The sequence below is a fragment of the Curtobacterium sp. MCLR17_040 genome (assembly GCF_003234735.1).
In the GTDB taxonomy this organism is placed as follows: domain Bacteria; phylum Actinomycetota; class Actinomycetes; order Actinomycetales; family Microbacteriaceae; genus Curtobacterium; species Curtobacterium flaccumfaciens.
The window spans coordinates 113359-224453 of sequence record NZ_QKTE01000002.1 but is presented as its reverse complement, the minus strand read 5'-3'; the positions used below and the strand labels follow the sequence as shown (position 1 = coordinate 224453).

Below are 111095 nucleotides of genomic sequence, written 5' to 3'. Positions count from 1 at the left end.
GATCACAGCCGTTCCACCCCCTTGGCGATCAGTGCCACCACGCCGAACACGGCGAGGACACCGGCGACGACGAACACGTCGAACACGAGGGACTCCAGAAGATCTGCGGTGTCCGCGCCGGGTGACGCGGACCGGCACCACGAGTGGTGCCGAACCGATGCTGCGTCCTGCGCCGGGCCTCCAGGCCGCTCCTAACGGATCCCTGACGCCGCCCTGACGGACGCATGCACGCTCCTAACGCGCGTGACCGACGCGGCTCAGTCAGCCGCGGTCGCGAGTCGAGTCGACAGGTCGCGGACTGCGCCACGCAGCGCCTCCGGCCCCTCGACCCGGATCGGCACGGCCAGCCCGGCGACGACTCCCGCGAGCCCGTCCCACGACCACGATCCGAGGGTGACGCGGGCCCGGTCGTCCTCGAACTGCTCGACCACGGCGTCCTCGGGCAGGTACGGCGCGATCCGCCGCGCATCGTCCGCCGTCGTGGTCACCGAACCGGTGCACGGCCACACGTCGTCGACCGCCGAACCCTTGAACCGCGCGGACACGAACGCGGCCGCATCGCCACCGGGGATCGGACGTGGCGTGAAGGGGACGCGGGTGCGCATCCGCGGCGTGATCCGGTCGATGCGGTGCGTGCGCCAGTCGTCGCGGTCGGCATCCCAGTCGAGCAGGTACCAGCGACCGTTCCGGGCGACGACGGCGTGCGGTTCCACCCGGTGCGGGGTCTCGTCGTCGCCGTACCCGAAGCGGAAGACCTCCTGCAGGTGGACGGCCTCGCTCACCGCCACCAGGACCTCCGGATCGGTGGTGGTCCGGCTCGTCGCGGTCACGGCCTGCACCGCGTCGACCCGGGACCGCAGCCGCGCGGGCATCACCTGCCGGACGGTCGCCAGGGCGCGGGCCGCCGACTCGGCGACGTCCGCCCCCGATGCCGGTGCCACGGCGAGCGCCAGGGCGATCGCCACCGCCTGGTCGTCGTCGAAGAGCAGCGGGGGCAGGTCGGAGCCGGCCTCCAGCCGGTAGCCGCCGGCCGGGCCACGGAGCGCCTCGACCCGGTACCCGAGCCCGCGGAGCCGATCGACGTCGCGGCGGACGGTGCGCGGACTGACGTCGAGCCGCCCGGCGAGCTCGTCGCCCGGCCAGTCGCGGTGCACCTGGAGCAGGGAGAGCAGCGCGAGCATCCGTGCGGAGGGTCCGGCCATGGCGTCCATCTTCGTCCGAGAAGCGGACACGATCTGACCGCATTGCCCGACATCCTCGTCCCATGAGCATCGAAACGACAACCCACCTCAACTTCGACGGCGACGCCCGCGCGGCGCTCGACTTCTACGCATCGGTCTTCGGCGGCGAGGTCACCGCCGCCACCTACGGCCAGATGGGCGCCCTGGACGACCCGGCCTGGGCGGACCGGATCGTCTTCGGTCAGGTCGCCACGGCCGCCGGCTTCCGCGTCATGGCCTTCGACGTCTGGCCCGGGCAGCCCTACGACCAGGGATCGAACGCCTTCTACGTGTTCGTGCACGGCGACGACACGGCCGAGATCGAGCGGTACTGGGCCGTACTGTCCGACGGCGCCGAGGTCCGGCAGCCCCTGGAACCCTCGGCCTGGGCACCGTTGGCCGGGCAGCTGCGCGACCGCTTCGGCGTGGTCTGGCAGCTCGACGTCGCCCGCGCTGGCGACTGATCCGTCCTGAGGGTCGCGGTCAGCGCGTCGGCGTCCACGTCGACACGGTGACCGCGGCCGTCACCGTCGCCGGCTCGAACACCGTGTCCGCCGCGACGTGGTGGTGGCTCGGCCCCATGTGCACGACGTCGTGGACGTCCTCCGTCGACAACTCCATGGACCAGGTCAGGTCCTCGGAGGACCGCAGCGCGAACGACGGCGTCAGGGAGTCGTGCAGCCGGCGCTCCTTCTCCGGGTCCACGCTGATCGTCGCTTCGGCGAGCTCCGCCAGGTGGCCGGCCCGCGGGGTCACCACCGCGAGCACGCCGTCGGCGTGCAGGACGCGGGCGTACTCGGTCTGGTTGCGGGGCGCGAAGACGTCGAGCAGGACGGCGGCAGCGCCGTCGACGACCGGGAGGCGCTCGGTCACGTCCCCGACGACGGCCCCCGCGCGCTCGTGGGCGCGTGCCGCACGCCGGATCGCGACGGCCGACAGGTCGAGCGCGACCCCGAGCCTCCCGTCCGCCGCGCGCAGCGCATGCGCCAGGTAGGTCCCCGGGCCGGAACCGACGTCGAGCACGATGCCGGGCGCGGTGGCATCCGCGACGATCGCGGCGAGCGCCCGCTCGACGGGCGCGTAGTGGCCGCGCCCCAGGAACCGCAGCCGCGCGTCCACCATCTCCGGGGTGTCCGCGGTGAGTGCGCGCCGCTTCGCGGGCAGGAGGGTCAGGTGGCCCTGCTTCGCCTCGTCGAACCGGTGACCGTTCGGGCAGCCGACCTGGCCACCGTCGACGCGGCCGAGGGGCTCGGCGCACACGGGGCAGGCGAGCATCGGCAGCAGGTCGTCACGCACCGGCCCAGCGTACGGGCCTCGGTACCCTGACCGGATGTCGCTGCAGCAGCTCTTCGGCCTCGACGGCCGCACCGCACTCGTGACGGGAGGCAGCTCCGGCATCGGCCGAGCGATCGCCACCGCACTCGCCGACGCGGGTGCCCGCGTCCTCGTCGCCGCCCGGACGTCCGCGACCATCAACGCCACCGTCGCCGGCCTCCGCCAGGCGGGACGCTCGGCTGACGGCATCGTCGCGGACCTCTCCTCCCGCGCTGGCGCACACGCACTCGCGGACGCTGCCGGGGACGTCGACGTGCTGGTGAACTCCGCCGGGATCAACCTGCGGCCGCCCATGCCCGAACTCGACGAGGCCACCTGGGACGCCACGATGGCCGTCAACCTCGACGCGCCGTTCGTGCTCGGGCAGCGGCTCGCACCCGGCATGGCGGCGCGTGGGTACGGGCGGATCGTTTCGATCAGTTCGCAGCAGGCCCACCGCCCCTTCGCCGCCAGCGGCGCGTACGGGGTCTCCAAGGCGGGTCTGGAGGCGTTGGCCCGGTCCCAGGCAGAGGCCTGGTCCGCGCAGGGGGTCACCTCCAACGTCCTCGTCCCCGGTTTCGTGCGCACCCCGCTCAACGAGCGACTCGGGTCCGACCCGGCGACGGTGGCGGCCCTCGCCGCGCGGACGCTGGTCGGCCGGAACGGGCTGGCGTCGGACTTCGCCGCGGCGGCGGTGTTCCTCGCCGGACCCGGGTCTGCCTACGTCACCGGGCAGTCCATCGCGGTGGACGGCGGGTTCTCCGTCCACTGACCCCGAGGTGCGCCGACGGCAGTGTGCTGCGCGGCAGTACGGTCAGGACATGGCAGTCATCGAGCAGGCAACGCTCCGCCCCTCCAAGGCCGAGGCGCTCGCCGCCTGGCTCCCCGACCAGGCGTGGAGCGGCGTCATCGCGGGATCGCCGCTCCAGGTCGTCGGGCAGTTCCGGTTCGACGACCCCGCTGGCGAGGTCGGCGTCGAGGTGCTCCTCGTCCGCACCGACGACGGCCGGGTCCTGCAGGCGCCACTGACCTACCGGGATGCACCACTGCCCGGTGCCGACGCGTTCCTGGTCACCGAGATGGACCACTCCGTGCTCGGGCGACGGTGGGTGTACGACGCCGTGGGCGATCCCGTCCACGCTGATGTCCTGCGCCGGGCGATCGTCACCGGCGGGCACGAAGCGGAGCTCGAGTTGGCCAACGGTGCCGGACAGCGGCCGAAGGACGCCTGGGCCAGCGGGAGTGGCTCCGATCCCGACTCCCCCACGGTCACCTCGGTGCGAGCGACCACCGCGGACGCCCTGACGTCGATCGCGACCGACCACGGCACGGTCGTCATCGCTCGGGTCGTCGGTACGGCCCTGCCCGAGGGCGAGACGCTGACCGGGACGTGGACGGACGGCTCCGAGGTGCTCGCCGTCCTGCTGCCCGAAGGCGCCTGAGGTACTGGCAGGGCCTGCCTGTGCCGGGGACCGGCTGGCAGGATCGACGGCGTGAAGACACTGGAGTTGCCACAGACAGACCTCACCGCCTCCGACGTCGTCGTCGGACTGATGCGGATCAACGACATGAGCGACGAGGACATCCGTTCGCTCTACAGCGCCTCGCGCGATGCGGGCGTGAACATGTTCGACCACGCCGCGGTCTACGGCGAGTGGCACGGCTGCGAGGAGCGGTTCGGCGCCGCCGTCACGCTGACGCCCGCGGAACGCGCCGAGATCGTGCTGCAGACCAAGGTCGGCATCCGGCCGACGCCGAACGGCGCGTACTTCGACTTCTCGTACGAGCACATCCTCGAGTCCGTGCACGAATCGCTCGAGGCGCTGCAGACCGAGTACGTCGACGTCCTGCTGCTGCACCGCCCCGACGCCCTGGTCGAGCCGGAAGAGGTCGCGAAGGCCTTCGACGAGCTGCACGCCGCCGGCAAGGTGCACCACTTCGGCGTCTCGAACCACACCCCCGGCCAGGTCGACCTGCTCAAGAAGCACGTCCGCCAGCCGCTCGCGTTCAATCAGGTGCAGCTGAGCATCACCCACGCCAACGTCATCTCGCAGGGCCTGACCGCGAACATGGGCGGCCTCGAGCAGTCGGTGGACCGCGACAACGACATCCTCAACTACTCGCGCATCAACGACATCACGCTGCAGGCCTGGTCGCCGTTCCAGAAGGGCTTCTTCGACGGCGTCTTCCTGGGCGACCGTGAGCAGTACGCGGAGCTGAACGACGTGCTCGAGGAGGTCGCCGCCGCGCACGGTGTCACCCCGACCGGCATCGCGGTCTCGTGGATCACCCGCCACCCCGCGCACTTCCAGGTCGTCCTCGGCACCACCAACCCGCAGCGCGTGCGGGACTCGGCAGCCGGCTCGGACGTCGAGCTGTCGCGCGAGGAGTGGTACCGGATCTTCACCGCGGCCGGACACACCGTTCCCTGAACCGGGACCACCCCGTGGGGTCGGGCAGGGTGGGGTCGTGCTCGACGACCTCGCCCTGCCCATCCGCCTGACCACACGCTCCGGCGAACTGACGCTGCGGGACGCGGTGGACGAGGACCTCGATGCGCTCATGGCGCTGTTGTCCGACGACCCGATCAGCGCCGCACGGGGTGACGTCGCCGCGCCGGAGGACCGCCCGCAGTACGCCGAGGCCCTCCGGTCGATCGTGGACGACCCGGCGAACGCGCTGCTCGTCGCCGAGGACGCCGACGGGCGGCTCGTCGGGACGCTGCAACTCACCCGGATCCCCGGGATGGCTCGTCGTGGTGCCACCCGGCTGCTCGTCGAGGCGGTGCGGGTCAGCAGTGCGCTGCGCTCCGGCGGCATCGGGAGTGCGCTGATGCGCTGGGTGACCGACGTCGCGGCGCCGGCCCTCGGGACCCCGCTCGTGCAGCTCACCTCGGACGCTGCACGGACCGATGCGCACCGGTTCTACGAGCGTCTCGGCTTCACCGGCTCGCACGTCGGGTTCAAGTACCGGGTCCCCGACCCTTCCGCCATCCCGCCTGATATGTCACACTGAGACCAGTCGCCCCATCGAGGTGGGTGCGGAAGTGATCCCCGGGAGCTCCTGCGGTATAGCGGGGCCCGGGGATTCGCGCGTTCACCGACGGTGTTCGTGGACGCTCAGCACATGGCCCAGCTGCTCGAGGTAGGCCGTTTCCCCTCGCCGAGCCAGCGCGACCACGCCGCACACCGCGTCCGCCGCCCAGAGAAGTGGCTCGCGGCCACCCGGCAGGTGCTCGAACGCCAACCCGTGCACCAACTTGCGTGATCGCAAGGCGTCGAGGTGCGCACGATCGTTCCGGTCCGAGGGCCCGCGAGATTCGAGGACGACTCGATCGACACCGCCCGCGCGGAGTTCCAAGATCAAGTGCTCAAGAGCGAGACGGCGACGACGCTCGCTCCGGACGGATGGGTCGGTCACGCTCACGACCCCGATGGCTGCAAACGGATGGTCGCACAGCATCCCGACGATCCCGGTGCGGTGCCGGGCGTCGCTCTCGGACCAGTGCAGCTTCCGCGCCGATCGTGGCTTGATGGCGCAGAGCGAGTCCCGGAACCGCTCAGCATCGCTGTCGGCAACTGTGACCGCCCCGAGGATGTACGCGCCGGGGTCACGTTCGTCTCCGGGCTCGGATTCGTCCACGTACGCCGTCGGTACCATTCCGGAATACTACCGGTCGGATGGGACCGCGCGGCCGCTGCAGCCGGGCGCGCGCTAGTCGTCGGAGTCGGCGCCAGCAGACCTCGGCGTCGGCACGTTCACGTCGACCGGGGACACCCCGGCGGGATCGGCCGAGGCGCCACCCACGACGTCGAACGAGATCCCCAGCATCGCCGGGTCCTCGTCGAGTTCGAGCCCGTCCTGACGGACCTGGTCCTCCGGGATTGCACGGCCACCGGACGGGTCCCACGAGTTCGCGATCGACATGCGCACGAGCATGCCCGAGCCGCTTGGCAATCGCCCAAGAAAGCCCGGAGGACCCCCGGAACGGTCAGAGGTCGTCCGGGTGGAGCCGCTCACCGGCGTGCGGACGTCGGAACACCGGGCCGCCGCCGGCCTCGTCCTCGTCGTGGTGACTGACGGGCGAGACGCTCGGGTCGGCGGAGTCGTCGCCGACGTCGGCGCCGCGGTCCTCCTCCATCTCGAGCTCGGACTCGTCACTGCCGTCCACGGGGATGGACCGGCCCTGCTGTTCGGGATCGAACGGTGCGCTCATCGACATGGGGCGAGCATGCTCCCGCTCGGTGAACGCCGGGTCAACGCTGTCCGTCGGCCGCGATGAGCTCGAACTGCGTCAGCGTCAGGTCGGTGCCGGCGGTGAACGTGAACGACGAACCGCCGCCGAGGATGCGGAACACCCGGGTCTGGCCGGCCCACGAGAACTCGGCACCGTCGACCGCGGTGACGGCGTCGTCGAGGCCGACCTGCCACGAGTAGGACCCCGGCGATGCCACCGTCACGGTGTACAACGAGGCGGCGGGGCACGACACGTCGAAGGACACGGACTCCCCCGCGGCGAGCGCCGTGACGGTGCGACCGGTGTCGTCGGTGAGCGCCGAGGCTCCGACGGGCAGGACGTCCACCGGGGCGTCCCGGTAGCCGTGCACGTCGGAGGCGGAGACGGGGCGGGTGTCCGACGCCCATCCCTGCGGTTCGTCGGACAGGGTGAACTCGATCCGCGACGCGGCCACGACCACGCTGTGCGGGATGGTGACCGAGGTCCAGGGCGAGCCGTCGACCGTCACCGACGCCACGTACGAACCTGCGGAGCCCGCGGCGATCTCGATGACCGTCTCCGTTCCTCCCGGCTGCCGCAGCACCGTCCTGCGGACCGACGGCGGTACGAGCACGTAGGTGCCGGTCGACGGCGCCAGCGGGTACAGGCCGATGGTCGCGAAGACGTACCAGGCGCTCATCTCACCGTTGTCCTCGTCGCCGGGGTAGCCCTGGCCGAGGTCCGACCCGACGAACAGCCGCTCGAGCGACTCGCGGACGATGCGGTGCGCGTCGTCGTGGCGCCCGGTGAACATCGGGAAGAAGGGGATGTGGTGCGCCGGCTGGTTCGACAGCCCGAGCATGCCCATCCGGACGTCGCGGGCCTCGGTCATCTCGTGGATCGGGAACCCGTACGAGCCGGACCGCGCCAGGGCGCCGGTCTCGGGTGTCGCGAAGAACGCGTCGAGAGCGGCATCGAACCGCTCCGGCCCGCCGTGCAGGTCGACGACGCCGGCGCCGTCGTGCGGCGCCGTGAACGCGGTGCCCCACGCGTTCGTCTCCGTGTAGTCGTCGCCCCAGTCGCGCGGGTCGAACTCGGTGCCGACCCGCCAGGAGCCGTCCGGGTCGCGGCCGATGAAGAACCCGCGCTCGGAGTCGAAGACGTGCCGGTACTGCAGCGACCGACGGGCGAACCACTCGGCCTCGGCCTCGTAGCGGGACAGGTCGGCGGGCGTCCGCGCCCGTGACGCGAGCAGGCCCGCCATGACGGCCAGACCCCAGTCGTTGATGGCCGCGTCCAGGGTCCACGACATCCCCTCGTGGGTCGCCGTGTCGACGTGGCCGCGGAAGGCGCCCGGGAGGCTCCCCTTGCGTCCGACGCGCTCGTCACGCGGCGGGACGGTCGCGTTCCGCACCGCGCTCCGGTACGCCTCGGCCAGGTCGAAGCCGCGCACGCCCTTCACCGCGAGGTCGGCGAAGACGGTGTCGCTCGTGGTGCCGGTCATGCAGTCCTCGGCACCGGGGGCACTCCAGCGGGGCGTCCACCCGCCGTCGTGGTGGTGCTCGACGAAGCCCTGTGCGAGCTCGCCAGCGGTCTCGGGGGTCAGGAGTCCGAGGAGCGGCCAGGCCGTGCGGTAGGTGTCCCAGAAGCCGTTCGTGGTGGTGAACGGACCTTCGACGATCTCCGGCCCGGGCTCGTCGCGGATCGGGTCCGCCAGCACGTCGCCGTACGGGGAGCGGTGCCGCGGGGTGCCGGTCAGGGCGGTCTCCCCGGCGCGGTTCGGGTAGAGGAACAGCCGGTACAGGCCGGAGTACAGACTCGTCAGCTGGTCGGGGGTCGCGCCGTCGAAGGACAGCGTCGCGAGCTTCTCGGTCCACAGCGCCTCGGCACGGGAGCACATGGCGTCGAACGAGCCGGCGGCGTCGAGGTTCGCGCGGGCGTCCTCGATCGAGACGGTCGAGATGCCGAGCAGGACGTCGACCGGGCCGGCCGTGCCGCTGGCCTCCCCCACGGACAGCCAGCCGCGCAGCTCGTGCTCGCCGATAGACGTGTGGTCTGCGGTGACGCCCGCGACCCGCAGGTGCACGTGGTGCGGCGGGGTGCCGGGGCGGTCGTCCAGGAGAGCCTCGACCACGGCGGTGCCGTCGGTGATCGTCACGGAGACGTCGGACACCCGGCCGTGGTGGTCGAGCACGACGCTGCGGGTGCCGGTGAACCGGAACCCGAGGGCGAACTCCCCCGCGGTCAGCTCGGCCGTCACACCGTGCTCGAGGGCGACCCGGTAGCGGTGCGGGCCGTCCTGCTCGTCCTCGTGGTCGAACCCGAGCGCGCGGGCGGACCGGTCGACATCGGGGGTGTCGAGTGGCGAGGGCATCACCTGGAACACCCCGCGGTCGCCCATCCACGGCGACGGGATGTGACTCGTCGCGAAGGCCTGGATCGCCGGACGGAGTCGCCCCTGGTCGTCGAGCCGGTCGTGCTCCTGGTACGCGTACGGCCAGCGGTTGCTCGAGGCGTCCGTCATCGGCAGGCCGAAGACCCCGCCGTGCGGGACGCCGACGAGCGGGGCGTTGTTGCCGCGGGAGAACCGGGAGGACGCCTGGGTGCCACGGGTCGTCCGGACGTGGCCGAGCGGGGTCGTCGGGGCCGGACGCGCGGGACCGATCCGGACGGCGTCGAGCCAGCCGCGCAGTGCGGGACGCTCGCCGTCGGCGGCCGCAGCCGGTGCGTCGGAGCCGAACCGGGCCTCCAGGCGGTCGACGACCAGCCCCGCGAACGGCGTGAGGTCGACCGCGCGACGGTTCCACTGGTCCACCCACTGCTTGCGGGCCGCGTCCTGCGCGTCCGGGGTGACCGCGTCGCCGTACTGGTCGGGGACCGCGGCGTCGTCACGCAGCCGCGAGCCGTCGGTGAAGACGACGTCGACGGCGAAGGCCGTGGCGTCCCAGAAGTGCGGCAGGTCTGCTTCGGTCGGTTCCGACGCGCCGTCGGGCAGGGTCCGCTCGGGGAACCAGACCCAGGACAGCTCGTCGCCGGTGGTGATGGTGCGTCCGGTGAAGCCGGGGACGATCGCCTCGGCCACGGACGCTCCCGCTGGTCGTTCGACGAGCCAGGCCTCTGCTGAACCGAAGCCGACGCCGTTCCGAGCGGCCACGGCCGTCGTCGGGCCACCGCTCCGTTGCAGTTCTCGCACGGAACGAGCCTATTTGCTCCAGGGACTGGACGAAAACCCCGGCGTGTCAGTGCTCGTCGTCAGTGCTCGTCGTCAGTGCTGGTCGTCAGTCCTTGTTGTGTCCCGGTGCGCTGCCGGACTTGCCGGGGGCGGTGTCCGACGTGGTGTCGACCGCGCCGGTGTCGGCCGCGCCGGTGTCGGCCGCGCCCGTACCGTCCTGCGGCTCCTGCACCGGGTTCGAGGCCGGGGTGCTCGGCTCCGGACCGACGGGCGGGTCCTGGGTGGGCTGCTCCGGCTCGGTCGGTTCGCTCGGCTGCTCGCTCGGTTCCTCGGCGGGCTGCGACGGCTGCTGCTGCTCCTGCGAGGGCTGCTGCTCGGCGGGTTCGCTCGGCTGCTGTTCCTCGCCCGGGTCCTCGGACGGCTGCTGCTCGGTCGGCGCGGTCGACGTGGTGTCCGTCGGGGTCGGAGTGCCGTCGTCGTCGCCGTTCAGGGCGAACACCGCGACCCCGATGCCGATGAGCACCAGGACGATCACGATGATCGCGGCGATGAGCGGTCCGCGCTTCTTCTTCTCCGGCTGGTCCTCCGACCGGTCGCCCCGGACCGGGCGGGGCGTGACCGGTGGCGGTGTCGGACCGCTCGGGCCCGATGCGCCGCGGTCGGCTGCCTGGGCGCCGAGGACGGTCGTCGAGACGTCGTCGGCGGGGTTCGGACGCTGGGTGTCGAGGACGCGGGTGGCGTCGTCGCCCGGGCGCGCGCCGCCGTTCGGCAGTTCGCTCGCCGGCATCGCCTGCGTCCGGTCGTCGGCGTTCGCCGCTGCGGCGGCACCGGCGCCGACCGCGGCACCAGCCGCACCGGCGGCCGCGGACGTCACCGCACCGGGCGTGCCGGGCAGCAGCTGCGTGGCGTTCGTCGGCTCGTCGCGGCCCAGCGCTCGCAGGCGCTCGGCCGCCTCGGCAGCCGTCGGTCGCTCCGCCGGGTCCTGCGCGGTCATCACGTGCAGCAGGGTGCGCCAGGCCGTGGGCAGCTGCCGGTCGATCTCGGGTGAACGGGTGAGCCGGGCGGTGGCCGACTCGACCGCGCTGCCCGGGAACGGCTGGCGGCCGGTCATGCACTCGAGCAGCACGAGCCCGAGCGAGTAGACGTCGGCCTTGCCGGTGATCTCCTTCGCCAGGACCTGCTCCGGGGCCAGGTACGCCGCCGTCCCCATCACGGTCCCCGTCCCCGTCACGCGTGAGGCGTCACGGAGCAGGGCGATCCCGAAGTCGGCGAGCTTGACGTGCCGGCCGTCGCTCTCGAGCAGGACGTTCGCGGGCTTCACGTCACGGTGGACGATCCCCTGCGCGTGCACGGCGGCCAGGCCGTCGGCGACCTGCGCACCCAGGCGGGCAGCGGTCGCGGGGTCGAGCGGACCCTCGCGCAGACGGGTCGCCAGGTCACTGCCCGGCACGAGTTCCATGACGAGGTACGAGTCACCGTCGACGTCGTCGAGAGCGGCGTCGTAGAGCGTGACGAGCTCGGGCGCGCGCAGCGTCGCGAGCGTCTGGATCTCCGCCTCGGCGCGGGCGCGCTCACCGCGGTCGACGGGGCCGATGCGGAACACCTTGACCGCGACCTCGCGACCGAGTTGCTCGTCGACCGCCCGGTACACGGACGCCATGCCACCGTGTCCGAGCGTGCCCGTGACGCGGTACCTGCCGCCGAAGACCCGTTCTTCCATGCCCGGCAACCTACCGGTCGCGGCTGACGGCGCTCTGCCGTTCGGGGCGCCCGGCGCGGTGCCTGGCGACTTCGTGAGCAGAAGATGTCGGGTGCGGGCGAGCAACCCGACGTCTTCTGCTCACGAAGTGATGCGGTCGACGTCCGGCGCGAGCTCGGCACCGTGGTGGAGCGCCGTCAGGTACAACCGGTGCGCCGTGATCACGAGGGCGAGCCACGCGAGTCCGAGCGCCCACGCCGCCAGGACGTCGGTCAGCCAGTGGTGCCCGAGGAACACCCGCGACGCCCCCACCGACAGCACGAACAGGGTGCCCACGACGATCGTCCACACCCGGGTGACGACGCGCGACTGCCGCAGGAGCAGGAGGTACACGATGGTGCCCACGATCACCGTGGAGTTGAGCGTGTGCCCCGACGGGAACGACGGCGACGTCTCGTACGGCGGCACCGCGTCGGACAGCGGTGGACGGGCACGGCCGATGAGGTCCTTGCCCGCGATCGTCATGAGCAACGAACCACCGCTCGCTGCGACCAGGAGCACCAGTGGCGTCCACGCACGGCGCTGGATCGTGAAGCCGACCAGGAACCCGAGCGCGACGATCGGCATCCCGATCGTGCCCGCGATGTCGGTCCACCAGGTGACGAGCGTGTCCGCCGTGGGTGATCGGAGTGTGAGCGCCCAGTCGAGGACGGGTCGGTCGAGCACCGCGACGTCGTCGGCTTCCCGCACGGCGTCGTAGACCTCGGAGGCGATCCACGTGGCGAGGACGGCGACGCCGAGACCCACGGCGAGGGTCAGCAGCAGGACGGGCATGGCACCGAAGCGCTTGCCGAGCGCGGTCCACGCACCGGCGACGCTGCGGCCGGCACGGGAGCGCCAACGGGTCAGGTCGACTTCGCCGACGGTGCGGTCGGCGGCGTCCCCGCGTTCGGTGTGCATCCGTCCACCCTGCCCGAAGCCGCCGGGAGCCGTCCCGGCCGAACGCTTCGCGGTGGGCAACTGAAATGCTACGTTGCAGACATCATGAAAGCGAGGTTCGACATGCGAGCAACGAAATGGCGAGGGATCACCGTCGCGGGCGGGGTACTCCTCGCAACCGTCGCCAGTGTCGGCATCACGGCACCAGCGACCGCGTCGACTGCGAGTGCCGTCGAGGCCTACGGGCTCGACGGCATCACCGTGCAAGGGCTCCCGAAGTTCACGAACCATGCGGCGCTCCTCGACTACGTCGCGACGAACTCGGTCAGCACTCGGCTCGACGCGGAGACCGGCAGGATCATCTCGGTCGCACCTGTTCCTCCCGCTGAGCGACAGGCGAAGGTGTCCGTACGGAACACCTGCAAGTCCGGAGATGCGTACTGGGCAGCCGCCGCGACGCCGTACACGAACAACTGCTTCTACGGCTCCGCCGGGACCTACACGTTCCCGAGCGGAGGCACGTTCTCGCGGAAGTTCTACATGGGGAGTCACACGGCTCGCGGGGGCTGGAAGTACGGCGGCAAGCAGCACCACACTCCGAAGCAGGGGCCCGGATCGGTCGCGACGCTCGACACCGCGACACAGATCAACCGCGGCCAGCTCTACTGACCGTGCCCGCTCGGGTGCCCCGTGCCGTCCTCGAGCACGCGGCACCCGACCAGGCGCTGCGGCGACAGCCCGACTAGTCCTTCGCCTCCGAGTACGCCCCCACCACCCCGACCGACAGCGGGAACGTCACCGGGAAGTCCTGGAACAGCAGCCGTCCGGCATCGACCGCGGCCTCCCGGATCTGCTGCGCCACCCACTCGGCGTGCTCCGCCGGAGCGTGCACCACGATCTCGTCGTGCACGAAGAACACCAGGTGCGGCCCGTCCGTCACGGCTCCGGGGAAGCGCGCGATCAGCCGCGACCGCAGGGAACCCATCCACGCGAGTGCCCACTCGGCCGCGGTCCCCTGCACCACGAAGTTCCGGGTGAACCGTCCCCAGCTCCGGGCGCGGGACTCGACCGCACGCTGCATCGCCGGGGTCCCCTCGACCGTGTAGGCCTGGTTCCGGGCCTCGAACCACGAGTCCTCGGGCACCGGTGACGTCCGCCCGAGCAGCGTCGTCACGGGTTCGCCGCGCTCCCCCGCACGGGCCGCCCGTTCCACCATGTCGAGCGCCTGCGGGAACGCCCGGACCAGGCGTGGCACGAGCCGACCGCCCTCGCCCTGGGTCGCCCCGTACATCGCACCGAGCATCGCCACCTTGGCCTGCTGCCGGGTCTCGACCGCCCCCGACGCCACCACGCCGTCGTACAGGTCGCGCCCGTCGCCGGCCGCGGCCATCGCCCGGTCGCCGGACATCGCGGCGAGCACACGTGGCTCCAGCTGCGCGGCGTCCGCCACGACGAGCTTCCACCCGGGGTCGGCGATGACGGCCCCGCGGATGCCCTTCGGCAACTGCATCGCTCCCCCGCCGTCGGCCGCCCAACGACCGGTGACGACACCGCCGACGACGTACTTCGGGTGGAACCGGCCGTCGCGGATCCAGTCGTCGAGCCAGGTCCAGCCGTTGGCGGTGAGCAGTCGCGCCAGGCGCTTGTACTCGAGCAGCGGCTCGATGACGGGGTGCTCGATCTCCTGCAGCTCCCACTTCCGCGTGCTCGTGACCATCAGGCCTGCCCGGCGCAGCGACTTCAGGACGTCGGCGGGCGAGTCCGGGTTGAGACCGGGGTCGTCGAGGCGCTCGCGCACGACGGCGGCGATCTCCTCGAGACGTCGCGGCCGCACCCCGTAGGGCACGCGCGGCCCGAGGGCGTCCTCGAGCAGCCGCTCGTGCACGTCGGCACGCCACGGCAGCCCCGCGTGCAGCATCTCGGCCGCCACGAGCGCACCGGCCGACTCCGCGGTGAGCAGCAGGCGGAGGGCACCGGGAGCGCTCGACCCCGCCACCGCGGCGAGCTGGGAGCGGAACTCCGCCACCGGGTCGACCTCGTCGTCGGGCGCGGAGGCGGTGAACAGGGCGTCGTCGAAGAGCTGGGCCTGCGTCGGCCGGACCATGCGGGCTTCCGCGACCGGGGCGTCCAGGGCATCTGCCGGCGCAGCGGCGAGCGCGGATCCCCGTGCCGCGAGCGCGGCCCGCAGGACACGACGACCGAGGCGCAGGTCGACGCAGCGACCGACCCGCCCACCTGCAGCGAGCACGGCCGGGTACCAGCGCGCGGTGTCGTCCCACACCCAGCGCACGCCCGGTGCGTCGTGGGCCGCGACGAAGGCCGGGAGGCCCGGCTCGTCCAGGCGGATCGGCTCGCCCCCGGCGGTCCCCGCGTCGGTCAGGGGCGTCGCGAGGACGCCGCCGTCGACGCGGCGGAGGACGAGGTGCACGACACGATCATGCCGTGCCCCACCGACCCCGGCGGACCAGGGCCGGAACGGGTGTCACTCGCCGGGTCGGACCGCCGCGGTGTCGGCGACGTCGATGCGGACGTCGCCGTCCTCGGCACGGGAGACCTCGACCCGCGGATCGGCGTCGTGCTCGTCGGATCCGGACATGCGGCGGAACGTGTCCTGTCGGCGTTCCTCGAACGTCATGTCGACGCCGTCGTCGAGGTGGTCGTGGTCGGGCTTCGTCATGCCGTGCACGGTACGCGGCCGCGGCTGCGGGCGGTCACGCGACCGGTGCCGTGCCGGTCCGCTCGGTCCAGTGCCCACCGCTCGCCCACCGGTCGAGCACGGCCGCGCGCAACCGACCGGACGGCGCCGCGGACCGCGCGGTCGCCAGCGGCACCCCGAAGACGAACTTCGCGACGCTGGCGTCCCCCTCGGTCGCGTCGCGCTCGCCCGGCGGGACGAGACGGAAGCGCCGGGCGAAGCGCACGAGGTTGGCATCGGGACCGAGCGCGGCGGGCAGTCCCGGGTCGAGCATCCAGGAGCGGCACTGCCACCGATCGGCAGCGAGCTGCGGTGCGAGGCCGCGCAGGACCTCGGGTGCGCGGGCGAACGAGCGGTCGCAGGCCACCGGGTCGAGCGGCCCGGTCTCCGGCACGTGCACGCCCCAGGCCGGCGTGCCGTCCGCCAGGTGGTCGCCGAGTTCGAACTGGAGGCGCCCCACGGCCACCACGCGCCCGGTCACCACGGCGACGAGCCACTCCACCCCGGTGCCGTGCAGCCCGTAGCGTGCGAGCTTGCGGTCGACGTCGGCGACGGAGGCCTCGGCGAGCGCGCGCGGGAGGCCCCGCTCCGCGAGCGCGTCGGCGCTGTCCGGCACCGCGGCGCGGAGCGCCGCGACCAGCAGCGCGTCCCGCTCCGCGGGCCCGGCGTCGGCGACGGTGGCGGCCAGTGCAGCCGCCACCGTCGCCGAGTCGTCCGGTGACCCCACGGCGGCGGCGAGGACCGCGACGGACGCGGGGCGGGCCTCCAGGCCGGGGGTCGCGGTGGTCACTTCAGACCGGACGACGCGAGCCCGTCCATTACCCGACGCTGCAGCACGACGAACATGATGAGCACCGGCGCCATCGCCATCAGGCTGGCGGCCATCAGCACCGGGTAGTCGATCGTGCGGTCACTCGACAGCGTCGCGAGGCCGGCTGCGAGCGGCATGTCCTCGGCGCGGGTGGAGACCACGAGCGGCCAGAGCAGCTCGTTCCACGACCACAGCACGGTCGTGATCGCGAGCACGCTGATCGAGGGACGGGCCAGGGGCAGCATGATCCGCCAGAACGTCTGGAACGGGTTCGCACCGTCCATCCGCGCTGCCTCTTCGAGCTCGGGCGGCATGTTCAGGAACGCGGTCCGCATCAGGAACGTGCCGAAGGCGCTGAACAGCCCGGGTGCGACGATCCCCATCAGGGTGTCGAGCCAGCCGAGCCCCTGCACGATCTGGTACTGCGAGATCAGGTAGACCTGCGAGGGCACGAGCAGGATCGACAGCACGATCGCGAGCAGTGCCGCCCGGCCGCGGAACCGCATCCGGGCGAAGGCGTACCCGGCGAGCGTGCACAGGACGATCTGCGCGATCGTGCGGATGATCGTGACGTACACCGACGTGCCGAGCTGGCTGAGGAACGGCAGGCGTTCGAAGACCTGCGCGTAGTTCTGCCACTGCAGCTCCCCCGGCCAGAAGACCGGCGTGACGGACTGCACCTGCGCGTTCGTGGAGAGCGACATGATGATCTGCCAGAGGAACGGGAAGGCCATCGCGAACCCGCCGATGCCGAGCACGACGTGGATCCACCAGTGGCTGCCGCCGCGACGGCCGGGTCGGCGTGCGGCCCGAGGCGGTGTGACGGTGGCGGTCATCCCTGCACCCACTTCCGTTGGACGCGGAACTGCACGAGCGTGACGATGCCGATGAGCAGGAAGATCACCATCGCGATCGCGGCCGCGAAGCCCTTGTCGTTGTCGATGAACCCGGCGCTGTAGAAGTAGAAGACGAGCGACATCGTCTTCGGGATCACCGGGTTGGTGCTGCCGAGGATCGCGTACAGCAGGTCGAACAGCTGGAAGCTCGAGATCGTCGTGACGATCACCACGAAGAAGATGCTCGGGCTGAGCAACGGCACGGTCACCGACCGGAACTGCCGCCACCGGCTCGCGCCGTCGAGCTCCGCGGCCTCGTAGAGCTCCGGCGGGATGTCCTTGAGCCCGGCGCCGAGGATGATCATCGAGAACCCGAGGGACGACCAGAGGCCGACCAGGCTCACCGCGATCAGCGCGAAGCCGGGGGTCGAGATCCAGTACGGGCCGTCGATGCCGAAGTTCCCGAGGAACCAGTTCACGATGCCGTAGTCGCCGTTGTACATGATCCGCCAGACCAGGGCGATCGCCGCGGGCATGGCGACGTACGGCAGGAAGAAGAGCACCCGGTAGAACTGCGCGAACCGCAGCCCCGGGGTGTTCAGCAGGCTGGCGAGCCACACCGCGATCGGGATCCCGGCGAGGACGATCACGGTGTAGATCACCGTGTTGAGCAGCGACTGGTACAGCTGCGGGTCACCGACGAGTCGGACGTAGTTGGCGACGCCGGTGAACGTGGCACCGCCGAAGACGCCCCAGCTGGTGAACGAGTACCAGAACGTCTGGATGATCGGCCAGATGTAGAAGGTGCCGACGCCGACGAGCAACGGGAGCACGAAGAGCCACGGCCACCAGCCGTCGGTCCGTCGTGGCGCTCGGCCGCCGTCGGCTCGCGGAGCGGGGGCACCCCGCCCGGACGAACGTGTCGTCCGGGCGGGGGCGGCTGCGGCCGGGGGCCGCTCGGTGTTGATCGTCACGCGCGGGTCCTACTTTTCCTTGGCGAGGGCGGCGTCCATCTTCTGTGCGAGGTCCTCTGCCACCTGGTCGACGGGCTTCGATCCGTCGAAGGCACTCGGCAGCAGGGTGGTCTCGAGGGTGTTCCAGGCCGCAGTGTTCTTCGACACCGGCAGCGGCTTCGCGTAGTCCACCGCGTCGAGGAACACCTGCAGGTCGGCGTCGGGCATCGTCTTCGTGAAGGCGCTCTGCGTGCCCTCGTACGCCGGGATGACCGCGCCCATGTCGCCCTGCTGCTGCTGGGCCGTCTTGCCCGCGAGGTAGACCTGCAGCGCCTGGGCGGCTGCCTTGTCCTTGCTCGCCTCGGACACGACGTTCGAGACGCCGTGGATGACGGTCGCCTGCTCCTTGCCCTTGGGAAGCGGGTAGGCGACGACGTCCTTCTCCATCTCGGTGCCGGTCAGCGCGGAGCGGAACCAGCTGCCGCCCTGGTACATCGCGAGCTTGCCCGAGGTGAACCACTGGTCGGCCGTGGTGTCGGTGAGCTGCTTGATCGAGGGCGATGCCCCCGAGTCGATCAGGTCGGTCCAGAACTGTAGGCCGTCCTCGGAGGCCTTCGTGGCGTACTCCGACTCGGTGCCGCCCGCGTTCACGACCGATCCCCCGGCCTGCAGGATCGTGTTGTAGTACGTCGTCTGGCCGTCCATGCCGCCGGCCGCACCGTAGGCGCCCTTCGACTTGAGCTTCTCGGACAGCTCGGCGCCGGTCTGCTGGAAGTCGTCCCACGTCCAGTCCTTGGACGGCAGGTCCATGCCGGCCTGCTCGAACAACGACTTGTTGACCCAGACGCCGATGGTGTCGAAGTCCTTCGGCACGCCGTACTGGGTGTCGTCGTACGTGTACAGGTCGTTGAGTGCGCTCGAGTACTTCGACGCGTCGATGTCACCCGACTCGACCTCGCCGGTGATCGGCGCGAGCTTGCCGTTGGCCGCGTACAGCTGGAAGTTCGGGCCGTTCATCCAGAACAGGTCGGGCAGGGTGTTGCTCGAACCCTGGGTCTGCAGCTTCGTCCAGTAGTTGGCGAACGGCGTGACGTCGACGCTCACCTTGATGTCCGGGTACTCCTCGTTGAAGCCCTTCAGGTTGGCCTTGATGGCCTTGACCTGGTTCTCGTCCCAGACGGCGTAGGTCAGGGACGCCTTGGTGTCCTTCGGCGCGGCCTCGTAGTCGCCGCCGGAGCCGGACGCGCCGGACGACGAGGAGCAGCCGGCCAGGAGCGCTGCCGCGCCGAGTGCGGCGACGGCGCCGAGGAGGACGCGGCGCACGCCGGTTCCTCGGGTGGGGATGTGTGCGGTCATCGGGGTGTCCTTTCGCACGGCCGTCAGGAGCCGACGGTCTGGGCGGGATGCGGGGTGGAGGGGGTGGAGTGCGGGGCGTTCGACGTGAAGTGCGCGATGGTCTCGGCCGGCAGGGGCGGGACGTCGATGGGGACGGACCCGTTGCGGAGCGAGCGCGTGGCCAGCGCGCCGGCGGCGACCGCGGCACGGGCCGCGATCGGGGACAGCTCCGACGGTTCGTCGAACGCGACGGACCGCAGGAACTCGGTCATGGTGAGCAGGTCGGCGTCGGCGTGCCCGTCCTCGACGCCGTCGATCGGGTACTCGCGGTCCCCCGCGGTGTCCCAGCCCCGGCGGTGCGTCCAGACCTTCACGACGCCACCACCGGTGTCGCCGATGTTCTCGAGGCGTCCCTCGGTGCCGATGACGGTGTAGTTCCGCCAGTAGTCCGGGGTGAAGTGGCACTGCTCGTAGCTGGCCTGCACCCCGTTGTCGAGCGTCATCATCACCATCGAGACGTCCTCGACGTCGACGACGGGGTTCAGCCCGGTCTGGGCGAGCGGCGGCCAGTTGTCGTGGGAGAACCAGTCCCCCATGAGCTCGCCGCTGCGGTCGCGCCGGTCGGTGACGTCACCGTAGACCGACAGCGAACCCATCCCGACGACCCGGGCGGTGTCGCCCCCGCCGAGCGCGTGGATGACGTCGAGGTCGTGGCTCGCCTTCTGCAGGAGCAGGGAGTTCACCTTGCTGCGGTCGGCGTGCCAGTCCTTGAAGTAGTAGTCACCGCCGTTGCCGACGAAGTGCCGGCACCAGACGGCCTTGACCTGACCGATCTCGCCGCGGTCGACGATCTCGCGCATCAGGCGGACGACGGCGGCGTGCCGGAAGTTGTGCCCGACGTACAGCGGCGTCCCGGTCTCCGCCGCGGTGTTCAGGACGGCGTCGGCGTCCTCGACCGTGATGGCCAGCGGCTTCTCGAGGTAGACGGCGATGCCCGCGCGGAGCAGGTCGATCGCGATCTCGGCGTGGGTCCAGTCCGGCGTGGTGACGATGGCCGCGTCGACGTGACCGGTGAGGTCACGGTGGTGTTCCACCACCAGGGCGTCCGGGTACTCGTCGTGCCCGCGGTCCCGGCCGGCCGCGGTCACGTCCGCGACGGCCACGACCCGGGCCTGCAGCGACGGGTCGTCCGCGGTTGCCTCGGCCACGTGGCGGGCGATGGCGGACCGCTGGCCCATCCCGATCACCGCGACGCGGAGTCCTGCGTTTTCAGCGCCCATGCTCATCGCTCCCTTGCGTGAATGTGACGCCCATGATGCCGAATCGATCATGAATGCACAATAGGCGCTCACGGATCGCTCACGCATCCGTGCCGGGGAGGGTTTTACACGATCGAAACGTCCGGACCGTTCCGGGGTGGCCGCAGGGGGTGCTCAGTCGGCGACGACGAGCTCCACGCCGGCGCTGGCCAGGTCAGCAGCGAACGAGGCAGGCACCGGCTGGTCGGTGACCAGGACGTCGATGCGGTCGAGCGGGCAGATCCGGGCGAAGGTCGACCGTTCGATCTTGGTCGAGTCGGCGACCACGACGACGCGTCGTCCGACCGAGGCGAAGTGGCGGCTGACCTCGGCCTCGCCCTCGTGCATGGTGGTCGCGCCGTACTGGCCGGTGAGACCGTCGACGCCGAGCACCACGAGGTCGAGGGCGAACTCGTCGAGGGTGTCCCGGACGAGCGGCCCGACGAGCTCGTAGGACTGCCGCCGCGCCACACCACCGGTGACCACGATCTTCACGTTGGCGCGGACGGACAGCTCGTACCCGACGTTCAGCGCGTTCGTCACGATCGTGATGCCGAACTCGCCGTCGGCGCGGATGAACCGCTCGCTCTTGCCGAGTTCACGCGCGACCTCGGTCGTGGTCGTCCCGCCGTTGAGGCCGACGGTCTCCCCCGGCTGCACCAGCCGGGCGGCCGCGCGGGCGATCGCCGTCTTGGCCTCGGCCTGCCGGGCGATCTTGTACTGCAGCGGGAGCTCGTACCCGGCCCCGAGTGCTGCCGCGCCCCCGTGGGTGCGCGTGACGAGCCGCTGGTCGGCGAGGGTCGCGAGGTCCCGGCGGGCCGTCGCGGCGGAGATCCCGAGCAGCTCCCCGATCTCGGCGATCGACACGTTGCCGCGTTCGCTCACCAGTTCGAGCAGGGCGTTCAGCCGCTGTTGGGGGGTCATGACGGTCATCCTACGGCGTCACCACCGTCCCCCGGTGATCGGAAATGACGTTTTCCCCTTCCCTTGCGCACGATCGCTCGCTACGCTTCCTGATCATCGATCACCCGGATCGACCCGGACCCGGAAGGCTCCCATGACCGACACCTTCGTGAGCGCTGAACTGGCCTCGCAGCCGGAGACCTGGCGTGCAGCCGCCGCGCTCCTGCCGACCTTCGCCGACGCGCTCCCCCAGCCGGGCGAACGCGTGGCCGTGATCGGCTGCGGCACGAGCTGGTTCATCGCCATGAGCTACGCCGTCGCCCGTGAGCAGGCGGGCCTCGGCGTGACCGATGCCTTCGCCGGGTCCGAGTACCCCGCGTCCCGCGAGTACGACCGCGTGCTCATGATCAGCCGCTCGGGCACCACGACCGAGATCGTCGACCTGCTGCAGGCCCTGCCGTCCCAGCGGACCGTCCTGATCACGGCCGTCGCCGACAGCCCCGCCGCGGCCGTCGCCGACCAGGTGGTCGCCCTGCCCTTCGCCGACGAGCGCTCGGTCGTCCAGACCCGCTTCGCCACCACGACGCTCGCACTGCTGCGGGCGTCCATCGGTGACGACGTCGACGCGCTCGCCGCCCAGGCCGAGACCGCGCTGACGGTGCCCATCGACGACCTGCTCGACGCCGAGCAGGTCTCGTTCGTCGGTCGTGGGGCCGCCGTCGGCCTGACGTTCGAAGCCGCGCTCAAGACGCGTGAGGCCGCGCAGTTCTGGGCTGAGTCCTACCCGGCGATGGACTACCGGCACGGTCCCATCGCGATCGCCCAGCCCGGCCGGCTCGTCTGGTCGCTCGGCACGGCACCCGAGGGCCTGGCCGACGAGGTCGCCGCCACCGGCGCCCGCTTCGTCCAGCACGACCTCGACCCGATCGCCGGGCTCGTCGTGGTGCACCGGTTCGCCGTCGCCCTGGCCGAGGGACGCGGGCTCGACCCGGACAACCCCCGGTCGCTCACCCGGTCGGTCATCCTCACCTGATGGGTGGCGCAGGCGCGGTGCTCGGGGTCGACGTCGGCGGCACGGGCATCAAGACCCGGCTGACGACGGCCGACGGACTCGTCCTCGACGAGACCCGGGTACCGACGCCGCGCGACGACCCGGGCGCCGAGCGCCTCGCCGCCGTCGTCGCCGAACTGGCCGCACAGGCCACGCGACGGGCGCCGCTCGGAGCCATCGGGGTGGTGACCCCCGGCGTCGTCGACGAGACCCGCGGCACCGTGGACCTGTCCGTCAACCTCGGGTGGCGTGACGTCCCGGTACGTGACCTCGTCCGTGCCGAGCTCCTGCGGCAGGGGATCGACGTGCCGCTCGCCTTCGGCCACGACGTCCGCGCCGGCGCCCTGGCCGAGGTCCGGGCCGGTGACCCGGCGCTCTCGCGGGGGTCGGTCTCGTTCGTGCCGGTCGGCACCGGGCTCGCGAGCGCGCTGGTGGTCGACGGCGTCGTCGTGTCCGGCGGTGGCTGGGCGGGGGAGATCGGGCAGGTCCGCATCCAGACCGGTCCGCACGCGGGCCACCGCGTCGAGGAGATCGCGTCCGCCGGGGGAGTCGCACGTCGTTCCGGGGCACCCTCCGCGCACGCCGCCATGCTCCTGGTCCGCCAGGGCGACCCCGCTGCCCGTGCGGTCTGGGACGACTGCGTCGCGGTCCTGGCCGACGCACTCGCCTGGACGACCGCGGTCGCCGGGGTCCACACCATCATCGTCGGCGGGGGACTCGCCGAGTCGGGGCCGCTGCTGCTCGACCCGCTGCGCGACGCCGTCACGGAGCGCCTGCAGGGCGTCCGTGTCCCCGTCGTCGTCCCCGCCCGGCACGGCGACGCAGCCGGCGCCATCGGAGCGGGGATCCTCGCACGCGCGCTGCTCGAGACCGAGACCGGGGTCCTGCTGTGACCACCCTCGTCCGGGCCCATCGCATCGTCACGGCCCAGGCGGACCTGCACGACGGCTGGCTCGTCATCGGTGACGACGACACCGTGCTGGCGACCGGCACCGGGTCCCCGATGCGCACGGACACCGCCGTCACCGTCGACGGCGCAGTCGTGCCCGGGTTCGTCGACCTGCACGCCCACGGCGCGCTCGGGCACGACTTCGCCGGGTGCTCCGCCGAGGACGCCCGTGCCGCCGCTGGGCACCACCGGTCACGGGGCACGACCACCCTGGTCGGGTCCATCGCCACGGGCGAGCGCGCGGACACCGTGGCGGCCCTCACCCGGCTCCGGCCGCTCGTCGCCGACGGCACGCTCGCCGGACTGCACCTGGAGGGGCCGTGGCTCGCGCCGGCCCGTCGCGGGGCGCACCGCGTCGACCTGCTGCACGCCCCGGACCCCGCCGAGGTCGACGCCTACTGCGACGCCGCGGGTGGCGGCCTGCGGATCGTCACGCTCGCGCCGGAGCTGCCGGGTGCACTCGACGCCGTCGCCCGCTTCGTCGACGACGGGGTCGTCGTCGCCATCGGCCACACCGACGCCACCGCCGAGCAGACCCGCCGCGCGGTCGACGCCGGAGCCTCGCTCATCACCCACCTGTTCAACGGGATGCCCCCGCTGCATCACCGCGCACCCGGGCCGGTCGGGGTCGCGCTCTCCGACGACCGTGTGCTGCTCGAGTGCATCGTCGACGGCCACCACCTCGACCCGGTCGCCGTCGACATCGTCCAGCGCAGCGCTCCGGGCCGGATGGTCCTGGTCTCCGACGCCATGGCGGCGACGGGCTGCCCCGACGGGGCGTACACGGTGGCCGGATCGGCGGTGACCGTCCGCGACGGGCTCGCCGTGCTCGCCGACGGTTCGTCGCTGGCGGGCAGCACGATCACGGTCGCCGACGCCGTCCGCCGCCTGCTCGACGCGGGGATCGACCTGCCCGAGATCGTCGCGGCGTCCGCGGGGCGTGCGGCACGCCTGCTCGGGGCCCCGGCACCGCTCAGCGTGGGCGCCCCCGCCGACCTGGTCGTGCTCGACCCGGAGCGCGGCAGCGTCCGAACCCTGCCGACGGCGGTGGTCGCGTGATCCTCGTCGTCACCCCGAACCCGGCCGTCGACGTGACCTACCGGGTCGCCGAACAGCGCATCGGCGAGACCCAGCGCGTGCTCGAGGTCCAGCGGCGCCCCGGCGGCAAGGGCTTGAACGTCGGACGGGTCCTCGCAGCCACCGGTGTCCCGACCCACGCCGTGCTGCCCCTCGGCGGCGACGGCGGGCGCTGGATCACCCATGCCCTCGACGACCTCGGGCTCGTCCACACCGACGTCGCTGTCCGTGGCGAGACCCGCACGACCGTGACGGTGGTGGACGACCTCGCGCACCCGACGATGTTCGGCGAGCCCGGCCCGGTGCTCAGCCCCGACGAGTGGGACACGGTCACCGCCGCGGTCGAGACACTGCTCGACAGCGATGTCGGCCGTACTGGCGGTGCCGCCGATGCCGCCGGTGCCCCGCCCGCAGCCGCCCTGGTCGTGTCGGGCTCGCTGCCCCGCGACACCGACCCCGCGGTCGTCGCCCGCTGGGTCACCGCCGCCCGCCGCCGCGGTGTGCTCTCCGTGGTCGACTGCTCGGGCACCGCGCTGCTGGCTGCCGCCTCGGCCGGGGCGACGGTCTGCAAGCCCAACCGCGAGGAACTGCTCGAGGCCACGGGCACCGACGACGAGCGCTCGGGGGCACTCCGGCTCCTCGGACTCGGCGCGACGGTCGTCGTGGTCTCTCGCGGCTCCGACGGCATCGCCGCCCACACCGCCGAGCACGTGCTCGAGGTGCCGGCGGTCCGCGGAGTCTCGGGCAACCCGACCGGCGCCGGGGACGCAGCCACCGCCGGGCTCGTCAGTGTGCTCGTCGATGTCCTCGTCGGTGCTGGTCTCCCCGGGCCTGACGGCAGCGTCCCGGCCCCCGACGACGCCACCCTGTTCCGAGCCCTGCGGTCCGCCGCCGCACACGGTGCCGCGGCCGTCCTCCAGCCGGTGGCCGGCGTGGTCGACCCGGCAGACGTCCAACGATTCCTGTCCACCCCGCCTGCTCCCGCCCACGACCGAACGAGGACCCCCGCATGATCACCGACCTCGCCCTCCCCGGCCTGCTCGACACCGCCCGGACGGCACGCCGCGGGGTCGGCGCGTTCAACGTGGTGCTGCTGGAGCACGCCGAGGCGATCGTCTCCGGCGCCGAGCTGGCCGGGCTGCCGGTGATCCTGCAGATCAGCGAGAACTGCGTCCGGTACCACGGCGGCCTCGCACCGATCACGACCGCGACCCAGGCGGTCGCACGGGCCGCCGACGTCGAGGTCCTCGTGCACCTCGACCACATCGAGGACCCGGAGCTGGTGGCGGCCGGCGTCGACCTGGGCGTCGACTCGGTCATGTACGACGGTTCACACCTGGACTTCGCCGCCAACGTGGCAGCGACCCGCGAGCTCGCCGCGCGGTGTCACGCCGCGGGGGTCGCGATCGAGGCCGAGCTCGGCGAGGTCGGCGGCAAGGACGGCGTGCACGCGCCCGGCGTCCGCACCGACCCGACCGACGCCGCCGCGTTCGTGGCCGACACCGGGGTCGATGCCCTGGCGGTCGCGGTGGGGACCTCGCACGCGATGCAGACCCGCGAGGCGTCGGTGGACCGTGACCTGGTCGAGCGCCTCCGTGCCGCGGTGCCGGTGCCGCTCGTGCTGCACGGGTCCTCGGGCCTGTCCGACGACGAACTCCGTGGCGCTGTACACGCGGGGATGACGAAGATCAACATCTCGACGCACCTGAACGGCCTGTTCACCCGTGCGCTCCGCACCGTGCTCGACGAGCGGCCAGACGTCGTCGACCCGCGCAAGTACGTGTCGGCGGGCCGGGACGCCATCGCCACCGAGACGGCACGGCTGCTGACGCTCCTGCACGCCTGACGCGCGAGCGGGCGCAAACGGGCGCGAGCTGGCGCTCAGCAGAGCGGGACGTTCACCGCCAGCCCGCCCATCGCGGTCTCCTTGTACTTCGACGACATGTCCGCCCCGGTCTGCCGCATCGTCTCGACGACCTGGTCGAGCGACACGTGGTGCACCCCGTCCCCGCGCAGGGCCATCCGGGCGGCGTTGATCGCCTTGTTCGCCGCGATCGCGTTCCGCTCGATGCACGGGATCTGCACCAGGCCGCCGATCGGGTCGCAGGTCAGCCCGAGGTTGTGCTCCATCGCGATCTCGGCGGCGTTCTCGACCTGCTCCGGCGTGCCCCCGAGGACCTCGGCGAGCCCTGCAGCCGCCATCGACGCCGCCGAACCGACCTCGCCCTGACAGCCGACCTCGGCACCGGAGATCGACGCCCGTTCCTTGTAGATCGACCCGATCGCCCCGGCGGTGAGCAGGAACCGCACGACGGCGTCGTCCCGTTCAGCGGCAGAGGCGTCGGCGACCGTGGGCACGTAGGTGAGCGCGTAGTACAGGACCGCGGGGATGATGCCGGCTGCGCCGTTCGTCGGGGCAGTGACGACGCGGCCTCCGGTGGCGTTCTCCTCGTTGACCGCCATGGCGACGAGGTTCACCCACTCCATCGCGAACAGCGGGTCGTGGTCGGGGTCCTCGCGGGTGAGCTGCTCGTGCCAGGTGGCGGCGCGACGACGGACGTCGAGTCCCCCGGGCAGGCACCCGCCCCGGCGGACGGATCGGTCGACGCACGACTCCATCACGCCGTGGATCCCGAGCAACCCCGAGCGGATCTCGGCGTCCGTCCGGGTGACGGCCTCGTTCGCCAGGGCGACGCCGCTGATCGGCAGGCCGGAACCGGCACACGCGGCGAGCAGCTCCGCGCCGCTCGAGAACGGGTACGGCACGGCGTCGTCGACCGGGATCGCGGCACCGGCGACGGCAGCGGATGCGTCGGCCGCGGACTCCGCCGCCTCGTCCCGTGCGATGAACCCACCACCGATCGAGTAGTAGGTCTCGTCCGCCAGGTCGGCACCGGCGGCGTCACGGGCGCGCAGCCGCATGGCGTTCGGGTGCCGGGGCAGCATCGTCAGGGGGTGCAGGACGATGTCGGCGAGGCGGAACGGCACGCTCGCACCGCCGTCGAGCCGCAGGACACCGTCGCGTTCCAGGGCGTCGAGCGCGAGGACCATGGCATCGGGGTCGACGGTCTCCGGGTGCGACCCCATGAGCCCGGCGACGACGGCACCGAGCGTGCCGTGGCCCTGTCCGGTCGACGCGAGGGACCCGTACAGGTCGACCACCACGGACGCGACGGGCAGGCCACGGACGAGGGTGGCGAACTCGGCACCGGCCCGCATCGGGCCGACGGTGTGCGAGCTCGAGGGGCCGACACCGACGCTGAACAGATCGAAGACGGAGACCGGCACGCCGCCACACTAACCCGTCCGGACGGACCGGTGCTCAGCGCCGCCGACCACCCTCGGGCGGCATCACGAACCACAGCACGACGTACGCGATCCACAGCGGCCCGGGGAAGAAGCTCAGGATGACCCAGACCACCCGGACCAGGGTGCGGGACAGGTTGAAGCGATCGGCGAGACCGGCGCAGACGCCGGCCAGCAGACGACCGTTGCGGGGACGGGAGAGTGTGCTCATACCGACGACGCTACGCAACGCCGCCGGTCGAGCGCATCCGGGACGCACCCCGAGCGTGGTGGGGGAAACCCCCGGACCGGCCCTGAGCAGCCCCGGGGTCAGGGGATGAGGACGATCTTGCCGCGGGTGTGGCCCTGCTCGAGCTCCTCGAAGGCGTCCTGCACGCGGTCGAGCGGGTAGGTCGCGGCGATCGGCACCTCGATGGCGCCGTTCGCGACCTCGAGGGCGAGCGCCCCGAGGATCTCCGGGTCGGCGGTGTCCGCGCTGCCCGAGGCCTTCGCTCCGACCTCGGCGGCCTCGTCGAACGCGATGATCGTCTCGATGCGGTCGACCGGCACCCCGAGGGCGATGCCGAGCCGGACGTACTCGGCGCCGTGGGTGTCGATCACGGCGTCGACGCCGTTCGTCGCGAGTTCGGTGATGCGCTCCTGCAGCCCGTCGCCGTAGGCGACCGGCCGTGCACGCTTGGAACGGAGCCACTCGTGGTTCGCCTCGGAGGCGACGGCGATGACGTCGATGCCCTCGTTCGCGAGCAGCTGGGTGACGAAGCCACCGACCCCGCCGGCGGCGCCGGACACGACGACGGTCTCGCCCGGACGCGGGTCGACCGCACGCACGGCTGCGGCCGCGGTGGTCGCGATGACGTCGAGGCCACCCGCCACGGTCCAGTCGAGCAGGCGTGGCTTCTGGACGACCTGGACGGCCGGCACGGAGACGTACTCGGCCTGGCTGGCGCGGTCCCACGACCAGCCGATGACCTCCTCGCCCTCGTCGACGCCGTCCACCTCGGCCCCGACGGCCACCACGATGCCGGCGAAGTCGGTGCCCTGCCCGGACGGCAGGTCGCCGCCGAACGCACCCTGGCGGATGGCCGACTCACCGGGGTTGATGCCTGCGGCGCGGACGCGGACGAGCACCCGCCCGGGCGTCACCTCGGGAACGGGCACCTCGGCGACGTGCAGGACAGATCGGTCACCCCACTCGTCGAAGCGGACAGCGCGCATGGTCTCCGGGATCTCAGTCATCGGCACCGACGCTACCCCGGAGCGCGGCACGCGGTCTGCGTGGACCGCTCCATCCCTGCGAGGACGCGAAAGCGAGAGGGTGCGAGACTGGGGGCATGCCCATCCTGAACAAGGACATGCAGGTCTGCATGTCGCTGGCCGCGCGACCGAGCAACATCGGCACCCGGTTCCACAACTACCTGTACGACGAGCTCGGCCTCAACTTCCTGTACAAGGCGTTCACCACGACCGACCTGCCCGGCGCCGTCGCCGGCATCCGTGCGCTCGGGATCCGCGGTTGCTCGGTGTCGATGCCCTTCAAGGAGGCGATCATCCCGCTGGTCGACCACATCGAGGACTCCGCCGCCGCGATCCAGTCGGTCAACACGGTCGTGAACGACGACGGCGCGCTCACCGCGTCGAACACCGACTACGAGGCGATCGCCGCACTGCTCGGGTCCCACCAGGTCGACCCGGCTTCGCGGGTGCTGCTCCGCGGCTCGGGTGGCATGGCCAAGGCCGTCACGGCGGCGTTCCGCGGCGCCGGCTTCGACCGGTTGACGGTCGTCGCCCGCAACGAGCAGACCGGCCCGGCCCTGGCGTCGCAGTACGGCTACGAGTGGGTCGCCGACGAGCGCGAGGCGGGGGAGACCGACCTGGTCGTCAACGTCACCCCGCTCGGCATGCGCGGCGACCAGCAGGACGCACTCGCCTTCGCGCCGGAACGGATCGAGGCGGCGCACACCGTCTTCGACGTGGTCGCGTTCCCGTCGGAGACCCCGCTCGTGCGGGCGGGCCGGGACGCCGGCAAGCACGTCATCACCGGCGCCGAGGTCATCGCCCTGCAGGCGGCCCGTCAGTTCGAGCGGTACACGGGCGTCGCCCTGACCGACGACCAGGTGGCGCGGGCCAGCGAGTTCTCGCGCGCCGAGTAGTCGACGCACCCACAGGGCGGACGGGAGGCCGTGGCGGCGCCGCCACGGGCCTCCCGTCCGTTCGTGGGGACGTCTCAGGCGTTCGCCGCGCGCCCGACGGCCACCCACTCGAGGCGGCGGAGCGTCTCGCGGTTGCGGATCCAGATGAGCGGCTGCATGAGGAAGTCGGGCACGTACGAACCCGGCCCGGCCACCGCGTTCTCGGTGATCGTGACCTTGCAGCCGTGCCGGTGCGGTTCGACGGTCAGCTCGACGCGGGCCTCGCCGATGGGCCAGCCCTTCGGCTGGATGACCATGCGGTGCGGCGGCTCCCACACCAGCGACGTCGTGACGTCGTTGATGACGATCGGCCACGCGCCGAACGAGTGGTGCAGGTGGGTACCGACCTGCGGCCAACCGGACTCCTCCTTGCGCATGCGCGAGGCCCCGACCACCCAGGTCGTGTAGAGCCACCCGTCGCCGAGCACGTCGAAGACGGCTTCGGGACGGCAGTGCAGGATGCGGACGTTCTTCGCCATGGTGATCAGCCTTCCGGGGTGAGGTCGACGTCGTCCGGCAGGCCGAAGGTGTGCCGGAGTGCGCTCTTCGCCGCGTGCCATCCGGCCATGCCGTGCACGCCGGGGCCGGGCGCGGAGGACTCGGAGCACAGGTACATGCCGCCGCCCATCCGCCACGGGTCGCTGGACAGGACGGGGCGCTTGACGAGCTGCCAGAAGCTCGCGGCACCGGCGGCGATGTCGCCACCGACGTAGTTCGGGTTGTACTCGCCCATCTGCACGGCCGTGCGGGAGCTCGACGACAGGATCGTGTCGCGGAACCCCGGCGCGAACCGCTCGATCTGGCGGGTGACGGCCTCGGTCGGGTCGACGTCCGACCCCGCGGGGACGTGCGCGTAGGCCCAGAAGACGTGCTTGCCCTTCGGGGCGCGGGTCGGGTCCACCACGGTCGGCTCCGCACCGAGCACGTACGGGCGCTCGGCGTGCTGGCCGTGCGCCACGGCACGTTCGGCGGCCGCGATCTCCTGGCGGGTCCCGCCGATGTGCACGGTCCCGGCCTTCCGCAGCGACTCGTTGGTCCACGGCACCGGGTCGGACAGCGCGAAGTCGACCTTCGCCGCCGCGTTGCCGAACCGGAAGCGCCGCAGTGCACCGTGCTTCGGGGTCGGGATCTGCTTGCCCGCGATCCGGAGCATGCCCGGCACGCTGGTGTCGAACAGCACCGCCTTCGCCGGGGTGAGGTCACCGAGCGATCGGACCTCCTGCCCGGTGACGATGCGGCCGCCGTGCGCGACGAGGTCGGCGGCGAGCGCGTCGACGATCGCCTGGCTGCCGCCGATCGGCACCGGCCAGCCGCGGGCGTGCGCGTACGAGCCGAGCGACAGGGCCGCCGCCGCGGTGGACAGGGACGGCAGGTGCTGGATCGAGTGCGCGGCGACGCCGGACACCATCGCCGGGGCGGCCTCGCCGCGGAAGCGCAGGTTCCACGCGGCGGTGCCCTGCTCGAGCGCCCGCAGACCGAAGCGCAGGACCGTCAGGGGGTGCCGCGGCACGTGCAGCAGCGCGTCGGTCGCGAAGTCGGCGACCTGGTCGGCGTTCTCCGCCAGCGGGGCCATCAGCTGCTTGAAGGCCGGCCCGTCCACCCCGAGCTCGGCGGCGGTGCGGTCGAGGTCCTGGTAGGCGATGCCGGCGCGGCCGCCGTCGAGCGGGTGGCCGTACTGCACCTCGGGCAGGCGGAGCTCGATGCGCTCCTCCATCCGGAACAGCCGGAAGAACTCGGACTGCAGGGCCATCGGGTGCACGGCGGAGCAGACGTCGTGCAGGAAGCCGGGCAGGGTGAGCTCGGCCGTCCGGGCGCCGCCGCCGATCGTGTCGTTCCGTTCGACGACCTCGACCGACAGTCCGGCGCGTGCGAGCGTCACCGCTGCCGCGAGCCCGTTCGGTCCCGCTCCGACGACCACCGCATCAACCATGCACCGAGCCTAGGGACTCGTGACTGCGTGTGGTGTCGGTCAGGTGCGCGAGGTGTCGGGATCAGCCGGGTCCGACTCGTCCTGGTCACCGTCGGCGTCGTCGGGCTCGTCGGCGTCGACCGGGGTCGATCCGACGGGGTGCTCAGCGAGCAACTCGGCGAAGTCCTCGTCGAGCATCTGCTGCAGCCGGTCGTCACGGCCGATCTCGTAGTCGTCCGCCGGGCGCTGCGCCCAACCGAGGCGTCCGACGACGGTGGTGCCGATGTCGTCCCAGGCGCGGGCCCGCGCGGCGAGCACGATGCCGTCGACGAAGTGCTGGTCGTCGCGCCGCTTGTCGAGCATGGTGGCGAGCTGCTCGTACGTGGCCTCGCGCATCCGGAGCTTCAGGTCGTCGCCCCGCCGGTAGTCGTGCTGGTGGCGGGAACGGCCCTTCTGCTTGCTCGAGGTGGAGCGGATCTCCCGCATGCGTGCGGCGTCGCCCCGCTGTTCCTCGGCCATGCGGTGGAGTTCCTCGCGCGTGGCCTCGGCGATGAGCGCGTGGTCGAAGTACCCCTGGTCACGCAGGGCATTCGTGATGATGCGGTTGGCCACCGCGATGGTGACCGCGGCCTTCGCGATGAGGAAGCCCTCGTCGACCGCCCGCTTCAGTTCGACCTGGCTGATGGGTCGATCGCGCACGTCGGGGTTGCGTCGTCCGAACAAGGCCATGCTCCGACGATACCGGCGACCGGTGTCGGTCGGCCTGCACGACGGCGACGGGCGTCAGAGCAGCAGGCCGTACACCGCGACGTCGACACGCTCGGGCCCGAGGGGCAGCGCCCCGCGCAGGGTGCCCTCGTGCGCGAAGCCGAGCCGCTCGGCGAGCCCCCGGCTCCGCGCGTTGTCGACCGCCGTCCGGATCTCCATCCGTGCGCACCCGCGCGCCCGGGCGACCCCGATCAACACGGTGGCCGCCCGCCGGACGACACCACGGCCCTCCTGTCCGGCGTCCACCCAGTAGCCGAGCGATGCCTGGCTCAGGTACGGGTCGAACGTCAGCGAAGCCACCCCGACGATGCGGTCGTCCGCCCGGATGACGCAGGGCAGCGCGCGGTCCATCGCGAACTGGCCGAGCAGGCGCTCCGTGTGCAGGGCGATGGCCTCGCGGGTCTGGGGGTCCCAGGCCCAGGGCTCGGCGGCGCGCAGACGGTCGGTGTTGGCGTGCACGAGTGCGAGCACCTGGTCGACCGTCGTCAGGTCGCGCAGCGTCAGCGTGTAGCCGTCACCGAGGTCGCGTCCGAACGTCGTCACCGTTCCGACACTAGGCAGCCCTGCCTGTCACTCGTACCGGAGCGCCTCGATCGGGTTCTGCCGTGCGGCTCGTCGTGCCGGCAGGGTGCCCGCCAGGAACGCGATGAACATCACGACGAGGATGATCGTGGCGACCGACCCCGGCGCGAACTGCATGATCTGCAGCCCCGGCAGGTCCTTGAGGAGCGTGCCCGCCAGGACGTTCGAGATCCCGGTGCCGAGCAGGATCGCGACCCCGGCGCCGATGGCGCTGCCGAGGAACCCGATGAACACCGCCTCGAGCGAGAACAGCGTGTAGACCTTGCCGCCACCCATGCCCATCGCCTTCATCAGGCCGATCTCGCGGGTGCGCTCCTGCACGCTCATGAGCAGGGTGTTGATGATGCCGAAGCCCGCGGCGACGAGCGCGATCACGGCGAAGGCGTTCAGGACCCCGACGATGCCGCTGATGACGGTCTGGAACTGGCCGAGCTGGTCCTGGATGGTCTGGCCGAGGAACCCGTCGTCGGCCAGGGACTTCTTGACCGTGGTCACGGAGGCGTCGGCGTCGAGCGTCGCGGTGGCGCTGGCGTAGGACGTCGCGATCGAGTCGGGCTTGCCGATCTCCTGCGCGGCCTGCATGGCGTCGGTCAGTGCGGCGTTCGCCCCGGCACCGCTGCCGAACAGCGACTCGTTCTGCACCCCGACGACGGTGGCGGTGAGCGTGTGCTCCTTGCCCTGGTAGTCGTCGACGGCGATCGTGAGCTCCTTGCCGACGGCGGCCGAGGCGCTGCCGAGACCCATGTTCTTCAGGTAGTCGGTCGGCAGCATCACCTGGTTGGCGTCGGTCTCGTCGTCGAGCTGCTTGCCGCTCGCCAGGTCGGCGTCGAGCTCGCCGGCGTTGGCCGTGAGCGACACGACGTACTTGCCCTGGTCGCCGTACTCGGCGTACTTCGGTGCGAGGGCGATCGCCGGACGGAGGCTCTTGATGCCGTCCGTCTTCTCGATCGCGTCGACGTCGGACTGCGACAGGTACGAGAACGACGCGGGGCCGCGGTCGACGCTCTGACCGGACGCCTCGGGGTCGTACTTCGCCGGGCCGCTGTCGGTCGAGGTGCTGTCGACCGCCTTCGTGATGGTCAGCGAACCGGTGTCGCCGATCGAGGAGACCTGGCTGTCGATGTAGTTGCTGACGCCCGTGCCGATAGCCGAGGTGAGCGTGATCGTGAAGGCGCCGATGAAGATCGCGATGACGGTCAGGGTCGTGCGCAGCTTCGAGCGGAAGGTGTTCGAGACCGCGGTGCGCAGGAGGTCGAGGAAGTTCATGCGGAGTGCCTTCCGTGCGTGGCAGACGCGTCGACCGCGTCGTCGGGTCCGCCGACGATCAGGCCGTCGCGGACGTTGACGCTGCGGTCGCAGCGCGCGGCGAGCTCTTCGTCGTGCGTGACCACGACGAGCGTGATCCCCCGCTCGCGCTGCAGCCCGAACAGCATGTCCTCGACCACCTGTCCGGTGTTCGTGTCGAGGTTGCCGGTGGGCTCGTCGGCGAAGATCACGCTCGGCTCACCGACCAGCGCCCGGGCGATGACCACGCGCTGCTTCTGGCCGCCGGACAGGTCGTTGGCGTCGTTCTTGGCCTTGTCGGCCAGCCCGAGGGCGTCGAGCGCCGCCATGCCCCGGCGCTTCCGCTCGGCTCCGGAGACGCCGGCGATCTTGAGCGGGAGCACGACGTTGTCGAGCACCGAGGTCTTCGGCGTCAGGAAGAACTGCTGGAACACGAACCCGAAGGTGCTGTTCCGGGTGCGGTTGACCTGGCGGGCACCGAGCGTCGCCGCGTCGGTGCCGTCGAGCAGCACCTGTCCGGCCGACGGCTTGTCGAGCAGTGCGAGCAGGTGCATCAGCGTCGACTTGCCGGAGCCGGACTTGCCGACGATCGCCAGGCTCTCGCCCTGGTGCACCGCCAGCGACACCCCCTTGAGCGCGTCGAACCGCGTCGCGCCGCGGCCGTAGGTCCTGGCGAGGTCACGGGCCTCGAGCACGGGAGTGGTCATGGGTTCACCGTAGTGTCCGATGCACGACTGCAAGTTTGCGTTTGCTGTAGATCATGTGACGTTCCGGTTACAGTCGGGCCATGCCCGACTCCGCGACGCCGTCAGAACTCGGTCTCCGTGACCGCAAGCGCATCGAGACCCGCAACCGCATCGCCGAGGCGGCTCGGTCCCTGGCCCTCGAGCAGGGCGTCGACGGCACCACGATCGAGCAGATCGCCGCGCGGGCCGACGTCTCCCCGCGCACGTTCTTCAACTACTTCGAGAGCAAGGAGGACGCGGTCCTCGGGCACACCGAGCTCGACCTCGAACCCGCCACCCTCGATGCGCACCTGGCCGCCGTCGCGGGCCAGCCGGCGGCGCAGGCCGTCGTGGACCTGGCGTTCCTGGTGTTCGGGTCGTCGTTCGGCGACGAGCACGAGCGGCTCGAGCGCAAGGCCGTCATCGTGCGGTTCCCGCAGCTGATGCGTCGGCAGGTCACGCGGATGACCACGGTCGCCGAGGCGATGACCGGCGCGGTGCGCACGATCCTCGAGCGCGACCCGGCCTGGGGCCCCGAGGCCGCGACCCCGCAGGCGGCGGAGATGCTGCTCGGCATGTGCATGACGGGCCTCCGCAGTGCCGCTCGGCACGAGGGTTCCGACCCGGAGCAGGTGCGGGCGGCGGTGGTCGCGTCGATCCGCGACACGGCTGCGCGCATCGCCGCGGCCTGAGACGCGACCACGAACGCAGGGGAGGCGCGGTGCCGGCTGGCACCGCGCCTCCCGTCCGTCGGTGCGCGCGTCGAGAACGGTCAGGGCTTCGTGATGAAGCCCTCCTTCACCATCCAGTCGAAGGCGACGTCCGCCGGCTCACGCCCCTCGACGTCGACCTGACGGTTCAGCTCCTGCAGCACGGCGTCCGTGAGCTTCGGCGAGATCTGGTCGTAGATCCCCTCGAGCTGCGGGTACTCCTTGAGCGTCTTCGAGTCGATGACGGGCGCGACGTTGTACGCCGGGAAGAACCCCTTGTCGTCATCGAGCACCGTCAGCCCGAGCGACTTGATGCGGCCGTCGGTGGTGAAGACCTCACCGAAGTTGCACTTGCCGCGGTCGGTGGCCGTGTAGACCGTGCCGGTGTCGAGGATGCTCACGTTGCTGCTCGGCACCCCGTTCGACCCCGAACCGCCGAGCTCCAGACCGTACTTCTTGAGCATCGGCTTGAAGCCGTCGGCACGGGAGTTGAACTCCGACTCGACACAGAACGTGCGCTGGTCGACCGGTAGCTTGGTGATGTCGGAGAGCGTCTTGACGTCCCCGAGCTCCTTGACGGCCTCGTTGCGGACGGCGAAGGCATACGTGTTGTTCATCGGCGCCGGCTTGAGCCAGGTCAGTCCGTTGCCGGCGTCCTCCTTCTTGACCGCCGTCCACTGCTCGGTCTTGTCCGGGATCCCCTTCGTGTGACCCATGAAGGTCAGCCAAGCGGTACCGGTGTACTCGTACGTGAAGTCGGCCGCGTGCGAGGTCATCAGCTCACGGACCGCGACGCTGCCGGGCACGTTCGTCTCGTCGGTGACGTCGAACCCGGCGGCCTTGGCGGCGAGCACGGCGATCTTGCCGAGCACGAGCTGCTCGGTGAAGTTCTTCGACGTCACGGTGATGTGGGCGCCGGCCGGCAGGTCGTCGATGCGCTGGATGGAGCCGGCGCCGGCCTCGGGCACGAACGACGTCGCGGGCTGCAGGCCGCACCCGGTCAGGACGAGGGCGGTGGCACCGGCGACGAACGCGGCGGCTCCGACCCGGGTGCGGGTGCTGCGGGTGCGGCGGGTCATCGGAGTCCCTTCGGTCGTGCGACCGTCTCGACCACGCGGCCGAGCCAGTCGATGGAGAGGGCGAGCAGGGCGACGAGCAGGGCCCCCGAGACGAGCACCTTCGGCAGGAACAGCGTCACGCCCGTCGTGATGAGCAGACCGAGTCCGCCCGCACCGACGAAGGTCGCCAGGCTCGCCGTGCCGACGAGCAGCACGAGGGCGGTCCGGATGCCCGAGAGCATCACGGGCACCGCGAGCGGCAGTTCGACGCGCATCAGCACGCTGAAGGCGCTCATGCCCATGCCGCGACCGGCCTCGACCAGGCGGTCGTCGACGCTCTGCACGCCGATCATGGTGTTCCGGAGCACCGGCAGGATCGCGTAGAGCACGAGCGCGATGACGGCGGACGAGCTGTTCAGGCCGAGCCAGGCGGCGAGCAGCACGATGAGACCGACGGCCGGGGCCGCCTGCCCGAAGTTCGCGACGGCGAGCACGTACGGGCTCGCCCGGCGCAGCGGCCCGCGGGTGAGCACGACGCCCAGCGGGATGCCGATCACGAGCACCAGGACCGTCGACTGCAGGGTCAGCACGAGGTGCTGGCCGGTCAGGGCCAGGATGTCCGCCGGGTTGAGCGTCGTGCGCTCCGTCGGGGTCAGGTCCGCCGTCGCGAGCCACACCGCGAAGCCGGCCAGGACGACCAGGATCGCGATCGGCTGGAACAACAGGCCCTTCCACGAGGTGCTCGCACCGGTGGCGGGGCCGGCAGTGGCGACTGCGCTCACAGGTCTTCTCCGGTGGGCATGGCCGACACCGGTGACGACGGCATGGTCTCGATCGGGTTCGTGTTCGTTCCGACCGGCGTGTAGGCCTGGTCTCCGGCGGCGGTCGCGCGGGAGCGGGTGATCGCCTCCATCACGGTCTCGACGGTGATGACGCCGCGGAACGCGTCACGACGACCGGTGACGAGTGCGGCTCCGGCGCTCGAGACGAGCATGGTGTCGAGCGCGTCGTTGAGGGTCGCGGCCTCGCCCACGACGGGCAGGCCGGGCTCGACGCCGTCGGGGATGCGGTCGAGGCGCTCGAGCTGGCGGCGCGACGGCCACCCGATCGGGCGCTGGCGGTGGTCGACGACGACGGCGTGCTGGTGCCCGCCGGCCTCGTTCATCCGCTGCAGCACGGCCTTGACCTCTTCGCCGGGCGAGCAGGTCACGGCCGACTCGACCTCGACGTCGCGCACGCGGTTCAGCGTGAGCTGCTTCAGGCCGGCACCGGAACCGATGAAGTTCTCGACGAACTCGTTCGCGGGCTCCGCCAGGATCCGCTCCGGGGTGTCGTACTGCACGATGTGCGCACCCTCGGTGAAGATGACGATCCAGTCGCCGAGCTTCACGGCCTCGTCGAAGTCGTGCGTGACGATGACGATCGTCTTGTGCAGTTCCTCCTGGATGCGCAGGAGCTCGTCCTGCAGGCGCTGGCGGGTGATCGGGTCGACCGCACCGAACGGCTCGTCCATGAGCAGGACGGGCGGATCCGCCGCGAGCGCACGGGCCACGCCGACGCGCTGCTGCTGGCCACCGGAGAGTTCGCGGGGGAACCGGTCGCGGTAGGTGTCGGGGTCGAGCGAGACCAGGTCGAGCAGCTCGTCGACACGCGCCGCGATCTTCTCCTTCGACCAGCCGAGCATCTTCGGCACGATCGCGATGTTCGCCGCGACCGTCATGTGCGGGAAGAGCCCGCCGGCCTGGATCACGTAACCCATGCGGCGGCGGAGCTCGTCGCCGTCGATACCGGTGACGTCGTCGTCGCCGACGACGATCCGGCCCTGGGTGGGCTCGATCAGGCGGTTGATCATCTTGAGGGTCGTCGTCTTGCCGCAGCCGGACGGGCCGACGAGCATGACGATCTTGCCGGCCGGGATCTCGAGCGTGATGCCGTCGACGGCGGGCTTCGACTGCCCGGGGTACCGCTTGGTGACCTCGTCGAGCAGGATGCTGCGCCCGGTGACGTCCCCGTCGGGCGCGGTGGTGGTGGCGGAGTCAGTGCTGGACACGGATACCTCTCGAGATGGTCAGGCGGCCGAGGCCGATGAGGAGCAGGTCGAGGACCAGGGCGAGCAGGACGACGCCGACCACCCCGACCACGACGGAGAACAGGGCGTTGGCGCCGCCGAGGCGGGACAGCCCGGAGAAGATGAAGCCGCCGAGCCCGGGGCCGAGCGCGTACGCGGCGATGGCGGCGATGCCCATCACCATCTGCGCGGCAACGCGGACACCGCTCAGGATGATCGGCCACGCCATCGGCAGCTCGACCTGCAGCAGGGTGCGGAACCGGCTCATGCCGATGCCGCGAGCCGACTCGACGACGGCAGGCGGGATCTCGGCGAGACCGACGACCGCGTTGCGCAGGATCGGCAGCGCGGCGAAGAAGACGACCGTCACGACCGACGGCAGGACGCCGAAGCCGAGCGGGACGATGAGCAGGCCGATGACGGCGAACGACGGCAGGGTGAGGCCGATGGCCGACACCCCGTTCGCGAACGCGGTCAGGCGCGGGCTGCGGTAGACGAGTGTGGCGAGCACCACGGCGATCACCGTGGCGAGGACGACGCACTGGACGACCAGTGAGAAGTGCTGCCACGATGCGAACCAGATCTGGTTCCATCGCTCCACGACGTACTGGAACACGGGTGGGCGCTCCCCTTCCGGTCGGCTGAACTGCCCACAGATCGGGGCACGAGCTCGGCCAAAGCTACGCAGCAGCTGGACCGGTTGTACAACGCAACCCCGCCGAGACGACGGTTTCCCTTGCGGTTGCGAGGATGACAACCCCTGATCAGCAGGGGTTTACCAGGGCGAGCCTGGGAGAACGGTAACGATCGGTCTGCCTGCTCGGCTATGCGCCCAGGCCGCGCAACCCCGCTCGCTCCGCGATGTCGACGAGCTGCTCACGCCACCGGACCCATTCCTCCGGGGACTTGTCGGCCAGGTTGCCGTCGCCGTCGCCTGCCAGGCCGTCGAGCATCTCGCGCACGATGTCGGCGTGACCCGCGTGCCGGGCGGTCTCGTACGCCATGTGCACCAGGATCCGGTGCAGCGTGACGTCCCGGTGCCCCTCCGGCCACCACGGCACGGTCCCGGTGGCGGTGAGGTCGAGCGCCTCGATCGTGGCGTCGGCGTGGGCGGCACTCCGGTGGTGGAAGGCCACGATGTCGGCCATGGTCTCGTCGAGCGAGGCGTACATGTCCTCGCCGTCCTCCGACTCGAGCCAGGCGGGCTGGTCCGGCAACGGCCGCCCGAACACCTCGCCGAAGTAGCCGGCCTGCACCCCGGCGACGTGCTTCACCAACCCGAGGACGTTCGTACCCGTGGGGGTCACCGGCCAGCGTGCCTGGCGCTCGGCCAGCCCGTCGAGCTTGGCCAGCAGGGCCGCGCGGTGCTTCTGCAGGTACCGGTGCAGCGTCCGCTTCACCGCGGCGTCGGCGGCAGCGGCGTCCGCGCCCGCGCCGGCCGCGGCCGCGGCCGCCGCACCGTCGGGGTTCCGCGCTGCCCCTTCGTCCGACAGCAGGGCGTTGCCGCTCGCCGCCAGGGTGCTGGTGCTCGCAGGGTGCACCTCGGGGACCGCTTCGACGTCGCTCATGCCCCCGATCGTGCCACCCGGAGCTCCTGCAGGCGCGTCGACTCCTGCACGGCGACCCGTTCGGCCGTCAGCAGCAGGCCGGCGACCTCGGTGCCGGTGCGTGCCGGGGCGTCGTTCCAGCTCGTCAGGTCCCGTACCCGCCCCATCCGGATGTCCGGCGCGGGGCACCACATTACGGGCTCGCCCTCGTCGCGGGCGAGGGCGTGCCACACGACGTCGAGCGCGTGCTGCACCCGGGGAGCGTGCACCGCGTGCGGGCCGCCGGCGGCGGACACGACCGCGCCGACCAGGCAGGCACCGACGAGCGGCCGGCCCTGCACGTCCATCGCGGCGGCGCTGGAGGCCTTGCGCTCGCGGCCGTGCTCGTCGAGGTAGGCGAACCAGGCGTGCTGGACCCACCCGCGTTCGACGACGGCGCGGGCGTCGGAGAGCAGGTGGACGAGTTCCCCGAGTTCGCGCACCCGGTCGTCGACCCGTCGCGCGCGGGCGGCGGCGCGGCGGTCCGAGATCCGGTCGAGCAGGCCGCGGAGACCGCGTCGCTCGGGTCGGACGGGGGCGGGGGAGGCGTCGGTGGCGACGTCGTGCTGGACGCGGAGCTCGAGGGTCATGGCGGCCCCTCCGATCGGCTGTGCACGGATGGTGCGGTCACGATAGCCCCGCGGGGACTCAGTCGTCCAGCACCGCGTCGATGCTCCGTTGCGCGACGCTCCGGAAGGCGCGTTCGTCGGCGGTCGCCAGCGCGGACGCGAGCGCGACCGCCCACCCCCGTGCGCGCAGCCAGGTGGCGTCCGGGGCCGCGACGCGCGCCCGGAACGCGGAACGCCCCGGCACGTCGAGCGTCAGCCAGGCGGTGGCGAGGTCGACGGCCGGGTCGCCCGCGGTGACGTCCCCGAAGTCGACCACGGCCGACAGGCGGTCGGCTCCGTCCGACGAGTCGACGAGCAGGTTGAAGGGGTGCAGGTCGCCGTGCACCCAGACGGGAGGCCCGGTGTGTGCGGGCGCGGCCGCTGCGGTCCGCCACAGCGTGGCCAGCTCTCCGGCCCGGTGCACGCCGTGCTCGTCGAGTCGCGTCAGCACGGCGTCGCTCCGCGACGCGAGCGGCACCGCACGGAACGGGTTCGCCGGGGCGTCGTCCGGGGCCGGGACGTGCAGGAGTACGACGAACGCGGCGAGCGCCTCGGCGACGGGGACCCCGGCCGCCCGTTCACCGATCGCCGTGCCGGGCAACCACGGCACGATGCTCCACGACCACGGGTAGCCGAGGGCGGGGCGTCCGGTGCGCACCGGGGCCGGCACCGGGACGACCGATCCGACCCGGGCGGCGATGTCCGGCAACCAGCGCTGTTCGTGTTCGACGAGCCGTGCGGCCAGCTCCCGACGGGGGACCCGGACGGCCAGGTCGTCGCCCAGACGCAGCACGACGTTGTCCCAGCCGTTCGCGACGACCTCGAGCGGGAGCCCGGCCAGGTCAGGGTGCTGGTCGTGCAGCAGGGCCCGGACGAGCGGGACGTCGACGTCGACCTCGGCAGCGGGTGTGGGCACCGCGTCAGGCTAGTGGGCCGCCGGACACATGCCCGCGAACTGGGGCCGGTGGCGCGACCCCCTTCTCGCTAGTCTCAGAGGTGAGGTGACGTGGGTGTTTCCCTGGGGGGACCCGCGTCACTCCGGAGCGATGAGCGCGACGAGCCGCGGGATCTCCGGACGCAGCCGTTCGGTGACGAACGCGTCCAGCAGGACCGTCCAGAGTTCCCGCAGGCCTGCGAACAGGTCGGCCCGACGGGTCATCACGTCCGAGACGGTCTGCACGCCGGTGTAGGCACGGACGACGACCCGGCCGACCAGGTCCGGGTCCCACCGCGGGTCGATCTCGCCCACCTCGACGGCCTGCCGCGCGAACCCGGCGACCACCGTGGTCCAGTCGGTGTACGGGTCCTGCCGCGCGACGTCGCTCGCGGCCACGTCGGTCGACAGCCGCACCCCGGCGCTCACGACGACCTCGGACGTCATCTGGACCGCGAGCCCCTGGCACAGCCACATGATCGACTCGAGCGGGGTGGTGCCCCGGGCCACCGCGGCCTCGCCGTAGCGGCGCGAGATCGCGTGCTGCTCGGCGACGACGGCCCCGGCCATGTCGGCCTTCGACGTGAAGTGGAAGTACAGCGCACCCTTGGTCATCCCGATGCGTTCGGCGATGCCGTCCATCGAGGCACCGACGTACCCGCGTTCGTCGAACTCCGCGGCCGCGCCCTCGATGATCGCCGTGCGGGTCGCGAGCGACCGCTGCTGCCGGGTCGGTCGGTCCTGCGCCATGGGGTCCGATCGTAGTCAGCGCACGCTGCCGCCGGGGTCCACTGGCCGCATTCGGCAGGCGTTCGGCCGGGTGCCCTACGGTCGGTCGCCATGGACGGATGGCGGAACCCTGCGCGCTGGGCACGGACGGGTCGGTGGCTGCTGCTGCCGATCGCGGTGCTGGACTGGGTCGCGCTCGCGCCGCAGACCATCGTGGTGCTCGCGTTCCTGATCGCCGTCGTCGGGCTCGCCGGCATGGGTGCGGCCCTCGTCGTGCACATGCTCCGTCGGTCCCGTGGGGCGATGGCCGGCCTCGGCGTGGTGATGCTGCTCGGCGGCCTCGTCGTGTTCGGCCTCGACCCGTTCCCGGGCTCCTTCCCGCTCATCCAGTCGTGGTGGCCGGAGTCCATCACGCAGCCGCAGCACGTCGGCAGCGCGTACTGGCAGCTCGCCGGCCTGGGCATCGAGCTGGCCGGGTTCGCCTTGCTCGCGACCCTGCTCGTGGTCTCACTGACCGGGACCCCGCGCCCACGGCAGGACCGCTTCCGCTCCTGATCTGCTGCGGGCGGCGGTCCGCACCCCGGGCGGCGCCTGGGCGGCGGATCCCACTCAGTGCCGCGTGAGCACCACCAGCGTGACGTCGACCACGGCGTCCGTGGGGACCGCCGTGCGCACCCGTTCGACCACGGTGGCCCCGTCCTGAGCCGAGCGCACCAGCGCGGCGAGGTCGTCCAGGTGCCGGAGCCCGTCCAGCGACAGGACGCCCTGGGTACAGATCGCCAGCCGGTCCCCGGGGTCCAGGTCGAGCGCGCCGGGCGACCGGGGGATCGACGCCGGCTGCAGCCCGAGCGGCAGGTCGAGCGGGTGCAGGACGCGAGCCGGACCGTCGGCGGGGACCAGCACCGCGAGGCCGTGGCCGGCGTCGCCGAAGTCGACGTGACCCGACGTCGGGTCGAGCCGCAGGTGGAACAGCGAGCCGACGGCGTCCGCAGCCGACAGGTCGGCGGTGACCTGCGCCTCCAGGCCGACGATCGCGTCCGACATGGCCGAGCCGGTCCGTGCTGCCACGGCACCGCGGACCGCCGCGGCGAGCAGGCCCGACGCCGGGCCGGCCGCGCTCACCCGGCCGACGGTGACGTGCAGGGCACCGTCCGGTGCGACGCGCCAGTCGGCGACGTCACCCCCGCCGTCGTCGTGCTGGGCCACCAGGACGTCGAGGTCGTACCCCGGCACCGCGACCGGGTCCGGCACCAGGCCGTCGAGCACCCGACGGACCCGCCCGCGGTCGATGGCGACGCCGAGCTCGCGCTCCGCCCACCGGGCCAGGTCGCCCAGCAGGGCGACGTCGTCCGGTGAGAACGTGCGCGGCACCGCGTCCATCAGGCACAGCGTGCCCACCCGGGTGCCGTCGACCATGGTCAACGGTGCGCCCGCGTAGAACCGGATGCCGTGCTCGGCCACCGCCGCGGTGTGGGCGAACCGGGCGTCGAGCGACGCGTCGGGGATCACCATCGGTTCGCGGGTGAGCACCGTCGACGCGCAGAACTGCTCGCTGGCGGGGACACTCGACCCCTGGTGCCAGCCGAAGGTCGACTGCGTGGTGACGAGGTCGTGGTGGACGAGGTTGAGGAAGGTCAACGGGACGTCGAACGCCTCGTGGGCCATGCGGGTGATGCGGTCGAAGCGCTCCTCGGGTCCTGATCCCAAGATGGCGAGCGCCTCGATCACCGCGGTGCGCTTGTCCGCACCGTCGAGATGGTTGGTCACCCGGCCTGTCTACCCCCATCGTCCGACAGGAACCAGTCCCGTGGGTGGGGGTCAGCCGTCAACTCGCGGCGCTCGGACACCGGGGCGGCCCAGGCGGCGGCGTTCGACAGCACGCGCTGGATGTCCGGGTGGTGGTAGACGGGGTACTCCTGGTCGCCGGGCGAGAAGTAGAAGACCTTGCCGAGCCCCCGGCGGTACGCGACACCGGAGCGGAAGACCTCGCCGCCCGCGAAGGTCGACAGGAACACCTCTTCGTCGGGGCGCGGGATGTCGAAGTACTCGCCGTACATCTCCTGCCGGTCGATGACGATCGGGTGCGGGACCCCGGCGGCGATCGGGTGCTCGGGCGCCACAGTCCAGACGAGTTCGCGCTCGCCGTCGTTCCGCCACTTCAGCGAGCAGGTCGTGCCCATCAGGCGCTTGAACGGCTTGGAGTAGTGGCCGGAGTGCAGCACCACCAGGCCCATGCCGGCGTGCACGGCATCGACGACCAGGTCGACGACGGCGTCGCTGACCTCGTCGTGGGCGGCGTGGCCCCACCAGAACAGCACGTCCGTGGTGGACAGTCGTTCGGCGGTGATGCCGTGGTCGGGTTCCTGCAGGGTGGCGGTGGAGACGTCGGCCCCGGGCTGCAGCTGCCGGAGCGCCTGGGCGATCACGGCGTGCATGCCGTCGGGGTAGTGCCCGACGACCGTCGCGTCACCGCGGGTCTCGTGCACGTTCTCGTTCCAGACGACGATGTTCAGGGGACGGTTCTCGGTCGACGGCGACATGGGACCCACGCTACCCGTGATCGCTTTGCGCAGGTCCTGGCGTTTCCTGATCGTTTGGCCTACCTTCAGATCACAATCGCGCAGGCGACGGTGCCAGGGGGTGCCGGTCACCGCCCGCGCAGGACAGGGGCTCGTCCGATGCAGCACCGCACCATCACCACCGTCGCACTCGCGGCGGTGCTCGCACTCGCCGTACCGACCACCGCGTGGGCATCACCCACCGGTCACCACTCGAAACGGACCGCGACCACCTCGACCGAGACCTACACGGCGAGCGACGCGGTCATCCCGAACCCCTCGCGCGGGTTCGACCACACCACCGAGACGCACTACCGCGCCGACGGCACCGGGTACACGCCGCTCGACGCCGCGACCCTCCAGGGCTACCGGGCCGAGGGCGTCACGCAGGTCGTCCGGGTGTTCTACATGGAGGCGTTCGTCCAGCAGCGGCAACTCAGCCCGGCCTGGCTCGCGCTCGTGCAGCACGACTACGACACCGCGCGCGCAGCCGGCGTGGGTGTGATCACCCGGTTCGCGTACGTCCAGGGTGGCTCGTACCCGTACTCGGCGCCGTACGGTGACGCCGACCTGCCGACCGTGCTCGCGCACATCGAGCAGCTCACCCCGACGCTCCGCCGGAACGCCGACGTCATCCCGACCCTGCAGGGGGGATTCATCGGGCTCTGGGGCGAGGGCTACTACACGGACCACTTCGCCAGCGACCCGGCGAACCCGGGTGTGCTGACCGAGGCCGACAAGGACGCCCGACGACAGGTCCTGCAGGCCGAACTCGCGGCCCTGCCGTCCAGCCGCTCGGTCCAGGTCCGCACGATGCAGATGAAGCAGGACGCACTCCGCACGCCGTCCGGCACGGCCGGGGCGCTCACCCCGGCGCAGGCGCACGACGGGTCGGCAGCGTCGCGCATCGGGCACCACAACGACTGCTTCCTCGCCTCGCCGGACGACTTCGGCACGTTCCTGAGCAACCCGCTGTCGCTCGACCAGGACTACCTGGCGGCGGAGTCGCGGTACGTCCCCGTCGGTGGTGAGACCTGCGCCGTGAACGCGCCGCGGTCCGAGTACCCGTCCGCCTCGGCCGAGATGGCGAAGTACCACTACAGCTACCTCAACCTCGACTACAACAAGGACGTCCTGGCGACCTGGGGTGCGGAGGGCATGACCGACGCCGCGAAGAAGCTCGGCTACCGCTTCACGATGACGTCGAGCACCGCCACCTCGGGCGCGAAGCCGTCGGTGGCGGTGTCGATCCGGAACGACGGCTGGGCGGCGCCGTACAACAGCCGCCCGGTGCAGCTCGTCCTGACCGACGGCGATCGCCGGGTGACCGTGCCCGTGGTCGCCGACGCGTCGTCCTGGCAGCCGGGACGGACCGTGACCGTCCGGGCGTCGCTGGCCGACGTGCCGAACGGGCGCTGGAGCGTCGCACTCGCCCTGCCCGCGCCGGAGGCCTCGGTGGCGGCGAACCCGGCCTTCGCGATCCAGACGGCGAACACCGGCACGTGGGACGCGAGCGCGGGTGTGAACCGCCTCGGGCAGACGGTGGTCGTGCGGCACTGAGCGGACCTGCAGCGCGCCCCGGGTCGGACGATCCGGGGCGTTCTGCTGTCTGTCAACCGGGTCCGCCACGATTGACGGCATGACTCCGCGCTCCCTGTTCCGCGCCGCCGCGGTCGCCGAACTCGTGACCTGGACCCTGCTCATCCTCGGGATGGTGCTCAAGTACGGCCTGGACGTCGGTGACTGGGGCGTCCGCATCGGCGGTGGGGTGCACGGCTTCGTGTTCCTGGCGTACCTGGTGGTCACGACGGTCGTCGCGGTGAACCAGCGGTGGTCGTTCGGGGCGCTCGTGCTCGGCTGGGCCAGTGCCGTCGTGCCGTACGCCACGGTGCCGTTCGAGGTCGCGGTCGCCCGCCGCGGCATGCTCGAGGGCTCCTGGCGCCGCTCGCCGGACGCCCAATCGGGTGTCTGGGACCGCCTGCTGTTCTTCGTGGTGCGTCGGCCCGCCGTGGCCGCGGGCATCGGGGTCGTGGCCGTCGCCCTGGTCTTCACCGTGCTGCTCGCCGCCGGCCCGCCCGTGCCGTCCCGCGGCTGACGCGACGAGCGCCACGCGTCCCTTCGTGAGCAGCAATGGTCGGGTTCGTGGTGCGGACGCGACCACGGACGGACGGGAGGCCCGGTGCCAGCTGGCACCGGGCCTCCCGTCCGTGGGCTGGTCGCTGCTAGAGCGCTGCCAGCGCCGCGTTCAACGTGACGGACGGACGCATGACCGCGCTCGTCTTGGCGTCGTCGGGACGGTAGTAGCCGCCGATGTCGGCCGGGTGACCCTGCACCGAGACGAGCTCGTCGACGATGGTGCGCTCCTGCTCGCCGAGCTTCGCCGCGAGGTCCGCGAACGACGCCGCGAGCTCGGTGTCCTGGGTCTGCGCCGCGAGCTCCTCGGCCCAGTACTTCGCCAGGTAGAAGTGGCTACCGCGGTTGTCGATCGAGCCGAGCTTCCGACCCGGGGACTTGTCCTGCTCCAGGAACGTCCCGGTGGCGCGGTCGAGGGTCTCGCCCAGGATCTTCGCCCGCTCGTTGCCCGTCACGCCGGCGAGGTGCTCGAGGCTGACCGCCAGCGCGAGGAACTCGCCCAGGCTGTCCCAGCGCAGGTAGTTCTGCTGCACGAGCTGCTGCACGTGCTTCGGGGCGGACCCACCGGCACCGGTCTCGAACAGGCCGCCACCGCCCAGCAGCGGGACGACGGAGAGCATCTTCGCCGAGGTGCCGAGCTCCATGATCGGGAACAGGTCGGTCAGGTAGTCGCGCAGGACGTTGCCGGTGACCGAGATGGTGTCCTCGCCGCGGCGGATGCGCTCGAGCGAGAAGCGCATGGCGTCCTCGGGCGCGAGGATCTCGATCTGCAGGCCCTCGGTGTCGTGCTCGCCGAGGTACTGGCGAACGAGCCCGATCAGGTTCGCGTCGTGCGCGCGGGTCTCGTCGAGCCAGAACACGGCCGGCGTCGCGGAGGCACGGGCGCGGGTGACGGCGAGCTTCACCCAGTCGCGGATGGCGACGTCCTTGGTCTGGCAGGCGCGCCAGATGTCGCCGGGCTCGACGTCGTGCTCGATGACGACGTCGCCCGAGGCGGTCGTGACGCGGACCACACCGGCGCCGGGCAGCTCGAAGGTCTTGTCGTGCGAGCCGTACTCCTCGGCCTTCTGCGCCATCAGGCCGACGTTGGGCACGGAGCCCATCGTCGACGGGTCGAAGGCGCCGTGGGCGCGGCAGTCGTCGAGCACGGCTTGGTAGATGCCGGCGTAGCTCGAGTCGGGGATGACGGCGAGGGTGTCGTGCTCGTCGCCGTCCGGGCCCCACATGTGGCCCGAGGTGCGGATCATCGCCGGCATCGAGGCGTCGACGATGACGTCGCTCGGCACGTGCAGGTTCGTGATGCCCTTGTCCGAGTCGACCATGGCGAGCTCGGGGCCGTCGGCGATGCCCTGCTTGAAGGCACGCTCGATCTCGGCGCCGTTCGGCAGCGCACCGAGGCCGGCGAGGATCGAACCGAGGCCGTCGTTCGGGGTCAGGCCCGCGGCGGCGAGGTCGGCGCCGTAGCGCTCGAACACCGACGGGAAGAACGCCTTGATGACGTGGCCGAAGATGATCGGGTCGGAGATCTTCATCATCGTGGCCTTGAGGTGCACGGAGAACAGGACGTCCTCGGCCGCGGCGCGCTCGATCTGCTTGCGCAGGAACGACTCGAGTGCGGCCACGTGCAGCACGGTGCCGTCCACGACCTCGCCCTGCAGGACGGGGATCGACTGCTTGAGGACCTGCTCGCTGCCGTCCTCGGCCACGAAGGTGATCGTCAGGACGTCGTCGGCGGGGGCGATCCAGGACTTCTCGTTCGAGCGGAAGTCGTCGACGCCCATGGTGGTGACGTTCGTCTTCGAGTCACGCGACCAGGCGCCCATGCGGTGCGGGTGCTTGCGGGCGTAGTTCTTGACGGACAGGGGTGCGCGGCGGTCGGAGTTGCCCTCGCGCAGCACCGGGTTGACGGCGCTGCCCTGGACGCGGCCGTAGCGGGCGCGGACGTCGCGCTGCTCGTCGGTCGTGGCCTCGTCCGGGTAGTCGGGCAGGTCGTAGCCCTGCGCCTGCAGTTCCTTGATCGCGACCTTGAGCTGGGGGATCGACGCCGAGATGTTCGGCAGCTTGATGATGTTCGCCTCAGGGGTCTTCGCCAGGTCGCCGAGTTCGGCGAGGGCGTCGTCCAGGCGCTGCTCGTCGGTGAGCCGCTCCGGGAACTGGGCGATGATCCGGCCGGCGAGCGAGATGTCGCGGGTCTCGACGTCGACACCCGCGGTGCCGGCGAAGGCCTGGATGACCGGGAGGAAGGAGTGGGTGGCGAGGAACGGCGCCTCGTCCGTGAGGGTGTAGATGATCTTGGCCATGCTGGCGGGTACTCCCTTGTTCGACCGTCGGTACGTCCACGGTACTCGTGGCGCAGGATGTCTCGACATCAAGATACATGGCCCCCGCTTCCGCGCGGCAGATGCTCGGCCGACACCCTGGAGGCGCACTGTCGACACATAGGAACGGTGCGTGGACTGGTCTTCCGCAGCACCAGAGCGAGGGAGAGCGCGCATGACCACCACACGGCAGACCCCGGACGACTTCGGCTGGACCGCGGAGGACCTGCGGTCCGCCTACGCCTCGGACGGCAGCGGGCCCTACCGGTACGCGCCGGACGGCGCCGGCCCGTTCTCGTACGACCCCGACGGCTCCGGTCCCTGGCTCGTCGGCCCCGAACCCCGACCGAGTGCCGGGCGGTTCGCACCGCGTCAGCGTGGTAGCCGGTCGCGGTTGCGGCGGATCGGGACGGCCTGCACCGCCGGAGCGCTGGCGCTCGTGCTCGCCGTCGGCAGTGTCTCCGTCGTCGCGCACGCCGCTCCTCCACACCCGTCGGTGCAGGCGAGCGCCGTCCACGGTTCCGGACCCGACGGAGCCTGAGCCTCAGTCGCCGATCGAGACGCGGAACACCCGGACGCCGGCGGCACGGAGCCCGGCGAGCCCGAGCCGCATGCGCAGGGGCCGGAAGGGCCGGCGGAACCCGGACGATGCCGACGCGGCATCGATCTGGTGCAGGACCTCGGACGTCAGGGTGCGCTCGAGCTTCGGCGCGAGCCGGGTCACCCCGGACACCGTGACGACGATGCGGACAGCGTGCGGCGCGAGCATCGGTGCAATGAGCTCGGCAGCAGCCTGCGCCCGGTGGAACGCGGGGTCGTCACCGGGGCGACGGATCGCGATGACGGCCAACGCCGCGTCCCACGTCTCCTCGGGGTCCGGCAGGTCGTCGACCCCGATGACCCGCATCCGCGCGGCGTCGATCCCGGCGCGCACGGCCGCGGCCCGGAGCACGGGCAGGAGTTCCTGGGTACCGGCCAGCACGACGTCGGCCGACGCCAGGTCGACCGTTCCGTACCGCTCACGCGGCGATCGGGCCATGGTGCGGGTCCTTCCGTCGCTTTCCCATGACCGTACCGATGCGGAGGGCCCGGGGGACGCTTCCGCCCGTGGTGATCAGGCGCCTCCCAGCGCACTCGGTAACGAAAAGATCACGAAAGGGCCTGTACAAAGCGACAGAGTCGTGCAGAATAGTGGGCGGCCATGACGACTGCACCCGAACTCGACCAGCACCCGGAGACCCCGGTGGTGCACCTGTCCCGTCGCGCCGCCCTCGAGGCCGAGCGTGCAGCAGCCCGCGGACCGCAGCGTCGCAGCAAGACGGCGCCGGTCGCGAAGGCCGAAAAGCCGGCCAAGGCAGCGAAGGCCGCGAAGCCGGCCAAGGCGCCGAAGGCCGCGAAGGTCGCCAAGCCCGTGCAGGCCGTCGTCCTCGCGACCGCGTCCTCGGCCACCGAGCCGGCCGGCCGCCGTTCCGCAACCGCACGCGCCACCACCGAGCACGTCGACGACCGCATCCAGCGCGTCGTCCGTCGCCCCGCACCCAAGGTGACCCGCGTCGCCAGCGCACCCCGGGCCTCCCGGTCGGCCCGCGCCGGACGCATCACGCTCACCAGCGCCGCGGCCGCCATCGCGATGTTCGCCGCCTCGGCGATGCCCGCCCACGCGAGCGCCGGCACCTCGATGGCCACCTCGACCATCGCACCCATCGTGCGTACCCAGGACTACGCCGTGACCCAGGCGGTCACGGCCGCCGGGTTCGACCGTGACGGCTTCACCGTCGGCGGCGGCTCGACCGTCACCACGAAGACGGCTGGTTCCGCCGACACCGCGGCGACCGCGGGCGGCGCCGTCTCGTTCGGCGGCGCGGTCCGCTCGCCGTTCCCCGGCCCGGTGCAGATGAGCTCCGGCTTCGGGTACCGCTCGGCACCGTGCGGCGCGTGCTCGTCGCTGCACCAGGGCCTCGACTTCACCCCGGGCATGGGCACGCCGATCGGCGCCGTCGCCGCGGGCAAGGTCCGGGTCTCGGGCACGTACTTCTCGTACGGCAACGCGGTCATCATCGACCACGTGGTCGATGGCCGTCAGGTCTCCACGCTCTACGGCCACATGATCCCCGGCTCCTCGCCGCTCAAGGTCGGCGACACCGTCGCGGCCGGCCAGTTCATCGGGCTCGTCGGGTCGTCCGGCGTCTCGACCGGTGCCCACCTGCACCTCGAGGTCCTGATGGACGGCGTCACGCCGATCGACCCGAAGGCGTGGCTCGAAGCCCGCATCGGTCGCTCGCTCACGCTGTAGCGACCGCGCCCCGCACCGACCGCTCCCCGTTGCGACGCGGGATCCACAGCCGCTGTCGAGCGGCAGCACGGTGATGTCCCAGTCGGCCTGTGCAGACTCACAGGCATGGACGATCCCCACAGACCGCCCGCCCGTCGTCGATCCGAGGCGGCTGCCCGCTGATGGGCGCCGACACCTGGATCGCCTTCGGGCTCGTCATCCTCTTCGTGCTCGTCGGCGGGGTCTTCGCGGCCGCCGAGATCGCTCTCGTCTCCCTCCGCGAATCCCAGCTGCAGCAGCTCGAACGCCGCGGCCCCCGCGGGATGCGGGTCGCCGAGCTCGGCCGTGACCCCAACCGGTTCCTGTCCGCCGTGCAGATCGGCGTGACCGTCGCCGGGTTCTTCTCCGCCGCGTACGGTGCATCCTCGATCGCACCCGACGTCGCGCCGCTGTTCCAGGGGCTCGGCCTCGAGCAGGGCACGGCCGAAGCCGTCGCGCTGGTGCTGATGACCCTCATCATCGCGTACCTGTCGCTCGTGTTCGGCGAGCTCGTGCCGAAGCGCCTCGCCCTGCAGCGTGCCGAGGGCTTCTCGATGGCCGTCGCCCCGACCCTGGAGCGCTTCGCGGTGCTGATGCGGCCGGTGATCTGGCTGCTCTCGAAGTCCACCGACACCGTCGTGCGACTGCTCGGCGGCGACCCGAACGCCCGCAGCGAGTCGATGAGCACCGAGGAGCTCCGCGGCCTGGTCGACGAGCACACCGGCGTCGATGAGCAGGGACGCCGGATCGCCCGCAGCGCCCTGGACGCCGGTGACCGCATCCTGCGCGAGTCGATGCGTCCCTGGTACGACGTCTCGACGCTGGATGCCGGCCTCTCCGTCGCCGAGGCCACCGACCAGGCCATCGCGGCCGGGCACACCCGGTACCTCGTGACCTCCGGCGGACGTGAGGAGGTGCAGGGGTTCGTGCACCTCCGTGACCTGCTGCGTCCGGTCGATCCCTCGGCACCGGTCGCCACGCTCGTCCGGCCGGTGCTCGCCCTGCCCGAGACGAAGTCGCTGTCGAGCGCGATCGCGGACATGCGCACCGACGGCCACCAGATCGCCCTGGTGGTCGACGAGTACGGCGGCAGCGCGGGCATGGTCACGCTCGAGGCGCTGCTCGAGGACCTCGTCGGCCGCATCCGCGACGAGTGGGACTCCACCGAGCACGACGAGTCCGTGCTGGCACACGACGGCGTCGACGGAGCCACGGTGCTCGAGGACCTGGCCGCGGACGGTGGTCCGGTCCTGCCGGACGGCGACTACGAGACCGTGGGTGGGCTCGTGCAGGTGCAGCTCGACCGCGTGCCCGAGGTGGGTGACGTCGTCCTGGCCGGCGGCCACCGCCTCGAGGTGACCGCCATGGACGGTCACCGCGTCGCGCGGGTGCGCATCGGACCCGACGCCGCGCCCTGACCGCGGCCCCCAGCGGTCGGGAGGCCCGTGGCGGCCCCGCCACGGGCCTCCCGACCGGCCCTGGTCGCGTCCACCCCGTCGAAGCGACTGAATCCCGCGAATGTTCGGGCACGATCTGTCGCTTTTGCGAACCGGACGGTCGGGCGACCCGCGAAGTGTCGCTTCTGCGCACCGGGGGCTGACGGGTACCGCCCGTGCCTGCCGGACGCACGGCCCGGGCACGTAAGCTCGTCGCATGGGTATCGACGTGCGCAACGAGATCCGCGACTTCCTGTCCTCCAGGCGGGCGCGGCTCACCCCCGAGCAGGTCGGCATGCCGTCGTTCGGCGGTGGCGTCCGACGCGTGCCCGGGCTGCGTCGGCACGAGGTCGCCATGCTCGCCGGCGTCAGCGTCGACTACTACACGCGACTCGAACGCGGCTCGCTCAAGGGCGTCTCGGACAGCGTGCTCGAGGGCCTGGCGAGCGCCCTGCAGCTCGACGAGGACGAGCGTGCGCACCTGTGGGACCTCACGCGCCTGGCGAACTCCGGCGCGAAGGTCATGCACCGGAACGTGCCGACCCGCGTGCGCCCCGGCGTGCAGCGGCTGCTCGACGCCATCACCGGCGCGCCGGCCTGGGTGCGGAACGAGCGCGGGGACGTCGTCGCGACGAACGAGCTCGGCCGCGCGCTCTACGCTCCGCTCTTCGCCGGCCCCGGACGCCCGGTGAACACCGCACGCTTCACGTTCCTCGACCCGGCCGCCCGCGACTTCTTCCCGGATTGGGCGCAGACCGCGAAGGACGCCGTGGCCGTGCTCCGGACCGCCGCGGTGTCGAACCCCTGCGAGCCGGGACTCATCACGCTCGTCGGTGAGCTCTCCACCCGGAGCGAGGAGTTCCGCGGCTGGTGGGCCGCCCACGACGTCCGGATGCAGCGCACCGGCAAGAAGCGCATCGACCACCCGATCGTGGGGGAGCTGCGGCTGTCCTACGAGGCGCTCGACCTGGTCGCCGACCCCGGCCTGACGCTGTTCTCGTACTCGGCCGAACCGGGCAGCGAGTCCGAGCGGTCGCTCGCGCTGCTCGGCAGCTGGGCCGCGACGGAGCGGGCCGAGCAGTACGCGGCCATGCGCGAGTCGGAGTCCGAGTCCGAGTCGGTCGACTGACCCGGCCCGCCGACGGGCAGGTGCGTCAGCGCCGTGGTCGGAACGTCAGGCCTGGGGCGGCACGTCGCCGTCGAACAGCTCCGGCGAGCGCATCCGCTCGATGCGCAGCTGCCGCTCCGTCGCCGACAACCGCAGCACACGGATCGCGGCGAACACGAGCACGATGAGGGCGACGGCCAGCACGGCGAGCGCCAGCACGAACAGGGCGTAGAGGACGACGACGAATCCGAGACCACTGTCTGCGAGCATCCGTCGAACATAGCAGCGCGGGTTCGTAGGGTGGAGACGTGACGAGGACCACGGACGGCTCAGCCGGGGACGCGGACCACCGGCAGCACCGCCGGCCCGAACCCGCGTTTGCCCGCGCGGTCGCGAAGGCCCTCGGAGACGCCCGGGCCGTGCTCGACGTCGGGGCCGGCGCTGTTTCCTACGCACCGACCGACCGCGACGTGACCGCCGTGGAACCCGCCGGAGACCTGCCCTTCGCCGACGCCACCTTCGACGCCGCGATGACGACCTTCTCGCTGCACGAGTGGGACGACCTCGAACGCGGGCTCGCCGAGGTGCGTCGGGTCACCCGGGGCCCGATCGTGGTCCTGACGTTCGACCCCGACCGCATCGAGCGATCCTGGCTCGCCGAGTACGCGCCCGAGGTGCTGTCGGCCGACGCCCGTCGCCATCCGGCACTGCCGCGGATCGCCGACGCACTGGGCGACGACACCGTGACGAGCACCCCGTTGCCGATCCCGTTCACGTGCGTCGACGGGTTCGCCGAGGCGTACTACGCGCGCCCCGAGCGGCTGCTCGACCCCGGCGTGCGCCAGGCGGACCCGGCATGGGGACTGGTCGACGAGTTCACCGTCCGGCGGTCGGTGGCAGCGCTCCGGACCGCGCTGGAGTCGGGGGAGTGGGACCGGCGGCACGGGTCGTTGCGGATCCGCCCGACGTACGAGGGCTCGGTCGTCCTGGTCACGGCGACGCCGAACCGGCCGCGGGCTGACCGGGCCGGGCTTGACACCCGGTCGTAGGCTGGTCGGGTGAGCTTCCAGGAGGTGGTCGGCGCCCGTATCGCCGGCATCAGGGCGTGAGGCCCCCGGTCGTGCCCTCGGGTGCGGCCGCCCTCGTCGAACCCTGACCTCCTCCGCCCGGTGCGGTGTGCGTCCGCACACCCCGGGCCTGCACGAAAGCGATCACCCATGCTCCCCATCGTGGAGAAGACCCTCCGCACGTCCTTCGTCAACGCCTCGCGCAAGGAGGTGTCCGACCTCACGCTGCCCGCCGACTTCGAAACGCTCGACTGGGACGCGCTCGACTACCTCGGCTGGCGCGACCCGAAGATCGGTCGGCGTGCGTACGCCGTCGTGCCGACCCTGGACGGCGACCTGATCGGCATCCTGTTCCGGCAGGCCGAGGCCTCGCCCCGCTCCCGTGCCCAGTGCTCGTGGTGCCAGGACGTCAAGCTGCCGAACGACGTCGCGTTCTACAGCGCGAAGCGGTCCGGGCCGGCCGGACGGAACGGCAACACCGTCGGCACCCTGGTGTGCCAGGACTTCCAGTGCTCGCGGAACGTCCGGAAGCTGCCGCCGCCCGCCTACGAGGGGTACGACGTCGAGGCAGCGCGCCTCCGGCGCATCGAGGACCTGCAGGTCCGGGCCGCGTCCTTCGCCGCCGAGGTCTGAGACGCGACTGACGACGGACGGGAGGCCCGTGGCGGATCCGCCACGGGCCTCCAGGCCGTCAATCGGTCGCGTCTACCGACCGATGGTCGACATGTCGGGGTAGCGGTCACCGGTCGGGACCGGCAGCGCCGACAGGCGCGACAGCTGGTCCGCGGTGAGCGTCAGGTCGGCTGCGCCGACGTTCTCCTCGAGGCGGGAGACCCGCTTCGTGCCGGGGATCGGGACGATGTCGTCACCCTGGGCCAGCAGCCAGGCGAGCGACACCTGCGCCGGGGTGGCCCCGGCCTCGGTCGCGATCTCCTTGACCGCGTCGACGATGCGCATGTTCTGCTCGAACGCCTCCTGCTGGAAGCGCGGGTTCGCCAGGCGGAAGTCGTCGGAGTCCAGGTCGGACGGCTTCGTGATGGCACCCGTCAGGAACCCGCGGCCGAGCGGCGAGTACGGCACCAGGCCGATGCCGAGCTCGCGCAGGGTGTCGAGCACGTCGCCCTCGGGGTCCCGCGTCCACAGCGAGTACTCGCTCTGCAGCGCGGTGATCGGGTGGACGGCGTGGGCCTTGCGGATGGTCTCGGCACCGGCCTCGGACAGTCCGATGTGCCGGATCTTGCCCTCCTGCACGAAGCCGGCGAGCTGGCCGATGACGTCCTCGATCGGGACGGCCGGGTCGACGCGGTGCTGGTAGTAGAGGTCGATGTGGTCCGTGCCGAGGCGACGGAGTGAGCCCTCGAGCGCCTCGCGCACGGACTCGGGCTTGCTGGAGATCCCGCGCTGCTGCGTCGGGGTCTCTTCACCGGCCTCGTGGTGGTACAGGCCGAACTTGGTCGCGATGACGACGTCGTCGCGACGGCCCTCGAGCGCGCGGCGCAGGAGTTCCTCGTTCGTGTAGGGGCCGTACGCCTCGGCGGTGTCGAACAGGGTGACGCCGAGGTCGATCGCGCGGTGGATGGTGCGGATCGACTCGTCGTCGTCGGTGCCGGCGCCCGTGTAGAAGGCGCTCATACCCATGGTTCCGAGGCCGATCGGTCCGACCTCGAGGTCTGCGAGCTTGCGTGTCTGCATGCTGCAGGTCTACTCCCGGTCCCCCTGACGGCGGGAGGCACTGGCTGTACCCGCCTCCGCACCGCTAGGCTGCGAGGGACGGGGCAGACGCCCTGGGCTCGGGGGAATGTCGTGGTCGTCATCTGGATCGTCATCGCCGTGGTCGTCGTGCTCGGCGCCCTGCTCGTCGTGCTCGAGGTGCAGAACCGCCGTCGGCGGCGGGCGCTCGCGGACCTCGAGGACTTCTCCGACCCCACGGCCGGGTCACGTGCCATGGCCGATGCCGAGGCCGCTCGATCGACGGCCGAAGGCGTGTCGAAGACCGCGCACCCGGGTGGCAGCGCCGCCAGCGGGATGTTCTCCGGCTGACCCACCCGGCCGCTCCGGCGGTTGTGCGAAGCAGCGGATCGCGGTGACCCGAGCTGCCCGCGCTTCGTGAGGTTCCTCCAAGGTGCTCGCACGAGTGCTCCGCGCACTGGTGTGATCGACCCGTGAACCTGTACTTCCGACTGCTCCTGCTGCAGCTGCGCACCCGTCTGCGCGCTCGGGTCGGTGGACGCCGCCGGGCGTCGCTCTGGGACGAGGTCCGGACGCCGTTCCGGGTCGCTCCCACCGACCTCGACCCGCTGCGCCACGTCAACAACGGCAAGTACCTGTCGATGCTCGACCTCGGTCGGCTCGACTTGATGCTCCGCTCCGGGTACTGGGCCGCACTGTCCGAGCACGGCTGGTACCCCGTCGTCTCGGCGCAGACGATCACGTACAAGCGGTCGTTGACGCTCGGCCAGCGGTTCGAGCTCCGCACCCACGTGCTCGGGGTCGACGACCGTGCCGTGTACCTGGAGCAGACGTTCGTGCGGCAGGGTGCCGTGATGGCCCGCGCCGTGGTGCAGGCCCGGTTCCTGCGACGTTCCGGCGGGACGGTGCCGACCGCGGACCTGCTCGAGGCGGCGGGCGGCGCGGACCGCGACCTCACCGTGCCCGACTGGGTGCACGACTGGGCGAGTGCGACCCGGATCAGCAGCAGCGCGGCCTGACCCGCGCGGCCGCCCGGTCCTACGATGACCGCATGGACATCGTCGACCTGGTGCTGCCGGACGTCGCCGCGTGGCGCGCCTGGCTCGACGATCACGAGCACGAACCCGACGGCGTGTGGCTCGTCCTCGCCAAGAAGGGCGTCACGGAGCCGACGACGCTGACCTACGACACGGCCCTCGACGAGGCGCTCTGCTCCGGGTGGATCGACGGGCAGCGGCGCGGGCGCGACGACACGACCTACCGCCAGCGGTTCACCCCGCGCCGGAAGGCCTCGCTGTGGTCGCAGCGGAACCTCGGCCTGGTCGCCGCACTCATCGCCGAGGGGCGGATGCGGGAGCGCGGGCACGCCGAGATCGAGCGCGCCAAGGCTGACGGCCGGTGGGACCGCGCCTACGCCGGCTCGGCAACGGCCACGGTGCCCGTGGACCTGCAGGCCGCGCTCGACGCCGCCCCCGCAGCCGCCGCGCTGTTCGCCGAGCTCGATGCCACGAACCGGTACGCCGTGCTGCACCGCATCACCACCGCCCCGAACGCCACGGTGCGGACGAACCGGCTCACCAAGCTCGTCGGCGGACTCGAACGCGGCGAGACCCCGTACCCGCGACCCACCCGTCCGTAGACCCTGCGAACCCGGAAAGCGGTCGGGGGACACCGACTCAGGGACCGGCAACGCACCGGGCGTAGACCGGGGACATGACCACAGGCACTGACACCACGAACCGTCCGGCCGCGTCCTCCGGCACCTTCCGCATCGGCGGCGACCTCGAGGTCAACCGGCTCGGCTACGGCACCATGCAGCTCACCGGCCCCGGCGTCTGGGGACCGCCGAAGGACCACGACGAGGCGATCCGCGTCCTCAAGCGTGCCGTCGAGCTCGGCGTGAACTTCTTCGACACCGCCGACTCGTACGGCCCCTACGTCGCCGAGGAGCTCCTCAAGGAGGCCCTGCACCCCTACGGCGACGACGTCGTCATCGCCACGAAGGCCGGCCTCACCCGCACCGGCCCGAACGTCTGGCCGCCCGTCGGCCGCCCGGAGTACCTCCGGCAAGAGGCGGAGATGAGCCTCCGCCGCCTGGGCCTCGAGCGCATCGACCTCTTCCAGCTGCACCGCATCGACCCGAAGGTGCCGCTCGAGGACCAGGTCGGCGAGCTGAAGAAGCTGCAGGACGAGGGCAAGATCCGCCACATCGGCCTGTCCGAGGTCTCCGTCGACGAGGTCAAGGCCGCACAGGAGATCGCCACGATCGTCTCCGTGCAGAACCTCTACAACCTGCAGAAGCGTGACGCCGAGGAGCTGCTCGACTGGTCCGAGGAGCAGGGCATCGGCTTCATCCCGTGGTTCCCCCTGGCCACGGGTGGCCTGACCGGAGAGGACTCGCCGCTCACCGAGATCGCCGAGCGCAAGGGTGCCACCCCGGCGCAGCTCGCGCTCGCCTGGCTGCTCAAGCGCTCCCCGGTGATGCTGCCGATCCCCGGCACGTCGAGCGTCGCGCACCTGGAGGACAACCTCGCGGGTGCCACCGTCGAGCTGACCGACGACGAGTTCGAGGAGCTGGCGAAGCTGGGTCACTGACCCTCCGGGCGCGACCGCGGGTCGCGAACGCGCCGACCGGTCGGACGGGAGGCGCGGTGCCAGCTGGCACCGCGCCTCCTGTCCGTTTTCCCGCCCCGTCCAGATCCGTGCTTGCGCACGCATACCGGGTATGTGCATACTCAGTATGGCCACGGTGGCCCGAGACAGGGGAAGTGTCATGAGCGTTCGGATGGGCGTACTCGCGCTGCTGGTGGGGGGACCCGGCTACGGGTACCAGCTCCGGGGGGAGTTCGAGCACCGCACCGGCGGGAGCTGGCCGCTGAACATCGGCCAGGTCTACACGACCCTGGACCGCCTGGAACGCGACGGCCTGGTGGCCCGCGGCGACGCCGACGACGACGGACACGTCGTCTACACGGCGACCGACGCGGGTCGTGCGGAGGTGGCGCGCTGGTTCAGCGAGCCCGTGCCGGCCAAGCGCGGCCGCGACGAGCTGGCGATCAAGTTCGCCCTCGCCGTGACCGTGCCCGGGGTCGACGTCGCCCGGCTGGTGCAGGTGCAGCGCGGTGCCGCGATCCGGAACCTGCAGGACCTGACGCGGCTGAAGCGCACGACCGACCCGTCGACCGACCTGGCGTGGTCGCTCGTGCTCGAGTCGATGGTGTTCCAGGCCGAGGCCGAGGTGCGCTGGCTCGACCACGTGGAGTCGAGTGTCGCGCGGTACCGGCCGGACGAGCACCCGGCGGCGCCTGCCAGTGCCGACGCTGCCGCTGCCGCTGCGGCTGCGGCTGCCCGGAGCGCACGGTGACCGCCGCACCGCTCCTGCAGCTCGATGCCGTGAGCGTGCACTACGGCTCCGGCGCGAAGGCCGTCACCGCCCTGGCCGGCATCGACCTGCGGGTCGAGCGCGGCGAGATGGTGGCCGTGATGGGCACCTCGGGGTCGGGCAAGTCGACGCTGCTCGCCTGCGCCGGCACCCTGCTGCCGCCGACGAGCGGTGAGGTGCTGATCGACGGCGCCTTCGTGTCCGACCGTCCCGCCAAGGAGCTCGCAGCGTTGCGCCGCCGACTCATCGGGTTCGTGTTCCAGGACTTCAACCTGATCCCCTCGCTGACCGCGGTCGAGAACGTGGCACTGCCGCTCGAGCTGGACGGGTGGAAGGCCTCGCAGGCCCGCCGCGCCGCGGAGCTCGCGCTGGACAACGTCGAGCTGTCGCACCGCTCCGACGCCTACCCGGACGACCTGTCCGGCGGCCAGCAGCAGCGCGTCGCGATCGCCCGCGGCGTGGTGGGCGAGCGCCGGCTCGTGCTCGCCGACGAACCGACCGGAGCCCTCGACTCGCAGACCGGCGAGGTCGTGCTCCGCATGCTCCGTCGGCACGTCGACGCCGGAGCCGGCGCCCTCCTGGTGACCCACGACGCCCGGCACGCGGCCTGGGCGGACCGGATCGTGTTCCTGCGCGACGGTCGGGTGGTCGACGAGACCGTGTACTCGGGCGTCGAGGCCGCGCTGACGGACCGGACCGCCTCGTGAGCCGGGGTCGGCGTGCCGGGACCGGCCGGACGCCGTTCGCCCTGAGACCGGCGCTCCGTCTGGGGCGTCGACTGGCGTTCGCGAAGGCGGGCCGTGCGGCACTGATCATCGCGCTCATCGGCATCCCCACCGCCGGGTTCGCCGCCGTCGCCGTCGTCGTGCAGTCCACACAGGCCACCGCAACCGAGCGGCTCGACTACGACCTCGGCCAGGCATCGGCGCAGATGCGGGTGTCCGGCCCGGACCTGCCCGGCATGGTGCAGGACCCCGTCCAGTGGCAGTCCACGGACTCGAAGCGGAACAGCCCCGTCACGAAGTCGGACGAGGACTCACCGTTCACGAACGTCCTGGCCCACGTGCCCGACGGCGCCCTGTCGATCCCGGTCGGCGGCACACCCGTCGTGGTCCAGGGGCCGAAGGGTCCCGTCGGCCTGACCGCGGTCGAGGGCAGCGTCTGGGACCCGTCGCTCGAGGGCCACTGGCACGTGCTCGACGGTTCCAGGCCGACCACGCGCAGTGAGCTCATGGTCACGCCGGCGACGCTCGACCGCCTCGGGGCGCACATCGGCGACACGGTGGACCTGACCGACCCGGTCACCAAGCGCTTCACGATCACCGGCACCATGACCGACCTGGGGACGGACCCGGGTTCGCAGGGCATCTTCCTGCCCTGGGGCACGACGCTCTCGACGACCGACACCACCGATGACGTCGGGCTCACCGACGTCACCGTGTACCTGCCGTCGGACGCCCCGACGTGGTCGGAGATCCGGCAGCTCAACGCGCACGGCATCATCGTGCAGTCGCGTCCGGTCGTGCTCGACCCGCCCGACGCCCGGCTCCCCGGTGGGCAGCTGGGTTCGTCGCTCGGCTGGTACCTCGGGGCGATGGGACTGCTCGGCGTCTTCGCGATGTTCGAGGTCGCCCTGCTCGCCGGGGCCGCGTTCCTGGTCGGCACCCGGGCGGACACCCGCTCGTACGCCATCGTCACGAGCGTCGGCGGGGACAAGCGGTTCGTCCGCACGATCGTCGCCGGGTCGGGCCTGGTGCTCGGGCTCGTCGGCGCGGTCCTCGGGGTCGCCGCCGGCACCGGGATCGGTGTGCTCGCCTACCGACTGATCGACAACGGCAACGTGGCGTCGTTCCCCGGGTTGCACGTGCCGCCGCTCCTGCTGCTGTCCATCGCGGCCGCCGGGGTGCTCGCCGGACTCGTCTCCGCGCTCGTCGCCGCACGGTCGGCGACCCGGATCAACGTGCTCGCGGCGCTGCGGGGCTCGCTCCGTCCGGTGCCCGTCAGCCGTCCGGCCCGCCGTCGTCGGCGCATCTGGGGCCCACTGCTCATGGTCCTCGGAGCCGTGATGACGATGGCGTGCGGCGTCGGCGTCCTCATGCTCAACGACCGCCCTGTGCAGCACGACCGGTGGGCCTACGTCGTCGGTGTCGGCGTCGCGATCGGGCCGTGCCTGATGCAGCTCGGCATCGCCATCTGCTCACCGTGGCTGCTCGCCCTGATCACCCGGCTCACCTCGCGGGCCGGTCTGTCCGCCCGGCTCGCCGCCCGCGACGCCCGCCGCAACCCGGTCCGCACGGTGCCGGTGCTGGCGAGCGTGATGAGCGTCGTGTTCGTGGCCTCCGTCGTGATCACGTGGAGCGCGTCGAGCCACGCCCAGTACGTCCGTGGGTACGAGTACTCCACGGCGGTCGGGGTGGCGACGGCCGAGGTGCAGACCGAGACGAAGGACGGCGGCAGTACCGGTCGCCACGACGCAGAACTGACGGCCCACGCCGCGAAGGTGGTGTCCGGGGTCTTCGACCAGGACCGCATCCGGGTGCTCGGTGTCGCGCAGGAGCAGCCGGGCGACACCCCCTCGACCGTCACGATCCCGCACCGCTGGAGCGCGTACGACTGCCCGGTGAACGACACCAGGAGCTGCTCGTACTACCTGGACACGGCGAGCGTGTCGAGCCCGCACATCTGGACCGGGACCGTGGACGACTACGCCGTGCTCACCGGGCACCGGCCGTCCGCCGCCGTGCGGGACGCGCTCGAGGGCGGCGAGGCCGTGTCGCTCTGGCCCGAGTACGCCCACGACGGTGCGGTCCGCGTCGACACCTTCCACGACCGGACGTGGGAGAGCGACCCCATCACCGAGCGGAGCCGACCGGCGGCCAGCGTCTCGATCCCCGCCGTGCTCGACGTGCAGACCCCGCGGATCCAGGTCGGCGTCTTCATGACGAAGGCGACCGCCGAACGGTACGGCGTGCCCGTGGTCGACGGCATGCTCGTCACGACGCTGCCCCACGACCTCGACCCGGCCCAGGCGGACGAGCTGAGCTCGGCGTGGCAGAGCTTCGGCGGCGACGACCGTGCCCGGTGGAGCGGCCCGTCGTTCATGTACGAAGCCGGCCCCACCGACAACGAGGCGATCATCCGGGCGATCGTGCTCGCACTGGCCGCGGCCGTCACGATCGGTGCGACGGCGGTGGCGATCGGACTCGCACGGTCCGACGGCCGGCGGGACGACGAGGTGCTCGACGCCATCGGTGCCGCACCGCGCCTGCGCCGAGGGGTGTCGACTTGGCAGGCGGCGATCCTGGCCACGGTCGGCTCGGTGATCGGGACACTCCTCGGACTCCTGCCGATCCGCGCCCTGACCCTGCGGTTCACCGAGAGCCCGGTCGGGGTGAACCACATGCCGTTCATGCCGGACTGGCCGGTGCTGGCCCTGCTCGCGATCGGCCTGCCCCTCGTGGTGACGGCCGGGGCGTGGCTGACCTCGCGGGGTCGGCGGCGGGTGGCGGTGCGACGGGCGCACTGATGCGCGCGCTGCCTGAGCCGCGCGCTGCGTGAGGCTTCGCTTGGTGAGCAGAAGATGTCGAGTCGGCTGCTCGGACTCGACGTCTTCTGCTCACGAAGTGACCGGCAACGAAGACTCGGAAGCACATTGACTACGTTTGGCGTCACAACAACCGAACGATCACAGTGCGGACGTCCTTGAGTGGCCACATCAGCAACGGATGGGTGAGATGAGCGAGATTGCACGGCTCGTCGATGCCGGAGCGATCGAAGCCGCGGTCGCCGAAGCTCAGGGGCTGACTCCCGACCGGGTCGCCGACCTCCTCTTCGCCTCGGGCGGCTTCGCTGTGGACATGGCTCCGTACGACGCGTTCGTCCGGCGCTGGTACGAGCGCCTCGACAGCCCCTATCTGCGCGCGGCGGCGGCGGAACGATTCGGGGATGCCTACCTCACCGAACTCGCGGGGGTGCCCGGGGGCGAGGCGTTCGCGGCCGAGCTGACCGAGGCCGCACTCCGAGCCGTGATCGCGCACACCGGTCGACTGATGCGCGGGCCGGCGATCACCGAATGGGCAGAACCGCACGTCGCGGTGATGAGCACCGCCCGCGCGCGGTCCTGGCGAGCGGCGTCGATGGATCTCGCGAAGGTGCACTTGCCGGAGTGACGGACGGGAGGCCCGTGGCGGCATCGCCACGGGCCTCCAGTCCGTCATGGAGTGAGCAGAAGGCGACGGGTCGGGTTTTCGGACTCGTCGCGTTCTGCTCACTCGATGCCACTCACGGGAGCTCGGGCAGCGCCTCCGCGTAGGTGCGGAAGTCGCCGCGCTCCGTGTGGATCGCCCACAGACGGTCGGCGATGGACTCCCCGGAGTGCTCGGGCTGCCCGTCGTCGATGCCGAACGGGATGATGAGCTGGCCGACGTGGACGTCCTCGTCGCGCACGGCGTCGTGCAGCAGCTGCGCGTAGGCGCTCTCGGCGGCGAAGGCGACGGACGTGCCGGTGACGCGGGCGCCCGGTCGGACCGCGCTGCCGCCGTTCACGAACAGGATCGTGCCGTGGCCGATCGCGCGCATGCCGGGCAGCACCTGGCGGACGGCGTTGACCGAGCCGTGGACCGAGAACTCGATCGGGCCGACCAGGTCGTCCGCCGTGGTCTCGAGCACGGGGCGCATGTACTCCTTGGCGGGGAGCGGGCTGTACTGCAGCACCTCGATGGGGCCGAGCTGCTCCGTGGCGCGCTCGAGCGCGGTGCGCAGGGAGTCCCCGTCACGGACGTTCGCGGCGAACCCGGCTGCGGTGTGGCCGCGCTCACGCAGCTCCGCGGCGAGGCCGTCCAGCCGGTCCTGGTTGCGGGAGATCAGGGCGACGGCGAAGCCCTCACGGGCGAAGCGCTCGGCGACGGCGAGGCCGAGGCCCTTGCCGGCCCCGACGATGGCGATGGTGGTCATGCGGTGTACTCCTCGTCGCTCACGTGCTCGAGCCAGGTGGTGGTCGTCGCCGGGTCGGCGGCGGCCTCGAGCATCGCGAGGTGTTCCATGTAGTCGGTGGGGGTCGCGCCGTGCCAGTGTTCCTCGCCGGCGGGCGTGTAGACGGTCTGTCCAGCCTGCACCTCGATGACGCGGCCGTCCCGGGTGCCCATCCGCGCGACGCCCTCGGTGACGTGCAGGGTCTGCCCCTTGGCGTGCGAGTGCCAGGCGGTGCGGGCGCCGGGCAGGAACCGGACCTTGGCGACGGTCATCGTCTGACCGGGCTCCTTCGGCGAGGCGATGGCGTCGAGGTACACGTCGCCGGTGAACTGCTCGGGCGGGTTCTTGGCGGTCGGCTGCTTCGGTTCGATCTGCATGCCGACGACGGTAGGCCGCCGTGCGCACCGTCGGGAGGTGCCGACAGACCCCCTCAGGGGTTTCCCGAACGCAGCGTGTGTGATCGACCCACGACCCCGGGAGGATCATCGTGGACACACCCGCCGGAACGCCCCGCAGCCGCCGCCTCTGGTCGGTGGCCGGCCTCGCCGCCGTCGCGGCGCTGGCCCTCACCGCCTGCACGAGCGGCGACGGAGCAGAGCGGGACGGATCCGACCGAGGCGGCTCGCCGTCGGCGCGCGCGACCGCGCCCGCCGACCTGTCGGCGGGGCAGGTGGCACTCGACGGTGACACCACCGACGTGGTCACCGGCCTGGAGGCCCCCTGGTCGGTGGTCCTGACGGGTGACGACGGCGACGCGCTGGTCAGCGAGCGCGACTCGGCCCGGGTGCTCGAGCTGCGGTCCGACGGCAACACCCGTCAGGTCGGCACGGTCGACGGTGTCAGCCACGGCGGCGAGGGCGGACTGCTCGGGCTCGCGCTGCACGACGACGACCTGTTCGTCTACTCCACGGCCGACGACGGCAACCGGATCCAGCGGTACGAGCTGACGGGGAGCACCGGGTCGTGGGGGCTCGGCGAGGCGACGACGATCATCGACGGGCTGCCGAAGAACACGTTCCACGACGGCGGGCGGATCGCGTTCGGGCCCGACGACATGCTCTACGCGAGCGTCGGGGACGCCGGCGCGAGCACGGACGCACAGGACGAGGAGTCACTCGCGGGCAAGATCCTGCGGCTCACCCCGGACGGCGACGTCCCCGCCGACAACCCGATCGACGGGTCGCCGGTGTGGAGCCTCGGGCACCGCAACGTGCAGGGCATGGGGTGGTCGTCGGACGGCACGATGTTCGCGTCGGAGTTCGGCGAGAACACCCACGACGAGCTCAACGTGATCGAGCCCGGGTCGAACTACGGTTGGCCCGAGGTCGAGGGCACCGGCGGCGAGGACCAGGGGTTCGTCGACCCCGTGCAGCAGTGGTCCACCGACGAGGCGTCCCCGAGTGGCCTCGCCGTCGTCGACGACACGGTGTTCGTCGCGAACCTGCGGGGCGAGGTGCTCCGGGCGGTCCCCGCCGACGACGCCGGCACTGCGACCGAGTACTTCGCGGGTGACTTCGGCCGCATCCGCACTGTGCTCGAGGGCCCGTCGGACACGCTCTGGTTCGTCACGAACAACACCGACGGCCGCGGGACGCCGTCGAGCGGGGACGACCGGATCGTCTCCGTCCCGTTCACGCGCACGTGAAAGGGGTTCCCGCAGCCCCTCGCTCGCGCCGGACGGGGCGAAGTACCGTGACGGCATGAACCACCGCGACGAAGCGCGCGACTTCCTCTCCAGCCGTCGCGCCCGCATCACCCCCGAGCAGGCCGGCGTCGAGACCTTCGGCACACGGCGCCGCGTCACCGGGCTGCGTCGCGAAGAGGTCGCACGCCTGGCCGGCGTCAGCATCGACTACTACACGCGGCTCGAGCGCGGGAACCTGCAGGGGGTCTCGGACAGCGTGCTCGACGCCATCGGCCGGGCCCTGCAGCTCGACCCCGCCGAGCAGGAGCACCTGCGCGACCTGTCGCAGCACCAGAACGAGACCCCGCGTCGCGCCGGTCGTGTCGTGCCCGTCGCTGCCGTCCGACCCGAGCTGCAGTACCTGCTCGACGTCGTCACGGACGCCCCGGCGATGATCATCAACAACCGGCAGGACATCGTCGCCGCGAACGCGCTCGGCTTCGCGATGCACTCGGACCTGGTCGCGGCACCGGCACGGCCGATGAACTTCTCGCGCTTCATCTTCCTCGACCCGCAGGCGCGGAACTTCTACCAGGACTGGCCGCGGGCCGCGCACACGAACGTCGCGATCCTGCGCCGCGAAGCGGGCCGGACGCCGAACGACAAGGACCTCGCCGCGCTGATCGGCGAGCTGTCGATGCGGAGCGACGACTTCCGCGAGCTCTGGGCAGCGCACGACGTCCGCCGCCACTACGCCGGCGTGAAGTCGTTCCGACACAGCGTCGTGGGGCCGCTCGAACTGCACTTCCAGACGCTCGAACTCGCCGAGGACCCGGGGCTCTCGCTCACGATCTACCCGGCGACGCCGGGCAGCCCGACGGCCGACGCCCTGCGGGTGCTGGCCTCGTGGGCGGCGACCGAGGGCATCGCGGAGCGGGCGCGCCAGCTCGCCTGACGCGGTGGTCGCGACCACCGCATCTGCCGGGAGGGACGGGGCGGGCCCGCACCGCGCCTCCAGGCCGCCCGTGGTTGCGTCAGACCTCCGGGATCGCCCGGTCGAACCGGCTCGTGTCCGTCCCGTCCGGGTCCGGGCCGTTGCGACGGCCGGTGTCCAGGGCGTCGAGCCGCGCGAGCTCGTCGTCCGTCAGCGCGAAGTCGAAGACGGCGAAGTTCTCGGCGATGCGACCGGGGTTCGTCGACTTCGGGATCGCGTTCCGCCCCTGCTGCACGTGCCAGCGGAGCATCACCTGCGCCGGCGTCTTGCCGTGCGCCTCGGCGATCGACCGGATCGTCGGGTCGTCCATCACGCTGACCCGCTCGTCGCCCCAGCCGGGGTAGAACGTGATGCCACCGATGGGGGACCACGCCTGGTCGAGGATGCCGTGCTCGGCGTCGGCGCGCTGGACGTCCGGCTGGGTGAAGTACGGGTGCAGTTCGACCTGGTTGAGCGCCGGGATGACGTCGGACTGCTCGAGCAAGGAGCGCAGGTGGTGGGGCATGAAGTTGCTCACACCGATCGCGCGGACCCGGCCGTCGGCGTACAGGCGCTCGAGGGCCCGGTACGCCTGCACGGTCTGCTCGAAGCGGTCGGGAGCGGGCTGGTGCAGGATCAGCACGTCGATCGTGTCGAAGGCTAGCTTGCCGGTGGCCTTGTCGAAGGCGTGCAGGGTCTCGTCGAAGCCGTAGTCCGAGACCCAGATCTTGGTCTCGACCACGATGTCGTCGCGGTCGACGCCCGAGGCGCGGATGCCCTCGCCGACCTCGCGCTCGTTGCCGTACGCGGCGGCGGTGTCGATGTGGCGGTACCCGGTCTCCAGCGCCGTGCGGACGGCGTCCACGGTCTCCTCCGGGGCGCTCTGGAACACGCCGAAACCGATGGCGGGGATCTCGAGTCCGTTGTTCAGGGTGACTGTCTCCATGCCGACGACGCTACGCCGCCGACCCCCTGCTGACGGGTACCAGCAACCCCTGCTTCCGGCACCCGGCCGGCCGTACCGTGGACGCATGGACACCAGAAGCGAAGTGCGCGACTTCCTCCGCACACGCCGCGAGCGCGTCACGCCGCAGCAGGTCGGTCTGCCCGACTTCGGTGGGGTCCGCCGCGTCAAGGGACTGCGGCGCGAAGAGCTCGCACTCGTCGCGGGGATGAGCGTCGACTACTACGTCCGCCTCGAGCGCGGAAACCTGACCGGGGTCTCCGAGAGCGTCCTCGAGTCGTTGTCCCGCGCGCTCCTTCTCGACGATGCCGAGCACGCGCACCTGTTCGACCTGGCCCGTCTGCAGAACGCTTCGGGTGCCTCACGCCGGACGATCCCGACGTCGAAGGTCCGGCCGAACGTGCAGCGGGTGCTCGACTCGATCAGCGCCCCGGCCTGGGTCCGCAACGGCCGGTTCGACTTCCTCGCCGGCAACGCGCTCGCCCGAGCTGTGTACTCGCCGCTGTTCCTGTCGCCCTCCGGCACCCCGAACACCGGGCGTTTCGCGTTCCTCGACCCGCGCGGTCAGCAGTTCTGGCGAGACTGGGACTCGGTCGCCGGCGACGTGGTCGCCGCCCTGCGCGCCGAGGCGGCCCGCTCGCCGTACGACAAGGGACTGACCGACCTGATCGGGGAGCTCTCCACCCGCAGTGACGAGTTCCGGCGGCGCTGGGCCGCACACGACGTGATGCGGCACCGGAGCGGTGTGAAGCGCGTGCACCACCCGGACGTGGGCGACATCGACATGAGCTACGAGACGATGGAGCTCGTCACGGACTCGGGGCTGACCATGGTCGTGTACGGCACCGAGCCCGGGTCGGCGTCCGAGGAACGGCTGCAGCTGCTGGCGAACCTCGCGGCGACGAGCGCGACCGGTGCGACGGGTGCGGCGGCTGCGTCGACCGCTTCCGTCGCCGGTGCTGCTTCCGTCGCTGGTGCTGCTGCTGCCGGGGAGGACGCGTGAACGAGACCGAGTCCGTCGAGACCGTCGTCCCGGCTCCGCCGACCGGGTTCCTCGGCCGACTGCGGTTCCGGTGGCGTGCCGAGCAGGAGATCCACGAGCTCACCCGCGACCGTGAACTCGAGGAGCGGGTCCGAGCCGAGGCAGCGGTGCGGCTCGCGCCCGGCCCGTGGCACCTGGGGGAGCTGTTCCGGCGACGGTGACGGCTGAGGGGGGAGGACAGCACCTGTCACGGCCCTGCGGTCGGCCCTAGCGTCGAGGACATGACCTTCGCCGACACCGACCCCGAGTTCGCCCGGTACCACGCCGACTTCGTGGACGAGACCCTGCGGAACGCATCACTCAGCGAGCACGACCGCGTGGTCGTCCAGCTCGGTGCGACGATCGCGGCCGGGGCGCCGACGGCGTTCCGCGATCTGCTGGACGAGGCCCTCGACGGCCCGCTCTCGCCCACCGAGGCGAAGGAGATCGTCTACCAGGCCGTGGCCTACGTCGGTTCCGCACGCGTCGGCGACTTCCTGACGATCACCAACGCCGTACTGGTCGCCCGCGGGGTCACCCTGCCGTTGCCCGGGCAGTCGACGACGACCCCGGCGGACCGACTCGAGCGCGGCCGAGCGGTGCAGGGCTCCGTCGTCGGTGCGGACCGCGTCGACGCGATGTACGAGAACGCTCCCGCGGACGCCGTGCACTTCCAGCGGTTCCTGTCCGGCAACTGCTTCGGGGACACCGTCGGCCGGGACGGGCTGTCGCTGCCCACCCGTGAACTCCTGACCTTCGCGCTGCTCGCGGCGCTCGGCGGGGCCGACGCCCAGGTGCAGGGGCACGTGGCCGGCAACCTGAACGTCGGGAACACCCGCCAGCAGATGCTGGACGTCCTGACCGTGCTCGTCCCGCTCATCGGCTACCCGCGCACGTTGAACGCCCTGGCCGCCGTGAACGAGGGAGCACCCGCAGCATGACCACCGACCACTCGATGTCGACGGGCCGGACCCTGCTGTTCGCCGTCGCCGGGGGAGCAGCGGTCGGCAACCTGTACTGGTCGCAGCCACTGCTCGACGACATCGCATCGTCGCTCGGCACCTCGGCGTCGCTCGCCGGGCTGCTCGTCACGCTGACCCAGGTCGGCTACGCCCTCGGCATCCTGCTCGTCGTGCCGCTCGGGGACGTCCTCGATCGCCGGCGCCTCATCCCCTGGGTGCTCGTCGCCTCCGCCGTCGCGCTGCTGCTCGCCGCGATCGCTCCGACCTTCGCGACGCTCCTGGTCGCCCTGGCACTGGTCGGGCTGACCACGGTCGCCGGGCAGCTCCTCATCCCGCTGGCCGGGGACCTCGCCGACCCTGCGCAGCGCGGACGCGTGGTCGGCACGATCGCGTCCGGGGTGCTCACCGGCATCCTGGTGTCGCGGACGATCAGCGGCCTGGTCGCGGACGCGTTCGGGTGGCGTGCGATCTACGTGCTCGCCGCCGTCGTCGCGGTGGTCCTCGCCCTGCTGCTGCGGCGCGCCATCCCGGAGCTCGGAACCCGCACCAAGGTGGCGTACCCGCAGCTCATCCTGTCGGTGTTCCGTGCCGTCCGGACCCACCGAACCGTGCAGGTCACGCTCGTGATCAGCTCGTCGGTGTTCGCCGTGTTCACGATGTTCTGGACCGCGCTGACGTTCCTGCTGAGCACCGACCCCTACGACTTCTCCACCAGCAGCATCGGGTTGGTCGGCCTGGTGGGGCTCGCGGGTGCCGTGGCGGCGCAGCGGGTCGGGCGGCTGCACGACCGGGGACTGTCGGTACCCGTCACCGGGGGAGCGATCGTGCTCCTGCTCGTCTCCCTGGTCGTCGCCGGGATCGGTGCGCACTCGATCGTCGTGGTGCTGCTCGCCGTGCTGCTGCTCGACGTCGCCGTGCAGGCCGCGAACGTGCTCAACCAGACCCGGCTCTTCTCGGTGGACCCGGCCGCGCGGAGCCGGCTCAACACGGCGTTCGTCACCTCGAACTTCATCGGTGGCGCGATCGGCTCCGCGCTGGCGTCGGTGCTGTGGAACGCCGGGGGCTGGACGGCGGTCACGATCGGCGCCGCGGTGCTGGCCGGATTCGCCGCGACGGTCTGGGTCGTGCACCGGAACCGTGGGCTCGTGGTCGAGCCGGAGCGGGCCTGATCACGGGGCTCAGCGGAGCAGGGGGTTCGCGACCTCGAGCTCACCGTGGTCGACGAGCCAGCGCACGGCGTCCAGCACGGTCTCCTCGGCGGTGAACGCCGGTGCGTAGCCGAGCAGACGACTCGCCTTCTCGGTGCTGAAGACCTGGCTGCGGGACAGGTGCTCCCAGCTGGCGTCAGCGTGCTCCGGAGCCGTGGTCTCGCGGAACCGGTCCCACGTGACGGGGTCGAGCCGGGCCTCCTGGCCGAACCACGACGCTGCCAGGTGGGCGTACCCGCGCGCGGTAAGCGCCGTCGGAGCCGTGACGAAGAAGTCCTCGCCAGCCGCCGCATCGCGGTGCTCGACCGCGAGCTGGAACGCCTGCGCGACGTCGTCGGCGTGTACGTGAGCCATCGTCTCGGCACCGAGACCGGGGACCTCGAGCGGTTCGCCGGCGGACAGCTTCGTCAGCACCGCCGTGTCGAGGTTGCCGAGCGGACCGATCGGCGTCCAGCCCGGACCGCTGATGTGACCGGGGTGCAGCGACGTCGTGACCAAACCGCCTGATGCGGTTTCTTCCTTGAGCATCCGGGCGATTGCGTCCTTCTGGACGCCGTAGTCACCGAACGGCGGGGTCGCGTTCTGCTCGGTGATCGGCAGCACGTGCGAGACGCCGGCGCGCCAGATGGAGCCGCAGTGCACCAAGTGCGTACCGGTACCGCGGAGCGCGTCGACCAGCGCTGCGGCCGAGGACTCGGTGAAGCAGACGAGGTCGACGACGGCGTCGGCACCGAGTGCGGCGATGCGGCTGCCGAAGGTGCCGTCGCGGTCCTCCTGCTCGCGGTCGGCGGTGATCCGCTCGACCTGCTGCCACTCCGGGGCGTCGGCGTACGGGGTGCTCGTGCCGCGGGTGACGGCGACGACCCGGTGACCCGAGCGGACGAGACGGGGGACGAGGAACGAGCCGATGTGGCCGGTGGCTCCGATGACGACGATGTGCATGGGGGCCACCGTAGGCCGAGGCGTGCGCATCGTGAGCAGGAATGGTCGGGTGCGGCGGTGCGACCCGACCGTTCCTGCTCAAGAAACGCGCCCGCGGCGAGCGCGGCGCCCGCGAGCGCGGCCCTCGCCGCGCACGAGCGGCACGCTCAGTCGGCGGTGATGACCTTCACGGAGCCGGCGATGGTCGCGGCGTCCTCGGCGAGCGCGACGACGGGGTCGGGCAGGCCCGCGCCCCCGAGGGCCTTGCGCGCACCCCAGCCGACGAAGCTGCCGACGAGGGCACCGACGCCACCGAGGATCGCGCCCTCGATGCGCAGGTCACGCTTGCCCGTGGTGCCGAGGGCAGCACCGGCGAGGGCACCGGACGCGACACGTCCGAGCAGCGCCGAGGGGGCGATGCGGTTCGGGGTCTTCGGCAGCTTGTCGCCGATGAGCTCACCGATGGCGGAGGCCACGAGCAGCCCGCGGCCGACCGGGGTGCTGAAGACCTTCCACTGCTGCCACGAACCCTTCAGCGAGGACCGGTCGTGGTTCAGTGCGAGGACGGCGAGCGGGGTGGCGCTCCGGCCGCCGCTCATGATGCCGAGGACCAGGGTGCGGACCAGGGTGTGCTGCTCGTGCTGCTTGCTCATCGTGACTCCTGTCGTGTTGCCCCCGACGGTACGCACGGTGACCTCGGGTGTTCCGAGCATCGCGGGCGACAGGCGGACGTCGGGCGGACGCCGAGCGGACGTCGGGCGTTCCCCGGGCACGGAGCCGCCCCGAGTAGCGTCCTGCCCATGAGCAACGTCATCGTCTTCGGCGGCCACGGCAAGGTCGCACTCCTCGCCACCCGCATCCTGTCCGAGCGCGGACACACGGTCACCTCCGTCATCCGGAACGCCGACCAGTCCGACGAGATCCGAGCCCACGGCGGCGAACCGCTCGTCGCGGACATCCAGCAGCAGTCCCTGAACGACTTCGCCGAACTCGTCCGCGGGCACGACGCCGTGGTGTGGTCGGCCGGTGCCGGTGGCGGGTCCGTCGACCGGACCTGGGCGATCGACCGCGACGCTGCGGTGCTGTCGATCCAGGGGGCGAAGCAGGCCGGCGTCGACCGCTACGTGATGGTGTCGTTCTCGGGCTCGCAGCTCGACCACGGCGTCCCGCAGGACCAGGACTTCTTCGCGTACGCGCAGTCGAAGATGATCGCCGACGCCGTGCTCCGCGACTCGGGGCTGCAGTGGACGATCGTCGCCCCGAGCACCCTGACCGACGACGAGCCGACCGGCTCCGTCGACTGGGACGGCTCGTCGACCCAGGTGCCGCGCGGTGACGTGGCGCACGTGGTCGCCGACGTGGTCGAGAACCCCGGCACGGCCGGCAACACGTTCCGGTTCAACACCGGGTCGACGCCGGTGGCGGAGTTCCTCCGCGCCGACGCGGTCTGACCGAGACCGACTGCGCCGACGCGGCCTGACCGGGCCGACCGCGCCGACACGGACTGACTGAGCCAGTCAGACCGACCAACGCGCAGACCAACGGGGTCGCGGCGGTTCTCCGCCACGACCCCGTCCGTGTCCCTGCAGAGCGTCGAGCTCAGTAGAGCGTCGAGATCCCCGTCATGTCGCCACGGCCGAGCGTGCGGCCGTCGAGCTCGCAGTAGCCGCCGGACGGCTCCATGACCTGGCCGGTGCCGGTGGCGACGTGGTCGAGGCCGTACAGGTGGCCCCACTCGTGCGTGGCGACGACCTGGGTGTCGAAGCGCGCGCCCGAGCAGGTGGCCGTCGAGCTCCACTTGAAGCCGGTGGCGTAGCGCTGGTCGGCCTCGCGGGCGTTGCCGTTGCCGTCGAACCAGACGCACGTGACACCGAGGGTCCCGGTCGGGAGCTTGCCCCAGCCCATCACGTTGTAGCCGTTGTTCCGCGAGCAGCCGCCCTGGTCGGTGAGGTTGGGCTTCTGGGTCGCGAGACGCAGGTAGTCGTTCTTCGCCGTCGACGTGACGGTCCGGTCACACGCCGAGATCGTGCCGTTCCAGGTGTTCGCCGCCTTGCGCAGGGCGTCCTTGGCGTACGACGACTTCTGCCCGGTCTGGTTGTAGTACCACTTGACCGTGCTCGGCCAGGTGTAGCCGGACGCCTTGTACGCCGTGCTCGTGCACTTCGTGGTCGCAGCGGTCGTCGCGGCGGGGGCGGCCTGTGCCGTCGCGGCCTGGCTCTGCGCACGCTCCTGCTGGACGGCGGGGGCCGAACCGGTCCAGGCCTCGTCGACGCGGACGGCGACACCGGCGGAGCCGTTGTTCGCGATGAGGACGTCGGCGAGCTCGGGCGCCCCGGGGGCGGCCGAGCTGCTCGCCATGACGCTCTCACCCGGCGCGGGGAGCGCGAAGGTGCGTCCGTCCGGCGTCACGACCGTCCCGGAGGTCGCCGTGCAGCCGCTCTCGAGCGTCTGCACGGACAGGGTCCCGGGGGCGCAGCTCGCGCCGGCCCCCGGGGTCGCCGCCTGGGCGGGTGCTGCGGTGATGGTGAGACCGGCGAGGATCGCGACGATCGCCCCGGTGCTGAGCGCGTTCCTGACAGGACGCATGGTTCCCTTCCAGCGGCAGGCGACGTGCCCCCCGCTCCTGATCGGGGTCCATGCTCGCCGATGACCACGCAGCGGGTCCAGGACTGCGCTGCGGGGACACGCCCCCAGTCAGGGGCGGCGGCTCAGGCCATCTGCGCGTAGAAGCGCTCCGGTGCATCGGCGAGCGACGCCTTCACCATCCGGCTCCAGTCGTCGACGAGCACCTCGGCCACGCCACGCTCCACACCGTCGAGTGCCGCACGGGCCACGTCCGTCGGGTCCGTCTTCGGGCCGTCGTAGTCGCCCATCATGTCGGTGTCGGCCGCACCGAGGTGGAGTCCCTGCACGCTGATGCCCCGGTCGGCGAGCTCCAGGCGGACGGCGTTCGTCATGTTCCACTCGGCCGCCTTCGCCGCGGCGTAGCCACCCGCGCCGGGCGCCGCGAACCACGACAGGGCCGACAGCACGTTGACGATCGCGCCGCCGCCGTTCCGCTCGATCACCGGTGCGAAGGCGCGGATCATCGACAGGCTGCCCCAGAAGTGCGTGTCCATGGCCTTCCGGACGATGGTCAGGTCGTCGGTCACCAGGGAGCCCTGCGTCGAGATGCCGGCGTTGTTCACGAGCAGCGTCACGTCGCCCGCGGCGGCGGCCACCGCGTCGACCGAGGCCTGGTCGGTGATGTCGAGGGGCAGCGCGACGACGCCCTCGACGTCGACGAGTTCGGGGCGGCGTGCGGTCGCGTAGACCTTCGACGCTCCGCGCTCCAGCAGCTCCAGGGCGAAGCGGCGTCCGATGCCGCGGTTCGAGCCGGTGACGAGTGCGACCGATCCAGCGATGTCCATGGTGTCTCCTCCTGCCGCGCGGGTGTCTCCCGCAGCGGCTCGGCTACGCTAAGACCTCACATCCATGTCAGGGGCAAGTCCGGATCGGAGCACCATGCGCATCGGTGACCTCGCGGCCGAGACCGGCGTCAGCGTCCGCTCGCTGCGGTACTACGAGGAGCAGGGGCTGCTCACCGCGTCGCGCACCGCGAGCGGGCAGCGGATCTACACGGACGCAGCCGTCGAGCGGGTCCAGCTCGTGCAGCAGCTGTTCGCCGCCGGGCTCGCGAGCCGCACGATCGTGCAGCTGCTGCCCTGCGTCGACCGTGGGGAGTCGACGCCGGAGTCGTTCGCGCTCCTCATCGCCGAGCGGGACCGGATCACTGCGCAGCTGGCCGAGCTCGAGGCGGTCCGGGGTCGGCTCGACCAGGTCATCGAGATCACCGAGCACCCCACCGCCGAGCACTGCCCGGCACTGCGTGACCGGCCTGCGGAGCCGGTCGCGGCCTGAGACGCGGCACCGGGACGGACGGGAGGCCCGTGGCGGGTCCGCCACGGGCCTCCCGTCCGCATCCTGGTCACGACCAGGGCCGCAGGTGCGGCGTCAGGGCTGGAACACCTGGATCTGGTCCAGCTCGGCGAACCCGGTCCCCTTGGTGAAGGTGAGCGTGTTCGCGCCGGCCTTCAGCGTGACCGTCTTCTGCGCCCATCCGAACCGGCCCCAGTTGACGGTCGGCGCGTAGCTGACCGAACCGGCCGAGGTGCCGTTGACCGCGAGCGCGTGGGTGCTCGTCGCACCCGTGCCGTTGTCGTACCGGACGTTCACCGTGTACGTCCCCGCGGTCGCGGCCTGCACCGTGAACTGCACGGAACTCGTCGCGTTGTTGATGTTGCCGACCTTCGCGCCGCCCACCGCGTCGGCCTGCGTGACCGTGCTCGTGTCGTTCCGGACCGCGGACTCGGCCTCGTACCGCTGCGCGTTGATCGGGATCGACCCGACCCGCACGTCGTTGTACGTGGTGGTGAGGTTCTCGACGTTCGTCGCCTGGTACAGCGTCTTGCCGTCGGCGCTCGAGTCGAAGCCCTGGGCGAAGCCGCTGAACGTCCCGCCCTCGGCATCCCGCGCGTCGTACGTCACCGCGTACGGCAGCTGCTCCCACGAGCCCGTGCCCTGGTTGCGGTTCACGACGAAGTTCTGGCCGCCGTCGATGTTGCCCGCGCTGTCGAGGGACCACTTGGACGAGACGACGATCATGCCGTTGGCGTTGCCGGCGGTCGGCACCCAGCGCACCTCGGGCGACGACCCGACCCCACGGCCGTCCGGCAGCGCGATCTTGGTGCCGATGCTCGTCTCGGGGCTCCAGTTCAGACCGTCCGGTGAGGTCTTGAAGTACACCGGCGCCGTGTTGTTCGTCTGGCTCGGCCGGTTCACGACCTCGAACGTCGCCACGTAGTTGCCGTTCGGGATCCTCGTCACCGTGATCATGCCCGGACGGTCGCTCTTGTTGGTCGGTGCGGACACGTTGACCAGGGGACCCCAGGTCAGGCCGCCGTCCGTGGAGCGCCGGTAGCTGACGGCCTGCAGGACGTTGTTCGCCTTCTGCCGCTCGTCCGAGAAGTAGGTGACCAGCCCGCCGTTCGCGTCGACGGCGACGGACGGCTCCCACACCGTCGAGGTCGTCGAGCTCGGGCTCGGGTCGTAGGTGGCCGGGCCGCCGGTGTCGACGGTGCTCACGAAGGACCAGGTCAGCCCGTGGTCGAGGCTCTTGTACATGACCAGTCGGCTGCTCGAGCGGTCGGTGGGCATGATCATGCCGCTCAGCAACAGCGTGCCGGCCGGCATCGTGCCGAGCTGGACCGGGGTCTCGTACAGCGAGGGCTGCGCGGTGCGGGTGAGCGTCGGGAACTGCGTGCTCGGCTTGACCGTGGCGACGCGGCTCCACGAGGTGCCGTTGTCCGTGCTCCGGTAGATCGGGTAGACCTGCACGCCGTTCTCGAGCACGAGCTGGTCGAAGGTGACGAACTGCTGGCCGTTGGCCGACCCGCTGTTCTTCAGGACGATGTTCTTCGCGTAGGTGGTGCCGGCAGCGCGGCCGCCCTCGGGGTTGAACGAGGAACCCGCTGCCGGCGAGTACACGAGGGCTCCGTTGCCGGTCGTGACCGCCTGGGCGGGGAGGGGGCCGGTGACACCGGCGACGAGGGCTGCCGCGGCGGCAGCAGCGGTGACGACGAGCGCGAGCGCTCGGCGTCGACGAGGCGCCGGAGCGGCGCCGAGGCGGAGGGACATGGTGCTCCGTTCGGTTGGTGGTGCGGTGGTGGTGCGCGGAGGCGGACTGGAGGCGCGGGACCGACCCGCCCCGCGCCTCCAGACCCTCAGGTGGTCGCCGACAGGGCCGCTGCCACGGCCCGTTCCTGTCGCGTGTGCGCAGCGAACGCGTCGGCGACCGGGTTGCGGCGACGGTCGAGGCCGCCCGCGCCGTCCTCGACGAGGTCGAAGAGGCCCATCGTGAGCAGGTGCTCCTGGCGTGGGGCGTCCGTGTGCCGCCAGGTCCACTCGTACATGTCGAACAGCGGCCACCAGGTGTAGCCGACGACCGGCACGCCCTCGTCGCGGAGCTCCCGCACGGCCGTGACCGACGCGTCCAGCCAGCCGATGCGCTCCTCGACCGAACCGGTGACGCACGTCTCCGTGAGCATGACCGGGGCGCCGTAGCGCTCGGCGTAGGTGGTGAGCACGTCGCGGAGCCCCTCGACGCCGGTGTCCTCGTAGGGCCGCGGGTCGGCGAACCCGCCGCCGTGGTGCACCCCCGTCTCGAAGACCTCGGTGGAGTGCAGCGGGTAGTAGTTGACGCCCATCACGTCGGGCCGGACCGCGTGCTGCCGGAACCAGTCGAGGTCGGCGTCGGTGACACCCCCGGAGCGCAGCCGACCGACCAGGGGGTGCGCGTCGTCGACGCCACCGGTGACCAGGTCCTCGACCAGGAACGTCTGGGCGCGCAGGCGGGCGACCGTGTCGCGGTGTTCCGGGGCGTCGACGTCGCCCACGTACCGGATGCCGGCGTCCACGTGCACGAAGGTGGCGGCGTCTCCGAGTTCGCGGGTGATCGCGTGCTGCGTCGAGACGAACCCCTTGGCCAGGGCGGACGCGATCCGGGCCGACCCCTCGGCGCCGGTCAGGTACGGGGGCCAGTACCCGTACTCACCCGAGAACAGGGCGTGGATGACGGGCTCGTTGACGGGCGTGTAGTCGGTGGCGACATCGCCGTACCGCGCGGCGAACCGGGCGGCGTACTCGGTGACGTGCGCCGGGTAGTCGGGGTGGGCGAACTGCCCGTCGAGCCAGAGCGGCGTGCCGTAGTGCAGCAGGTCGACCACGGGCCGCAGGCCGGTCTCGCGGAACCGCGCCATGACGCCGTCCACCCACGACCAGTCCCAGACGCCGGGCTCGGGGGCGACCCGGTACCAGGGGACGCCCCAGCGCAGGAGCTCGGCGCCGACGTCGACCGCCAGCCCGAGGTCAGCGGCGTACTGCCGGTAGTGGTCGGTCAGCTCGTACTCGTCGATGGGCCGTTCACCCGGTCGGGCCTGCGGGACGAAGGTGTCCTCGATGCCCAGGGCGAAGTGCAGCCTGCCGTCGTCGGACCAGTGCATGGTGTCTCGTTTCGTGGTGGGCACGGCCGCTCCGGGCTCGTGCGGTGTCGTCGTCACTTGAGCCCGGTGCTGGCGACGCTCTCGATGAAGCGGCGTTGCACGAGCAGGAACATGACGGCGAGGGGCAGCACGGCGATCAGGGCGCCGGCCATCATCACGCCCTGCGGGATGATCCCGCCGGGGCCGGTCAGCAGGGTGAGGCCGGACGTGATGGTCCCCATGTCCTGGTCGGTGGTGAACACCAGCGGCCAGAGCAGGTCGTTCCAGTTGTTGACGAAGGTGAAGATGCCGAGGGTGAGCAGGGCGGGGACGGCGTTCGGCAGGACGACGCTCCGGAAGATCCGCCACTCCGAGGCCCCGTCGATCCGCGCCGCGTTGTCCAGGTCGCGGGGGAGCGACACGAAGAACTGCCGCAGGAAGAAGATCCCGAAGGCGTCGGCCGCCCGCGGCGCGATCAGCCCCGCGAACGTGTTCACCCACCCGAGGTCGGACACCAGTTGGTAGATCGGGATGAGCGTCGCCTGGAACGGGATCATCAGGCTGGCGACGATCACGATGAGCAGCACCTTGCTGCCCCGGAAGTCGAGCCGTGCCAGGGCGTAGGCGGCGAGCGCGTCGAACGCCAGCGCGAACACCGTCACACCGCCGGCGAAGGCGAAGCTGTTCAGGATGAGCCGCCCGAACGGCAGCTGTGTGAAGATCGCCCGGAAGTTGTCGAGCGTCCAGGTGTGCGGGAACAGCGTCGGCGGGTAGGCGTTGACCTCGCTCGCCGGCTTGAACGCGGTGAACACGATCACGAGCACGGGGAGCAGCACCGCCAGGGTCACGACGGCCACGGCTGCGAAGCCGAGCCACCGCATCGACGGCTGTCGACGGGCCACGGTGCTGCGTCGGACGACGGTGGCGGGACGGGGGAGCGCGGTCATGATGCGGTGTCCTCTCCGCGCTTCCCGAAGAACAGGAACTGCACGAGGCTGAGCAGCAGGGTCGCGATGAGGAGCACGTACGCCAGGGCGCTCGCGAACCCGAGGTCGAGGTCCTTGAAGCCGGACTGGTAGATCTGCATGACGATCGTCTCGGTCGACCGGTACGGACCACCGCCGGTCAGGACGTAGATCTGGTCGAACGCCTGCAGCGCGGCGATGAGGGCGACGATCACGACGAACGCCATCGTGTTGCTCAGCATCGGGAAGGTGACGTTCGCGAACCGCTGGCGGCCGTTCGCGCCGTCGAGCTGCGCTGCCTCGTACAGGCTCGTGGGGATCTCCTGCAGCCCGGCCAGGAAGATCACCATGTAGAAGCCGAAGTTCTTCCACACGGCCACGAGCACCACGGTGGGCATCGCGAGCGTCGGGTCCTGCAGCACGTTGCCGAGCCGGATGCCGACGAGCTGCAGCCAGTGGTTCAGCAGGCCGATCTGCGGGTCGAGCAGGTACGACCACGCGAACGCGGCGACGGCCAGGGACACGATGAACGGCAGGAACAACGCCGACCGGAAGAACCCGCGGAACGGCAGGGCCGGGTGGTTCAGCACGAGGGCGAGCACCAGGGCGACGACGATCGCGACGGGGGTGAAGAGCACCGAGTAGAGCGCGGTGTTGCCGATGGACCGCAGGACGTCGGGGTCGGTGAAGACCCGGACGTAGTTCGCGAAGCCGATGAACGACGGGTCGCCGAACCCGCTGGCGTCGGTGAACGACAGCTGGAGCGCCGAGAGCATCGGCCAGAGCACGAACGCCCCGAGGATGACGATCGCGGGTGCGAGGAACCCGACGATGGTGGCGCGGCGGCGGAACGTGCCGTTCAGGGGCGATCGTCCGCCGAGCTGGCCCGGTGGTCGGTACCGACGGTGTCGGCCGAGTTGCTGCGTGGTCACGAGGGTCCTCCGAGGGCCGCTGCTGCTACTTCAGGGCCGACTGCACGTCGGCGTCGGCGGTGGCGAGGAGCGATCCGGGGTCCCCGCCCGCCATCGCCTTCTGGGTCGCGGTGTCCACGGCGGTGAGCACGTCGGCGCTGTCGACCACGCCGGGCAGGAGCGGGATCGTGGTGCCCGGCAGCCCGGTGAGCGTCGCGACGGTCGGGTTCTCGTCGACGTCCGCGGCGGTGACGTCGGTGCGGAGCGGCGGCCAGCCGGACCCGAGGGCCCACTTCGTCGCGACGGACTGCTCGTTGAAGTAGCGCAGGAACCGCTCGGCGGCTGCCTGCTCCGCGTCGTCGGTCTGGGCCGTCACACCGAGCGAGATGCCGATGGCCGAGGCCACCTGTGCTTCGGGGCCCGCCGGGATCGCCGCGATGCCGTAGTCGATGTCCGAGGCCTCGGCGACACCGGCCATCCAGGGGCCGCCGATCTCCATGGCGGTCTTGCCGGCGGTGAAGAGCTTGTCCGCGGCGATGCCGTCGACACCGGTCGGCGAGATCTTGTCGTCGCGCACCGCCTTCGCCCAGTACTCGAGCGTCTCGGCGTTCGCGGCGGAGTCGATGGTGGACTTCGTGCCCGCCTCGTTCGTGATCGATCCGCCGTTACCGGCGAACAGGCTCGGCCAGATGCCGTTGCCGACGGTCTGGTGGTCAGGCAGTACGAGCCCGTACTGCTCCGGGGTGCCGTCGCCGTTCTCGTCCTTCGTGAGCTTCTTCGCGTCGGCGACCCACTCGTCCCAGGTGGTCGGGAAGGAGTCGATGCCGGCCGCTGCGAACAGCTTCTTGTTGTAGATCACGGAGAGCGGGACGAACCCGCTCGGCACCCCGTACTCCTTGCCGTCGACCCGCTCCATCGCGACGGCCTGTTCCTTCAGGTCCCCGGTGTTGTTGGCGTCGTCGGCGTAGAAGTCGCTGAGGTCGACCAGCGCCTTCTTCTGCGCGTAGACCGGCAGCCTGTCGGAGGTCATCGCGACGAGGTCCGGGCCCTTCTTCGCGGACAGGGCGGGGAGCATCGTGTCGTCGATCACGGCCCAGGTCTTCGTCTGGGTCGTGATGGTGACCTTGTCCTGCGAGGCGTTGAAGTCCTTGACGATGCCGTCCAGGACCTTGCCGTCGGCCTCGGTGTAGCCGTGCCAGAACGTCAGGTCGACGTGGCCGCCGTCACCCGACGATCCGGGGGAGCCGGCGCACCCGGCGAGGGAGAGCGACGCCGCTGCTGCGAGCGCGACGACCGCGATGTGCTTCTTCATCGAAAACCTGCCATCCGTCCGGCACGTCGGTGTGCGGACCTCGTCCATCCCGGATTTACACCGGTGTAAATGTGGACAGTAGCCGGTGCTCGACCGCCCGGTCAAGGGGTCGGGGAGCACCCGTGGTCAACGGGTCAGGCAGAGACCGAACGCAACGGTCCGGACGACGCCCGGACGACGAGTGCGTGCGGGGAGCGCAGCACCCCCGGTGTCGCCGGGGCGCCCTCCTCGAGCTGGGCGACGAGCACCCCGACCGCCGTCGCCGCGACGCGGTCCAGGTCGGCCGACACCGTGGTCAGCGCCGGGGTCGAGTACGCCGACTCCTCGATGTCGTCGAACCCGACGACCGCGACGTCGTCCGGTACGGTCCGGCCCGCGAGCTGCAGGGCACTCATCGCCCCGAGCGCCAGCGCGTCGTTGCAGCAGACGATCCCGTCGACCGGCACGCCGGCGTCGAGGAGCTGCCGCGCAGCCGCCGCCCCCTCGGCCCGGTGCCACAGCGCGGTCGGCACCACCCGCTCGGGCGCGAACGGCAGGCCGTGGTCGTCGAGCGCCTCGCGGTAGCCCCGCAGTCGCTCCTGCGCCGTGCGCACGGGTCCCGACGGGTCGGAGCCGATGAACGCGATCGACCGGCGGCCGGCGTCGAGCAGATGCGCGGTCGCGTCCCGCAGCGCGTCGGCGTTCGACATCGCGATGAACGGCACGGGGGCGTCCGGGATCGGCTCACCGAGCACGACCAGGGGGAACTTCACCTCGAGTGCGGCGGCGTCGCTCGGCCGGACGGTCAGCGGGCTGTAGATGATGCCGTCGATGGAGTGCTCGCGCATCCGGGTGATCGCGTCCGCCTCGCGCACGCCGCTCGCGGTCTGCTCGATGAGCACCGTGTAGCCCACGGCTCCGGCAGCGCGGATGACGGCGTCGGCGAGTTCGGCGAAGTACGCCTGCCGCAGTTCCGGCACCGCGAGCCCGAGCACCTTGGAGCGTCCGGCGCGGAAGTTCCGGGCCGAGACGTTGAGTTCGTAGCCGAGCTCGTCGACGGCGGCCATCACGCGGTCACGGGTGCGGACGGAGACGTGTTCGTAGCCGGACAGCACGTTCGAGACGGTCTTCTTCGAGACACCCGCCACGGCGGCGACGTCGCTCATCGTGGGCGGAGAGCGGTGCCCCTGCGCCATCGGGCGCCCCCTCTCACGTGCGGACTGCGTTCGGCAGGAACCTACCGCACCAGCGTGGTGCGGACCGGACGGGAGGCCCGTGGCGGGCCCGCCACGGGCCTCCCGTCCAGGCTCGGCCCGTCCAGGGCCCCGCTCAGTCCGCCAGGAACCGCAGGACCGCGAGCACCCGCCGGTTCTCGTTCGGCGTCGCCTCGAGCCCGAGCTTGGTGAAGACGGCGGTGACGTGCTTCTCGACGGTCCCGCCGGACAGGAACAGGGTGTCCGCGATCGCGGCGTTCGACCGGCCCTCGGCCATCAGACGCAGCACGTCGGTCTCGCGGGCGGTCAGCGAATCGAGCGGACCGCTCGTGGCACGCGGCGCCTGGACCAGTGCGGCCGCCACCTCGGGGTCGAGCACCACGTTGCCCGCTGCGACCTGGTGCAGCGAGTCGATGAAGGTGCCGACTTCGGCGACCTGGTCCTTGAGCAGGTACCCGACGCCGACCGTGGCGACGTCGAGCAGCGCCCGCGCCCACTGCGCCTCGGCGTACTGCGAGAACAGGAGCACCCCGACGTCGGGTCGGACGTCCTTCACCCGCACGGCCGCACGGACGCCCTCGTCGGTGTGGGTCGGCGGCATCCGGATGTCCATCACCACGACGTCGACCGCGCCGTGCGCGACGGCGGCCACCGCGGCGTCGCCGTCCGACACCGGCACGACCTCGTGCCCGCGACCGCGCAGCAGGGACGTCAGCCCCTCGCGCACGATCGTGTTGTCGTCGGCGACGACGATCCTCACCGTTCGGCTCCGCTCGGCATGCGCATCCGGATGCGGGTCGGGCCGCCGGCGGGGCTGTCCACCTGCAGGTCACCGTCGACGGCGCGCAGCCGTTCGAGGACCCCGGCCAGGCCGGTGCCGTGACCGTCGGGGGTGCCGAGCGCGACGTGGGCCCCGCCGTGGCCGTCGTCCTCGACCTCGACGAGCAGGTCGGTGCCGAGCATGCCGACCCGGACGGCGGTGGCCGAGGCTCCGGCGTGCTTCGACACGTTCGTCAGCAGCTCGAGCACCCCGAAGTACGCGATGCCCTCGACGACGCGGGACGGCCGGACGGGCAGGTCCACCGACAGCGCGACGGGGAACGGGGTCCGGGAGCACGCCGAGGTCAGCGCGGCCTCGAGCCCCTCGTCGAGGACGGGCGGGTGGATGCCGCGGGCCAGGGCGCGGAGCTCGACCAGGGCCTCCTTGGTCGACGCGTGCGCCCGGTCGACCAGTGCGGTGACCGCGTCCGGGTCGGCGCCGGTCTGCAGGCGGTCGCGGGCGTCGCCGAGGGTCATCGCCAGGCCGACGAGCCGGGCCTGGGTGCCGTCGTGCAGCTCCCGCTCGATGCGGCGCAGGGTGGTGTCGGCGTCGAGCACGGCGGCGTCGCGCGAGGCCGTGACCTGGCGGAGCCGCAGGTCGCGGGCGGTGGCACCGAGCAGGGCGCGGATGACCACACGCTGCAGTGCCGCGAGCCCGTGGTTCACCGCGGGCCAGAGGAACAGCACGATGAGCAGGCCCAGCACCGCGAACGCGACCTGCAGCGACGGGGTGTCGACGTACACGCCGAGGAACTGCGCACCGCTGTGGAGCTCGCCGTCCGCGCCCCGCTGCGCCGGCAGGAAGTGCCCCCACGCCGCGTGGGTCATCGCGCCCAGACCACTGACGAGCACAGCGGTCGAGACGGCGAACGTGGTGGTGGTCAGCACGAACCCCGCGAGCAGGTACGCGAACGCCCGCCAGGTGGGGCCGTCCGACAGCCGGGCGAACGCGGTGCCGAGCGGCGTCGAACCTGCACGGGGCGGTGCCGGGGCGACGACGACCTGCCCGAGCAGCGCGGCGGACATCCGGCGGGTGACCGCGGCGAACCAGTGCGACCCACCGAGCAGGAACGCGGCGACGACCAGGCCGACCCAGGTCAGCGACACCGGGACGCCGACGGCCAGCACCACGACGAACCACGCCAGCGCGGCGATCGCGATCGGCAGGTGCGCGGCGTGGAACGCGAAGGCCCGCCAGGTGCTGCCGTCGGCGACGGCTCGGAACGGTCGGAACCGGGGGACGGTGGTGGGGGCGCCCGGGGTGGCGACGGCGGTGTACATGCGGACCTCTTCGTGTCGGTGACGAGCTTATTGCCCGACACCAGCCTCGCCGCGGGGGTCCGCCCGCACACCGGTGCTGCCCCCCGTGGTCGGTGGGGAAACCCCGCGATCATCGTCAGCCGGGTCGGCTCAGGCGCCGGTCTGCTCCGTCGGCGCGGCCACGGGCTTCGACTGGCTCGACCCTCGTTGCCGCAGGGACACGGTGGCGATCACCATCACCGAGATGACCAGGAACTCCGACTGCCAGTTCTGCATCGACTCGAACCAGAACTGGCTCGTGCCCAGGTAGCCCCACGCCGAGACCACGCTGTCGCCGTGCTCGAGCTGCTCCTCGTTGTAGGCCGCAGCGCCTCCGATCACGTGCCCGACGACACTGCCGAGGAACAGCACCGCGAACAGGATCAGCAGCGAGTTCTCGTACAGCACGAGCACGATCCCGCCCCGGCGCACCGGCCACGGGGCCTTCGGGTCGTCGGCGTGCTCCCGGGGGTCCTCGTCCTGCGGGCTCTGTTCGTCCAGGGGCTCGGACTCGCTCGACCCCTTCTGGAACAGGAACACCGTGAACACGATGTACGCGCCCATCTGCAGGAACTCGCTCTCCCAGTTCTCGAAGGTCGCCTCGGCGAAGTCGCCGCTCGTCAGGAAGCCCCAGAGCGACACGGCCGCCTCGCCGTGCTGGAGGGCGTCCGCCGCGGACACCCGCCACCCGGCGAACACCATGCCGACGAAGCACACGACGAAGACGGCGACGTTCGCGAGGAGCAGGCCGTGCCGTCGCACGCGCTGCCACCCGCTCGATCCGTTGTGCAGGCCGAGGGTCACCGGATCCTCCGTTCGTCGTCTCGACGCCATCCTCGTCCGGGCGCGACGAACGCCTTCGCAGGAGCACCCGACCGGTCGCGGCGGTTCCGTCAGCGACTCAGAGCGTGATGCCGGTGGCCTCGGCGAGCGCGTCGAGCAGGTCGGTGCGGAACCGCTGGTCGGCGACCGCCGGGTGCGGTTCCTGCCGCTCTCCGTGGAACCAGTAACCACCTGTCACGGTTTGGTCCGGGTCGGTCGCGAGCGTCTCCTGCGTGCGGTGTCCCAGCTCGAAGTCGTCGGGAGCGCCGGCCCCGCCCATCTTGGTCGCCACCCAGCCCGGGTCGACGGCGTTGCTCAGCACGCCCGGGCGTCGGAGCGGCACCTCGGCGGCGAGTGCCGTCACGAACAGCTTCGTGTCGGAGTACGAGTTCGTCTCCGACGCGCCGGTCCAGTCGACGGTGTCCAGGCGCGGGCGGCCGCCCCGGTGCATCCCGCTGCTCAGGTACACGTGCCGCTCCGGCGAGCGCAGCAACGCGGTGAACAGGTACGGCGCCACGACGTTCACGGGCACCAGGGAACGGCCCGAGATCACGCCGGCGTTGTGCACGACGGCGTCGAGCGGGGTGCCGGCGTCGAGTTCCCGGGCGGTGGCGATCACGGCGTCGCGGTCCGCCAGGTCGGCGACGACGAGTTCGGCGCCGCGCTCCACCAGGTCGGCGACCGCCTCGGCGCGGGCCCGGTTGCGCGCGTGGACGACGACGTCGTGCCCGCTGCGGAGCAGCGAGTCGGCGGTTCCCCGCCCGAGGCCGTCAGTGGATCCGGTGACGAGGATGCGTGCCATCCGCCCATCATGCGCCCGACCGCTGCGGCGGGTCCGGCAGGTGGACCGGGACCGGGCGGACGGGAGGCACGGTGCGGGCCCGCCACGGGCCTCCCGGCTGTTCACGGGCCGGCCACAGGGCCGCGGTACGGTCGCTGCATGAGCAGCTTCCTCGAGCCCGTCGACGCCGTCGGCGTCGGTGACGCGACGATCGTGCCGGACGCCACACGACCGGTCGCGGCGGTCGTCACGGGCGACGACGTGCGGTGGGTGACGTGGCCGGACGCCCCGTTGCCGGACGGTGCGGTCGACGAGGTCGGGGTCCTCGCGACCGACGAGGGCGCTTGGGTGGTCTACGTGTCGCGCGAGGACGCTGAAGGCGACCTCGACACAGAGTCGCGGACGGCCGTGCACGTCACACCGGCCGGGGTGACGTGCGCGGTCGACCTCGGGGATCGACGGGTGCTCGGGGCGGACGTCGAGGGGCTGTGGATCGGCGACCCGCGTGACGCGTCCATGTGGATGGGTGACGACGAGGACGAGGGACTCGAGGATCCGGAGGACGACGAGGCGGTCGAGGACGACGAGGACTCGGATGACCCACTCGACGGCGTCGACCCGGAGACCCTGCCGTGGGCGCCGTCGGAGCCGTTCTGGCCGTCGCCGGAGGAGTGGGCGGCGACGCTGGCGGCCGGCGAGGAGCCGGAGGACGACGACCCCGAGCTGCTGAACGACGACGACGATGACGGCCCCCGCTACTTCTGGAGTGCCGGATCCGACGCCGACGACGAGGACGGCTTCCCTCGCCGGTCGGGACCACCGGCCGATCCCGCGTCACCCCTGCCGACCCCGCCGACCGAGCTCGTGCTCGTCCGGACCGACGGCAGCCGGACGACGATCACCGTCGACCACCTGGCTGAGGAGGTCCGCCGGGCGGGCACGGTGCTCACCGTCCGGTACATGCCCACCGGACCCCGGCGCACACCCGATCCGACGGGCGGATTGACCTACCACTACGACGCTCGGGAGGTCGACCTCGACGTCGCTGCCGGCCTGCCCAGCGTCGTCACCACCGATGACCTGCCGTCCCGTGCCGCGAGCGACGAGGACGAGACGTCGTGGGAGGACGAACAGGAGCGTCTGGAAGCAGCCCGCGCTCCGTGGACGGAGCAGTTCGACCTGACCGACGTCGAGGGCGCGCGCTGGCCGTTGCACGACCTGGACGCTGCCGCACGGGAGCGCGCGGTCGCGGACCTCGTGGACGTGCTCGAGGCCCTCGACCAGCCCGGCATCCTGTGGACCCGCGACCACCCGGAGCCCCGCCGGTCGGCGAGCGACTACCGAGCCGTCGAGGTCACCGTCGAGGGCGAGTGGCCGGCGACCGAGGTCGTGGTGTCGTTCGATCACCGCGCCGTGCCGTACCTGCGGCTCCGTCGGCGCTACCGGGTGTTCGACGACGCCGGGCACGTGGAGGACTGGACCTACGTCGGCGTGCACCTGGACGAGGACATCGACAGCGGGCACATCGCCGACCGGTCGGACGCGGTGGACGGGGTGCTCGACATCTGACGGGTGCGGTCCTGCATGATCCCACCGCCCCGTGCGGCTCGCTGGTCCTGTACGTTTCCTGTGTAGACATCCCCCTGACCAGAGAGGACGCGGCGCCATGAGTGACGGCACGCCCCAGTACAACCAGCAGAACCCGAACCCCTACGCCGCCGGCGGGCAGCCCTACGGCGCTCCGATGCAGCCGTCGTCCGACCGCTTCAACGTCATGGCGATCGTCGGGTTCGTCCTGGCCTTCGTGGTGAACATCGCCGGCCTCGTCGTGTCGATCATCGCGCTCTCGCAGATCAAGAAGACCGGGGAGCGCGGCCGCGGCCTCGCCCTCGCCGGCGTCATCATCAGCGCCCTGTCGCTCGTGTTCGGCATCATCTGGGTGATCTTCGTGATCGCTGTCGTCGCGAACGCTCCGGCGGGCAGCATGGGCAGTTACTGACACCCACCAGCACCAGACGGGAGGCCCGTGGCAGCTCGCCACGGGCCTCCCGTCTGTCCGGTGTCGGTTCCGAGCGTGGCCTCAGCCGATGACGCCGGTGTGCTCCAGCACGATGTTCAGACCGATCAGGATCAGGACGACGCCACCCGCGATCTCCGCCGGCTTGCCGAAGCGGGCACCGACACGGCGACCGACCAGGACCCCGACGAACGACAGCACCGCGGTGGTGATCCCGATGAGCAGCACCGCGCCGCCGATCGAGACGGGCAGGAACGCCAGGGTGACGCCCACCGCCAGGGCGTCGATGCTGGTCGCGACCGCCAGTACGAGGAGCTCGCGGACCGGCAGCCGGTCGCTGTCCTGCTCGGTGTCCTCGTGCTTCGAGAACGCCTCCCACAGCATCTTCCCGCCGATCAGCGCGAGCAGCCCGAACGCGACCCAGTGGTCGAACGCCGCGATGTACTGCGCGAACGCCGACCCGAGCAGCCAGCCGAGCAACGGCATCACCGCCTGGAACACCCCGAACGTGAGCGCGATCACGATCGCGTGCCGCACGTCGAAGCGCTTCATGTGCAGGCCCTTGCCGAGGGCGACGGCGAAGGCGTCTGCGGAGACACCGAGCGCGATGAGGAAGAGGGCCCAGAAGGACATGGGGGTGGCGCCTTTCGAGACGGTCGGATGGAGACTCCGACGTCTCAGGACCTGACGATCCTGGCACGGTCCAGGGCACGAAAAGGCCTGATCAGCGGGATTCGTCGCCCCGAATCCGCGGGTTGGTGGGCCCGGTCCGCCAACCCGGCCCACGTTCTCGACGCGACCAGGAGACGGACTGGAGGCTCGTGGCGGGCACGGCCACGAGCCTCCAGTCCGGCAGTCAGTGCGTCAGGAACCGGCGGCCGCGTGCGCGGCCACCTGGCTGGCCGTCAGTTCGGTGCCGTAGACGGCGGCGTACCGCATCGACCCGGTGAAGTACGGGTTGTTCGTGGCACCCGGCCACCCGCTGACGACGTCGTAGCCGACGCGGAAGTACCCGGTGAAGTTCTCGGGGCTCTTGAAGGCCGCGTTCGACGTGACGAGCGTGCCGTCGACGTACAGGCGCATCCCGTTGGTGGGCGACATCGTGGCGACGGTGTGGTGCCAGGCGCCGTCGGTGTAGGCCTTCGGCGAGGTGAGGACCTGCGTGGCGCCGTTGTACGTGCCGAACGCGAGCTGGCCGCTGGTGGTCAGGTAGAGCTTCCGGTCGTGCTGGCTCGACGCTCCGGTCTGGCTGCTGCCGAAGCCGATGAGCATGCCGCCGGCGACCGTGGTGCGGAACCAGACCTCCTCGCTGAAGGTCGTGGGGTTGGCGTACGAGCGCGGGGTGGAGACGTAGCTCGTGGACCCGTTGAGCGCGTAGGCGCTCCCGCTGTCGCGGGGGCAGGCGTTCGGGCTCGGCGTGGTCGCGGTCATGGTGCCCTGGTAGGTGCCGTTCGCGCCACGACCGGACCAGTCGGTGGCCGTCTTCGATCCCGAAGCCTCGGTCAGGCGGTAAGCGAACAACGCGTTCGCGGTGTCGGCGCCGACGGCACCGGTGCACGTGAAGTACGGCGCGGTCGCCGCCGTGTTCGCGCTGTTGGTCACGCGGGCGGTGTACGCCGAGCGGGTCGGGGCGAACTGGTTCAGCAGGACGACGACGGCCAGAGCGACCACGAGGAGGACGGCGACGACGCGACCGTCGCGCAGGCGACGGAGGATCACGACGGACGCACCGCCTCGACGCGGCCGACCGCCAGGCACGCCACGAGCGGCACGAGGCACACGGCGAACAGGGCGACCCAACCCAGGGGGTCGAGGTCGATGTTCGACATGAGCTGGTAGTGCCCGTTCTTCGTCAGCTCGTGGATGACGACCTTGCCCATCTCGCCGTCGACCAGGTGGACGCTGTTGCCGCCGTGGGCGTCGACGCGGACCGGGAAGATCCCCGACGAGATCACGGTGGCCTCGACGCCGGTCGGGCTCGAGGTGTTCGTGATCGTCGTCACGTTGACGAACGGCTTGAACACGAACGCCGCGTACGAGACGGTGAGGGCGCTGCCCGCGATCCGCAGGCACGTGCGGGTCACCCGGTCGGTGAACGCGCTGGTCAGGGTCAGGATGATCAGCGTGCCGATGAGCAGGATCGGGGCGGCGCGGAGCAGCCAGCCGATGCGCGGGACCAGGAGCGCGGGGGTCCCGATCACGTCGGCCTGGGTGAGCGTCCACGGGTCGGTCGCGCCGTTGACGTCACCGCGGGTGTGGATGCCGCCGTCCGCGTCGATCGAGACGATGCGGTGCGTGTAGACGACGTCCGGGTTGGCGGAGGTCTCGAACGAGACGATGTCGCCGACGCTGAGCGTGGCGACGTCCACCGGCAGGTCGAGCACGAGGGTGCCGACCGGGGCGGCTTCGCCCATCGAGGGGGTCTCGACGACGAACCAGCGGCCGCCGGCGGAGAGGAACAGGACGGCGGCGGTGAGGAGCAGTGCGGCGATCGCGGCGACCGACCAGGCGAGGACCGTCTCGGAGCGGGTGACCTGACGGCCGCGGAGGACCGGGCGGTCGAGCATGCCGCTGAGCGGGATCGCTGCGGTCTGGCTCATGGGCTCTGCTCCGGGGTCGGGTCGGGTTCTTGCTGGGGTGGCGACGCTCGGCCGGAGGGGGGTCGGCCGAGCGTCGCCGGTCTGGGGGAAGGGTGATGGGGGTCGGATCAGGCCGTGAAGGTCCAGGTCATCGGGACCGAGGCGGCGAGGCCCTGGTAGGTGTTGCCCGCCGAGGAGTCGAGGGTCACGGCGAAGTTGAACGGGACGCTCGCGCCGGCGGCCGGGGCCTGCGGCATCGTGAAGGCCGACGCCGCCGCACCCTTGAAGCTGGCGAGGGTGCCGCTGAACACCGTGGTCGAACCGGAGGTGACGACGAGGTTCATCTTGGCGCAGAGGTCGGTCGCGGTGCCGTTGGCCGAGCCGTTCGCCGACTGGGTGCACGTGGCGCCCGGGTTCAGCGTGAACGTGCTGGCGTTCGCGGTGCCGGTGTTCTTGATCGAGATCGCGGTGTTGACCGTGTTGCCCGGGGTCATCGTCGTGCTGCCGCCGAACTTGTTGATCGTCGAGCAGGTCGCCGAGTTCGTCGAGACCGAGCCGCCGTCGGTGCTGAGGCAGGTGACGGTCGCGCCGGCGTTCTGCTCCTGCATGATCAGCGTGCCGCTGCCGGCGGTGTTGCTGCTGTTGGTGATGCTCGCGGCGAACCCGGAGAGGGTGCCGGTGAGCGAGAGGGAGAGCAGGACGGCGGCGAAGATACCCGCGAGGAGCGCCACGGGGGCGAAGCGGATCCGCTTCAGTGCGGAGGTGCGGAGCTTGGTGGACACGGGGTACCTCTTCGTTCGGTGGTGGTTGCAGGAAGTTGGGGGAAGCAAGGCGTTCGGGCTGCTTTGCTTCAATGGTTAAGATAGTCACTGATTCACCAAGTTGACCACTCGTATACTTACCCCAGTGCGGGGGACGCTCCTTGTCCCCCGGTCCCCGACACGGAAGAAGGCCCTCGTGGCAGCAGTACCGAACGACGACGACGCGGCCGATCTCATGGCCGCGTTCACCGCCGTCGTGCGTGCGAACGCGAGCCTGGTGAGTCAGCTGAGCGCTCGTGCGGGCGTGCACGAGAACGCCCTCCGCGCCCTGGTCCTCATCAGTGACACCGGGTACTCCACGCCGACCGAGGTCGCCGGGTACCTGGGGCTGACCTCGGGCGCGGTGACGAACATGATCGACCGGATGAGCACCGCCGGCCTGCTCGAGCGGGCACCGAACCCGGCGGATCGCCGCGGCTCACTGCTGCGGCTGCTGCCCCCGGGGCATGTCGTCGTGTCGGACTACCAGGAGCGGTACACAGCGATGCTCCGGGCCGTCGACGGGGCGCACAAGGGCGAACTGCACGAGGTGCTGAACGACCTGGCGACGAGTCTGTACGAACAGGCTGCCGCCGCGTCCTGATCTCGCTCGCGGGGACCGCGCGTCTACCTGGTGGGGATCGCCCGTTCCTCCGTCGAGGTGAGGCCGGCACGGCGTTCCCGAGCCGTCCCGCGGGCACGCTCGTCCTCGAGCACCCGCACCACGGTTTCCCGGAGGGGTCGTGTCACTCCGCCGGCGTCCGTGAACGCCACCGCGGAGCGCTGCGCGAACCCGCCCTCCGACACCGGGATCCACAGGGGGAGTGATCGCGGTCCGGCCCAGTAGGCCACGTCGTGTGCAAGCAGGACGTCGTCGTCGACCGTGACCAGCTCGTCGTCGAACCCGGTGACCTCGGCCACGCACCGGAAGAACTCCTGCATCGGCGTCGGAGCGCCCACGGCGTTGACCGTGCCGACGAACCCGTCGCTCCCGGCACGGACGAGCCAGGCGGCGAGGCCTGCGACGTCGATCACCTGGACGAACCGCTCCGCCGTCGTCGGCACCAGCACCGGCCCACGGCGGTCGAGGCGTGCCGGCCAGTACCCGAACCGGTCACTCGGGTCGCCGGGGCCGACGATCAGCCCCGGGCGTGCGATGAGCAGCCGTGACCCGAGCCGGAGCCGCGTCATGCGCTCGGCGAGGACCTTCGCGTCGGCGTACTCGGACGGGTCCTTCGGCTCCACCAGCCGGGCGGACTCGTCGGCGCCCGGTTCGTCGTTGTCCGCGTACACCGAGACCGTCGACACCAGGGTCCAGTGCGCGGCCCGGTCGGCGAGGGCGTCGAGCGCCGGGGCGACGAGTTCGGGGGCGCTGGCGAGCTCGATGACGTCGTCCCAGTCGCCAGTGGCCTGTTCGTACGCGCCGGCCAGGGCTCGATCCGCCTGGACGAAGCGCGCTCCCTCGGGAACGTTGCCGGTCGTGCCCCGGGCGAGGCAGGTGACGTCGGCACCCTCGGCCAACAGCTCGTCGACGACCGTTCGCCCGAGCCAACCGGTTCCGCCGAGTACCAGGACGCGTCGCACGCGCTGCGTCATCAGACGGGCTGGAGGGGTCGTCGTTCACCGTCGGGGAGCTCGACCCGGATGCGATCGCCCGGCCGGACCGTGCCGCCGGTGAGCACGACGCTCATCACCCCGCCCTTGCGCTCGACCGTGCCGTCCTCGGCGCGCCCCAACACGGCACGGAGGAGCCCCGGCTCGAAGCCGTTGATCTGCTGGCAAGGGTTCCGCAGGCCCGTGACCTGCACGGAGGCGTCGTCGCCGAGGTGCAGCACTGCACCCTCGGGCAGCCCGAGCAGGTCGATGCCACTGGTCGTGACGTTCTCGCCCATCTGTCCCGGTTCGACGCTGAACCCGGCTTCGGCGACCTCGTCGAACAGCTCGGCGTGCAGCAGGTGGACCTGGCGGAGGTTCGGCTGCGACGGGTCACGCGCGACCCGGGAGCGGTGCTGCACGGTCGTGCCGGCGTGGGCATCACCCTCGATGCCCCACCCGGCAACGAGCGTCACCGCGTCGACCAACGGCTTGCTGAACCGGTGCTCGCCGTCCTTGCTCACCGCGACCACGCGCGGCTGGTCCGTGTCGTCCCCGCTCATGGGGCCGATTCTGCCCCATGGTCACGGTCGCGTGAGTGCAGCGTCCGTCAGTGGCGCTCGCGCGGGCCGGTTCAGCGGCGCTTGCGCAACGCGTTCGTCGCCCACAGTGAGACGGCGATGAGCACGGGCTGGAACAGCAGGCGGACGAAGCGCTTGGTGTCGGTGTCCAGGCCGAACCCGTCGCGGTGGTGCATCCACTGCGCGATGTTGCCGGGGAAGACCGCGAGGAAGAACACCGCGACGACCCAACCGACCGTCACCTGACGCCGAGCCAGGAGCACCAGCGCAGCCCCGAGGGAGATCTCCACCACGCCGGAGGCGATCACCGTGACGTCGGTCGGCAGCGGCACGAACTTCGGCACCTGCGCCTGGAACTCCTCGCGGGCCACGGTCAGGTGGCTGATGCCGGCCCAGGTGAGCAGCGCGCCGAACAGGATGCGGACGATGGTCCGGGGGCGGGTGGAACGGACTGCGGGGGTGCGGGTTGCCATCGGGGTGGTGCCTTTCACGGTCGTGGTGGGGTTCGGTGGAGTGGGGGCCGAGGTCAGCGGCTGCGGCTGCGGAGGACGCCGCGTCGGCGTCCGGCCTCGAACGTGATCGCGGCAGCGACGGAACCGAGCGTGAGGATCCGGGCGACCGGACGGCCGCGGGTCGAGGTGAGCAGCCGCAGCACGCCGGCGAGTGTGAGTGCGGCAGCACCGCCGGTCGTGCTCGTCACCGAGCCGTCTTCGCGGTCGATCACGAACCGGGTCCCACCGAGGGCCGTCGCCGCGACGGCGGAGCCGGTGCCGACCAGGTCGCTCCCCGGGGCACGGCGGACCGCTGCGGTGGCGAGTCCGAGCCCGGACAGGACTTCCAGGGCTGGGATGCCGAGTGCGTGTGGGGCGCCCGGCTCGAATCCACGTCGCTGCATCTGCTGGGCTCGAGCGCGCAGCGGGGTGCGGCGAACCGTGGCGATGCCGTGCCCGGCGAGCAGGCCACCGGTGACGAGGTCGATCCAGCTGGTGAGTTTCACGTTGTGCTCCATTAGGTTGTGCACAACCTAACACGTCGATGCCGAAGACGGTCAGAGGGCCAGTAGGTTCGTCTGGTGCCATCACGAGTGTCCGGGTTCGCCGGCGACCTCCGCCTCCGCCTGACGATCGCCTCGCTCGTCCTGATCGCCGCGCTCTACCAGTGCTTCTGGAACCTAGCCGGCTCGAACATCACCGGTGACGAGAACATCTACCTGCGGAGCGGGTGGCAGTACGTCCACGGCGACTTCACCGCGAACCGCGAACACCCGCCGACGGCCAAGTACCTGTTCGGGCTCGTGCAGCTCCTCACCGGGCAGGGTCCGATCGGCCCGCGGGTCCTCGTCGGCGTGCTCACCTTCGCGGTCGGCGTGGTCCTGTACCTGTGGCTGCGTCGCGAGATCGGGTACTGGGGTGCCCTGCTGGCGGCGTCGCTGTGGTGGCTGACTCCGCGTGGTGGTGCGGGTGCCCGCGTCGACCGGCTCGCCCTGCTCGACCCGGTGATGACGGCCTTCGCCGTGTTCGCGATCGTCGCCGCGTGGTGGTGGATCCGCAGCGAGCGGGCCTGGTGGCTCGCTCCCGTTTCCGGCGTGCTCATGGCTGCTTCGGTCACGTCCAAGCTGTCGACCATCGTGCTGCTCCCGGCGTTCCTGCTGCTCCCGGTCCTGTTCAAGGTCTGGCGGAAGGGCGTCGTCGGCGGCGTGCTGTGGGTCGCCGCCTTCACGGTCACGTTCGTCGCCCTGTACGTCCCGATGGGCATCCGTTCGGCGATCCAGTACATGGTCGCGTTCCAGGAGGGGCAGAACACCAACGGGCACCCGATCACGATCGACGGGCAGATCTACACGTTCGCACCGTGGTGGGCGAGCTTCCGGTTCTTGCTCGACGGCACCGGCAAGGGGATGCTCGTCGTCCTCGCGATCGGGGTGCTCGCTGCCCTGGTGGTGCGGGCGGACCGCCTGGTCGCGTACGTCGGCGCATCCCTGGTGCTGCTCGTCGTGTTCTACGTCGTCGTGGCCAAGATCGCGCTGCCGACCTACTACACCGCGTGGATGCCGTTCCTGCTGGTCCTCGCCGCCATCGGCTTCGCACGCCTCGCCACCGTCCCCCCGAGGGCCCTGACCGTCCCGGTCGTGCTGGTCCTCGCCGCGACGCTCGTCGTCCCCTCGTTCCGGGTGAGCCAGGCCGTCGCGCGGGCGCACCCGACCGGGATCGCGCTGTTGCCCGGGTACCTCGAGGACCACGATGTGCCCGAGGGTCGGATCCTGTTCGTGTCGGCGACTCCCACGCTCTTCCTGCCGTACGTCGGCGACCACGGCACCAACCGACTCGACCGTGGCCCCTACGTCGCCATCGTCGTCGGACGCGACCAGCGGCTCCCCGCACCGGAGGCCGTGACCACGCTGCTGCAGGATGACGCCTCGTCCTTCACCACGGGCAGGCTCGACGGCCTGCGCGTGTGGGTCCCGAAGGACGGCCGCATCCGCGAGGACGACGGGGCCCTCACGATCGCCCGCTAGTCGACGCGACGTCGGCGAGGCGTCGCGCGCCCATGCGCCTACTGCGGCATGTCGACGAACCGCGAGAACATCCCGTGGAACGCCACGGTGATGGTGTCCGTCGGTCCGTTACGGTGCTTCGCCACGATCAGGTCCGCCTCACCCTGACGCGGGTTGTCCTTCTCGTACGCCGACTCACGGTGCAGCAGGATGACCATGTCAGCGTCCTGCTCGATGGAGCCGGACTCACGGAGGTCGGAGATCGCCGGCTTCTTGTCGGCACGCTGCTCCGGACCACGGTTCAGCTGCGACAGGGCGATGACCGGGACCTGGAGCTCCTTGGCCATCAGCTTCAGGGCACGCGAGAACTCGGAGACCTCTTGCTGGCGGCTCTCGACCTTCTTGCCCGAGGTCATCAGCTGCAGGTAGTCGATGACCACGAGCTTCAGGTTGTGCTGCTGCTTGAGTCGACGGCACTTGGCACGGATCTCGACGAGGGTCATGTTGGGGGAGTCGTCGATGAAGAACGGGGCGTCGTTGATGCGACCGCGGGTCTGCGCGATGGTGGTCCAGTCGCGGGAGTCCACCGTGCCCTTGCGCATGTTCTGCAGCGGCACGCTGGTCTCGGCGGAGAGCAGACGCATGGCGATCTCGGCGCGACCCATCTCGAGCGAGAAGAAGGCGGCGGTCTGGTCGTGCTTGATCGCGGCGGCGCGGCACAGGTCGAGCGCCAGCGTCGACTTACCGAGGGCCGGTCGGGCAGCGACGATGATGAGCTGTCCGGGGTGGAAGCCGTTCGTCAGGCCGTCGAGCTGCGCGAACCCGGTCGGCACGCCGGTCATCTGGCCGTCGCGGCCCTTGGCGGCCTCGATCTCGTCGAGCGCGGCCGAGATGGCGTCGGTCAGCGGGACGTAGTCCTCGGTCTGCACACCACCGGCGACGTTGTAGACCTCGGCCTGCGCGCTGTTGACGAGGTCGGTGACCTCACCCTCGGACGCGTACCCCATCTGGACGATGCGGGTGCCGGCGTCCACCAGGCGGCGGAGCACCGCCTTCTCGGCGACGATGCCGGCGTAGTAGCCGGCGTTCGCGGCGGTGGGCACCATGCTCGTGACGCTGTGCAGGTACTCGGCTCCGCCGGCGCGGGACAGCAGCCCGGTCTTGGTCAGCTCGTCGGTGACGGCGATGACGTCGGTGGGTTCACCGTGCGAGTAGAGCGACAGGATCGCGTCGAAGATGACCTCGTGCTTGGGGACGTAGAAGTCCACGCCACGGGCGGTCTCGATGACGTCGGCGACGGCGTCCTTCGACAGGAGCATGCCACCGATGGTCGACTGCTCCGCGAGCATGTCGTGCGGCGGGGTGCGTTCCATGCCGCGCTCCGCGTAGTCCTGCGGTGCGGGCTCAAGATGTGCGATCGACACACGCTCTCCTCTGTTGACGACACGGACCTGGACCGGCGGGACAGCACCCACCGGCCGGAACCCGCACCCCTGTTTCTACCCCCGGCAACCGACATCCCCGAGTCGCTGGGCCAACGTACGGCCCCAGAGTTATCCCCAACAAACGGCCCTGTGGATAACTCTGTGGAGAGCCTGCGGAACACGCCGGAGCGCTGTGTGGAGAACTGTGGACGGACCTGTGGAAAAAGACACGTGCGAACACACTTTCGACCACTTGACCTGGGGTTTTCTGTTGCACACGGTGTGTGGAAAAGTGGGGTTCAAGTACCCCTTAAAGGTTCCGATTTGACACGTTTCCACTGTGTAAAACGACTTGACAAGGACCCCTCCTGTGGGAAGAGTTCTCGGCCTGTTCCCAGCCAGCGCGACCCCGTCTGAACCGTAACCAGCCAGCCCGAGTCGAGCCGCGCCTCCAGGCCCGTGACCATGTCGGCGACAGCCGTGGGACAAGCCGCGCGACCGCCCCCGGAACGCAACGACGGGCGGGCCTCCCTGAGGAGACCCGCCCGTCGTGGAGCGGAACGTCAGTGCTACTTGGCAGCGACGACCTTGAGCGAGATCACGGCAGTGATGTCCTCGCGCAGGCGCACGGTGGCCTCGTGGTCACCGACGGTCTTGATGGTCGCGGGGACCTCGACCTTGCGCTTGTCGAGCGAGCCGACGCCCTGCGCCTGGACGGCGTCAGCGACGTCGCCCGGACGGACGGAGCCGAACAGACGACCGTCCTTGCCGGCCTTGACCGACAGGGTGATGGTCGCGTTCTCGAGCTTCATCTTGAGGTCCTGTGCCTCTTCGATGGTGGCGAGCTCGCGCGCGGTACGCGCGGCACGGATCGACTCGACCTGCTTCTCGCCGCCCTTGGACCACGCGACAGCGAAGCCCTGGGGGATGAGGTAGTTGCGGGCGTAGCCGTTCTTGACGTCGACGACGTCACCAGCGGAACCGAGGCCGGAGACCTCGTGGGTGAGGATGAGCTTCGACATGTGTCGACCTCCGATCAGCGGCCGGAGCCGGCGTAGGGGAGGAGCGCCATCTCACGGGCGTTCTTCACGGCACGGGCGATGAGGCGCTGCTCCTGGACGGAGACGCCGGTGATGCGACGGGCGCGGATCTTTCCACGCTCCGAGATGAACTTGCGAAGGGTCGCAACGTCCTTGTAGTCGATGACGCCGACCTTGATCGACTTCGCGGGAGCAGCGTTCTTGCCGCCCTTGCCGCGAGGCTTCCGGCGGTCGCCGGTGCTCTTTCCAGCCATAGTGATTTGTCCTTAGAAGAAAAGTTGTGTGTCCGTCGGAACGCTGAGGATCAGAACGGGGTCTCGTCGTCGAAGTTGCCGCCGGGGGTGCTCCACACGTCGTTCGACTGTGCGTTGCCGCCACCCTGCTGGCCGCCCTGGGGAGACCAGGGCGCGTCCGACTGACCGCCACCGTTGTTGTTCCAGTTGCCGCCGCCGTTGCCCGCGGGGGCGCTGCCGCCACCGCCGACCTGGCCACGACCGCCGCCACTGCCACCCGCTGCGCGGGTGATCTGTGCGGTCGCGTAGCGGAGCGACGGGCCGATCTCGTCGACCTCGAGCTCGATGCTCGTGCGCTGCTGGCCCTCACGGTCCTGGTAGGAACGCTGACGCAGACGACCCTGCGCGATGACGCGCGAGCCCTTCGTCAGCGACCCCGCCACGTGCTCGGCGAACTCGCGCCACACACTCGCGCGGAGGAACAGCGCATCGCCGTCCTTCCACTCGTTCGCCTGACGGTCGAACGTGCGAGGGGTCGACGCGATGGTGAAGTTCGCCACGGCGAGCCCGTTCTGCGTGTAGCGCAGCTCGGGGTCCGCGGTGAGGTTGCCCACCACCGTGATGACGGTTTCGCCGGCCACGGGTTACTCGGCGCTCGCGGTCGCGGTTGCGGAGGCGTTGGCGGCCTTGCGGGCCGCGCGAGCCTCGTCACGCTGCTTCTGGGCGGCGACCTGCGCGATGCCCTCTTCAGCGCGGAGGACCTTCGTGCGGAGCACGGCCTCGGAGAGACCGAGCTGACGGTCGAGCTCCTTGGCGGCCTCGGGCGACGACGTGAAGTCGACGACGGCGTAGATGCCCTCGGACTTCTTCGCGATCTCGTAAGCGAGCCGGCGACGGCCCCAGACGTCCACGTTGTCGACGGTGCCACCCGCGTTGCGGATCACGGCCAGGAACTTGTCCAGGCTGGGAGCGACGGTGCGCTCATCGATCTCGGGGTCGAGGATCGCCATCAGTTCGTACTGGTGCATGCGGAACCCACCTCCTCTGGTCTCAGCGGCCCCGGGCGGTTCCCGGGGCAGGAGGGTTGATGCATGTGCCCCAGACCACGCAGGTGCGCGAGGGGCAACCTGGGTAGCCTACCGGACTGCCTGGAGGCGCGCCACCGGCCTGTGGAGAGCGGTCCCGCCCGTCAGGCGGTCGCGTCTCAGGCGCCGCGTCGCCTCGGGCGCTGGTGTCGCCTCAGGCGCTGGTGTCGCCTCGGGTGCTCCACCACTCGCGCAGGCGCTCCTCGGCCGTCTCCGGTCCGAGGGGCCCTTCGTCCATCCGGGCCTCGAGCAGGAACCGGTAGGCCTCGCCCACGGCACGCCCCGGCGGGATGTCGAGGATCCGCATGATGTCGTCGCCGGTCAGGTCCGGACGGATCGACTCCAGCTCCTCCTGCTTGGACAGGACCTCGATGCGGTCCTCGAGGTCGTCGTAGGCGAACGCCAGCCGGTCGGCCTTGCGGCGGTTGCGGGTGGTGACGTCCGATCGAGTGAGTTCGTGCAGCCGTTCGAGCTGCGGTCCGGCGTCGCGGACGTAGCGGCGGACGGCGGAGTCCGTCCAGGCGCCCTCGGTGTACCCGAAGAAGCGCAGGTGCAGCTCGATCAGGCGGGACACCGCGGCGATGGTGTCGTTGTCGAAGCGGAGCGCACGGAGTCGCTTCTTCGCCATCTTCGAACCGACCAGGTCGTGGTGGTGGAAGCTCACGGCGCCGCCGGGCTCGAGCTTGCGCGTCGCGGGCTTGCCGATGTCGTGCAGCAGCGCCGCGAGCCGGAGCACGGTGTCCGGGGGATCGCCGGCGTGCCGCTCGGCCTCGTACCCGATGGCCTGCTCGAGCACGGTGAGGGAGTGCTCGTAGACGTCCTTGTGGTGGTGGTGCTCGTCGACCTCGAGCCGCATCTCGGGCAGCTCGGGCATGAACCGCTCGGCGAGGCCGGTGTCGACGAGCAGCCGGAGGCCGGGGACCGGGTCGTCCGTGTTGAGCAGCTTGACGAGCTCGTCGCGGACCCGCTCGGCAGACACGATGTCGATCGACGCGACGAGGTCCTGCATCGCGGCCCGCACGTCATCGTCGACGGTGAAGCCGAGCTGGGACGTGAACCGTGCCGCGCGCATCATCCGCAGGGGGTCGTCGCGGAACGAGACGACCGCGGTCTGGGGCGTCCGGAGCCGTGCGGCGAGCAGGTCCTCGACGCCACCGTGCACGTCGACGAGCTCGCGGTCCGGCAGCCGCAGGGCCATCGCGTTGACGGTGAAGTCGCGACGGAGCAGGTCGTCCTCGATGGTGTCGCCGAACGCGACCTCGGGCTTGCGGGTCTCGCCGTCGTAGACGTCGCTGCGGTACGTGGTGATCTCGACCTGCTCGCCGGCGACCCGTGCGGCGATGGTGCCGAACTGGCGACCGACGTCCCAGGTGGCACTCGCGATGGGCTCGACGATGCGCAGGATCTCGTCCGGCCGGGCGTCGGTGGTGAAGTCCAGATCGGTCACCGGACGGCCGAGGAACGCGTCACGGACGGGGCCGCCGACGAGGGCGAGTTCGTGTCCGGCGTCGGCGAAGGCCCGAGCGAGGAGGTCGACGGGCTCGGTGGTGGCGAGTGCGTCGAGTCGTTCGACGGCCTGGGCAACGGACTGCATGACGGTGCTCATCCTCCCAGATCGAGGCCCCGAGTTCTCCACAAGCCGCGCGCGCACGGGACCTGTTCATGGTCGCGCCTCATACACTCGTGCTCGGCCCGAACCGACCCCGTGGCCCGCTCCCCGTATGCAGATGCTCCGCACCACGCTCGCCGCAGCCGCGTCGACCCTCGTCGCGCTCGGCCTGGTCGTCGCGCCCGTCGCCACCGATCACGCCTCGGCCGCCACGGTGTCCGCAGCCAAGAGCCACGTCGCCGATCCGGCCGCCGCAGACGCGGGCAAGGCGACCATCTCGATCGCCCCCGCGAACCGTGGCGTCGTCCAGCGCGACCAGGACCTCACCCTGTCGGTCACCGTCACGAACGACACCGACGCGGCACTGCCGGCCGGCACCGCGGAGTTCGACATCTTCCGCTCGGTGAGCACGCGCGAAGTCCTGGCGAGCTGGCTCAGCGACACCACCACAACCGGTTACCTCGGCGCCCCGATGGACTCCGTGGACATCCCGGCGATCCCGGCGCACCGTTCGATCACCATCGACTCGGTCGAGATCGTCTCCGGCAACGTGGCACTCGGCGGGTACTCCTCGTTCGGCGCCCGCCGCATCGCGGCCGAGTACACGGCGGGCGACGCCTTCGCCGTCGACCGCTCCGCCATCACCTGGTACCCGGACTTCGAACAGGCCCCGGTCAGCGTCTCCGTCGCGATGCCGATCACCGTGCCGAAGTCGACCGACGGCATTCTCACCGCCCCCGTGCTGGCCGCGGCGACCTCGGTCGACGGCACGCTCACGCAGCAGCTCGACGCCGCCGAGGACCACAACGTCGCCGTGGCGGTGGACCCGCGGATCATCGCCTCGATCCGGATCCTCGGCGACAACGCCCCGTCGAGCGCGATCACCTGGCTGCAGCGTCTCGAAGCACTGCGCAACGAGACCTTCGCGCTGCCCTACGCCGACGCCGACGTCACCGGCCTGCGCCAGGCCGGGTCCGACGGCATCCTGTCGCCGATCTCCCTCGACCAGTCCGTCAAGTCCGAGAACTTCCCCGGCGCCGAGACCCCGGCACCGACACCGACGGCCACGCCGGGGCAGACCTCGTCGCCGGCCCCCACCGAGGCCTCGAGCGACGGCACCACGACCGACGACGGTGCCGACCAGGCGCAGGAGACGCTGCCGACCACGGAGTCCCTGCTCGACTTCCCGTACTCGATGGACTCGATCGCCTGGCCGACCGAGGGCACGGTGTCCTCCGCCGACCTGCCCACCCTCGAGCGTGCCGGCACGAAGACCACCATCGTCTCGAGCGGCAACACCTCGGCCGGCGCGGACACCACCATCACCGCGTCCGAGAAGATCGGCGACGACCACGTGCTCGTCTCCGACCAGACGATGTCGTCGATGCTCCGCCGGGCCGCCGCCGCCACCGACCGGCAGACCTGGTCGTCGACGATGTCCGAGCTCACCGCGACACTGGCGACCTCGGCCCGTGCCGCCACCGCCACGGGACCGATCCTGCTGACCCTCGGGCGCGAGTGGCCGTCCGACTCCACCCGGCTCAGCCAGGCGCTGGACGCCCTCGAGAGCACCGCCTGGGTCGCCCCGGCCGACCTCTCCACCGCCTCGAAGGCCGTCGCCGGGTCGCTCACGCTCGCCAGCGCGTCCACCGGCGAGGCCCGCATCGACCAGCTGCAGCGACTCGTGCGGGGGGAACAGGGGCTCTCCGCGTTCGCGACGATCCTCGGCGACCCGAACCAGCTGACCGCCCCGGCCCGGCTCCGTCTGCTCGCGCTCGCCTCGAACGCGTGGCGCGACGACGACCAGGGGCTCGCCGCCGCGGTGGAGGCCCGCACGGCCGCCTGGGCGAAGAGCACCACCGAGGTCGGGATCGTCGACTCGAGCAGCCTCACCCTGCTCGGCGACCGGTCCTCCCTGCCGGTGTCCATCCGCAACAGCTCCGCCTACCCGGTCACGGTGCACCTGTCCGTGCAGCCGTCCAACTCGGCGCTGCGGGTCGTCCGCAACGACATCGTCGTCGAGATCCAGCCCGACTCCTCCACCCGTGCCACCGTCCCCGTGCAGTCGGTCGCGAACGGCAAGGTCGAGCTGACGATGTCGCTCTCGAGCCCGACCGGCGTCGCCGTGGCCCAGCCCGCGACCGTCGAGCTGAACGTGCAGGCGCAGTGGGAGACGGTCATCACCGCGGCCGCTGCGATCGCCCTGATCGGCATCTTCGGCTTCGGCATCTTCCGCAGCATCCGCAAGCGCATCCGCCGCCGCAACGGTGAACTCGACGACGAGGACGACGACGACCCGAACCGCCCCCTTGCGGTCCAGCCGACGGTCGAGGGCGCGCAGGCGTCCACCACCCGGCCTGGAGGCACGGATCGCCGCTCCGGAGCGGCCCCCGCACCCAGCGTGGCCGCGTCCACGGCCGGCGCGGCCACCGGAGTGGCGGCCGCGGCGGTGGACCAAGGCCCCCTGCAGGACGCCATCGCGCGCGCCGGAGCCGAGCCGAGCCTCCCGTCCGACGCCGCACGCAACACCGTCGCGGACGACCGCGACCCCGAGGAGCCGACCATCAGCACCAGCCAGCCCCAGCCCGACGTCGACGCCGAGCCGGTCGCCGAGCGCAGCCTCGGCCGGGCGAGCGCGATGCTGGCCGCCGGCACGATGGTGAGCCGCATCCTCGGCTTCGCGAAGACCTTCGTGCTGGCGTACGCGATCGGGCAGAACGCGAGCCCGTCGGCCAACGCCTTCGCCGTCGCGAACCAGCTGCCGAACAACATCTACGCCCTCATCGCGGGCGGTCTGCTGTCGGCCGTGCTCATCCCGCAGATCGTGCGCGCGATGAAGACCGGCACGGACGGCGGGCAGGCGTACGTCAACAAGATCGTGACGCTCGGTGGTTCCGTGTTCATCGTCATCACGATCGTGGCGACGGCAATCGCGCCGCTCCTCGTCCGGCTGTACACGACGTCGTCCGACAGCCGAGGTCCAGCCGCCACCGACCTCGCCATCGCGTTCGCCTTCTGGTGCCTGCCGCAGATCCTCTTCTACGCGATGTACTCCCTGCTCGGCGAGGTCCTCAACGCGAAGCAGGTCTTCGGCCCGTTCACGTGGGCACCACTGCTGAACAACGTCATCGCGATCGCTGGCCTCATCGTCTTCATCGCGCTGTTCGGCAGCGGGCACAGCGACGTCGGTGAGTGGACGCCGATCAAGATCGCTGTCCTCGCGGGCAGCGCGTCCCTCGGCGTCTTCGCCCAGGCGGCGTTCCTGCCCTTCTTCTGGAAGCGCGCCGGCTTGTCGTTCCGACCGGACTTCCGCTGGCGCGGGGTCGGTCTCAAGTCCACGGGCACCGCCGCCGGTTGGCTCTTCGCGATGATCCTCGTGACCCAGATCGCCGGGATCGTGCAGTCTGCGGTCGCCTGGAAGGGTCAGGACGACGGGCCTGGAAACGCCGTGCTCGGCAACGCGTGGCTCATCTTCATGCTCCCGCACTCGATCATCACGGTCTCCATCGCGACGGCGTACTTCACCCGCATGAGCCACGACGCCGAACGCGGCGACCTCGACGCGGTCCGCCGCAACCTGTCGCTGTCACTGCGCATCGTCGGGCTCTTCACTGTCTTCGCCTCGGTCGCGCTGATCGTCGTCGCAGTCCCGTTCGGCCGCCTGTACGAGGGCACGTTCGAGAGCGCCCTGCAGGTCGGTGCCGTGCTCGTCGCCTACATGCCTGGTCTCGTCCTGTTCAGCATGCTGTTCGTCATCCAGCGTGTCTTCTGGGCGATGCACGACCACCGCACCCCGTTCCTCATGCAGTGCATCCAGTCGGTGCTCTTCGTCATCGGGGCCCTGGCGGTCTCGACGTTCCCCACCTCGATCATCGGCATCGGGGTCGCCGCCTGCACCACCATCGCGGGGTCGGCGCAGACGATCGTCGCACTCGTGCTCGTCCGCAAGCGGCTCGAGAGCATCGAGGGTCCGGTCATCACCCGGTCGCACGTCCAGTTCGTGATCGCCGCGTTGATCTCCGGCGTCGTCGGGCTCCTCGTCGTGAACTTCTTCGGCGCGTTCTCGGAGGCCGGGTTCGCGATGTCCGACCGCACCGGTGCCCTCATCACGATCATCCTCACCGGCGCCGCGATGGTCGCCGTGTACTTCGGAGCCCTCGTCGTCGCGAAGAACGGCGAGATCGGCAACGCCGTCCGGATGCTCCGCAGCAAGCTCGGCCGCTGATACCTGCCGGGCACCGCACGCTCACGGGGCGTGTGGAATGCCTCGCCGGTACGATGGGTTGACCCGGTCAGACGCAACGGAAGGGCAATCAGGCATGCGCCAGCTCATCATCATCGGTTCCGGCCCGGCCGGGTTCACTGCCGGCATCTACGCAGCGCGCGCAGAGCTCAAGCCGCTCATCGTCGCCTCCAGTGTCGAGACGGGCGGTGAACTCACCAAGACGACCGAGGTCGAGAACTTCCCGGGCTTCCCCGAGGGGATCCAGGGCCCCGACCTCATGATCAAGATGCAGGAACAGGCCGAGAAGTTCGGTGCCGAGGTCCTGTACGACGACGCCGTCTCCGTCGACCTCACCGGCAAGGTCAAGAAGGTCACCGTCGGCTCCGGCGAGACGTACGAGGCCCTCGCGGTCATCTACGCCACCGGCTCGGCCTACCGTCACCTCGGGCTCCCCGACGAAGAGCGCCTGTCCGGCCACGGTGTCTCGTGGTGCGCGACGTGCGACGGCTTCTTCTTCCGACAGAAGAACATCGCCGTCGTCGGTGGTGGCGACTCCGCGATGGAAGAGGCGACGTTCCTCACCCGCTTCGCCGACAAGGTGACGGTCATCCACCGCAAGGACTCCCTGCGTGCGTCGAAGATCATGCAGGACCGCGCGATGAACGACCCGAAGATCGAGTTCGCGTGGAACAAGGAGGTCACCGGTATCACGGGTGACTCCGCGGTCGAGGGCGTCACGCTCAAGGACACCGTGACGGGCGAGGAGTCCGAGCTCGCGCTGGACGGCCTGTTCATCGCGATCGGCAACGACCCGCGCACGCACCTGATCCACGGCCAGATCGACATCGCGCCCGAGGGCACGATCGCCGTCCAGGGCCGTTCGTCGAAGACCAACCTGCCGGGTGTCTTCGCCGCCGGTGACGTCATCGACCCGTCCTACCGTCAGGCCATCACGGCTGCTGGTTCGGGCACGGTCGCCGCGCTCGACGCCGAGAAGTACCTCGCCGAGCTCGACGACGCACTGACGGACGAGGCCGAGGGCGTCGCCCCGACCGAGCCCGCCATGGTCGACGTCATCGCCGCACGGGCCTGACCCGCCTCGGAATACCACGACGGCATCGCCGTTGTACCCCCTGAACGACTTCTCGAAGGAGCACACATGTCCAACGCCAAGGCTGTCACCGACGCCACCTTCTCGGACGAGGTCCTCAAGTCCGACAAGACGATCCTCGTCGACTTCTGGGCCGAGTGGTGTGGCCCGTGTCGCGCCGTCTCGCCGATCCTCGACCAGATCGCCGAAGAGCACGCCGGCAAGATCGAGATCGTGAAGCTCAACGTGGACGACAACCCCCAGTCGGCCATGAACTACCAGATCACGTCGATCCCGGCGATGAAGGTCTTCAAGGGCGGCGAGGTCGTCAAGACCGTCATCGGTGCCAAGCCGAAGCCCGCGCTCGAGGCCGACCTCGCCGAGTTCCTCGCGTAGGTCGCCCCACCCGAACGGCCCCGCTCTCCCCGGAGAGCGGGGCCGTTCTCGTCCGGAGCCACCGGATGACGATCGGCCCCGTCGCGGAACCCTGGTTCCCCGGGCCGATGTCGTAGTGTGGCGGGAATGTCCCACTGAACGGAGCACTCGATGACGAACGGCAACAGCCTCGACCCCTGGTACGACTCCTACGCCCAGCGCACCGCCGGGCTGAGCGCCTCCGAGGTCCGAGCCCTGTTCGCCGTCGCCTCGCGCCCCGAAGTGGTCTCGCTGGCCGGCGGCATGCCGTTCGTCTCCGCGCTCCCCAGAGAGCTCGTCACGGGCTCCCTGGACCGTGTCATGAACGAGCACTCCGCCATGGCGCTCCAGTACGGCGGCGGACAGGGCCTGCGGTCCCTCCGCGAGCACATCGTGGACGTCATGAGCCTCGAGGGCATCCGTGCCAGCGCCGAGGACGTCGTGGTCACCACGGGCTCGCAGCACGCCCTCGACCTCGTCACACGGCTCTTCATCGATCCGGGTGACGTCGTGCTCGCCGAGTCGCCGTCGTACGTCGGCGCGATCGGGGTCTTCCGGTCGTACCAGGCCGAGACGGTGCACGTGACGACGGACGAGCTCGGTCTCGTCCCCGAGGCGCTGCGCGAGGCGATCGCGAACCTCCGCACCCAGGGCAAGCGGATCAAGTTCCTCTACACGATCCCGAACTTCCACAACCCCGCCGGCGTCACCATGAGCCGCGAGCGCCGCATCGAGGTGCTCGACATCTGCCGGTCGAACAACATCCTCGTGCTCGAAGACAACCCGTACGGGCTCCTCTGGTTCGACGAGCCGGCGCCGCAGGCGATCCGATCGATCGACGAAGAGGGCGTGGTGTACCTCGGCTCCTTCTCGAAGACCCTCGCACCGGGCTTCCGCGTCGGCTGGGCACTCGCGCCGCACGCCATCCGCGAGAAGCTCGTGCTCGCCAACGAGTCGGCCGTGCTCGCGCCGAACTCCTTCGGCCAGTACGTCGTGAACGCGTACCTCGACGCGGCGGACTGGAAGGGCCAGGTCGACACCTTCCGGGGCATCTACGCCGAGCGTCGTGACGCCATGCTGTCCGCACTGGGGGAGTTCCTGCCCGACCTGTCCTGGACGAAGCCGAACGGCGGCTTCTTCGTGTGGCTGACCCTGCCCGAGTCGCTCGACTCCAAGGGCATGCTGCCGCGCGCGGTCAAGGAGCTCGTGGCCTACACACC

117 protein-coding genes (2 of these 117 only partly in view) are annotated in these 111095 nt (G+C 71.3%); 46 read left to right on the top strand and 71 right to left on the bottom strand.

Annotation, left to right across the window (positions count from 1 at the left end):
• On the bottom strand, positions 1–6 hold the 5' end (the start) of the coding sequence (locus DEJ01_RS03095) for a potassium-transporting ATPase subunit F (protein ID WP_017887940.1). It extends 84 nt beyond the left edge of the window; the window shows 6 of its 90 coding nt (coding positions 1–6); the start codon lies at positions 4–6; its stop codon lies beyond the left edge, outside the window.
• A 251-nt stretch (positions 7–257) separates the two neighbouring features.
• Positions 258–1202, bottom strand: a complete 945-nt coding sequence (locus tag DEJ01_RS03090; protein ID WP_111092188.1) for a YafY family protein — start codon at positions 1200–1202, stop codon at positions 258–260.
• A gap of 62 nt (positions 1203–1264) precedes the next feature.
• On the opposite strand from DEJ01_RS03090, the gene DEJ01_RS03085 reads away from it, so the two are divergent.
• On the top strand, positions 1265–1684 hold the full coding sequence (locus tag DEJ01_RS03085) for a VOC family protein (protein WP_111092187.1): 420 nt from the start codon (positions 1265–1267) through the stop codon (positions 1682–1684).
• Between the two features lie 19 nt (positions 1685–1703).
• Here the strand turns inward: DEJ01_RS03085 and DEJ01_RS03080 are convergent, their stop codons facing one another.
• Positions 1704–2516, bottom strand: a complete 813-nt coding sequence (locus tag DEJ01_RS03080) for a putative RNA methyltransferase (RefSeq protein ID WP_111092186.1) — start codon at positions 2514–2516, stop codon at positions 1704–1706.
• A gap of 34 nt (positions 2517–2550) precedes the next feature.
• Between DEJ01_RS03080 and DEJ01_RS03075 the strand changes: the two genes are divergently transcribed.
• From DEJ01_RS03075 to DEJ01_RS03060, 4 genes are read left to right on the top strand one after another with little or no spacing between them, the layout of a single operon-like run.
• The gene (locus DEJ01_RS03075; protein ID WP_111092185.1) at positions 2551–3306 is read left to right on the top strand and encodes an SDR family NAD(P)-dependent oxidoreductase; all 756 of its coding nucleotides are present in this window, start codon (positions 2551–2553) and stop codon (positions 3304–3306) included.
• A gap of 49 nt (positions 3307–3355) precedes the next feature.
• On the top strand, positions 3356–3976 hold the full coding sequence (locus DEJ01_RS03070) for a hypothetical protein (protein ID WP_111092184.1): 621 nt from the start codon (positions 3356–3358) through the stop codon (positions 3974–3976).
• A gap of 51 nt (positions 3977–4027) precedes the next feature.
• Complete coding sequence (locus DEJ01_RS03065) at positions 4028–4966, top strand: aldo/keto reductase family oxidoreductase (RefSeq protein ID WP_111092183.1); 939 nt, start codon at positions 4028–4030, stop codon at positions 4964–4966.
• A 37-nt stretch (positions 4967–5003) separates the two neighbouring features.
• Positions 5004–5549, top strand: a complete 546-nt coding sequence (locus DEJ01_RS03060; RefSeq protein WP_111092182.1) for a GNAT family N-acetyltransferase — start codon at positions 5004–5006, stop codon at positions 5547–5549.
• A gap of 81 nt (positions 5550–5630) precedes the next feature.
• Here DEJ01_RS03060 and DEJ01_RS03055 read toward each other — a convergent pair whose 3' ends face one another.
• From DEJ01_RS03055 to DEJ01_RS03030, 6 genes are all read right to left on the bottom strand, one after another.
• Positions 5631–6176 (bottom strand): hypothetical protein, encoded by a 546-nt coding sequence (locus DEJ01_RS03055; RefSeq protein WP_027466807.1) that lies wholly within the window; start codon positions 6174–6176, stop codon positions 5631–5633.
• A 72-nt stretch (positions 6177–6248) separates the two neighbouring features.
• Positions 6249–6461 (bottom strand): hypothetical protein, encoded by a 213-nt coding sequence (locus tag DEJ01_RS03050; RefSeq protein ID WP_138802103.1) that lies wholly within the window; start codon positions 6459–6461, stop codon positions 6249–6251.
• Between the two features lie 64 nt (positions 6462–6525).
• A complete protein-coding gene (locus DEJ01_RS03045) occupies positions 6526–6756 on the bottom strand; it encodes a hypothetical protein (protein WP_017887929.1) in 231 nt (76 codons plus the stop codon).
• A gap of 34 nt (positions 6757–6790) precedes the next feature.
• Positions 6791–9943 (bottom strand): GH92 family glycosyl hydrolase, encoded by a 3153-nt coding sequence (locus tag DEJ01_RS03040; protein WP_258375629.1) that lies wholly within the window; start codon positions 9941–9943, stop codon positions 6791–6793.
• 85 nt (positions 9944–10028) lie between these two features.
• Positions 10029–11642, bottom strand: coding sequence for a serine/threonine-protein kinase (locus tag DEJ01_RS03035; protein ID WP_111092180.1), 1614 nt, complete (start codon positions 11640–11642; stop codon positions 10029–10031).
• 120 nt (positions 11643–11762) lie between these two features.
• Complete coding sequence (locus DEJ01_RS03030; protein WP_111092255.1) at positions 11763–12581, bottom strand: phosphatase PAP2 family protein; 819 nt, start codon at positions 12579–12581, stop codon at positions 11763–11765.
• A gap of 102 nt (positions 12582–12683) precedes the next feature.
• Between DEJ01_RS03030 and DEJ01_RS03025 the strand changes: the two genes are divergently transcribed.
• Positions 12684–13229, top strand: a complete 546-nt coding sequence (locus tag DEJ01_RS03025; protein ID WP_111092179.1) for a hypothetical protein — start codon at positions 12684–12686, stop codon at positions 13227–13229.
• 73 nt (positions 13230–13302) lie between these two features.
• Here the strand turns inward: DEJ01_RS03025 and DEJ01_RS03020 are convergent, their stop codons facing one another.
• From DEJ01_RS03020 to DEJ01_RS02985, 8 genes are all read right to left on the bottom strand, one after another.
• On the bottom strand, positions 13303–14988 hold the full coding sequence (locus tag DEJ01_RS03020; RefSeq protein WP_111053678.1) for a bifunctional 3'-5' exonuclease/DNA polymerase: 1686 nt from the start codon (positions 14986–14988) through the stop codon (positions 13303–13305).
• 54 nt (positions 14989–15042) lie between these two features.
• Positions 15043–15237: a hypothetical protein gene (locus DEJ01_RS03015; RefSeq protein ID WP_017887924.1), complete on the bottom strand. Its 195-nt coding sequence runs from the start codon at positions 15235–15237 to the stop codon at positions 15043–15045.
• 34 nt (positions 15238–15271) lie between these two features.
• The gene (locus tag DEJ01_RS03010) at positions 15272–16045 is read right to left on the bottom strand and encodes a hypothetical protein (protein WP_111092178.1); all 774 of its coding nucleotides are present in this window, start codon (positions 16043–16045) and stop codon (positions 15272–15274) included.
• Complete coding sequence (locus tag DEJ01_RS03005) at positions 16042–16902, bottom strand: carbohydrate ABC transporter permease (RefSeq protein ID WP_071406230.1); 861 nt, start codon at positions 16900–16902, stop codon at positions 16042–16044. The genes DEJ01_RS03010 and DEJ01_RS03005 overlap by 4 nt, the downstream gene beginning before the upstream one ends.
• Positions 16899–17876, bottom strand: a complete 978-nt coding sequence (locus DEJ01_RS03000) for a carbohydrate ABC transporter permease (protein WP_111028912.1) — start codon at positions 17874–17876, stop codon at positions 16899–16901. Before DEJ01_RS03000 ends, DEJ01_RS03005 begins: the two co-directional genes overlap by 4 nt.
• A gap of 9 nt (positions 17877–17885) precedes the next feature.
• On the bottom strand, positions 17886–19211 hold the full coding sequence (locus DEJ01_RS02995; protein WP_111092177.1) for a sugar ABC transporter substrate-binding protein: 1326 nt from the start codon (positions 19209–19211) through the stop codon (positions 17886–17888).
• 23 nt (positions 19212–19234) lie between these two features.
• Complete coding sequence (locus DEJ01_RS02990) at positions 19235–20476, bottom strand: Gfo/Idh/MocA family protein (RefSeq protein WP_111092176.1); 1242 nt, start codon at positions 20474–20476, stop codon at positions 19235–19237.
• A 147-nt stretch (positions 20477–20623) separates the two neighbouring features.
• Entirely contained in the window at positions 20624–21412 is a 789-nt protein-coding gene (locus DEJ01_RS02985) for a DeoR/GlpR family DNA-binding transcription regulator (protein WP_027466817.1), read from the bottom strand.
• Between the two features lie 133 nt (positions 21413–21545).
• On the opposite strand from DEJ01_RS02985, the gene DEJ01_RS02980 reads away from it, so the two are divergent.
• The 5 genes from DEJ01_RS02980 to DEJ01_RS02960 are packed head-to-tail and all read left to right on the top strand — an operon-like array spanning position 21546 to position 26314.
• Positions 21546–22424 carry an SIS domain-containing protein gene (locus DEJ01_RS02980; RefSeq protein ID WP_071406232.1) on the top strand — a complete coding sequence of 293 codons (879 nt, stop codon included), beginning with the start codon at positions 21546–21548 and terminating at the stop codon, positions 22422–22424.
• The gene (locus DEJ01_RS02975; RefSeq protein WP_111092175.1) at positions 22424–23335 is read left to right on the top strand and encodes an ROK family protein; all 912 of its coding nucleotides are present in this window, start codon (positions 22424–22426) and stop codon (positions 23333–23335) included. Before DEJ01_RS02980 ends, DEJ01_RS02975 begins: the two co-directional genes overlap by 1 nt.
• Entirely contained in the window at positions 23332–24450 is a 1119-nt protein-coding gene (nagA, locus tag DEJ01_RS02970; RefSeq protein ID WP_111092174.1) for an N-acetylglucosamine-6-phosphate deacetylase, read from the top strand. The genes DEJ01_RS02975 and nagA overlap by 4 nt, the downstream gene beginning before the upstream one ends.
• Positions 24447–25481, top strand: a complete 1035-nt coding sequence (locus tag DEJ01_RS02965) for a 1-phosphofructokinase family hexose kinase (RefSeq protein ID WP_111092173.1) — start codon at positions 24447–24449, stop codon at positions 25479–25481. The genes nagA and DEJ01_RS02965 overlap by 4 nt, the downstream gene beginning before the upstream one ends.
• Positions 25478–26314 carry a class II fructose-bisphosphate aldolase gene (locus tag DEJ01_RS02960; RefSeq protein WP_111092172.1) on the top strand — a complete coding sequence of 279 codons (837 nt, stop codon included), beginning with the start codon at positions 25478–25480 and terminating at the stop codon, positions 26312–26314. Before DEJ01_RS02965 ends, DEJ01_RS02960 begins: the two co-directional genes overlap by 4 nt.
• 35 nt (positions 26315–26349) lie before the next feature.
• On the opposite strand, the gene DEJ01_RS02955 is transcribed toward DEJ01_RS02960, so the two are convergent.
• The 3 genes from DEJ01_RS02955 to DEJ01_RS02945 form a co-directional block, all read right to left on the bottom strand.
• Positions 26350–27756: an L-serine ammonia-lyase gene (locus tag DEJ01_RS02955; RefSeq protein WP_111092171.1), complete on the bottom strand. Its 1407-nt coding sequence runs from the start codon at positions 27754–27756 to the stop codon at positions 26350–26352.
• 34 nt (positions 27757–27790) lie between these two features.
• Positions 27791–27985, bottom strand: coding sequence for a PspC domain-containing protein (locus tag DEJ01_RS02950; protein ID WP_027466823.1), 195 nt, complete (start codon positions 27983–27985; stop codon positions 27791–27793).
• A gap of 98 nt (positions 27986–28083) precedes the next feature.
• Entirely contained in the window at positions 28084–29010 is a 927-nt protein-coding gene (locus tag DEJ01_RS02945; RefSeq protein ID WP_258375628.1) for an NADP-dependent oxidoreductase, read from the bottom strand.
• 95 nt (positions 29011–29105) lie between these two features.
• Here DEJ01_RS02945 and DEJ01_RS02940 point away from each other — a divergent pair, with 95 nt between their 5' ends.
• Positions 29106–29924 (top strand): shikimate 5-dehydrogenase, encoded by an 819-nt coding sequence (locus tag DEJ01_RS02940; protein ID WP_111092170.1) that lies wholly within the window; start codon positions 29106–29108, stop codon positions 29922–29924.
• A gap of 74 nt (positions 29925–29998) precedes the next feature.
• Here the strand turns inward: DEJ01_RS02940 and DEJ01_RS02935 are convergent, their stop codons facing one another.
• From DEJ01_RS02935 to DEJ01_RS02910, 6 genes are read right to left on the bottom strand one after another with little or no spacing between them, the layout of a single operon-like run.
• Positions 29999–30442, bottom strand: a complete 444-nt coding sequence (locus DEJ01_RS02935; protein WP_110859412.1) for an SRPBCC family protein — start codon at positions 30440–30442, stop codon at positions 29999–30001.
• A 5-nt stretch (positions 30443–30447) separates the two neighbouring features.
• Entirely contained in the window at positions 30448–31893 is a 1446-nt protein-coding gene (locus DEJ01_RS02930; RefSeq protein WP_111092169.1) for an NAD(P)/FAD-dependent oxidoreductase, read from the bottom strand.
• Between the two features lie 39 nt (positions 31894–31932).
• Positions 31933–32601 carry a hypothetical protein gene (locus tag DEJ01_RS02925; protein WP_027466829.1) on the bottom strand — a complete coding sequence of 223 codons (669 nt, stop codon included), beginning with the start codon at positions 32599–32601 and terminating at the stop codon, positions 31933–31935.
• A gap of 54 nt (positions 32602–32655) precedes the next feature.
• Positions 32656–33183, bottom strand: a complete 528-nt coding sequence (locus DEJ01_RS02920) for a GNAT family N-acetyltransferase (RefSeq protein WP_181438342.1) — start codon at positions 33181–33183, stop codon at positions 32656–32658.
• Between the two features lie 27 nt (positions 33184–33210).
• Positions 33211–34488, bottom strand: a complete 1278-nt coding sequence (locus tag DEJ01_RS02915) for an ABC transporter permease (RefSeq protein ID WP_111092167.1) — start codon at positions 34486–34488, stop codon at positions 33211–33213.
• Positions 34485–35213, bottom strand: a complete 729-nt coding sequence (locus DEJ01_RS02910) for an ABC transporter ATP-binding protein (RefSeq protein WP_031260145.1) — start codon at positions 35211–35213, stop codon at positions 34485–34487. Before DEJ01_RS02910 ends, DEJ01_RS02915 begins: the two co-directional genes overlap by 4 nt.
• 80 nt (positions 35214–35293) lie before the next feature.
• On the opposite strand from DEJ01_RS02910, the gene DEJ01_RS18290 reads away from it, so the two are divergent.
• The gene (locus tag DEJ01_RS18290; protein WP_146247545.1) at positions 35294–35923 is read left to right on the top strand and encodes a TetR/AcrR family transcriptional regulator; all 630 of its coding nucleotides are present in this window, start codon (positions 35294–35296) and stop codon (positions 35921–35923) included.
• A gap of 80 nt (positions 35924–36003) precedes the next feature.
• On the opposite strand, the gene DEJ01_RS02900 is transcribed toward DEJ01_RS18290, so the two are convergent.
• The 8 genes from DEJ01_RS02900 to DEJ01_RS02865 all read right to left on the bottom strand — a co-directional run bounded on the left by DEJ01_RS02900 (position 36004) and on the right by DEJ01_RS02865 (position 42945).
• The gene (locus DEJ01_RS02900) at positions 36004–37020 is read right to left on the bottom strand and encodes a glycine betaine ABC transporter substrate-binding protein (protein ID WP_111092166.1); all 1017 of its coding nucleotides are present in this window, start codon (positions 37018–37020) and stop codon (positions 36004–36006) included.
• The gene (locus DEJ01_RS02895) at positions 37017–37781 is read right to left on the bottom strand and encodes an ABC transporter permease (protein ID WP_111092165.1); all 765 of its coding nucleotides are present in this window, start codon (positions 37779–37781) and stop codon (positions 37017–37019) included. Before DEJ01_RS02895 ends, DEJ01_RS02900 begins: the two co-directional genes overlap by 4 nt.
• Entirely contained in the window at positions 37778–39049 is a 1272-nt protein-coding gene (locus DEJ01_RS02890; RefSeq protein ID WP_017887899.1) for an ABC transporter ATP-binding protein, read from the bottom strand. The genes DEJ01_RS02895 and DEJ01_RS02890 overlap by 4 nt, the downstream gene beginning before the upstream one ends.
• On the bottom strand, positions 39036–39683 hold the full coding sequence (locus DEJ01_RS02885) for an ABC transporter permease (protein ID WP_071245638.1): 648 nt from the start codon (positions 39681–39683) through the stop codon (positions 39036–39038). Before DEJ01_RS02885 ends, DEJ01_RS02890 begins: the two co-directional genes overlap by 14 nt.
• 208 nt (positions 39684–39891) lie before the next feature.
• Positions 39892–40635 carry a DinB family protein gene (locus tag DEJ01_RS02880; protein ID WP_111092164.1) on the bottom strand — a complete coding sequence of 248 codons (744 nt, stop codon included), beginning with the start codon at positions 40633–40635 and terminating at the stop codon, positions 39892–39894.
• Positions 40632–41243 (bottom strand): hypothetical protein, encoded by a 612-nt coding sequence (locus DEJ01_RS02875; protein ID WP_111092163.1) that lies wholly within the window; start codon positions 41241–41243, stop codon positions 40632–40634. Before DEJ01_RS02875 ends, DEJ01_RS02880 begins: the two co-directional genes overlap by 4 nt.
• 58 nt (positions 41244–41301) lie before the next feature.
• A complete protein-coding gene (locus DEJ01_RS02870) occupies positions 41302–42177 on the bottom strand; it encodes an aminoglycoside phosphotransferase family protein (protein ID WP_111092162.1) in 876 nt (291 codons plus the stop codon).
• A 117-nt stretch (positions 42178–42294) separates the two neighbouring features.
• On the bottom strand, positions 42295–42945 hold the full coding sequence (locus DEJ01_RS02865; protein WP_111032168.1) for a ScbR family autoregulator-binding transcription factor: 651 nt from the start codon (positions 42943–42945) through the stop codon (positions 42295–42297).
• A 90-nt stretch (positions 42946–43035) separates the two neighbouring features.
• Between DEJ01_RS02865 and DEJ01_RS02860 the strand changes: the two genes are divergently transcribed.
• Positions 43036–43479: a disulfide bond formation protein B gene (locus tag DEJ01_RS02860; RefSeq protein ID WP_111028891.1), complete on the top strand. Its 444-nt coding sequence runs from the start codon at positions 43036–43038 to the stop codon at positions 43477–43479.
• 54 nt (positions 43480–43533) lie between these two features.
• On the opposite strand, the gene DEJ01_RS02855 is transcribed toward DEJ01_RS02860, so the two are convergent.
• Both DEJ01_RS02855 and DEJ01_RS02850 read right to left on the bottom strand, forming a co-directional pair.
• Positions 43534–44691: a GAF domain-containing protein gene (locus tag DEJ01_RS02855; RefSeq protein ID WP_111092161.1), complete on the bottom strand. Its 1158-nt coding sequence runs from the start codon at positions 44689–44691 to the stop codon at positions 43534–43536.
• The gene (locus tag DEJ01_RS02850; RefSeq protein WP_258375627.1) at positions 44688–45464 is read right to left on the bottom strand and encodes a ThuA domain-containing protein; all 777 of its coding nucleotides are present in this window, start codon (positions 45462–45464) and stop codon (positions 44688–44690) included. Before DEJ01_RS02850 ends, DEJ01_RS02855 begins: the two co-directional genes overlap by 4 nt.
• Positions 45465–45602: 138 nt before the next feature.
• On the opposite strand from DEJ01_RS02850, the gene DEJ01_RS02845 reads away from it, so the two are divergent.
• Both DEJ01_RS02845 and DEJ01_RS02840 read left to right on the top strand, forming a co-directional pair.
• Positions 45603–47042, top strand: coding sequence for a DUF4832 domain-containing protein (locus DEJ01_RS02845; protein ID WP_111092160.1), 1440 nt, complete (start codon positions 45603–45605; stop codon positions 47040–47042).
• Positions 47043–47121: 79 nt separating this feature from the next.
• Positions 47122–47577 carry a DUF3817 domain-containing protein gene (locus DEJ01_RS02840; protein WP_111092159.1) on the top strand — a complete coding sequence of 152 codons (456 nt, stop codon included), beginning with the start codon at positions 47122–47124 and terminating at the stop codon, positions 47575–47577.
• A 127-nt stretch (positions 47578–47704) separates the two neighbouring features.
• Here DEJ01_RS02840 and DEJ01_RS02835 read toward each other — a convergent pair whose 3' ends face one another.
• A complete protein-coding gene (locus DEJ01_RS02835) occupies positions 47705–49915 on the bottom strand; it encodes an NADP-dependent isocitrate dehydrogenase (protein WP_111092158.1) in 2211 nt (736 codons plus the stop codon).
• Between the two features lie 193 nt (positions 49916–50108).
• Between DEJ01_RS02835 and DEJ01_RS02830 the strand changes: the two genes are divergently transcribed.
• Positions 50109–50474, top strand: coding sequence for a hypothetical protein (locus tag DEJ01_RS02830; protein WP_111092157.1), 366 nt, complete (start codon positions 50109–50111; stop codon positions 50472–50474).
• A gap of 3 nt (positions 50475–50477) precedes the next feature.
• On the opposite strand, the gene DEJ01_RS02825 is transcribed toward DEJ01_RS02830, so the two are convergent.
• Positions 50478–50972 carry a hypothetical protein gene (locus tag DEJ01_RS02825; protein WP_071406257.1) on the bottom strand — a complete coding sequence of 165 codons (495 nt, stop codon included), beginning with the start codon at positions 50970–50972 and terminating at the stop codon, positions 50478–50480.
• Between the two features lie 162 nt (positions 50973–51134).
• Between DEJ01_RS02825 and DEJ01_RS02820 the strand changes: the two genes are divergently transcribed.
• From DEJ01_RS02820 to DEJ01_RS02810, 3 genes are all read left to right on the top strand, one after another.
• On the top strand, positions 51135–52226 hold the full coding sequence (locus DEJ01_RS02820; protein WP_111092156.1) for a M23 family metallopeptidase: 1092 nt from the start codon (positions 51135–51137) through the stop codon (positions 52224–52226).
• A 161-nt stretch (positions 52227–52387) separates the two neighbouring features.
• Positions 52388–53662 carry a hemolysin family protein gene (locus DEJ01_RS02815; protein ID WP_111092155.1) on the top strand — a complete coding sequence of 425 codons (1275 nt, stop codon included), beginning with the start codon at positions 52388–52390 and terminating at the stop codon, positions 53660–53662.
• Positions 53663–53897: 235 nt separating this feature from the next.
• Positions 53898–54809, top strand: a complete 912-nt coding sequence (locus DEJ01_RS02810; protein ID WP_111045772.1) for a helix-turn-helix transcriptional regulator — start codon at positions 53898–53900, stop codon at positions 54807–54809.
• Positions 54810–54854: 45 nt separating this feature from the next.
• On the opposite strand, the gene DEJ01_RS02805 is transcribed toward DEJ01_RS02810, so the two are convergent.
• A complete protein-coding gene (locus DEJ01_RS02805) occupies positions 54855–55058 on the bottom strand; it encodes a hypothetical protein (RefSeq protein WP_017887883.1) in 204 nt (67 codons plus the stop codon).
• 38 nt (positions 55059–55096) lie between these two features.
• Between DEJ01_RS02805 and DEJ01_RS02800 the strand changes: the two genes are divergently transcribed.
• Together DEJ01_RS02800 and DEJ01_RS02795 are read left to right on the top strand one after the other, a co-directional pair.
• Positions 55097–55837, top strand: coding sequence for a class I SAM-dependent methyltransferase (locus DEJ01_RS02800; RefSeq protein ID WP_111092154.1), 741 nt, complete (start codon positions 55097–55099; stop codon positions 55835–55837).
• Between the two features lie 168 nt (positions 55838–56005).
• A complete protein-coding gene (locus tag DEJ01_RS02795; RefSeq protein WP_071406263.1) occupies positions 56006–56488 on the top strand; it encodes an FBP domain-containing protein in 483 nt (160 codons plus the stop codon).
• A 72-nt stretch (positions 56489–56560) separates the two neighbouring features.
• Here the strand turns inward: DEJ01_RS02795 and DEJ01_RS02790 are convergent, their stop codons facing one another.
• Positions 56561–57547 (bottom strand): aldo/keto reductase, encoded by a 987-nt coding sequence (locus DEJ01_RS02790; protein ID WP_071248528.1) that lies wholly within the window; start codon positions 57545–57547, stop codon positions 56561–56563.
• Positions 57548–57658: 111 nt separating this feature from the next.
• Between DEJ01_RS02790 and DEJ01_RS02785 the strand changes: the two genes are divergently transcribed.
• The 8 genes from DEJ01_RS02785 to DEJ01_RS02750 all read left to right on the top strand — a co-directional run bounded on the left by DEJ01_RS02785 (position 57659) and on the right by DEJ01_RS02750 (position 65095).
• Positions 57659–57895, top strand: coding sequence for a hypothetical protein (locus tag DEJ01_RS02785; RefSeq protein ID WP_111038398.1), 237 nt, complete (start codon positions 57659–57661; stop codon positions 57893–57895).
• A gap of 122 nt (positions 57896–58017) precedes the next feature.
• Complete coding sequence (locus DEJ01_RS02780; RefSeq protein WP_111032155.1) at positions 58018–58563, top strand: acyl-CoA thioesterase; 546 nt, start codon at positions 58018–58020, stop codon at positions 58561–58563.
• Between the two features lie 32 nt (positions 58564–58595).
• Positions 58596–59183, top strand: a complete 588-nt coding sequence (locus DEJ01_RS02775) for a YdeI family protein (protein WP_111092153.1) — start codon at positions 58596–58598, stop codon at positions 59181–59183.
• 74 nt (positions 59184–59257) lie between these two features.
• A complete protein-coding gene (locus tag DEJ01_RS02770; RefSeq protein ID WP_027466858.1) occupies positions 59258–60139 on the top strand; it encodes an aldo/keto reductase in 882 nt (293 codons plus the stop codon).
• A 178-nt stretch (positions 60140–60317) separates the two neighbouring features.
• On the top strand, positions 60318–60908 hold the full coding sequence (locus tag DEJ01_RS02765) for a PadR family transcriptional regulator (protein WP_220035290.1): 591 nt from the start codon (positions 60318–60320) through the stop codon (positions 60906–60908).
• Positions 60905–61633, top strand: coding sequence for an ABC transporter ATP-binding protein (locus tag DEJ01_RS02760; RefSeq protein WP_071404089.1), 729 nt, complete (start codon positions 60905–60907; stop codon positions 61631–61633). Before DEJ01_RS02765 ends, DEJ01_RS02760 begins: the two co-directional genes overlap by 4 nt.
• Positions 61630–64452: an ABC transporter permease gene (locus DEJ01_RS02755; protein ID WP_111092151.1), complete on the top strand. Its 2823-nt coding sequence runs from the start codon at positions 61630–61632 to the stop codon at positions 64450–64452. Before DEJ01_RS02760 ends, DEJ01_RS02755 begins: the two co-directional genes overlap by 4 nt.
• A 199-nt stretch (positions 64453–64651) precedes the next feature.
• Entirely contained in the window at positions 64652–65095 is a 444-nt protein-coding gene (locus tag DEJ01_RS02750; protein WP_111092150.1) for a hypothetical protein, read from the top strand.
• A gap of 112 nt (positions 65096–65207) precedes the next feature.
• On the opposite strand, the gene DEJ01_RS02745 is transcribed toward DEJ01_RS02750, so the two are convergent.
• Positions 65208–65879 carry an SDR family oxidoreductase gene (locus DEJ01_RS02745; protein ID WP_111092149.1) on the bottom strand — a complete coding sequence of 224 codons (672 nt, stop codon included), beginning with the start codon at positions 65877–65879 and terminating at the stop codon, positions 65208–65210.
• Positions 65876–66274, bottom strand: coding sequence for a cupin domain-containing protein (locus tag DEJ01_RS02740; RefSeq protein ID WP_111092148.1), 399 nt, complete (start codon positions 66272–66274; stop codon positions 65876–65878). Before DEJ01_RS02740 ends, DEJ01_RS02745 begins: the two co-directional genes overlap by 4 nt.
• A gap of 110 nt (positions 66275–66384) precedes the next feature.
• On the opposite strand from DEJ01_RS02740, the gene DEJ01_RS02735 reads away from it, so the two are divergent.
• Both DEJ01_RS02735 and DEJ01_RS02730 read left to right on the top strand, forming a co-directional pair.
• Complete coding sequence (locus DEJ01_RS02735) at positions 66385–67542, top strand: sorbosone dehydrogenase family protein (protein ID WP_111092147.1); 1158 nt, start codon at positions 66385–66387, stop codon at positions 67540–67542.
• 55 nt (positions 67543–67597) lie between these two features.
• Positions 67598–68476 carry a helix-turn-helix transcriptional regulator gene (locus tag DEJ01_RS02730; protein ID WP_111092146.1) on the top strand — a complete coding sequence of 293 codons (879 nt, stop codon included), beginning with the start codon at positions 67598–67600 and terminating at the stop codon, positions 68474–68476.
• 79 nt (positions 68477–68555) lie between these two features.
• Here DEJ01_RS02730 and DEJ01_RS02725 read toward each other — a convergent pair whose 3' ends face one another.
• Complete coding sequence (locus DEJ01_RS02725) at positions 68556–69440, bottom strand: aldo/keto reductase (protein ID WP_111092145.1); 885 nt, start codon at positions 69438–69440, stop codon at positions 68556–68558.
• Positions 69441–69525: 85 nt separating this feature from the next.
• On the opposite strand from DEJ01_RS02725, the gene DEJ01_RS02720 reads away from it, so the two are divergent.
• Genes DEJ01_RS02720 through DEJ01_RS02705 form a run of 4 tightly spaced genes read left to right on the top strand, consistent with a single transcriptional unit; the run spans position 69526 to position 72610 of the window.
• On the top strand, positions 69526–70461 hold the full coding sequence (locus DEJ01_RS02720; protein WP_181438341.1) for a helix-turn-helix transcriptional regulator: 936 nt from the start codon (positions 69526–69528) through the stop codon (positions 70459–70461).
• Entirely contained in the window at positions 70458–70661 is a 204-nt protein-coding gene (locus DEJ01_RS02715) for a hypothetical protein (protein WP_071404097.1), read from the top strand. The genes DEJ01_RS02720 and DEJ01_RS02715 overlap by 4 nt, the downstream gene beginning before the upstream one ends.
• Positions 70662–70721: 60 nt before the next feature.
• The gene (locus DEJ01_RS02710; protein ID WP_111092143.1) at positions 70722–71420 is read left to right on the top strand and encodes a carboxymuconolactone decarboxylase family protein; all 699 of its coding nucleotides are present in this window, start codon (positions 70722–70724) and stop codon (positions 71418–71420) included.
• Complete coding sequence (locus DEJ01_RS02705) at positions 71417–72610, top strand: MFS transporter (RefSeq protein WP_111092142.1); 1194 nt, start codon at positions 71417–71419, stop codon at positions 72608–72610. The genes DEJ01_RS02710 and DEJ01_RS02705 overlap by 4 nt, the downstream gene beginning before the upstream one ends.
• 9 nt (positions 72611–72619) lie before the next feature.
• Here DEJ01_RS02705 and DEJ01_RS02700 read toward each other — a convergent pair whose 3' ends face one another.
• Positions 72620–73591, bottom strand: coding sequence for an NAD(P)-dependent oxidoreductase (locus DEJ01_RS02700; protein WP_111092141.1), 972 nt, complete (start codon positions 73589–73591; stop codon positions 72620–72622).
• Between the two features lie 146 nt (positions 73592–73737).
• A complete protein-coding gene (locus DEJ01_RS02695) occupies positions 73738–74223 on the bottom strand; it encodes a DUF4126 family protein (RefSeq protein ID WP_163342984.1) in 486 nt (161 codons plus the stop codon).
• 147 nt (positions 74224–74370) lie between these two features.
• Between DEJ01_RS02695 and DEJ01_RS02690 the strand changes: the two genes are divergently transcribed.
• Positions 74371–75021, top strand: a complete 651-nt coding sequence (locus tag DEJ01_RS02690; RefSeq protein ID WP_071404101.1) for an NAD(P)H-binding protein — start codon at positions 74371–74373, stop codon at positions 75019–75021.
• Positions 75022–75169: 148 nt separating this feature from the next.
• On the opposite strand, the gene DEJ01_RS02685 is transcribed toward DEJ01_RS02690, so the two are convergent.
• On the bottom strand, positions 75170–76156 hold the full coding sequence (locus DEJ01_RS02685) for a matrixin family metalloprotease (protein WP_111092140.1): 987 nt from the start codon (positions 76154–76156) through the stop codon (positions 75170–75172).
• A gap of 122 nt (positions 76157–76278) precedes the next feature.
• Positions 76279–76980, bottom strand: a complete 702-nt coding sequence (locus DEJ01_RS02680) for an SDR family oxidoreductase (RefSeq protein WP_110865340.1) — start codon at positions 76978–76980, stop codon at positions 76279–76281.
• Between the two features lie 94 nt (positions 76981–77074).
• Between DEJ01_RS02680 and DEJ01_RS02675 the strand changes: the two genes are divergently transcribed.
• Positions 77075–77470 (top strand): MerR family transcriptional regulator, encoded by a 396-nt coding sequence (locus DEJ01_RS02675; RefSeq protein ID WP_111092139.1) that lies wholly within the window; start codon positions 77075–77077, stop codon positions 77468–77470.
• Positions 77471–77563: 93 nt separating this feature from the next.
• On the opposite strand, the gene DEJ01_RS02670 is transcribed toward DEJ01_RS02675, so the two are convergent.
• The 10 genes from DEJ01_RS02670 to DEJ01_RS02625 form a co-directional block, all read right to left on the bottom strand.
• Positions 77564–79246 (bottom strand): CBM35 domain-containing protein, encoded by a 1683-nt coding sequence (locus DEJ01_RS02670; protein ID WP_111092138.1) that lies wholly within the window; start codon positions 79244–79246, stop codon positions 77564–77566.
• Between the two features lie 86 nt (positions 79247–79332).
• Entirely contained in the window at positions 79333–80610 is a 1278-nt protein-coding gene (locus DEJ01_RS02665; protein ID WP_111092137.1) for a family 1 glycosylhydrolase, read from the bottom strand.
• A 53-nt stretch (positions 80611–80663) separates the two neighbouring features.
• Positions 80664–81536, bottom strand: coding sequence for a carbohydrate ABC transporter permease (locus DEJ01_RS02660; RefSeq protein ID WP_071404106.1), 873 nt, complete (start codon positions 81534–81536; stop codon positions 80664–80666).
• Positions 81533–82486: a carbohydrate ABC transporter permease gene (locus tag DEJ01_RS02655; RefSeq protein WP_111092136.1), complete on the bottom strand. Its 954-nt coding sequence runs from the start codon at positions 82484–82486 to the stop codon at positions 81533–81535. The genes DEJ01_RS02660 and DEJ01_RS02655 overlap by 4 nt, the downstream gene beginning before the upstream one ends.
• Before the next feature lie 25 nt (positions 82487–82511).
• Complete coding sequence (locus DEJ01_RS02650) at positions 82512–83777, bottom strand: ABC transporter substrate-binding protein (protein ID WP_111092135.1); 1266 nt, start codon at positions 83775–83777, stop codon at positions 82512–82514.
• 134 nt (positions 83778–83911) lie between these two features.
• Positions 83912–84922 (bottom strand): LacI family DNA-binding transcriptional regulator, encoded by a 1011-nt coding sequence (locus DEJ01_RS02645; protein WP_111092134.1) that lies wholly within the window; start codon positions 84920–84922, stop codon positions 83912–83914.
• A 163-nt stretch (positions 84923–85085) separates the two neighbouring features.
• Positions 85086–85730, bottom strand: coding sequence for a response regulator transcription factor (locus tag DEJ01_RS02640; protein WP_027466877.1), 645 nt, complete (start codon positions 85728–85730; stop codon positions 85086–85088).
• Positions 85727–87070, bottom strand: a complete 1344-nt coding sequence (locus DEJ01_RS02635) for a sensor domain-containing protein (RefSeq protein WP_111092133.1) — start codon at positions 87068–87070, stop codon at positions 85727–85729. The genes DEJ01_RS02640 and DEJ01_RS02635 overlap by 4 nt, the downstream gene beginning before the upstream one ends.
• 129 nt (positions 87071–87199) lie before the next feature.
• Positions 87200–87892, bottom strand: a complete 693-nt coding sequence (locus DEJ01_RS02630; protein ID WP_164941154.1) for a DUF6766 family protein — start codon at positions 87890–87892, stop codon at positions 87200–87202.
• A gap of 97 nt (positions 87893–87989) precedes the next feature.
• A complete protein-coding gene (locus DEJ01_RS02625; protein ID WP_111092132.1) occupies positions 87990–88712 on the bottom strand; it encodes an SDR family NAD(P)-dependent oxidoreductase in 723 nt (240 codons plus the stop codon).
• A 138-nt stretch (positions 88713–88850) separates the two neighbouring features.
• Here DEJ01_RS02625 and DEJ01_RS02620 point away from each other — a divergent pair, with 138 nt between their 5' ends.
• The gene (locus DEJ01_RS02620; protein ID WP_111092131.1) at positions 88851–90260 is read left to right on the top strand and encodes a hypothetical protein; all 1410 of its coding nucleotides are present in this window, start codon (positions 88851–88853) and stop codon (positions 90258–90260) included.
• 97 nt (positions 90261–90357) lie between these two features.
• Positions 90358–90690, top strand: a complete 333-nt coding sequence (locus tag DEJ01_RS02615) for a DUF4190 domain-containing protein (RefSeq protein ID WP_111092130.1) — start codon at positions 90358–90360, stop codon at positions 90688–90690.
• Between the two features lie 81 nt (positions 90691–90771).
• Here the strand turns inward: DEJ01_RS02615 and DEJ01_RS02610 are convergent, their stop codons facing one another.
• From DEJ01_RS02610 to DEJ01_RS02595, 4 genes are all read right to left on the bottom strand, one after another.
• Complete coding sequence (locus tag DEJ01_RS02610) at positions 90772–91341, bottom strand: manganese efflux pump MntP family protein (RefSeq protein ID WP_111092129.1); 570 nt, start codon at positions 91339–91341, stop codon at positions 90772–90774.
• A 231-nt stretch (positions 91342–91572) separates the two neighbouring features.
• A complete protein-coding gene (locus DEJ01_RS02605; protein WP_111045715.1) occupies positions 91573–92427 on the bottom strand; it encodes a LamG domain-containing protein in 855 nt (284 codons plus the stop codon).
• Positions 92424–93308 carry a S26 family signal peptidase gene (locus tag DEJ01_RS02600; protein WP_071404113.1) on the bottom strand — a complete coding sequence of 295 codons (885 nt, stop codon included), beginning with the start codon at positions 93306–93308 and terminating at the stop codon, positions 92424–92426. Before DEJ01_RS02600 ends, DEJ01_RS02605 begins: the two co-directional genes overlap by 4 nt.
• Before the next feature lie 107 nt (positions 93309–93415).
• Entirely contained in the window at positions 93416–94069 is a 654-nt protein-coding gene (locus DEJ01_RS02595) for a hypothetical protein (RefSeq protein ID WP_027466885.1), read from the bottom strand.
• Between the two features lie 175 nt (positions 94070–94244).
• Between DEJ01_RS02595 and DEJ01_RS02590 the strand changes: the two genes are divergently transcribed.
• A complete protein-coding gene (locus DEJ01_RS02590) occupies positions 94245–94691 on the top strand; it encodes a MarR family winged helix-turn-helix transcriptional regulator (protein WP_284173938.1) in 447 nt (148 codons plus the stop codon).
• Positions 94692–94714: 23 nt separating this feature from the next.
• On the opposite strand, the gene DEJ01_RS02585 is transcribed toward DEJ01_RS02590, so the two are convergent.
• From DEJ01_RS02585 to DEJ01_RS02570, 4 genes are all read right to left on the bottom strand, one after another.
• Entirely contained in the window at positions 94715–95671 is a 957-nt protein-coding gene (locus tag DEJ01_RS02585; protein ID WP_258375626.1) for an NAD-dependent epimerase/dehydratase family protein, read from the bottom strand.
• An 11-nt stretch (positions 95672–95682) separates the two neighbouring features.
• Complete coding sequence (locus DEJ01_RS02580) at positions 95683–96243, bottom strand: MOSC domain-containing protein (RefSeq protein WP_111092127.1); 561 nt, start codon at positions 96241–96243, stop codon at positions 95683–95685.
• A gap of 71 nt (positions 96244–96314) precedes the next feature.
• On the bottom strand, positions 96315–96734 hold the full coding sequence (locus tag DEJ01_RS02575) for a MauE/DoxX family redox-associated membrane protein (RefSeq protein WP_111092126.1): 420 nt from the start codon (positions 96732–96734) through the stop codon (positions 96315–96317).
• A 53-nt stretch (positions 96735–96787) separates the two neighbouring features.
• Positions 96788–97258 carry a hypothetical protein gene (locus DEJ01_RS02570; protein ID WP_146247543.1) on the bottom strand — a complete coding sequence of 157 codons (471 nt, stop codon included), beginning with the start codon at positions 97256–97258 and terminating at the stop codon, positions 96788–96790.
• 75 nt (positions 97259–97333) lie between these two features.
• Here DEJ01_RS02570 and DEJ01_RS02565 point away from each other — a divergent pair, with 75 nt between their 5' ends.
• Entirely contained in the window at positions 97334–98776 is a 1443-nt protein-coding gene (locus DEJ01_RS02565; RefSeq protein ID WP_181438340.1) for a glycosyltransferase family 39 protein, read from the top strand.
• 38 nt (positions 98777–98814) lie between these two features.
• Here the strand turns inward: DEJ01_RS02565 and dnaB are convergent, their stop codons facing one another.
• The 6 genes from dnaB to DEJ01_RS02535 form a co-directional block, all read right to left on the bottom strand.
• Complete coding sequence (gene dnaB, locus DEJ01_RS02560) at positions 98815–100179, bottom strand: replicative DNA helicase (protein ID WP_031260130.1); 1365 nt, start codon at positions 100177–100179, stop codon at positions 98815–98817.
• A 569-nt stretch (positions 100180–100748) separates the two neighbouring features.
• Positions 100749–101201 (bottom strand): 50S ribosomal protein L9, encoded by a 453-nt coding sequence (gene rplI, locus DEJ01_RS02555; RefSeq protein ID WP_027466901.1) that lies wholly within the window; start codon positions 101199–101201, stop codon positions 100749–100751.
• Positions 101202–101215: 14 nt separating this feature from the next.
• The gene (gene rpsR / locus DEJ01_RS02550; RefSeq protein WP_017887834.1) at positions 101216–101473 is read right to left on the bottom strand and encodes a 30S ribosomal protein S18; all 258 of its coding nucleotides are present in this window, start codon (positions 101471–101473) and stop codon (positions 101216–101218) included.
• 50 nt (positions 101474–101523) lie between these two features.
• A complete protein-coding gene (locus tag DEJ01_RS02545) occupies positions 101524–102093 on the bottom strand; it encodes a single-stranded DNA-binding protein (protein ID WP_111038694.1) in 570 nt (189 codons plus the stop codon).
• Between the two features lie 3 nt (positions 102094–102096).
• On the bottom strand, positions 102097–102480 hold the full coding sequence (rpsF, locus tag DEJ01_RS02540) for a 30S ribosomal protein S6 (RefSeq protein ID WP_027466903.1): 384 nt from the start codon (positions 102478–102480) through the stop codon (positions 102097–102099).
• A 211-nt stretch (positions 102481–102691) separates the two neighbouring features.
• Entirely contained in the window at positions 102692–104131 is a 1440-nt protein-coding gene (locus tag DEJ01_RS02535) for a CCA tRNA nucleotidyltransferase (RefSeq protein ID WP_111092252.1), read from the bottom strand.
• A gap of 133 nt (positions 104132–104264) precedes the next feature.
• Here DEJ01_RS02535 and DEJ01_RS18285 point away from each other — a divergent pair, with 133 nt between their 5' ends.
• From DEJ01_RS18285 to DEJ01_RS02515, 4 genes are all read left to right on the top strand, one after another.
• Positions 104265–108371 (top strand): DUF6049 family protein, encoded by a 4107-nt coding sequence (locus tag DEJ01_RS18285; RefSeq protein WP_220038662.1) that lies wholly within the window; start codon positions 104265–104267, stop codon positions 108369–108371.
• 94 nt (positions 108372–108465) lie between these two features.
• Complete coding sequence (gene trxB, locus DEJ01_RS02525) at positions 108466–109464, top strand: thioredoxin-disulfide reductase (RefSeq protein WP_071404123.1); 999 nt, start codon at positions 108466–108468, stop codon at positions 109462–109464.
• A gap of 66 nt (positions 109465–109530) precedes the next feature.
• Complete coding sequence (trxA, locus tag DEJ01_RS02520) at positions 109531–109857, top strand: thioredoxin (RefSeq protein WP_017887828.1); 327 nt, start codon at positions 109531–109533, stop codon at positions 109855–109857.
• Between the two features lie 150 nt (positions 109858–110007).
• A protein-coding gene (locus DEJ01_RS02515) for a PLP-dependent aminotransferase family protein (RefSeq protein WP_071404124.1) crosses the window boundary here: on the top strand, positions 110008–111095 show its 5' portion. It continues 217 nt past the right edge of the window; 1088 of the gene's 1305 nt are visible here — the first part of the coding sequence; the start codon lies at positions 110008–110010; the stop codon falls past the right edge of the window.

Bases quoted from the DNA above. Each gene is read 5' to 3' on its own strand.
- DEJ01_RS02665 (WP_111092137.1), bottom strand. From the start codon at position 80,610: ATGCACTGGTCCGACGACGGCAGGCTGCACTTCGCCCTGGGCATCGAG.
- DEJ01_RS02690 (WP_071404101.1), top strand. From the start codon at position 74,371: ATGAGCAACGTCATCGTCTTCGGCGGCCACGGCAAGGTCGCACTCCTC.
- DEJ01_RS02700 (WP_111092141.1), bottom strand. From the start codon at position 73,591: ATGCACATCGTCGTCATCGGAGCCACCGGCCACATCGGCTCGTTCCTC.
- DEJ01_RS02900 (WP_111092166.1), bottom strand. From the start codon at position 37,020: ATGACCCGCCGCACCCGCAGCACCCGCACCCGGGTCGGAGCCGCCGCG.
- DEJ01_RS02660 (WP_071404106.1), bottom strand. From the start codon at position 81,536: ATGACCGCGCTCCCCCGTCCCGCCACCGTCGTCCGACGCAGCACCGTG.
- rpsR (WP_017887834.1), bottom strand. From the start codon at position 101,473: ATGGCTGGAAAGAGCACCGGCGACCGCCGGAAGCCTCGCGGCAAGGGC.
- DEJ01_RS02950 (WP_027466823.1), bottom strand. From the start codon at position 27,985: ATGAGCACACTCTCCCGTCCCCGCAACGGTCGTCTGCTGGCCGGCGTC.
- DEJ01_RS03070 (WP_111092184.1), top strand. From the start codon at position 3,356: ATGGCAGTCATCGAGCAGGCAACGCTCCGCCCCTCCAAGGCCGAGGCG.
- DEJ01_RS02960 (WP_111092172.1), top strand. From the start codon at position 25,478: ATGATCACCGACCTCGCCCTCCCCGGCCTGCTCGACACCGCCCGGACG.
- DEJ01_RS02860 (WP_111028891.1), top strand. From the start codon at position 43,036: ATGGACGGATGGCGGAACCCTGCGCGCTGGGCACGGACGGGTCGGTGG.
- DEJ01_RS02685 (WP_111092140.1), bottom strand. From the start codon at position 76,156: ATGCGTCCTGTCAGGAACGCGCTCAGCACCGGGGCGATCGTCGCGATC.
- DEJ01_RS03030 (WP_111092255.1), bottom strand. From the start codon at position 12,581: ATGCACACCGAACGCGGGGACGCCGCCGACCGCACCGTCGGCGAAGTC.
- DEJ01_RS02945 (WP_258375628.1), bottom strand. From the start codon at position 29,010: ATGACTGAGATCCCGGAGACCATGCGCGCTGTCCGCTTCGACGAGTGG.
- DEJ01_RS02575 (WP_111092126.1), bottom strand. From the start codon at position 96,734: ATGGCAACCCGCACCCCCGCAGTCCGTTCCACCCGCCCCCGGACCATC.
- DEJ01_RS18290 (WP_146247545.1), top strand. From the start codon at position 35,294: ATGCCCGACTCCGCGACGCCGTCAGAACTCGGTCTCCGTGACCGCAAG.
- DEJ01_RS18285 (WP_220038662.1), top strand. From the start codon at position 104,265: ATGCTCCGCACCACGCTCGCCGCAGCCGCGTCGACCCTCGTCGCGCTC.
- DEJ01_RS03015 (WP_017887924.1), bottom strand. From the start codon at position 15,237: ATGACGAAGCCCGACCACGACCACCTCGACGACGGCGTCGACATGACG.
- DEJ01_RS02840 (WP_111092159.1), top strand. From the start codon at position 47,122: ATGACTCCGCGCTCCCTGTTCCGCGCCGCCGCGGTCGCCGAACTCGTG.
- DEJ01_RS03025 (WP_111092179.1), top strand. From the start codon at position 12,684: ATGCGAGCAACGAAATGGCGAGGGATCACCGTCGCGGGCGGGGTACTC.
- DEJ01_RS02815 (WP_111092155.1), top strand. From the start codon at position 52,388: ATGGGCGCCGACACCTGGATCGCCTTCGGGCTCGTCATCCTCTTCGTG.
- DEJ01_RS02975 (WP_111092175.1), top strand. From the start codon at position 22,424: ATGGGTGGCGCAGGCGCGGTGCTCGGGGTCGACGTCGGCGGCACGGGC.
- DEJ01_RS02995 (WP_111092177.1), bottom strand. From the start codon at position 19,211: ATGACCGCACACATCCCCACCCGAGGAACCGGCGTGCGCCGCGTCCTC.
- DEJ01_RS02930 (WP_111092169.1), bottom strand. From the start codon at position 31,893: ATGGTTGATGCGGTGGTCGTCGGAGCGGGACCGAACGGGCTCGCGGCA.
- DEJ01_RS02835 (WP_111092158.1), bottom strand. From the start codon at position 49,915: ATGGCCAAGATCATCTACACCCTCACGGACGAGGCGCCGTTCCTCGCC.
- DEJ01_RS02625 (WP_111092132.1), bottom strand. From the start codon at position 88,712: ATGGCACGCATCCTCGTCACCGGATCCACTGACGGCCTCGGGCGGGGA.
- DEJ01_RS02720 (WP_181438341.1), top strand. From the start codon at position 69,526: ATGGACACCAGAAGCGAAGTGCGCGACTTCCTCCGCACACGCCGCGAG.
- DEJ01_RS02680 (WP_110865340.1), bottom strand. From the start codon at position 76,980: ATGGACATCGCTGGATCGGTCGCACTCGTCACCGGCTCGAACCGCGGC.
- DEJ01_RS02805 (WP_017887883.1), bottom strand. From the start codon at position 55,058: ATGCTCGCAGACAGTGGTCTCGGATTCGTCGTCGTCCTCTACGCCCTG.
- DEJ01_RS02910 (WP_031260145.1), bottom strand. From the start codon at position 35,213: ATGACCACTCCCGTGCTCGAGGCCCGTGACCTCGCCAGGACCTACGGC.
- DEJ01_RS02740 (WP_111092148.1), bottom strand. From the start codon at position 66,274: ATGCAGATCGAACCGAAGCAGCCGACCGCCAAGAACCCGCCCGAGCAG.
- DEJ01_RS02745 (WP_111092149.1), bottom strand. From the start codon at position 65,879: ATGACCACCATCGCCATCGTCGGGGCCGGCAAGGGCCTCGGCCTCGCC.
- DEJ01_RS02880 (WP_111092164.1), bottom strand. From the start codon at position 40,635: ATGAGCGACGTCGAAGCGGTCCCCGAGGTGCACCCTGCGAGCACCAGC.
- DEJ01_RS02705 (WP_111092142.1), top strand. From the start codon at position 71,417: ATGACCACCGACCACTCGATGTCGACGGGCCGGACCCTGCTGTTCGCC.
- DEJ01_RS02825 (WP_071406257.1), bottom strand. From the start codon at position 50,972: ATGGCCCGATCGCCGCGTGAGCGGTACGGAACGGTCGACCTGGCGTCG.
- DEJ01_RS03035 (WP_111092180.1), bottom strand. From the start codon at position 11,642: ATGGAAGAACGGGTCTTCGGCGGCAGGTACCGCGTCACGGGCACGCTC.
- DEJ01_RS02670 (WP_111092138.1), bottom strand. From the start codon at position 79,246: ATGTCCCTCCGCCTCGGCGCCGCTCCGGCGCCTCGTCGACGCCGAGCG.
- trxB (WP_071404123.1), top strand. From the start codon at position 108,466: ATGCGCCAGCTCATCATCATCGGTTCCGGCCCGGCCGGGTTCACTGCC.
- DEJ01_RS02675 (WP_111092139.1), top strand. From the start codon at position 77,075: ATGCGCATCGGTGACCTCGCGGCCGAGACCGGCGTCAGCGTCCGCTCG.
- DEJ01_RS02935 (WP_110859412.1), bottom strand. From the start codon at position 30,442: ATGGCGAAGAACGTCCGCATCCTGCACTGCCGTCCCGAAGCCGTCTTC.
- DEJ01_RS02610 (WP_111092129.1), bottom strand. From the start codon at position 91,341: ATGTCCTTCTGGGCCCTCTTCCTCATCGCGCTCGGTGTCTCCGCAGAC.
- rpsF (WP_027466903.1), bottom strand. From the start codon at position 102,480: ATGCACCAGTACGAACTGATGGCGATCCTCGACCCCGAGATCGATGAG.
- DEJ01_RS02925 (WP_027466829.1), bottom strand. From the start codon at position 32,601: ATGGCCTTGTTCGGACGACGCAACCCCGACGTGCGCGATCGACCCATC.
- DEJ01_RS02790 (WP_071248528.1), bottom strand. From the start codon at position 57,547: ATGCAGACACGCAAGCTCGCAGACCTCGAGGTCGGACCGATCGGCCTC.
- DEJ01_RS03075 (WP_111092185.1), top strand. From the start codon at position 2,551: ATGTCGCTGCAGCAGCTCTTCGGCCTCGACGGCCGCACCGCACTCGTG.
- DEJ01_RS02985 (WP_027466817.1), bottom strand. From the start codon at position 21,412: ATGACCCCCCAACAGCGGCTGAACGCCCTGCTCGAACTGGTGAGCGAA.
- DEJ01_RS02850 (WP_258375627.1), bottom strand. From the start codon at position 45,464: ATGTCGCCGTCGACCGAGAACCGTCCCCTGAACATCGTCGTCTGGAAC.
- DEJ01_RS02830 (WP_111092157.1), top strand. From the start codon at position 50,109: ATGACCACCACACGGCAGACCCCGGACGACTTCGGCTGGACCGCGGAG.
- DEJ01_RS03090 (WP_111092188.1), bottom strand. From the start codon at position 1,202: ATGGCCGGACCCTCCGCACGGATGCTCGCGCTGCTCTCCCTGCTCCAG.
- DEJ01_RS02865 (WP_111032168.1), bottom strand. From the start codon at position 42,945: ATGGCGCAGGACCGACCGACCCGGCAGCAGCGGTCGCTCGCGACCCGC.
- DEJ01_RS02915 (WP_111092167.1), bottom strand. From the start codon at position 34,488: ATGAACTTCCTCGACCTCCTGCGCACCGCGGTCTCGAACACCTTCCGC.
- DEJ01_RS02650 (WP_111092135.1), bottom strand. From the start codon at position 83,777: ATGAAGAAGCACATCGCGGTCGTCGCGCTCGCAGCAGCGGCGTCGCTC.
- DEJ01_RS02820 (WP_111092156.1), top strand. From the start codon at position 51,135: ATGACGACTGCACCCGAACTCGACCAGCACCCGGAGACCCCGGTGGTG.
- DEJ01_RS02845 (WP_111092160.1), top strand. From the start codon at position 45,603: ATGCAGCACCGCACCATCACCACCGTCGCACTCGCGGCGGTGCTCGCA.
- DEJ01_RS03005 (WP_071406230.1), bottom strand. From the start codon at position 16,902: ATGACCGCCACCGTCACACCGCCTCGGGCCGCACGCCGACCCGGCCGT.
- DEJ01_RS02600 (WP_071404113.1), bottom strand. From the start codon at position 93,308: ATGAGCCAGACCGCAGCGATCCCGCTCAGCGGCATGCTCGACCGCCCG.
- DEJ01_RS03085 (WP_111092187.1), top strand. From the start codon at position 1,265: ATGAGCATCGAAACGACAACCCACCTCAACTTCGACGGCGACGCCCGC.
- DEJ01_RS02695 (WP_163342984.1), bottom strand. From the start codon at position 74,223: ATGAGCAAGCAGCACGAGCAGCACACCCTGGTCCGCACCCTGGTCCTC.
- DEJ01_RS02725 (WP_111092145.1), bottom strand. From the start codon at position 69,440: ATGGAGACAGTCACCCTGAACAACGGACTCGAGATCCCCGCCATCGGT.
- DEJ01_RS02750 (WP_111092150.1), top strand. From the start codon at position 64,652: ATGGGTGAGATGAGCGAGATTGCACGGCTCGTCGATGCCGGAGCGATC.
- trxA (WP_017887828.1), top strand. From the start codon at position 109,531: ATGTCCAACGCCAAGGCTGTCACCGACGCCACCTTCTCGGACGAGGTC.
- rplI (WP_027466901.1), bottom strand. From the start codon at position 101,201: ATGTCGAAGCTCATCCTCACCCACGAGGTCTCCGGCCTCGGTTCCGCT.
- DEJ01_RS02795 (WP_071406263.1), top strand. From the start codon at position 56,006: ATGCTCCCCATCGTGGAGAAGACCCTCCGCACGTCCTTCGTCAACGCC.
- DEJ01_RS02810 (WP_111045772.1), top strand. From the start codon at position 53,898: ATGGGTATCGACGTGCGCAACGAGATCCGCGACTTCCTGTCCTCCAGG.
- DEJ01_RS02645 (WP_111092134.1), bottom strand. From the start codon at position 84,922: ATGAGCGACGTCGCCGCCGTGGCGGGTGTCTCGAAGAAGACCGTCTCG.
- DEJ01_RS02940 (WP_111092170.1), top strand. From the start codon at position 29,106: ATGCCCATCCTGAACAAGGACATGCAGGTCTGCATGTCGCTGGCCGCG.
- DEJ01_RS02580 (WP_111092127.1), bottom strand. From the start codon at position 96,243: ATGAGCGGGGACGACACGGACCAGCCGCGCGTGGTCGCGGTGAGCAAG.
- DEJ01_RS03045 (WP_017887929.1), bottom strand. From the start codon at position 6,756: ATGTCGATGAGCGCACCGTTCGATCCCGAACAGCAGGGCCGGTCCATC.
- DEJ01_RS02635 (WP_111092133.1), bottom strand. From the start codon at position 87,070: ATGTACACCGCCGTCGCCACCCCGGGCGCCCCCACCACCGTCCCCCGG.
- DEJ01_RS02875 (WP_111092163.1), bottom strand. From the start codon at position 41,243: ATGACCCTCGAGCTCCGCGTCCAGCACGACGTCGCCACCGACGCCTCC.
- DEJ01_RS02535 (WP_111092252.1), bottom strand. From the start codon at position 104,131: ATGCAGTCCGTTGCCCAGGCCGTCGAACGACTCGACGCACTCGCCACC.
- DEJ01_RS02710 (WP_111092143.1), top strand. From the start codon at position 70,722: ATGACCTTCGCCGACACCGACCCCGAGTTCGCCCGGTACCACGCCGAC.
- DEJ01_RS03050 (WP_138802103.1), bottom strand. From the start codon at position 6,461: ATGTCGATCGCGAACTCGTGGGACCCGTCCGGTGGCCGTGCAATCCCG.
- DEJ01_RS02990 (WP_111092176.1), bottom strand. From the start codon at position 20,476: ATGAGCATGGGCGCTGAAAACGCAGGACTCCGCGTCGCGGTGATCGGG.
- DEJ01_RS02980 (WP_071406232.1), top strand. From the start codon at position 21,546: ATGACCGACACCTTCGTGAGCGCTGAACTGGCCTCGCAGCCGGAGACC.
- DEJ01_RS02615 (WP_111092130.1), top strand. From the start codon at position 90,358: ATGAGTGACGGCACGCCCCAGTACAACCAGCAGAACCCGAACCCCTAC.
- DEJ01_RS02765 (WP_220035290.1), top strand. From the start codon at position 60,318: ATGAGCGTTCGGATGGGCGTACTCGCGCTGCTGGTGGGGGGACCCGGC.
- DEJ01_RS02730 (WP_111092146.1), top strand. From the start codon at position 67,598: ATGAACCACCGCGACGAAGCGCGCGACTTCCTCTCCAGCCGTCGCGCC.
- DEJ01_RS02775 (WP_111092153.1), top strand. From the start codon at position 58,596: ATGGACATCGTCGACCTGGTGCTGCCGGACGTCGCCGCGTGGCGCGCC.
- DEJ01_RS02620 (WP_111092131.1), top strand. From the start codon at position 88,851: ATGAGCAGCTTCCTCGAGCCCGTCGACGCCGTCGGCGTCGGTGACGCG.
- DEJ01_RS02770 (WP_027466858.1), top strand. From the start codon at position 59,258: ATGACCACAGGCACTGACACCACGAACCGTCCGGCCGCGTCCTCCGGC.